107 protein-coding genes and 1 tRNA gene (2 of these 108 running past the window's edge) are annotated in these 114,168 nt (G+C 58.7%); 44 read left to right on the top strand and 64 right to left on the bottom strand.

The genetic code is table 11. The features are described 5' to 3' along the window. Both KVQ82_RS06905 and KVQ82_RS06900 read left to right on the top strand, forming a co-directional pair. A protein-coding gene (locus KVQ82_RS06905) for a transglycosylase domain-containing protein (protein WP_222018483.1) crosses the window boundary here: on the top strand, positions 1–604 show its final stretch. The gene continues 2,510 nt to the left of window position 1, outside the view; only the last 604 of its 3,114 coding nucleotides appear in the window; its start codon lies beyond the left edge, outside the window; it ends in the stop codon at positions 602–604. Positions 605–760: 156 nt separating this feature from the next. Beyond that, entirely contained in the window at positions 761–5,449 is a 4,689-nt protein-coding gene (locus tag KVQ82_RS06900; RefSeq protein ID WP_222018482.1) for an NEL domain-containing protein, read from the top strand. A 118-nt stretch (positions 5,450–5,567) separates the two neighbouring features. Here the strand turns inward: KVQ82_RS06900 and KVQ82_RS06895 are convergent, their stop codons facing one another. From KVQ82_RS06895 to KVQ82_RS06875, 5 genes are all read right to left on the bottom strand, one after another. After that, positions 5,568–6,062, bottom strand: a complete 495-nt coding sequence (locus KVQ82_RS06895) for a CS1 type fimbrial major subunit (RefSeq protein ID WP_222018481.1) — start codon at positions 6,060–6,062, stop codon at positions 5,568–5,570. 60 nt (positions 6,063–6,122) lie between these two features. Further along, complete coding sequence (locus tag KVQ82_RS06890; RefSeq protein WP_108183699.1) at positions 6,123–6,866, bottom strand: pilus assembly protein; 744 nt, start codon at positions 6,864–6,866, stop codon at positions 6,123–6,125. Between the two features lie 59 nt (positions 6,867–6,925). Beyond that, positions 6,926–8,191 (bottom strand): hypothetical protein, encoded by a 1,266-nt coding sequence (locus tag KVQ82_RS06885; RefSeq protein ID WP_222018480.1) that lies wholly within the window; start codon positions 8,189–8,191, stop codon positions 6,926–6,928. Next, positions 8,192–10,714 (bottom strand): CS1-pili formation C-terminal domain-containing protein, encoded by a 2,523-nt coding sequence (locus KVQ82_RS06880; RefSeq protein ID WP_222018479.1) that lies wholly within the window; start codon positions 10,712–10,714, stop codon positions 8,192–8,194. A gap of 113 nt (positions 10,715–10,827) precedes the next feature. Beyond that, complete coding sequence (locus KVQ82_RS06875; protein ID WP_174376817.1) at positions 10,828–11,304, bottom strand: CS1 type fimbrial major subunit; 477 nt, start codon at positions 11,302–11,304, stop codon at positions 10,828–10,830. Between the two features lie 516 nt (positions 11,305–11,820). On the opposite strand from KVQ82_RS06875, the gene KVQ82_RS06870 reads away from it, so the two are divergent. Both KVQ82_RS06870 and KVQ82_RS06865 read left to right on the top strand, forming a co-directional pair. After that, positions 11,821–12,402 (top strand): PadR family transcriptional regulator, encoded by a 582-nt coding sequence (locus KVQ82_RS06870; protein WP_041068268.1) that lies wholly within the window; start codon positions 11,821–11,823, stop codon positions 12,400–12,402. After that, complete coding sequence (locus KVQ82_RS06865) at positions 12,399–13,184, top strand: siderophore-interacting protein (RefSeq protein WP_222018478.1); 786 nt, start codon at positions 12,399–12,401, stop codon at positions 13,182–13,184. The genes KVQ82_RS06870 and KVQ82_RS06865 overlap by 4 nt, the downstream gene beginning before the upstream one ends. Positions 13,185–13,283: 99 nt before the next feature. On the opposite strand, the gene KVQ82_RS06860 is transcribed toward KVQ82_RS06865, so the two are convergent. Beyond that, a complete protein-coding gene (locus KVQ82_RS06860) occupies positions 13,284–13,922 on the bottom strand; it encodes a Pr6Pr family membrane protein (protein WP_222018477.1) in 639 nt (212 codons plus the stop codon). Between the two features lies 1 nt (position 13,923). Continuing rightward, positions 13,924–14,154: a VF530 family DNA-binding protein gene (locus KVQ82_RS06855; protein WP_222018476.1), complete on the bottom strand. Its 231-nt coding sequence runs from the start codon at positions 14,152–14,154 to the stop codon at positions 13,924–13,926. Positions 14,155–14,454: 300 nt separating this feature from the next. Between KVQ82_RS06855 and KVQ82_RS06850 the strand changes: the two genes are divergently transcribed. The 8 genes from KVQ82_RS06850 to cmoB all read left to right on the top strand — a co-directional run bounded on the left by KVQ82_RS06850 (position 14,455) and on the right by cmoB (position 25,739). After that, on the top strand, positions 14,455–15,816 hold the full coding sequence (locus tag KVQ82_RS06850; protein ID WP_222018475.1) for a carbohydrate porin: 1,362 nt from the start codon (positions 14,455–14,457) through the stop codon (positions 15,814–15,816). Positions 15,817–16,038: 222 nt separating this feature from the next. After that, complete coding sequence (locus KVQ82_RS06845; RefSeq protein WP_222018474.1) at positions 16,039–18,450, top strand: glucose/quinate/shikimate family membrane-bound PQQ-dependent dehydrogenase; 2,412 nt, start codon at positions 16,039–16,041, stop codon at positions 18,448–18,450. Positions 18,451–18,956: 506 nt separating this feature from the next. Beyond that, on the top strand, positions 18,957–19,322 hold the full coding sequence (locus tag KVQ82_RS06840) for a DUF6124 family protein (RefSeq protein ID WP_095668385.1): 366 nt from the start codon (positions 18,957–18,959) through the stop codon (positions 19,320–19,322). Positions 19,323–20,169: 847 nt separating this feature from the next. Beyond that, positions 20,170–22,587 (top strand): endopeptidase La, encoded by a 2,418-nt coding sequence (gene lon / locus KVQ82_RS06835; RefSeq protein ID WP_198760191.1) that lies wholly within the window; start codon positions 20,170–20,172, stop codon positions 22,585–22,587. Between the two features lie 215 nt (positions 22,588–22,802). Beyond that, on the top strand, positions 22,803–23,195 hold the full coding sequence (locus tag KVQ82_RS06830; RefSeq protein ID WP_086791731.1) for a protease inhibitor I42 family protein: 393 nt from the start codon (positions 22,803–22,805) through the stop codon (positions 23,193–23,195). A 2-nt stretch (positions 23,196–23,197) separates the two neighbouring features. Continuing rightward, positions 23,198–23,833 carry a lysoplasmalogenase gene (locus KVQ82_RS06825; protein WP_222018473.1) on the top strand — a complete coding sequence of 212 codons (636 nt, stop codon included), beginning with the start codon at positions 23,198–23,200 and terminating at the stop codon, positions 23,831–23,833. A gap of 245 nt (positions 23,834–24,078) precedes the next feature. Beyond that, entirely contained in the window at positions 24,079–24,786 is a 708-nt protein-coding gene (cmoA, locus tag KVQ82_RS06820; protein ID WP_219737930.1) for a carboxy-S-adenosyl-L-methionine synthase CmoA, read from the top strand. Further along, positions 24,783–25,739, top strand: a complete 957-nt coding sequence (gene cmoB / locus KVQ82_RS06815; RefSeq protein WP_222018472.1) for a tRNA 5-methoxyuridine(34)/uridine 5-oxyacetic acid(34) synthase CmoB — start codon at positions 24,783–24,785, stop codon at positions 25,737–25,739. The genes cmoA and cmoB overlap by 4 nt, the downstream gene beginning before the upstream one ends. A gap of 81 nt (positions 25,740–25,820) precedes the next feature. Here cmoB and tadA read toward each other — a convergent pair whose 3' ends face one another. Together tadA and KVQ82_RS06805 are read right to left on the bottom strand one after the other, a co-directional pair. Further along, positions 25,821–26,315, bottom strand: a complete 495-nt coding sequence (gene tadA / locus KVQ82_RS06810; protein WP_086791725.1) for a tRNA adenosine(34) deaminase TadA — start codon at positions 26,313–26,315, stop codon at positions 25,821–25,823. Next, positions 26,315–27,691, bottom strand: a complete 1,377-nt coding sequence (locus KVQ82_RS06805; RefSeq protein ID WP_047296321.1) for a multicopper oxidase family protein — start codon at positions 27,689–27,691, stop codon at positions 26,315–26,317. The genes tadA and KVQ82_RS06805 overlap by 1 nt, the downstream gene beginning before the upstream one ends. A gap of 192 nt (positions 27,692–27,883) precedes the next feature. On the opposite strand from KVQ82_RS06805, the gene KVQ82_RS06800 reads away from it, so the two are divergent. Continuing rightward, positions 27,884–32,605, top strand: coding sequence for a membrane-targeted effector domain-containing toxin (locus KVQ82_RS06800; RefSeq protein ID WP_222018471.1), 4,722 nt, complete (start codon positions 27,884–27,886; stop codon positions 32,603–32,605). A gap of 82 nt (positions 32,606–32,687) precedes the next feature. On the opposite strand, the gene guaA is transcribed toward KVQ82_RS06800, so the two are convergent. From guaA to KVQ82_RS06780, 4 genes are all read right to left on the bottom strand, one after another. After that, positions 32,688–34,265 carry a glutamine-hydrolyzing GMP synthase gene (gene guaA, locus KVQ82_RS06795; RefSeq protein WP_041071851.1) on the bottom strand — a complete coding sequence of 526 codons (1,578 nt, stop codon included), beginning with the start codon at positions 34,263–34,265 and terminating at the stop codon, positions 32,688–32,690. 100 nt (positions 34,266–34,365) lie between these two features. Beyond that, complete coding sequence (guaB, locus tag KVQ82_RS06790; RefSeq protein WP_041071849.1) at positions 34,366–35,835, bottom strand: IMP dehydrogenase; 1,470 nt, start codon at positions 35,833–35,835, stop codon at positions 34,366–34,368. 195 nt (positions 35,836–36,030) lie between these two features. After that, a complete protein-coding gene (locus tag KVQ82_RS06785) occupies positions 36,031–36,579 on the bottom strand; it encodes a hypothetical protein (protein WP_041071848.1) in 549 nt (182 codons plus the stop codon). A 136-nt stretch (positions 36,580–36,715) separates the two neighbouring features. Then, positions 36,716–37,483, bottom strand: coding sequence for a sulfite exporter TauE/SafE family protein (locus KVQ82_RS06780; protein ID WP_222018470.1), 768 nt, complete (start codon positions 37,481–37,483; stop codon positions 36,716–36,718). Positions 37,484–37,583: 100 nt separating this feature from the next. On the opposite strand from KVQ82_RS06780, the gene KVQ82_RS06775 reads away from it, so the two are divergent. From KVQ82_RS06775 to leuA, 4 genes are all read left to right on the top strand, one after another. Continuing rightward, positions 37,584–38,471 carry a LysR family transcriptional regulator gene (locus KVQ82_RS06775; RefSeq protein WP_222018469.1) on the top strand — a complete coding sequence of 296 codons (888 nt, stop codon included), beginning with the start codon at positions 37,584–37,586 and terminating at the stop codon, positions 38,469–38,471. Positions 38,472–38,602: 131 nt separating this feature from the next. Continuing rightward, positions 38,603–39,982 (top strand): exodeoxyribonuclease VII large subunit, encoded by a 1,380-nt coding sequence (gene xseA, locus KVQ82_RS06770; RefSeq protein ID WP_222018468.1) that lies wholly within the window; start codon positions 38,603–38,605, stop codon positions 39,980–39,982. 3 nt (positions 39,983–39,985) lie between these two features. Beyond that, complete coding sequence (locus tag KVQ82_RS06765; protein ID WP_007964447.1) at positions 39,986–40,810, top strand: peptidoglycan DD-metalloendopeptidase family protein; 825 nt, start codon at positions 39,986–39,988, stop codon at positions 40,808–40,810. Positions 40,811–41,287: 477 nt separating this feature from the next. Further along, complete coding sequence (gene leuA, locus KVQ82_RS06760) at positions 41,288–42,967, top strand: 2-isopropylmalate synthase (RefSeq protein WP_222018467.1); 1,680 nt, start codon at positions 41,288–41,290, stop codon at positions 42,965–42,967. Positions 42,968–43,111: 144 nt separating this feature from the next. Here leuA and KVQ82_RS06755 read toward each other — a convergent pair whose 3' ends face one another. The 21 genes from KVQ82_RS06755 to trmJ form a co-directional block, all read right to left on the bottom strand. Then, a complete protein-coding gene (locus KVQ82_RS06755) occupies positions 43,112–43,903 on the bottom strand; it encodes an amidohydrolase (protein WP_222018466.1) in 792 nt (263 codons plus the stop codon). Beyond that, positions 43,891–45,039 carry a pyridoxal phosphate-dependent aminotransferase gene (locus tag KVQ82_RS06750; protein WP_108183716.1) on the bottom strand — a complete coding sequence of 383 codons (1,149 nt, stop codon included), beginning with the start codon at positions 45,037–45,039 and terminating at the stop codon, positions 43,891–43,893. The genes KVQ82_RS06755 and KVQ82_RS06750 overlap by 13 nt, the downstream gene beginning before the upstream one ends. Before the next feature lie 248 nt (positions 45,040–45,287). Continuing rightward, the gene (gene der / locus KVQ82_RS06745; protein WP_041071834.1) at positions 45,288–46,760 is read right to left on the bottom strand and encodes a ribosome biogenesis GTPase Der; all 1,473 of its coding nucleotides are present in this window, start codon (positions 46,758–46,760) and stop codon (positions 45,288–45,290) included. Between the two features lie 135 nt (positions 46,761–46,895). Then, entirely contained in the window at positions 46,896–48,047 is a 1,152-nt protein-coding gene (bamB, locus tag KVQ82_RS06740; protein WP_047296334.1) for an outer membrane protein assembly factor BamB, read from the bottom strand. After that, positions 48,040–48,681, bottom strand: a complete 642-nt coding sequence (locus tag KVQ82_RS06735) for a tetratricopeptide repeat protein (protein WP_007964436.1) — start codon at positions 48,679–48,681, stop codon at positions 48,040–48,042. Before KVQ82_RS06735 ends, bamB begins: the two co-directional genes overlap by 8 nt. 41 nt (positions 48,682–48,722) lie before the next feature. Next, positions 48,723–50,012 (bottom strand): histidine--tRNA ligase, encoded by a 1,290-nt coding sequence (gene hisS, locus KVQ82_RS06730; protein WP_222018465.1) that lies wholly within the window; start codon positions 50,010–50,012, stop codon positions 48,723–48,725. A 36-nt stretch (positions 50,013–50,048) separates the two neighbouring features. Next, positions 50,049–51,158: a flavodoxin-dependent (E)-4-hydroxy-3-methylbut-2-enyl-diphosphate synthase gene (ispG, locus tag KVQ82_RS06725; RefSeq protein WP_025109215.1), complete on the bottom strand. Its 1,110-nt coding sequence runs from the start codon at positions 51,156–51,158 to the stop codon at positions 50,049–50,051. A gap of 3 nt (positions 51,159–51,161) precedes the next feature. Beyond that, a complete protein-coding gene (locus KVQ82_RS06720; RefSeq protein ID WP_222018464.1) occupies positions 51,162–52,199 on the bottom strand; it encodes a RodZ family helix-turn-helix domain-containing protein in 1,038 nt (345 codons plus the stop codon). Continuing rightward, the gene (gene pilW, locus KVQ82_RS06715; protein WP_086791709.1) at positions 52,199–52,957 is read right to left on the bottom strand and encodes a type IV pilus biogenesis/stability protein PilW; all 759 of its coding nucleotides are present in this window, start codon (positions 52,955–52,957) and stop codon (positions 52,199–52,201) included. Before pilW ends, KVQ82_RS06720 begins: the two co-directional genes overlap by 1 nt. A 12-nt stretch (positions 52,958–52,969) precedes the next feature. Continuing rightward, positions 52,970–54,118 carry a 23S rRNA (adenine(2503)-C(2))-methyltransferase RlmN gene (rlmN, locus tag KVQ82_RS06710; protein ID WP_086791708.1) on the bottom strand — a complete coding sequence of 383 codons (1,149 nt, stop codon included), beginning with the start codon at positions 54,116–54,118 and terminating at the stop codon, positions 52,970–52,972. 28 nt (positions 54,119–54,146) lie between these two features. Next, positions 54,147–54,572 (bottom strand): nucleoside-diphosphate kinase, encoded by a 426-nt coding sequence (gene ndk / locus KVQ82_RS06705; protein ID WP_003227894.1) that lies wholly within the window; start codon positions 54,570–54,572, stop codon positions 54,147–54,149. An 88-nt stretch (positions 54,573–54,660) separates the two neighbouring features. After that, positions 54,661–54,861 carry a Fe-S cluster assembly protein IscX gene (gene iscX / locus KVQ82_RS06700; protein WP_008084655.1) on the bottom strand — a complete coding sequence of 67 codons (201 nt, stop codon included), beginning with the start codon at positions 54,859–54,861 and terminating at the stop codon, positions 54,661–54,663. 14 nt (positions 54,862–54,875) lie between these two features. After that, a complete protein-coding gene (gene fdx / locus KVQ82_RS06695) occupies positions 54,876–55,217 on the bottom strand; it encodes an ISC system 2Fe-2S type ferredoxin (RefSeq protein ID WP_041071821.1) in 342 nt (113 codons plus the stop codon). After that, positions 55,217–57,082: a Fe-S protein assembly chaperone HscA gene (hscA, locus tag KVQ82_RS06690; protein WP_047296341.1), complete on the bottom strand. Its 1,866-nt coding sequence runs from the start codon at positions 57,080–57,082 to the stop codon at positions 55,217–55,219. Before hscA ends, fdx begins: the two co-directional genes overlap by 1 nt. Positions 57,083–57,133: 51 nt before the next feature. Further along, complete coding sequence (hscB, locus tag KVQ82_RS06685) at positions 57,134–57,655, bottom strand: co-chaperone HscB (RefSeq protein WP_222018463.1); 522 nt, start codon at positions 57,653–57,655, stop codon at positions 57,134–57,136. An 8-nt stretch (positions 57,656–57,663) separates the two neighbouring features. Continuing rightward, complete coding sequence (gene iscA, locus KVQ82_RS06680; RefSeq protein ID WP_003227904.1) at positions 57,664–57,987, bottom strand: iron-sulfur cluster assembly protein IscA; 324 nt, start codon at positions 57,985–57,987, stop codon at positions 57,664–57,666. 28 nt (positions 57,988–58,015) lie between these two features. After that, the gene (iscU, locus tag KVQ82_RS06675) at positions 58,016–58,402 is read right to left on the bottom strand and encodes a Fe-S cluster assembly scaffold IscU (protein ID WP_003227907.1); all 387 of its coding nucleotides are present in this window, start codon (positions 58,400–58,402) and stop codon (positions 58,016–58,018) included. 83 nt (positions 58,403–58,485) lie between these two features. Next, positions 58,486–59,700 carry an IscS subfamily cysteine desulfurase gene (locus tag KVQ82_RS06670; protein WP_041071812.1) on the bottom strand — a complete coding sequence of 405 codons (1,215 nt, stop codon included), beginning with the start codon at positions 59,698–59,700 and terminating at the stop codon, positions 58,486–58,488. Positions 59,701–59,747: 47 nt separating this feature from the next. Then, positions 59,748–60,239: a Fe-S cluster assembly transcriptional regulator IscR gene (gene iscR / locus KVQ82_RS06665; protein WP_003227911.1), complete on the bottom strand. Its 492-nt coding sequence runs from the start codon at positions 60,237–60,239 to the stop codon at positions 59,748–59,750. 248 nt (positions 60,240–60,487) lie between these two features. After that, positions 60,488–61,264, bottom strand: coding sequence for a serine O-acetyltransferase (gene cysE / locus KVQ82_RS06660; protein WP_145594833.1), 777 nt, complete (start codon positions 61,262–61,264; stop codon positions 60,488–60,490). A 3-nt stretch (positions 61,265–61,267) separates the two neighbouring features. Next, positions 61,268–62,038, bottom strand: coding sequence for a tRNA (cytosine(32)/uridine(32)-2'-O)-methyltransferase TrmJ (gene trmJ, locus KVQ82_RS06655; protein WP_041071810.1), 771 nt, complete (start codon positions 62,036–62,038; stop codon positions 61,268–61,270). Between the two features lie 145 nt (positions 62,039–62,183). On the opposite strand from trmJ, the gene suhB reads away from it, so the two are divergent. After that, complete coding sequence (gene suhB / locus KVQ82_RS06650) at positions 62,184–63,002, top strand: inositol-phosphate phosphatase (RefSeq protein ID WP_007964419.1); 819 nt, start codon at positions 62,184–62,186, stop codon at positions 63,000–63,002. 243 nt (positions 63,003–63,245) lie between these two features. Here the strand turns inward: suhB and KVQ82_RS06645 are convergent, their stop codons facing one another. The 6 genes from KVQ82_RS06645 to queA all read right to left on the bottom strand — a co-directional run bounded on the left by KVQ82_RS06645 (position 63,246) and on the right by queA (position 69,346). Next, positions 63,246–63,794, bottom strand: coding sequence for a glycine zipper 2TM domain-containing protein (locus KVQ82_RS06645; RefSeq protein WP_041071808.1), 549 nt, complete (start codon positions 63,792–63,794; stop codon positions 63,246–63,248). A 121-nt stretch (positions 63,795–63,915) separates the two neighbouring features. After that, on the bottom strand, positions 63,916–64,830 hold the full coding sequence (secF, locus tag KVQ82_RS06640; RefSeq protein WP_108183718.1) for a protein translocase subunit SecF: 915 nt from the start codon (positions 64,828–64,830) through the stop codon (positions 63,916–63,918). A gap of 9 nt (positions 64,831–64,839) precedes the next feature. Next, on the bottom strand, positions 64,840–66,708 hold the full coding sequence (gene secD, locus KVQ82_RS06635; protein WP_041071804.1) for a protein translocase subunit SecD: 1,869 nt from the start codon (positions 66,706–66,708) through the stop codon (positions 64,840–64,842). A gap of 64 nt (positions 66,709–66,772) precedes the next feature. Further along, the gene (yajC, locus tag KVQ82_RS06630) at positions 66,773–67,108 is read right to left on the bottom strand and encodes a preprotein translocase subunit YajC (protein WP_041071802.1); all 336 of its coding nucleotides are present in this window, start codon (positions 67,106–67,108) and stop codon (positions 66,773–66,775) included. Between the two features lie 43 nt (positions 67,109–67,151). Continuing rightward, entirely contained in the window at positions 67,152–68,267 is a 1,116-nt protein-coding gene (gene tgt, locus KVQ82_RS06625) for a tRNA guanosine(34) transglycosylase Tgt (RefSeq protein ID WP_161794909.1), read from the bottom strand. A gap of 14 nt (positions 68,268–68,281) precedes the next feature. Beyond that, positions 68,282–69,346, bottom strand: coding sequence for a tRNA preQ1(34) S-adenosylmethionine ribosyltransferase-isomerase QueA (queA, locus tag KVQ82_RS06620; protein ID WP_222018462.1), 1,065 nt, complete (start codon positions 69,344–69,346; stop codon positions 68,282–68,284). Between the two features lie 108 nt (positions 69,347–69,454). On the opposite strand from queA, the gene KVQ82_RS06615 reads away from it, so the two are divergent. The 11 genes from KVQ82_RS06615 (at position 69,455) to KVQ82_RS06565 (ending at position 78,503) form a co-directional block, all read left to right on the top strand. After that, positions 69,455–69,539 (top strand) — tRNA-Leu (locus KVQ82_RS06615). Between the two features lie 164 nt (positions 69,540–69,703). Further along, positions 69,704–70,945: a tyrosine-type recombinase/integrase gene (locus KVQ82_RS06610; RefSeq protein ID WP_222018461.1), complete on the top strand. Its 1,242-nt coding sequence runs from the start codon at positions 69,704–69,706 to the stop codon at positions 70,943–70,945. A gap of 280 nt (positions 70,946–71,225) precedes the next feature. Continuing rightward, complete coding sequence (locus tag KVQ82_RS31500; protein ID WP_260688048.1) at positions 71,226–72,065, top strand: hypothetical protein; 840 nt, start codon at positions 71,226–71,228, stop codon at positions 72,063–72,065. 100 nt (positions 72,066–72,165) lie between these two features. After that, positions 72,166–72,447, top strand: coding sequence for an AlpA family transcriptional regulator (locus tag KVQ82_RS06600; RefSeq protein WP_222018460.1), 282 nt, complete (start codon positions 72,166–72,168; stop codon positions 72,445–72,447). After that, complete coding sequence (locus KVQ82_RS06595) at positions 72,444–72,749, top strand: hypothetical protein (RefSeq protein ID WP_122601761.1); 306 nt, start codon at positions 72,444–72,446, stop codon at positions 72,747–72,749. The genes KVQ82_RS06600 and KVQ82_RS06595 overlap by 4 nt, the downstream gene beginning before the upstream one ends. A gap of 534 nt (positions 72,750–73,283) precedes the next feature. Then, positions 73,284–73,568, top strand: a complete 285-nt coding sequence (locus tag KVQ82_RS06590) for a hypothetical protein (protein WP_025109233.1) — start codon at positions 73,284–73,286, stop codon at positions 73,566–73,568. Beyond that, a complete protein-coding gene (locus KVQ82_RS06585; protein ID WP_122601999.1) occupies positions 73,565–73,837 on the top strand; it encodes a DUF3077 domain-containing protein in 273 nt (90 codons plus the stop codon). The genes KVQ82_RS06590 and KVQ82_RS06585 overlap by 4 nt, the downstream gene beginning before the upstream one ends. Continuing rightward, positions 73,834–76,749, top strand: a complete 2,916-nt coding sequence (locus KVQ82_RS06580) for a DUF927 domain-containing protein (protein ID WP_222018459.1) — start codon at positions 73,834–73,836, stop codon at positions 76,747–76,749. The genes KVQ82_RS06585 and KVQ82_RS06580 overlap by 4 nt, the downstream gene beginning before the upstream one ends. 92 nt (positions 76,750–76,841) lie before the next feature. Then, positions 76,842–77,819 (top strand): chromosome segregation protein SMC, encoded by a 978-nt coding sequence (locus tag KVQ82_RS06575; protein ID WP_313902819.1) that lies wholly within the window; start codon positions 76,842–76,844, stop codon positions 77,817–77,819. A 65-nt stretch (positions 77,820–77,884) separates the two neighbouring features. After that, complete coding sequence (locus KVQ82_RS06570; protein WP_222018458.1) at positions 77,885–78,073, top strand: hypothetical protein; 189 nt, start codon at positions 77,885–77,887, stop codon at positions 78,071–78,073. A gap of 64 nt (positions 78,074–78,137) precedes the next feature. Continuing rightward, positions 78,138–78,503, top strand: coding sequence for a histone-like nucleoid-structuring protein, MvaT/MvaU family (locus tag KVQ82_RS06565; RefSeq protein ID WP_222018457.1), 366 nt, complete (start codon positions 78,138–78,140; stop codon positions 78,501–78,503). A gap of 111 nt (positions 78,504–78,614) precedes the next feature. On the opposite strand, the gene KVQ82_RS31495 is transcribed toward KVQ82_RS06565, so the two are convergent. Beyond that, a complete protein-coding gene (locus KVQ82_RS31495; protein WP_260688113.1) occupies positions 78,615–78,752 on the bottom strand; it encodes a bacteriocin immunity protein in 138 nt (45 codons plus the stop codon). An 80-nt stretch (positions 78,753–78,832) separates the two neighbouring features. After that, positions 78,833–78,928 (bottom strand): hypothetical protein, encoded by a 96-nt coding sequence (locus KVQ82_RS31845; protein WP_327152793.1) that lies wholly within the window; start codon positions 78,926–78,928, stop codon positions 78,833–78,835. Between the two features lie 309 nt (positions 78,929–79,237). Here KVQ82_RS31845 and KVQ82_RS06555 point away from each other — a divergent pair, with 309 nt between their 5' ends. Next, complete coding sequence (locus KVQ82_RS06555; protein WP_222018456.1) at positions 79,238–80,008, top strand: hypothetical protein; 771 nt, start codon at positions 79,238–79,240, stop codon at positions 80,006–80,008. 270 nt (positions 80,009–80,278) lie between these two features. On the opposite strand, the gene KVQ82_RS06550 is transcribed toward KVQ82_RS06555, so the two are convergent. The 8 genes from KVQ82_RS06550 to KVQ82_RS06515 form a co-directional block, all read right to left on the bottom strand. Continuing rightward, positions 80,279–80,767, bottom strand: coding sequence for a hypothetical protein (locus KVQ82_RS06550; protein ID WP_222018455.1), 489 nt, complete (start codon positions 80,765–80,767; stop codon positions 80,279–80,281). Further along, entirely contained in the window at positions 80,764–81,927 is a 1,164-nt protein-coding gene (locus KVQ82_RS06545; protein ID WP_222018454.1) for an ATP/GTP-binding protein, read from the bottom strand. Before KVQ82_RS06545 ends, KVQ82_RS06550 begins: the two co-directional genes overlap by 4 nt. A gap of 675 nt (positions 81,928–82,602) precedes the next feature. Continuing rightward, positions 82,603–83,232 carry a hypothetical protein gene (locus KVQ82_RS06540; RefSeq protein ID WP_222018453.1) on the bottom strand — a complete coding sequence of 210 codons (630 nt, stop codon included), beginning with the start codon at positions 83,230–83,232 and terminating at the stop codon, positions 82,603–82,605. After that, a complete protein-coding gene (locus KVQ82_RS06535; protein ID WP_222018452.1) occupies positions 83,229–84,290 on the bottom strand; it encodes a DUF262 domain-containing protein in 1,062 nt (353 codons plus the stop codon). The genes KVQ82_RS06540 and KVQ82_RS06535 overlap by 4 nt, the downstream gene beginning before the upstream one ends. Before the next feature lie 901 nt (positions 84,291–85,191). Then, the gene (locus KVQ82_RS06530) at positions 85,192–86,358 is read right to left on the bottom strand and encodes an SH3 domain-containing protein (protein ID WP_222018451.1); all 1,167 of its coding nucleotides are present in this window, start codon (positions 86,356–86,358) and stop codon (positions 85,192–85,194) included. Positions 86,359–86,760: 402 nt separating this feature from the next. Continuing rightward, entirely contained in the window at positions 86,761–87,048 is a 288-nt protein-coding gene (locus KVQ82_RS06525; RefSeq protein ID WP_222018450.1) for a hypothetical protein, read from the bottom strand. A 28-nt stretch (positions 87,049–87,076) separates the two neighbouring features. Beyond that, complete coding sequence (locus KVQ82_RS06520) at positions 87,077–87,433, bottom strand: hypothetical protein (RefSeq protein ID WP_108183719.1); 357 nt, start codon at positions 87,431–87,433, stop codon at positions 87,077–87,079. Between the two features lie 67 nt (positions 87,434–87,500). Then, the gene (locus KVQ82_RS06515) at positions 87,501–87,761 is read right to left on the bottom strand and encodes a DUF6429 family protein (RefSeq protein WP_222018449.1); all 261 of its coding nucleotides are present in this window, start codon (positions 87,759–87,761) and stop codon (positions 87,501–87,503) included. Between the two features lie 264 nt (positions 87,762–88,025). On the opposite strand from KVQ82_RS06515, the gene KVQ82_RS06510 reads away from it, so the two are divergent. Further along, on the top strand, positions 88,026–88,355 hold the full coding sequence (locus KVQ82_RS06510) for a hypothetical protein (RefSeq protein ID WP_103369541.1): 330 nt from the start codon (positions 88,026–88,028) through the stop codon (positions 88,353–88,355). A gap of 34 nt (positions 88,356–88,389) precedes the next feature. Here the strand turns inward: KVQ82_RS06510 and KVQ82_RS06505 are convergent, their stop codons facing one another. Next, a complete protein-coding gene (locus tag KVQ82_RS06505; RefSeq protein WP_222018448.1) occupies positions 88,390–89,145 on the bottom strand; it encodes a hypothetical protein in 756 nt (251 codons plus the stop codon). A gap of 110 nt (positions 89,146–89,255) precedes the next feature. Here KVQ82_RS06505 and KVQ82_RS06500 point away from each other — a divergent pair, with 110 nt between their 5' ends. From KVQ82_RS06500 to KVQ82_RS06480, 5 genes are all read left to right on the top strand, one after another. Beyond that, entirely contained in the window at positions 89,256–89,639 is a 384-nt protein-coding gene (locus KVQ82_RS06500) for a hypothetical protein (RefSeq protein WP_260688046.1), read from the top strand. 111 nt (positions 89,640–89,750) lie between these two features. Beyond that, positions 89,751–90,482 carry a hypothetical protein gene (locus KVQ82_RS06495; protein WP_222018447.1) on the top strand — a complete coding sequence of 244 codons (732 nt, stop codon included), beginning with the start codon at positions 89,751–89,753 and terminating at the stop codon, positions 90,480–90,482. 72 nt (positions 90,483–90,554) lie between these two features. Next, on the top strand, positions 90,555–92,474 hold the full coding sequence (locus KVQ82_RS06490; RefSeq protein WP_222018446.1) for an alkaline phosphatase D family protein: 1,920 nt from the start codon (positions 90,555–90,557) through the stop codon (positions 92,472–92,474). Between the two features lie 231 nt (positions 92,475–92,705). After that, a complete protein-coding gene (locus KVQ82_RS06485) occupies positions 92,706–92,960 on the top strand; it encodes a type II toxin-antitoxin system prevent-host-death family antitoxin (RefSeq protein WP_086791676.1) in 255 nt (84 codons plus the stop codon). After that, positions 92,957–93,211: a Txe/YoeB family addiction module toxin gene (locus KVQ82_RS06480; RefSeq protein ID WP_222018445.1), complete on the top strand. Its 255-nt coding sequence runs from the start codon at positions 92,957–92,959 to the stop codon at positions 93,209–93,211. The genes KVQ82_RS06485 and KVQ82_RS06480 overlap by 4 nt, the downstream gene beginning before the upstream one ends. Here KVQ82_RS06480 and KVQ82_RS06475 read toward each other — a convergent pair. Continuing rightward, complete coding sequence (locus KVQ82_RS06475) at positions 93,205–94,371, bottom strand: aspartate aminotransferase family protein (RefSeq protein WP_222018444.1); 1,167 nt, start codon at positions 94,369–94,371, stop codon at positions 93,205–93,207. The genes KVQ82_RS06480 and KVQ82_RS06475 overlap by 7 nt on opposite strands. Before the next feature lie 102 nt (positions 94,372–94,473). Here KVQ82_RS06475 and KVQ82_RS06470 point away from each other — a divergent pair, with 102 nt between their 5' ends. Both KVQ82_RS06470 and KVQ82_RS06465 read left to right on the top strand, forming a co-directional pair. Further along, positions 94,474–95,379: a LysR family transcriptional regulator gene (locus tag KVQ82_RS06470; protein ID WP_222018443.1), complete on the top strand. Its 906-nt coding sequence runs from the start codon at positions 94,474–94,476 to the stop codon at positions 95,377–95,379. 54 nt (positions 95,380–95,433) lie between these two features. Continuing rightward, positions 95,434–95,847: a GNAT family N-acetyltransferase gene (locus tag KVQ82_RS06465; RefSeq protein WP_222018442.1), complete on the top strand. Its 414-nt coding sequence runs from the start codon at positions 95,434–95,436 to the stop codon at positions 95,845–95,847. 1 nt (position 95,848) lies between these two features. On the opposite strand, the gene msrA is transcribed toward KVQ82_RS06465, so the two are convergent. From msrA to msrB, 3 genes are read right to left on the bottom strand one after another with little or no spacing between them, the layout of a single operon-like run. Continuing rightward, positions 95,849–96,553 (bottom strand): peptide-methionine (S)-S-oxide reductase MsrA, encoded by a 705-nt coding sequence (msrA, locus tag KVQ82_RS06460; RefSeq protein ID WP_198760229.1) that lies wholly within the window; start codon positions 96,551–96,553, stop codon positions 95,849–95,851. 15 nt (positions 96,554–96,568) lie between these two features. Beyond that, on the bottom strand, positions 96,569–98,344 hold the full coding sequence (locus tag KVQ82_RS06455) for a cytochrome c biogenesis protein DipZ (protein WP_222018441.1): 1,776 nt from the start codon (positions 98,342–98,344) through the stop codon (positions 96,569–96,571). 43 nt (positions 98,345–98,387) lie between these two features. After that, positions 98,388–98,906, bottom strand: coding sequence for a peptide-methionine (R)-S-oxide reductase MsrB (gene msrB, locus KVQ82_RS06450; RefSeq protein ID WP_041071767.1), 519 nt, complete (start codon positions 98,904–98,906; stop codon positions 98,388–98,390). Between the two features lie 151 nt (positions 98,907–99,057). On the opposite strand from msrB, the gene KVQ82_RS06445 reads away from it, so the two are divergent. The 3 genes from KVQ82_RS06445 (at position 99,058) to KVQ82_RS06435 (ending at position 102,106) form a co-directional block, all read left to right on the top strand. Beyond that, a complete protein-coding gene (locus tag KVQ82_RS06445; RefSeq protein ID WP_222018440.1) occupies positions 99,058–99,768 on the top strand; it encodes a response regulator transcription factor in 711 nt (236 codons plus the stop codon). After that, entirely contained in the window at positions 99,765–101,285 is a 1,521-nt protein-coding gene (locus tag KVQ82_RS06440; protein WP_222018439.1) for a HAMP domain-containing sensor histidine kinase, read from the top strand. Before KVQ82_RS06445 ends, KVQ82_RS06440 begins: the two co-directional genes overlap by 4 nt. Before the next feature lie 119 nt (positions 101,286–101,404). Next, positions 101,405–102,106, top strand: coding sequence for a hypothetical protein (locus tag KVQ82_RS06435; RefSeq protein WP_222018438.1), 702 nt, complete (start codon positions 101,405–101,407; stop codon positions 102,104–102,106). A 67-nt stretch (positions 102,107–102,173) separates the two neighbouring features. On the opposite strand, the gene KVQ82_RS06430 is transcribed toward KVQ82_RS06435, so the two are convergent. The 9 genes from KVQ82_RS06430 to hmpA all read right to left on the bottom strand — a co-directional run bounded on the left by KVQ82_RS06430 (position 102,174) and on the right by hmpA (position 111,168). Next, the gene (locus tag KVQ82_RS06430) at positions 102,174–102,665 is read right to left on the bottom strand and encodes a RidA family protein (RefSeq protein WP_198760226.1); all 492 of its coding nucleotides are present in this window, start codon (positions 102,663–102,665) and stop codon (positions 102,174–102,176) included. A 331-nt stretch (positions 102,666–102,996) separates the two neighbouring features. Beyond that, positions 102,997–103,884 (bottom strand): heme o synthase, encoded by an 888-nt coding sequence (gene cyoE / locus KVQ82_RS06425; RefSeq protein WP_003227980.1) that lies wholly within the window; start codon positions 103,882–103,884, stop codon positions 102,997–102,999. A 10-nt stretch (positions 103,885–103,894) separates the two neighbouring features. Next, positions 103,895–104,230 carry a cytochrome o ubiquinol oxidase subunit IV gene (cyoD, locus tag KVQ82_RS06420; RefSeq protein WP_041071757.1) on the bottom strand — a complete coding sequence of 112 codons (336 nt, stop codon included), beginning with the start codon at positions 104,228–104,230 and terminating at the stop codon, positions 103,895–103,897. Continuing rightward, the gene (cyoC, locus tag KVQ82_RS06415) at positions 104,230–104,853 is read right to left on the bottom strand and encodes a cytochrome o ubiquinol oxidase subunit III (protein WP_003227982.1); all 624 of its coding nucleotides are present in this window, start codon (positions 104,851–104,853) and stop codon (positions 104,230–104,232) included. Before cyoC ends, cyoD begins: the two co-directional genes overlap by 1 nt. A gap of 3 nt (positions 104,854–104,856) precedes the next feature. Then, complete coding sequence (gene cyoB / locus KVQ82_RS06410; protein WP_003227984.1) at positions 104,857–106,884, bottom strand: cytochrome o ubiquinol oxidase subunit I; 2,028 nt, start codon at positions 106,882–106,884, stop codon at positions 104,857–104,859. Between the two features lie 3 nt (positions 106,885–106,887). Further along, entirely contained in the window at positions 106,888–107,829 is a 942-nt protein-coding gene (cyoA, locus tag KVQ82_RS06405) for a ubiquinol oxidase subunit II (RefSeq protein WP_027612162.1), read from the bottom strand. Positions 107,830–108,655: 826 nt separating this feature from the next. Further along, the gene (locus tag KVQ82_RS06400; RefSeq protein ID WP_025109264.1) at positions 108,656–109,165 is read right to left on the bottom strand and encodes a disulfide bond formation protein B; all 510 of its coding nucleotides are present in this window, start codon (positions 109,163–109,165) and stop codon (positions 108,656–108,658) included. Positions 109,166–109,190: 25 nt separating this feature from the next. Further along, positions 109,191–109,751, bottom strand: coding sequence for an ester cyclase (locus KVQ82_RS06395; RefSeq protein WP_041071753.1), 561 nt, complete (start codon positions 109,749–109,751; stop codon positions 109,191–109,193). Positions 109,752–109,986: 235 nt separating this feature from the next. Next, positions 109,987–111,168: an NO-inducible flavohemoprotein gene (gene hmpA, locus KVQ82_RS06390; RefSeq protein WP_095668364.1), complete on the bottom strand. Its 1,182-nt coding sequence runs from the start codon at positions 111,166–111,168 to the stop codon at positions 109,987–109,989. Between the two features lie 162 nt (positions 111,169–111,330). On the opposite strand from hmpA, the gene norR reads away from it, so the two are divergent. The 3 genes from norR to KVQ82_RS06375 form a co-directional block, all read left to right on the top strand. Further along, positions 111,331–112,884: a nitric oxide reductase transcriptional regulator NorR gene (gene norR / locus KVQ82_RS06385; protein ID WP_222018437.1), complete on the top strand. Its 1,554-nt coding sequence runs from the start codon at positions 111,331–111,333 to the stop codon at positions 112,882–112,884. Between the two features lie 243 nt (positions 112,885–113,127). Beyond that, complete coding sequence (locus tag KVQ82_RS06380) at positions 113,128–114,030, top strand: chemotaxis protein CheV (protein WP_007968390.1); 903 nt, start codon at positions 113,128–113,130, stop codon at positions 114,028–114,030. A 27-nt stretch (positions 114,031–114,057) separates the two neighbouring features. Continuing rightward, positions 114,058–114,168, top strand: partial view of a GNAT family N-acetyltransferase gene (locus KVQ82_RS06375; protein ID WP_222018436.1) — the 5' portion only. It continues 348 nt past the right edge of the window; 111 of the gene's 459 nt are visible here — the first part of the coding sequence; the start codon lies at positions 114,058–114,060; its stop codon lies off the right edge, out of view.

Genomic DNA, 114,168 nt, shown 5'->3' with positions numbered 1-114,168 from the left:
GTTCGACCATCTGGTGCCGTCGCTGGCCACCGCCATTGGCAGCTCCGGCGATCGCCCTGCCGCGCTGGCCGAGCTGATCGGCACCATCCTCAACGACGGCGTGCGCATGCCGACCCTGCGCATCGACAGCCTGCACTTTGCCGCGGGTACACCCTATGAAACGAGACTGACCAACGACCCGCATGTCGGTAAACGGGTGATGCCGTCGGAGGTCGCGACGGCGATGCGCGAAGCCCTTTCGCAAGTGGTGGACTCGGGCACGGCGAAACGGGTGTCCGGCAGTTTCAAGATCGCCGACGGCACGCCGTTGGTGATGGGTGGCAAGACCGGCACCGGCGACAACCGCATCGAAGCCATCGGCTCCGGCGGGCGGATCCTCAGCTCCAAGTCGATCAACCGCACCGCGACCTTCGTGTTCTACATCGGCAACAACCACTTCGGCACGCTTACCGCGTTCGTCCCCGGGCGTTCGGCGGAGAACTTCAAGTTCACCTCGGCGCTGCCGGTGCAGGTGCTCAAGGGCATGGCACCGATCCTTTCGCCGTATCTGCAGCCGGGTACGCATACCCTGTGCCAGCCCGACCCGATGACCGCAGCACGTTAGGCTGGCGCCTGGGTGGTAACGGAGTATTTTTTGCCGTTGAATTTCCGCTGTTTCGCGGCGTAAACACGCCGCGCTTCCAACCTGTTTTTGCGCTTTTTTCGCGCCGGGTCATTTCTTAGTCTGATCGTTCCATTTTGATCAACGGACGATCAGGCCATGCCCAACCCTTCCCTGACACTGTATCGATCGCAGCAGACGCCTTCTGCCCAAGGTCATAAAAGTGTCCATCACGATCTGGTTAAAGATGCCCTTCCCGACTGGCTGTACAAGGCTTCGGCAGCACGGGTCGAATCATTGAAAAACGTCACCTTGACCATGCCTGCATGGCATCGCAGCGCTGCGGCCAGCGAGCATCAACGGCTCAAGGATGAAATGCGCCAGGCATGGACCGCGCAGAACAACATCGATCGCGCACTGAGCAAGCTGCAGGATGCGCGCACCTTCGCCAGACCCTTGCTGCAACAGGCCTTGAAGACGCGCTTCGGTGTCGAGGACGATGTCGAGGACACCTGGGTGCGGCTGTACATGCCAGTCAAAACGTCCTGGTGGGCGCATGACTTTGCCAACGGCACGCAGAGTCGCACGGTGTCGCTGCTGGACGCGGCATTGCATAACTTTTCCAGCGACGAAACGTTCACTGCCGACTCCTGCTTTATCACCCGTCCCGATGCGCTCGGGCAGTTTTCGGTCAAGGCACTCAAGCACAAGATCAGCATCGAGCAGTTCAAGGCATTGTGTCGCGAGTTGGATATCGGCGCGCGCTACCAGGCCCACTTGCACGAATTCGTGCTTTCGAAAAACCAGGTAGCCCGTCAATACCTGCAGCTCAAGGTGACGCACAGCCAGAAACAGACACTGCGAGTCGCCGCGCGCATGGCCCTGCTCAAGGGCGACATCGACCGTCAGGCATTTGAAGTGGTGCAAGGCATGCTCGAAGACCGTGCACAAGTACTGTGGCACGGCAAGGCTGTGCGCTATCACACGCTGACGATGATGGACACACCGCTGACAGGCATCGTACTGATCAGCGCCGACCCGCTTGCCGCCACGCGGCCCCTGCCGGTTCTGGCCTATGTGCCCCACGACCCGGAACACCCACTCAAGCAATATCCCGATTCACTGGCGTTCATGGCCGAGCTGACCCGCCAGTTGCGCGACACCTCTCCGTCCTCGTCTTACCAGCGGTTTTTCAGTCAGTTTGTCCCGCAGCGCCAGCGAGGCTATTTCTTCGCCCGACTGAATGAGCGCCTCAGCCATGTGACATGGCAGGCGACGCCCTCCGGGTCGAACTTGCCCAACTGGCGCGATACGCCTGTGAATCATCCCAACCTGCAATTTCGCGTAGCGCCGGTTCAACAGGATCGCGAAACACGCTTTACCGGCGACCTGTGGCAGTACCTCTACCAACAGAAACTCAACAAGATTCTCAACGATGCCCGGGAGATTGCGATAGCCACCGAATACGCCGACCGCATGGCCCGCTGGGCATGGTGGGACAATCTGGAAAAAATCCTGACGGACATGCTCAATCTGGCGATGCTGGTGGCCGTGCCCTTCGTTCCCGAGCTGGGCGTATTGATGCTGGCCTATACCGCGTACCAGGTCACCGATCAGATTGTCGAGGGAATCGTCGACCTGGCCGAAGGTCACTTGGCCCAAGCCGGTGCTCAAGCCATCGGTGTGCTGGAAAGTATCGTGCAACTGGGGATTTTCGCTGCCGGTGCCAAGCTGGGTAGCGCGGCACTGGTCAGGCTCTCGCCGTTTTTTGAAAGCCTGAAGCCGGTAAAACTCAGCGACGGCCAGACGCGCCTCTGGAACCCCGACCTCACTCCGTATCGTGTGACCGACCAGATACTGCCCGCCACCACCCGTCCCGATGCGCAAGGCTTGCACCCGCTGGGCAGCAAGCACGTGGTGAAGCTGGATCAGCAGGTGTTCGAGGTGACCCGGGATCCACTGAGCGGTGAACACCGGATTCGTCATCCACGCCGCCCCGACGCCTACGCGCCGACACTCAGGCACAACAGCCATGGCGCATGGGTCTGTGAATCGGAAAACCCGCGCCAGTGGCAAGGCCCGCAGTTGATGCGCCGAATCGGCCATGCCACCGATGGATTCAGCGATGCGCAACTGGAACAGATTCGCCAGTTGACTGGCACCGATGAGAACATCCTGCGGCGCATGCATGTGGAAAACGCGCCGTCCCCGCCTCTGCTGGCCGATACCCTGCTGCGCCTGGCAAGCCAGCCGGCACCCGAGGACGCGGCGCCGGCTCTTTCTGCCCCGGCCGCCCGGGTACTGCGTGACTGCCCGCAACTGACGCCGGTGCTGGCCGAACGTGTTATTAGCCAAGCCCGTCCGCTGGAGATGCAGCGGATCACCCTGCGACGGCAGGTGCCGTTGCGTCTGAAAACCCTGGCTCGCGAGCTGGAGTTTGAGGTGCAGTCGGTTCGAGCGGCGCAAGGGCTGCAACGCGAAGCGCTGATCACGGTCGAGAGCGAACGCCTGGCCTTGGGCGCGTTGCGTCATCACAGCGATGCCTTTGGCGCGCTGCGGATCGACATCCGTGACGGAACATTCGACGGCCCCCTGCGCAGCAGTGCCGGCGCCGAGTCGGCCGAGCGGGTCCGGGTGCTGGTGCGCACTGGCGAGAACCTTTATCAGGTGCGCGATGGCTCGAATCAACTGCTGCGCCGGGCTTGCGGTCTGTATGAAGCGATTCTCTACGCGAGCGAACATCAGGGTCGAAGCGTACTGGGTTACAGCACCCGCGACACCGAGCAGCTCAAGCAATGGATCATTGCCAAAACCACCGCTCCGAGCGAACGGCGCACGGTGCTGGCCGAACCGCCGATCCGCCCCGTTGTTCAATTCGACACCCAACTGTTGGTGCGCGGAGGCGGTTTGAGCCGAGACGGCGCGAGCCTGCACGAACGCATCGAAGATCTGCATCCGCACTTCACTGCGCGCGAGGTCGATGCCTTCGCCCAGGCCTTGACCGAACAGGGCGAACCGCTCAAAGCCATCGAGGCAATGGAGAACGATCTGGATGAACTGCGTGAAACGGTCAATCGCTGGCGCTATCAGCAACCGGACACCTGGGGACCGGGCAGCCATGACTTTCGCGATGGCGGCGGATTACACATTCACGAACGTCTGCTGGCTTGCTTTGAACGCAAGACTGAACACTTGGGACAACGCAGCGATCCATCCTCTTACGCGCTGGATCTGTCGCGCGAAATGCTTCCCCTGAACCTGGAAACCTGGTGGGCCAAACGTCCGGAACTGAAAAAATTCCTCGACAAGGTCACCGTGCTCAAACTCGATAACACACGCTTTGCCACTGATTCCAGCGGCTTGCTCAAGGACTTCCCGCACCTGATCGAACTGAGCGCCAAAGGCTGCGACCTGCCCCGTTTGCCAGAGCGCATCGGCACGTCCTTGCGCCGCCTCGAGCGCTTGCGTCTGAGCGATAACAAGATTGTGCTGGATGCCGTCGCCGTCGAGCGTTTACGCAGCCTGACGTACCTGGAAGTGCTGAAACTCGATGACAACCCGCTGGGGCTGTCGCCGAACCTGTCACGCATGCCCAGGCTCAAGGTGGTGGGCCTGCAGAACACCGGGCTGACCGCCTGGCCTGAAGGCATTCTGGCCAGACCTCGTCCCCGTGGCTTATTACTTGACCTGCGCGGCAATCCGCTGACGACAATTCCGGAGGTGGTCAGCGGCTCCGAGGCACAGTGGCTGGTGGCACGTACGCGCCTGGACGTGGTCAGCCTGTCTGAGGTCAATCAGGTGATCTATCAGACCCATCGACGCGCGGTGGGCCTGCCCGAGGAAACGCTTCTGCCGGCCGACCCGGTACGCAATTTCTCGATCATTTCCGCGTTTGGCGCCGATTATTGGAGCGACGTGCCCGGTTGGGGCATCAACCGGGAAACGCCTTGGTCGGAGCTGGTGGAGGAACCGGCTGCGCAACCGTTCATGGCGACGCTGCTCGGTGTACGCGAATTCGCCGACTACCGCGCCGGCGGTGAACTGCGCCAGCAACTGATGCAGCGTGTGTGGCGCATGCTCGATGCCGTGCACCACGACAGTCGGCTGCGGGAAAAACTGTTCACCATGGTGGTCGCTCCGGTGGACTGCGCGGACGCCGGCGCTCAGTTGTTCAACCACATGGGCATCAACGTGCTGGCTTCCGAGGCCTATGCCTACGCGATCGGCTCCCGGGAACTGGAAAACAGACTGGTCACCCTGGCCCAGGGCGCGGCGCGCCTGGAACAGGTGAACGACATTGCCCGTGCGGACGTCGACAGCCGAGGCGGCAATCCTGACGATGTCGAAGTCTATCTGGCGTATCAGACCGGCCTGGCCAGACGCCTGGGCCTGCCCTGGCAGACCGAATCCATGTTGTTCCGACCGGTGTCGGGCGTGACTGACGCGATGATTGATACGGCGTACGACACAGTGCTGGCACTGGGTGAAGGCGATGGCCTGGTGGACAAGATGCTCGAACAGGACTTCTGGCAGAACTACCTGCAAGAACAGTTTCCAGCGCGCCTGGCCTCGAACAAGCATCGCTACCTGAAGCTGTTCGAACAACTGGAAACCTTACGCGAAGTGCAGCAGGAATGGCTGGATTCGACCACGGATCAACAGCGCGCCGAGCGGCGCAGCCGACTGCGCGAACTCGCTGCCGATCTGCCGATCCCCGACACCGTGCTGTTCGCTGATACACCGATCAGCGAAGCGACCTATAACCGCGTGCTGATCGATTTGGTGGATGAGGAAAAGGCTCTGGCCAGACGCTTGACTCGTGATGCCATGAGACGCGCCGGTCTGTAACGGTAAACCGCGCTGGCACAATCGCAGGCGTGCGCCGCCGAGCAATGGTGCCAGCGCAGTCCGGTGGCAGAACGGCTTTCAGCCAGTCTGCCACCGGAAAAGGAGCGCCATGGCGGTGTTAGACACCCGAGGGAGGAGTGGCACTGAAGATCAGTTGTACGGTGCCATGATAGGTCCCGGGTTTGTAGCCATCGGCAGGCACCTTCGGCTGGATCTCCAGTGCAAAGCGCCCACCTTTTCTGGCCTGCTCCGCCGAAACCACTTCCCGGGGGATGGGATCATGGCTCAACGGCTGACCATTGAAACTGACCTGCAAAAAGATAGCGTCCCGCCCGTTGAACAGATAGGGCTCGGCGTCCAGCCGCGCTTCGATTGCGCTGGTGCTGTGTTTGACATCGAAATTCTTGCGCAGCCCCTGCAAGGTCGAGGTATGAATATTCCACGGCAACGTCTGTTGCAGGTGAATCCAGTTGGCTTCGGCGGGAAGCACATAGAAGTCCAGAGTCGGTATATCCACCGACACCTCGAACGTGCGCGCTTCCCTGGCCGCGAACGCTTGCGCACTTGCCAGCGCCATCACGCTGCACAAAGCGATGGTCGATTGCTTGATCATGTCAGCTACCTGTTGCGTCGAAAAAAGCGGCAGGGCGAATCCCTCGTTTGCCGCCGCGGGTTACTGGCTGGCGACGCGCAGCGTTTTTCTGGCTGCACCTTCGACCAGGTTGAAACGGTATTCCCGGCCAGGTTTCTTCTCGAATTCGAACGACTTGCCGGCCAGTAGGTGGTGCTTGGTGGTCGGCTCGCATTCGGTCTCTTTCTTTTGCGAGCAGTTGCGAAACTCATCGATCACCACCACCGTATTGCCGTTGTTACGCAGCCGATAAACCCCGGCACTGTCATCGATGACCGTGTCGAACCGAGCATTTTTCGGCCGGACAAAGAACACCGTGCCAAACCCGGTCATGACATTGACGCCGGCCGAGAGGTTTTCCTTGTAAGCCTCGCGCTCTTCGCTGGAAACGGCGAACTGGTCTTCCTTTTCCGGCACCACCGGCACGAAGCGCACCCGGAAATAGCGCTCGGTATCGCGCTTGCCCATCAGCACCAGACGGGTGGCCTGCATGCCGTTGGCCGGCACAATCAACCGTGCCGGACTGGCCATCAGTCCATCACGGCTGCTGCCATCGGCTTGCTGCCTGACCGGGACTTCGCGGTGGCTGCCATCAGCGTCGTAAATGATCTCCAGAATGTTGACCTTGACGAATGCTGTGCCGTCGCCACTGTTGAACACGCGCTTGAGATAGGTGCTCTTGTCGCTGTCGAGGTAGTCGTAGACCGTGCCGACATTGATTTGTGGCCCGGCCTGAACACCTGAGCAAAACAGGCTCAACCCCAATAAAACCCATAGACCTTTCATACCTGTGAACCTCGTGAAGTTGAACACGGCGCTGGCACGCCTCATTGATCTACGGCCCATCAAATGTCCGAATCCCAGATCACCGTGACATTGCCGACATAGGTGCCCCCCTGCCCGGGCATCAATATGATCGGCAGAACATATTCCGGGATCTCGAAGTGCAGGACACCGGCGCCTCTATCCACATAAAAACCGGGCTGGAACTGTTGCGCGCTCGCTTGACCTACATGCAGACGACGACGGTTGACCGGCTGTCCGGAAAGGTCGGTCAAGCCACTGGGCAACGTGACGCTGACCTGTACTTCGATGTAGTTGTTCGCCGAAGCCGGGTTGTGAATCACACATTCGAAAATGCCGCGGGAGTCGCATTCCAGATGCATCTTGAAACGCGATGAGGCCGAAATATGAAAAGGCTGATCGCGAAACAGTCGCACCGGTTTGCGTCCGGCCTGCAACCAGCTTTGCCAGCCACCGGCAGGCACCAGGCGGACTTTTTCCCCGCCGGGCGGAATGTCGACTTTCAAGGTGTGCTGAACTTCCAGGTTGAAATCCAGCGTCAGGTCGGTGTCGTCAGGAATCATCACGTCACCAAAATCGAAATCGCCTCCAGGTCCCATGCTGTATTTCAACGTACCGGTGTAATTGCCGGACGACATTTTCAACGGGTTGGGGGTGCGCAATTCGTAGGCAAAATCGAGGTAGCCATACGTCATCCCGGGGATGTTGAATTGAGCGATTTTGACGCAGGAACGTTCATCGGGAACCTTCCAGAAAAAAGCGTATGTCTCCGCCCCGAAAAAGCCCATTCCCGAGGTACCACAGGGGGAAGCCGGATTGACCCAGCTATACCCGTGCCACAGGCGGTTGTGACCTTCACTTGGGGTCGAGGATCCCGTCAGGCTGGCCGCTGAATGACTCAGCACATAATTGGAACCCACACCTGAGATACGCACCTGAAGATTGCTGGCTTCGCCGGTTTCGGTATTGTTGACGGTCAAGGTGCGCCATGCCCCCGGCACCTTGAACATTGCACTGTTGCGCTGGCTGGCATTGGCCTGCATGGGCTTATTGGAGTTGACCCGGGTCATCAGCCGCAGGCTGAAGGTATCGATGTCGCGGCAGATTTGCGGGTAGTACTCGCAGTACCCGGTTGAAGGTGTCTGGTTGATGAACTCGTTTTTCTGCGGGTTGGCCGGATCGGGTTTGAACAACGCTCTGATTTCCAGTGACGCCGCCTCAATGGGCGGTGCCGCCAACAACCCCAGCAGACACAACCACTGACCACGGCGCAGCCAGCCCGACGCGCATTTTTTGAAGCTGACCATTCAACTGGCCTCCTGTCGTGTGAACGAGACGTCGGCCAATGTGTCGGGGGAGCAGCGCAGATCGCCGATCATCAGCACGTTGCTTTCACTGCGGTGTTTGGCGGTATCGAGCCGGAACTGGCACAACAACTGGTCGGCGTAGCGCACTTCCAGGGTCGGTGAGCCGACATGCATTTCCATCGAGAAGAACCCGTCGACCTCGCTCACCCCACGGCTGGCGTGGTTGATCACGTGGTGACCCTTGAGCGGCCGCCCCTGCGGATCGAGCAAGCGTCCAAGCACGGTCACGGTTTTCATCACGCGCACCTTGCGGTACTCCACGCCGCCCTTGTTCAGGTGGTAGCGGGTGCGTGCCGGTTCGATATTCGCGGCGGGGGCGTGATTGCCTTCGAAGTCAAAGCTCACCGAGCTGTTCTTGTAGGCGGTCAACGGGATGAAATTGCGCCCCACCCGCAACGCCGCGCTGCCTGCGCCGAGATCGTCGGCACGCAAGGCAATGTCGTCGATGTCTGACTCGACATCGACAATCATCCCGGCGCCACGCCCCAGATGCTGGCTGGTCATGACCAGTTGCTGGCCTCCCATGACAATCGTGCTGTCGAGATTGAGGCCGCCAGTGAAGTTGCCGTTGTAGGACGAGCGCTGAAGAAAGCCGTCGCCATTGACCTGATCGGTGCGAAAGTTGGCCAGACTCGCCAGGCCGACACCGTACGTGTCGGTCAGCGCAGTGACCGACACGCTTTGCAGTACATGGTCCTGCAGGTCTTTGCGATAGCCGAACGAGCCGTTGTTGTCGCGGCTGCCATCACGGGCGGTACGGCTGCCGATACTGGCGGACAGTTGCTGGCTCGGCCCGCCCAGCGCCATGTTGATACTCAGATCGATCCCGCGATTGCGTGCATCGCCGCTGCTGTAACTGCCCGGCCGATCGAACAGCGACAGGCGCCAATTGGCGTCGCTGCCAAACAGTTCGGTGCGTTGCGTCCAGCCCAGGTCCATGCCCACGCCTTCGACGTTACCTTCGCTGTGCGAGACCCGCGCACTCAGAGAATTCTTGCGACTGATGCGGTGGTTGAGTGCCAGCGACGAGTTGCTGGTTTCGCCGGTGAACACGTTGCGCTGGCGTACGCGGGTGCCATCGGGCAGCGTGTCGTAGGTGTTGCGGGTGTCGAGCCAGCTGCGGTTGTGGCTGACCACCAGGCTGCCGGCGCCGTAGTTGTACAAGCCCTGCACATCGGCGCCGGTGCCGTGATCTTCGGTCTGGTAAAGGTTGGCGTAGAGGCTGATGCTGTCCGCCAGGCTCCAATCGATCGAGCTGCCGTACTGCAACGTGTCGCGGACCTGACGCGCCGACAGGCCGAGGATCACTCGCGGATGCAACAAATAGTTGAGCGCGGCGCCGGCGGTGAGATCGCCGCTTTGCTGTTCCTCCCAATTGCTCAGCAGTTTGCTTTCCTGCCCGGCGAACACGTTGTAGCGCCAGCGCTCGTCGAGGTTTTGCCAGTTGACCGGTTTGTAGACCAGCTCCTGAGTGGTCGAGGTGGTCTGGCCATCCTCGATCAGACGCACTTCCACCTCATAAATGCCACCGGGCAGCGGCCGGGTGTCGAGGGTCTGCAGACCGGCAGTGACTGACTGGGTGTTGATCAACAGTCCATCGCGATAGATCTCCACCGATGCCTGGCGATTGGCGGTGACGAAAATCGGGTAGACGCTGGGCCGCGGGCTATCGACCGCCAGACTGTCGGAGCTGCCATACATCACGCCGACCGCCGTGTCCGGGCTGGTGCCGAACGAACGGGGCTGGCGGGTCAGGCCTTCGGAATTGGGGGTGAAATAGCCCAGACGGAAAAAACTGCCCTGCAGTTCGCGCTGGGTGTAGAGCTCGTGCACCGCGTGATAGGTCTTGGTGTCCGGCCCGCCGAGGCGCGCCAGCTGCATATTGAAGGACTGGCTCCAGTTGCCGAGACTGGCACTGGCTTCCAGGCCGAAGCGTCCGCCCAGATCCTGATCCTGGCCGCCGTTGAGGTTCAGCTGATTGCGCAACATCAAGCCGTGGCTGCCACCTTCCGGCTGTTCATGAAAACGCTGGACCTGCAGATCGCGCTCGGCGTTTGCAGTGGCGATCGACAGCAGCGAGTTTTGCAGGTTGTAATGCAACTCCAGCAATTGCTCGGGGCACTGTCCGCTGCATTTGCCGAGGGCCACACCGGGTTTGAGAATGCTGGCCCACGTTTGCTGTTCGATCGCGCTGAAACGGCTGTCACTGGTGTCTGTGAAGTCGAGCAAGGTAATGCGATCATCGCGTGACAACACAATCATTGCCTCGCCCAGCGGTTGTTGATCAAGTTCGACACGAACCGCCAAAGGCACATCAAAGAAATGCTCTTCGAAGTCCGCCGGTAGACCTTTCGCCTGAGCCAGCAAACTTCGCGGGGTATTATCGACTGGAGGCGGCGCCGCCAGTACGCTGCTGCTCAAAAGCAACGCAAGCGCAGTCGCGATGGGCGTCATCGGATACATGAATTAATACTCTGATTACCGGAAGTAAAAGCCCGGCCGGGCAACTTGCAAGTTGCAAATCGCCGACCGGTTACGCCACTTGAACAAGTAACGTCAGGTATTGCCGTTCTTACTTAAACCGAAGGTTCGACGACCAGCATGACCACACCGGTGTAGTCGCCTGCGGCCGGTTTGGCACCGGTGGCGCTGATCTTGAACGGTGCGCGATAACGGGTATTGGACTCGGTATCACCCACCACTTCCTGCGAAGTGGTGGTCAGTGTCTTGCCGTTGAGTTCAACCTTAAGATCGATGGTCTGGTTGCCGGCGATGAGCTTCGGCACGCCTTCCAGACGCGCGTGAACCTTGCCTGCGGTATGCAGCACATCGAAGTGGCCGTTGACTTCGCGCATCGAAGCGGTCGCCGGGTTGTAGCTCATGTCCTGATCCTTGTTGACCAGATCGGCATCCACCGGCACCGCATAGAAGTCGTCAGCCGGAACGTGCGCCACGATGCTGATCGAGTGCTTGGCTTCGGTCGCGGCAAACGCCATCGAGGCGCTCATGGCCAATACAGTCAGAGGGGCGGCAAAGGCGAGTTTCTTGAACATCATTGAATACCTGTCTTATATAAATTAGTTGAGTCGTCAACCAGTCAAGGCGAACGGAACAGTCACGAGCAGTCCGTGTTCACCGCTAACTTTCAACGCCGAAGCATGTTCAACCAATTCATCTTCAAAGTAAGCAGGCAACGTCCTGCGACCTTGTAGCCTGGACGCCATTAGATGAGAAAGAAAAAACCACGAAATTCAGGAAAGTTCCTGTCCGACTGTAAGATACAGGCTACAGCGCGCCACCCGAGTGACTGTACGCGCCACAACTTTGCAGCAACTTCCGTCAGACATGTACGACACTTTGCCGGAAATAAAGGGCGAAACAGAACATTAGAGACTCAGCACTAATCTGCGCCTTTGTCGGGGGATTTAATACTGCGTTTTCTTGATCATTTTGCGGTTTTTTTTGGCTGCAGATTCGATCGATCAGGTGTGCACCGTTGGTCAGTCCCCCTTGCACGACAGATAAGATATATCTTAAGTTGTATCTAAACACGACGAGAGAGAAGGAAAATGAGAGACCATCATGCCCCCCATCACCACCGCGAACACGGCGACGGCCGTGACGGCTTCGAAAAACGCCCCGGCCGTGAACGCGGCGGACGCGGCCCACGGGTGTTCGCCCCGGGCGACCTGAAATTGTTACTGCTGGCGCTGATCGCCGAACAGCCCTGCCACGGCTACGACCTGATCCGCCAGATCGAAGGCATGTTCGACGGCGCGTACAGCCCAAGCCCCGGGGTGATCTACCCGACCCTGACTTTCCTCGAAGAAAGCGACCTGATCAGTGGCGACGCCGAGGCCGGCAAAAAACGCTACAGCGTGACCGACACCGGTCGTCTGTCGTTAAGCGAGCAAGCCGTCGCACTGGACGGTGTGCGCATGCGCATCGACGTCAGCAAACGTTCGTTGCGCGGCCATGACCGGCCGCCGGAAATCCACGAGGCCGTGCACAACCTGCGCCATGCCCTGCAAATGCACCACGGGCGCTGGAGCGCCGAAGAAATCCTGCGTGTGCGTGACCTGCTCAACGACACCGCCAAAGCCATCGTCGACGGCCCCGCCGTTCAATCTGCCCCGGAGAAAGCCGAATGACTGCAGTCGATACCCAAACCATTCACCGCGTGATGCACGACATCAAACGCCGCAAGCTCGAAGTGCTGCGCGTGGTCGACCTGACCCCGCGCATGCGCCGCATCACCCTCGGCGGCCCGGAGCTGGCCGGGTTCATCAGCCTGGGCACCGACGATCACGTCAAACTGCTGTTCCCGCAGAGCGCCGAACAGGCTGCAGCGCTGGAGACCATGGTGCTCGGCGCGGGCAAGGACAATGGCCCGATGCCCGAGATGCGCGACTACACCCCGCGTCGCTATGACCTGGAAAAACTCGAGCTGGACATCGACTTCGTCCTCCACGGCGACGGCCCTGCCTCGACTTGGGCCGAACAGGCCCAGCCTGGGCAATTCCTGCACATCGGCGGCCCGCGCGGCTCGATGATCGTGCCGGACATCTTCGACAGCTACCTGCTGATCGGCGACGAAACCGCCCTGCCCGCCATCGCCCGGCGCCTCGAAGGTCTGGCGGCCAATCGCAAGGCGCTGGTGGTGATCGAAGTGGAGAACGGTGCCGAGCAACAGGTGCTGGAGAGCGCGGCGCAGGTCAACGTGATCTGGGTGCTGCGCGAGGGTGGCAAGGACAACCTGCTGACCACCGTCAAACAGTTGCAGGTGCCCAAGGGCAATCTGTATGCATGGGTAGCGACCGAGACCAAAGTCTCGCGGCAGATCCGCCGGGTGCTGCTGGATGAGCATGGGCTCAATGAACAGTTCGTCAAAGCCGTCGGCTACTGGCGCGCGGAAGGTTCCGCAGAAGAGTGATATCCCTTGTAGGAGCTGCCGCAGGCTGCGATCTTTTGATCTTGTTTTTGAACAATCAACGTCAAAAGATCGCAGCCTGCGGCAGCTCCTACAGGTGCTCTAACTTCGTGCAAATCTCCAGCGATCCAGGCCGATCACCAGCAAGCCAATCAGCACAAACCCCACCAATATCCCCCCGGCATTGATGAACACCTGTGCATAACCGAGCAGCGCCACATCAATGAACGGATACGCATACGCACCGAGCAGATGCCCGCGCAGCAACGCGTAAATGAAATACACCAACGGGTAAATCAGCCACAGCGGCAGGTGCCAAAGGCGCAACGTGCCTTTGGGTACGCAAAACCACCAGTAGCCGAGAAACAGCAGCGGCATCACGTCGTGCAACAGTTCGTCAGCGATAAACTGCCAGCCCTGCGGATGCCACAAATGCCGCAGCAGAATGCTGTAGGCGAGACCGACCACGGCAATGCTCACGGCAATCCCGCTGCTGACCCACGGCTGCAGAAACCAGCGGCGCGCGGCGGATTCACGCCGGGTAACCGCACAGGTCAGCACGCTCGCCACCAAGGTATTGGTCAATACAGTGAAGTAACTGAAGAAGCTCACCAGCCCGCCCAGCAGACTGGCGTCGACACTCAGCCGTGCGAGGAAAATCAGGTACAGCTGAATGCTCAGCCCGGCCCAACCGAGGCTGGCGATGACCGTGATCAGGCGTCGCCGCATAACGGCGTCCATCTCAGCGCGGTCGCTTGGTGCGCATCAGTTTCACGTACAAGCGCTCGACCTTCTCCCGTGCCCAAGGCGTTTTGCGCAGGAACGTCAGGCTCGACTTGATGCTCGGATCGCTCTTGAAGCAGCGGATATCGATACGCTCGGCCAACCCCGACCACTCGTAATGCGCCACCAGCGCATTGAGGATCTGTTCGAGGGTGACGCCATGCAGCGGATCAGGAGAGTGGTCGTTCATGCCAAGCCTTTGGACGGAGTGAAAATGCACAAGCCGCGCACCTTAGCCGAGGGGCCGGTCAGGTGGAAGGCCTTGCATCAAATGTAGGCCAACCGGAGAAGATCGCAGCCTGTGATCCGCGCCACAATGCGCCCGTTTGACGCACTGTTACCGAATCCGAAACGCTGCATGTCTGCAAAAGCCCTTTGTCTTTTTGTTACAGATCATTATCCTGCCGCCCTTCAGCTGAATCGCTTCACTGCCTGCGTCAAATTGAAGCGCTCGGTTCACCCCCAGAAAACATCAAAAAAAGACTGATCCATGCCTGATTTTTCCTTCTCCCGAGACAGCGCTATCTCAGCCCTGCGCCTGCTCGGTGGCTGCACCGCGCTCGGCCTCGCCACCTTCGCTCAGGCGACCCCCGCCTTCGATAGCGACTCACCGTGGATGCTCGGTGACTGGAACGGCACCCGTAGCGAACTCGCGGAAAAAGGCTACGACTTCAAACTCGATTACACCGGCGAAATGGGCAGTAACCTGCACGGCGGCTACGACCACGATCGCACCGCGCGTTACAGCGATCAGTTCGGTCTGGGCACGCACCTGGACCTGCAAAAAATCCTCGGCTGGGACGATGCCGAATTTCAGTTGACCCTCACCAAGCGCAGCGGCAACAACATCAGCAACGACCGGATCAACGATCCGCGCGTGGGCGGCTTCACCTCGGCCCAGGAAGTCTGGGGCCGTGGCCAGACCACGCGCCTGACGCAGATGTGGTACCAGCAGAAATTCTTCGATCAGAAGCTCGACATCAAGGTCGGCCGTTTCGGTGAAGGCGAAGACTTCAACAGCTTCCCGTGCGACTTCCAGAATCTGGCGTTCTGCGGCTCGCAGGTCGGCAACTGGGTCGGCGGCATCTGGTACAACTGGCCAGTCAGCCAGTGGGCGCTGCGGATCAAATATCACCTGACCCCAGAGTTGTACGCGCAGGTCGGCGCTTACGAGCAGAACCCGTCGAACCTCGATCGCGGCAACGGTTTCAAACTCAGCGGCAGCGGCACTCAGGGCGCCGTGCTGCCGGTGGAGCTGGTGTGGACGCCAAAGCTCAATGGCCTGCCGGGCGAATACCGCGCCGGTTACTACTACAGCAGCGCCAAGGCCTCTGACGTCTATAAAGACCAGAACGGCCAGCCTGCCGCGCTGAGCGGCGAAGCCTACCGCAGCGCGTCGAGCAAACACGGCGTGTGGTTCGGCGCGCAGCAGCAAGTCACCAGCATTGCCAGCGATCATTCGCGCGGCTTGAGCGTGTTCGCCAACGCGACGATGCACGACAAGAAAACCAACGCGATCGACAACTACGTGCAGGCCGGCGTCGTCTACAAAGGCCCGTTCGATGCCCGCGCCAAGGACGATGTCGGTTTCGCCCTGGCCCGCGTGCACGTCAACCCGGCCTTGCGCAAAAACGCCGAAGCGAGCAATCAGGCGCAGGCGGTCTACGACTACGACGACCCGTCCTTTCTGCCACCGCAGGACACCGAATACAGCGCCGAACTGTATTACGGCGTGCACCTCGCCAACTGGCTGACCGTGCGCCCGAACCTGCAATACATCCGCCATCCCGGTGGCGTGAACGACGTCGATGACGCGCTGATCGCGGGGATCAAGATCCAGTCGTCGTTCTAAAAAACACTGAAGAAACCTGTGGGAGCTGGCTTGCCAGCGATGGGATTTCACATTCGCCATTATCGTCGGCTGACACTCCGCCATCGCTGGCAAGCCAGCTCGCACAGGGATCGGGAAAAATTCGTTAGCTAGACAAGTTTTTATCTGAACCATACCCGCGCCCAATCGTCATCTAAAGTGACTACAGCGCGGGACTACATAAACGTCACGGAGAATCACACTATGAGCACCGAAAGTGCTTCGAGTCGGGGCCGTCTGCTACCGAGCCTGCTCGGCATTCTGCTTCTACTGATGGGCCTGGCCATGCTGGCCGGGGGAGTCAAGCTGAGCATGCTCGGCGGCTCGCTGTACTACCTGCTGGCCGGTATCGGCATCGCCCTGTCCGGCATTCTGTTGCTGCTGCGCCGTCGTGCAGCGCTGGGCCTGTACGCCATTGTGCTGTTCGCCAGCACGGTCTGGGCCCTGTGGGAAGTCGGTCTGGACTGGTGGCAACTGGTGCCGCGCCTGGCCCTGTGGTTCGTCCTCGGCATCGTGATGTTGCTGCCGTGGTTCCGTCGTCCGCTGCTGCTCAATGGCCCGGCGCCGATGGGCACTGGCGGTCTGAGTGTGGCCGTGGTGCTGGCCGGTGTCACCGCTCTGGCCAGCCTGTTCACTCACCCGGGTGAAACCTTTGGTGAACTGGGCCGCGACACCGCGGACATGACCAGCACCGCACCGCAAATGCCTGATGGCGACTGGCAGGCCTATGGCCGCACCGAATTCGGTGACCGCTACTCGCCGCTGAAGCAGATCACCCCGGCCAACGTCGGCAAGCTGCAAGAAGCCTGGCGCATCCAGACCGGCGACCTGCCGACGGCCGATGACCCGGTCGAGCTGACCAACGAAAACACCCCGCTCAAAGCCAACGGCATGCTCTATGCCTGTACCGCGCACAGCAAAGTGCTGGCGCTGGACCCGGACACCGGCAAGGAAATCTGGCGCTTCGACCCACAGATCAAAAGCCCGGTGGGCTTCAAGGGCTTCGCCCACATGACCTGCCGTGGCGTGTCGTACTACGACGAAGCGGCTTACGCCAAGTCGGAAAACGCCGCTTCCGCCGTCATCTCCGAAGCTGGTAAAGCTGTCGCTCAGGTCTGCCCGCGTCGCCTGTACCTGCCAACCGCCGATGCCCGTCTGATCGCTCTGAACGCCGACACCGGCAAGATCTGCGAAGGCTTCGGCAACAACGGCGTGGTCGACCTGACCCAAGGCATCGGCCCGTTCACCGCCGGTGGCTACTACTCCACCTCGCCGGCGGCGATTACCCGTGATCTGGTGATCATGGGCGGTCACGTCACGGACAACGAATCGACCAACGAGCCATCGGGCGTAATCCGCGCTTTCGATGTGCGCGACGGTCACCTGGTGTGGAACTGGGACAGCGACAAGCCAGACGCCACCGAGCCATTGGCCCCGGGCGAAATCTACAGCCGCAACTCGGCCAACATGTGGTCGCTGGCCAGCGTCGACGAAAAACTCGGCATGGTCTTCCTGCCACTGGGCAACCAGACTCCCGACCAGTGGGGCGCTGACCGCACCCCAGGCGCCGAGAAATTCAGCGCCGGCATCGTCGCCCTCGACCTGGCCACCGGTAAAGTGCGCTGGAACTACCAGTTCACCCACCACGACCTGTGGGACATGGACGTTGGCAGCCAGCCAACCCTGCTCGACATGAAAACCGCCGACGGCGTGAAACCGGCGCTGATCGCCCCGACCAAACAGGGCAGCCTGTACGTCCTCGACCGTCGTGACGGCACGCCGATCATCCCGATCAAGGAAATCCCGGTTCCGCAAGGCGCCGTGAAAGGCGACCACACCGCACCGACCCAGGCCCGTTCGGACCTCAACCTGCTGGCCCCGGAATTGACCGAAAAGGCCATGTGGGGCGCGAGCCCGTTCGACCAGATGCTGTGCCGCATCCAGTTCAAGGAACTGCGCTACGAAGGCCAATACACGCCTCCGTCGGAACAGGGCAGCCTGATCTACCCGGGTAACGTCGGCGTGTTCAACTGGGGCGGCGTGTCGGTCGACCCGGTTCGCCAGATGCTGTTCACCAGCCCGAACTACATGGCCTTCGTCTCGAAAATGGTGCCACGCGAGAAAGTCGCCGCCGGCAGCAAACGCGAAAGCGAAACCGCTGGCGTGCAACCGAACACCGGCGCGCCTTACGCGGTGATCATGCACCCGTTCATGTCGCCACTGGGCGTACCGTGCCAGGCCCCGGCCTGGGGCTATGTTGCCGGTATCGACCTGACCACCGGCAAAGTCGTGTGGAAACGCAAGAACGGCACCAGCCGCGACAGCTCGCCAATCCCGATCGGTTTCACCCTGGGCGTACCAAGCATGGGCGGCTCGATGGTCACCGCGGGCGGCGTCGGCTTCCTCAGCGGCACCCTTGACCAGTACCTGCGCGCCTACGACGTGAACACCGGTAAAGAACTGTGGAAATCGCGTCTGCCGGCTGGCGGCCAAGCGACTCCGATGACCTACACCGGCAAGGACGGCAAGCAATACGTCCTGCTCGTGGTGGGCGGTCACGGCTCGCTGGGCACCAAAATGGGTGACTACGTGATTGCGTACAAACTGCCGGAATAAGTTTTAGCGGCGGTAATAGAAAGGCGATGTTCCGTGAGGGGCATCGCCTTTTTTGTGCACACCCAATATCCCTGTAGGAGCTGCCGAAGGCTGCGATCTTTTGACTTTGATTTTTAAAAGCTAGATCAAAAGATCGCAGCCTTCGGCAGCTCCTACAGGAAAATGTGCTGGTCTATGGGAAATGTGTTCGTCCTACAAATGCTGGTGATTGCGCGGAGTTTTCCGACAGTTCGCGTCGGTTGTGCCTCGGAAGTTGGCTGGATAGGCTCTGGTGGTCGCTGGAAATTCAGCGGCCGGGCGTCGCGGCCTGATAACTGATGCATAATCGCCAACCTGACAGCACCTCGGATGCCTGTTGGTTGTGTCATGGCGGCTGTGCGCGGGATACCTTCTTTGAGGGTATGCCGATTCCTCAGTTATCGGTCCGCGAACCCGCGTACAGCTGCCACCTCAGATTGCGTCGCGGCAATTGAAGGTAGCTCCACTTCACCAACTGAGAATTCACCATGATCAAACCCACACCGAATCCCCCCGAAACCTCCCCCTACGAATCCCTCGATTCCAGAAAACTCCACGACGCCGCCGAGCGTGCGCTGGATCACTACCTGAAACCCTCTGCCGCCGCGGTGAGATTCCACAAACCCAGCAGCATGTTCCAGGTCGCCCCGGACATGGACAACGAAAGCCTGCTGGTTCACGCCTGCGAATCACTGGCCCAAGCCAGCCTCATGACCAGCGACATCGCCGCGTACATCGACATCCCGCAGCGCCGGACGATACTGGCCATTCAGCAAATCATCATGCTCGCCGAACTGGCGGTGAACCGAGTGCTGGATAACCACGAAATCTCGCAGTCTCCAACACACAACTAATCCCCTGTGGGAGCGAGCCCGCTCGCGAAGGCGCCAGCGAATTCAATATTTATGGTACCTGACCCACCGCTTTCGCGAGCAGGCTCGCTCCCACAGGTAAATTGAGTGCATTCAGCCAGAACATGGCCGGCCGTCAGGCCGCCATCGCTGGCAAGCCAGCTCCCACAGTTTTGATTTGTGCATGCCCCATGCGGCGCAGCCGCCCCACTCAAAACAATGAGCGCAAGCTCGAGTACCGCTCTTGATCTCCCACAGGTAAATTGAGTGCATTCAGCCAGAACATGGTCGGCTCGTAGGCCGCCATCGCTGGCAAGCCAGCTCCCACAGTTTTGATTTGTGCATGCCCCATGCGGCGCAGCCGCCCCACTCAAAACAATGAGCGCAAGCTCGAGTACCGCTCTTGATCTTGATCCACGGGCGACGTCGGAAGGCTGAGTGGAGGGATTGATCCGGGGGTGGGAGCGCAGCGACCGTTTGGCGAAGCCAAACACAGCGAGAGGAGGTGCAGCGAAGCAAACCGTAGGCGCTGCCCCCGGATCGATCCCGCAGCGAAGGGACCCCGAGCCCCAGCGAGCGGGCCGAACGCAGGAGCAAGCCTTTTTTTGCTTACTTTTTTGAGGCGTTTGTCAAAAAAGTGAGTCGCCGTAAGGGCGAAACCCTAAGTAGCCGTTACCAAAAAAACGGATATACACCCAAAACCCCAAGAACCTGGTCGGCCCAAAGGCCGCCAAGTCCCAAAGCAAACCCTGTCAAAACCCTGAACACACAAGCAGAAACACCGCCCCCCATTGAAACCACCCCAAGCCTGCCCCATCTAAGACCCATACCCCATTGCGCAGGTGCCCCAATGAGCGACCAGCAAGAATTCCCGGACAACCCCGACGACTACACCGAAGCCGAACACATCGAACACCATTCCACCGGCAAAGGCCTCGCCCTGCCCGGCCAGAACCTGCCGGACAAGGTCTACGTCATCCCGATCCACAACCGCCCGTTTTTCCCGGCCCAAGTGCTGCCGGTCATCGTCAACGAAGAACCCTGGGCCGAAACCCTCGATCTGGTCAGTAAATCCGAACACCACTCCCTGGCCCTGTTCTTCATGGACACGCCCCAGGAAGACCCGCGCCACTTCAACACCAAAGCCCTGCCGGAATACGGCACGCTGGTGAAGGTGCACCACGCCAGCCGCGAAAACGGCAAACTGCAGTTCGTCGCCCAGGGCCTGAGCCGCGTGCGCATCAAGACCTGGCTCAAGCACCACCGCCCGCCGTATCTCGTTGAAGTCGAATACCCGCACCAGCCCACCGAGCCGACTGACGAAGTCAAGGCCTACGGCATGGCGCTGATCAACGCGATCAAGGAGCTGCTGCCGCTCAACCCGCTGTACAGCGAAGAGCTGAAGAACTACCTCAATCGCTTCAGCCCCAACGATCCGTCGCCGCTGACCGACTTCGCCGCCGCCCTCACGTCGGCGACAGGTAATGAGCTGCAGGAAGTGCTCGACTGCGTGCCGATGCTCAAGCGCATGGAAAAAGTCCTGCCGATGCTGCGCAAGGAAGTCGAAGTCGCGCGCCTGCAGAAAGAGATCTCGGCGGAAGTTAACCGCAAGATCGGCGAGCACCAGCGCGAGTTCTTCCTCAAAGAACAACTCAAGGTGATCCAGCAGGAACTCGGCCTGACCAAGGACGACCGCAGCGCCGACCTTGAACAGTTCGAACAACGCCTGGAAGGCAAAGTCCTGCCGGCGCAGGTGCAAAAGCGCCTTGAAGAAGAAATGAACAAACTGTCGATCCTCGAGACTGGATCGCCGGAATACGCGGTCACCCGCAACTACCTCGACTGGGCGACCTCGGTGCCGTGGGGCGTGTACGGCGAGGACAAACTCGACCTCAAACACGCGCGCAAGGTGCTCGACAAACACCACGCCGGCCTCGACGACATCAAGGACCGCATCCTCGAATTCCTTGCGGTCGGTGCCTATAAAGGCGAAATCAGCGGCTCCATCGTCTTGCTGGTCGGCCCGCCGGGCGTGGGTAAAACCAGCGTCGGCAAATCCATCGCCGAATCCCTTGGCCGGCCGTTCTACCGCTTCAGCCTCGGCGGCATGCGCGACGAAGCCGAGATCAAGGGCCACCGCCGCACCTACATCGGCGCGCAACCGGGCAAACTCGTCCAGGCGTTGAAAGACGTCGAAGTGATGAACCCGGTGATCATGCTCGACGAGATCGACAAGATGGGCCAGAGCTACCAGGGCGACCCGGCCTCGGCGCTGCTGGAAACCCTCGACCCGGAACAGAACGTCGAATTCCTCGATCACTATCTCGACCTGCGCATGGACCTGTCGAAAGTCCTGTTCGTATGCACCGCCAACACCCTGGATTCGATCCCCGGACCGTTGCTGGACCGCATGGAAGTGATTCGCCTGTCGGGCTACATCACCGAAGAAAAAGTCGCCATCGCCAAGCGCCACCTGTGGCCGAAGCTGCTGGAAAAGGCCGGCGTGTCCAAGGGCAGCCTGAGCATCAGCGACAGCGCGCTCAAGGCCTTGATCGACGGTTACGCCCGTGAAGCCGGGGTGCGCCAGCTGGAAAAACAGATGGGCAAACTGGTGCGCAAGGCGGTGATGAAGCTGATCGACGACCCGAAAGCGGTGATCAAGCTTGGCCCGAAAGACCTCGAAGCCTCGCTGGGTCATCCGGTGTTCCGCAATGAACAAGTGCTGTCGGGCACCGGTGTGATCACCGGTCTGGCCTGGACCAGCATGGGCGGCGCCACCCTGCCGATCGAAGCCACACGCATTCACACGCTCAATCGCGGTTTCAAACTCACCGGGCAACTGGGCGATGTAATGAAAGAGTCGGCGGAAATCGCCTACAGCTACGTCAGCTCGCACCTGAAGTCGTTCGGCGGCGATCCGAAATTCTTCGACGAAGCCTTTGTCCACCTGCACGTGCCGGAAGGTGCCACACCAAAGGACGGCCCGAGCGCCGGCGTGACCATGGCCAGCGCCCTGCTCTCGCTCGCCCGCAATCAGCCGCCGAAAAAAGGCGTGGCGATGACCGGTGAACTGACCCTGACCGGGCATGTGCTGCCGATTGGTGGGGTGCGTGAAAAGGTCATCGCGGCGCGGCGGCAGAAGATCTTCGAACTGATCCTGCCGGAGCCGAACCGGGGCAACTTCGAGGAATTGCCGGATTATCTGAAGGAAGGGCTTACCGTGCACTTCGCCAAGCGCTTTGCGGATGTGGCGAAAGTGCTGTTCTGACAGAGCTTTAGCGCCTGACCTGACGCTATCGCTGGCAAGCCAGCTCCCACAGTGTTCGAGGTGTTCACAAATCCTGTGTTCACCACAATCCCTGTGGGAGCTGGCTTGCCAGCGATGGCGTCAGTTCTGATAACACTGGACTGCCCGACTGTCACACTTTGTCTCATCTTCAGTTATGCTCGCCGTTCGTCGTCAACGCCGGAGCCACTGAGCCTATGTCCCCCACTCGCCTGTTTGTCCCTCTCGCCCTTTCTCTGCTGGCGGCCTGCGCCACGCAACCGAAACAGAACGTGACCGTGGAAAAACAGAGCGAATGCCCCGTGCGTCTCACCAACGGACAACACCTGATTGTGATGCTGCCGAGCAATCCCACCACCGGGTACCGTTGGGCGATTCAGGACTCGGCCGGTGGTGTGCTGCGCGCGCTCAGCCCCGAGGTCTACAGCAGTCCGAAAGACTCGGGGATGGTCGGTGCGGGCGGATTCTCCACCTGGCGCTTTCAGGCCTTCGCTACTGGCACCGGGCGCCTGCGCCTGACCTCGCAGCAACCTTGGGAACCGGAAGTTGAACCGGCAGAAACCTTCGACTGCGCGATTTCGGTGAACTGATCGTGGGCTGGCTGATTCTGGCACTGATGGGCGCGGCGACATTTCTCTACGGCGTCAGCACCCATGCGGCGCTGCTGTGCCTGTTGGTCAAACCGTTGCCGGTGCTGGCGCTGCTCGGCTGGCTGCACGATGCACCACCCAGTGACTATCGGCGCTGGATCAGCCTCGGGCTGATTTTTTCTCTGCTCGGTGACGTGTTGCTGGCGTGGCCGGGGGATCTGTTTGTGTTTGGCCTGGGTGCGTTTCTGGTGGCGCATCTGGCGTACCTCAAGGCTTACCTCAGCGATTGCAAACGACTGGCGCTGTTGCCGTTGGTGCTGGCACTCGGCGTTGGCGCAGTGCTGCTGGGGATGCTGATTTCCAGCGGTCTTGGGCCATTGCTGGTGCCGGTGGTCGTCTATGGCACCGCGATCAGCGCCATGCTCTGGCGCGCCCTCGCCCGCCTCGGCACCGACGTGCCCAAGCGCTCGGCGCTGCTGGCGGCGGCGGGTGCGCTGGCGTTCGTGTTTTCAGACAGTGTGATTGGTATTGATCGTTTCGTATCGCCATTCCACGCGGCGCCGTACGTGATCATCCTCAGTTACTGGCTGGGGCAGTGGGGGATCGCCGCTTCGGCGTTTTCCGTGAAACACCGCTAATTTTGTAGTGAGGGGATTTATCCCCGATGGGCTGCGCAGCGGCCCCGAAAGTTGTCATTCAGTTATGTCAGACAGACCGCAGCCACAGGTTTTGGGGCTGCTTCGCAGCCCATCGGGGATAAATCCCCTCGCCACGTCGGACAACCCAAGCATCCCAGCGCCACTTTGGCTAAAATGCCGGCCTTTTCATCGACACCGCCGGAACCGCCGTGAGCAAAGAACCCGATCGCATTTTCGCCCAGCCGATGGCCCAGGTGCCTGACTTCGCCTTCAACGAGGACGTGGTGCGGGTGTTCCCGGACATGATCAAGCGCTCAGTGCCGGGTTACCCGACCATCGTCGAAAACCTCGGCGTGCTCGCGGCGCAATTCGCCCAACCAAACAGCGTGCTGTATGACCTGGGAGCCTCGCTCGGCGCTGTCACACAAGCGCTACGCCGTCACGTGCGCACCGACGGTTGCCGGGTGATCGCGGTGGATAACTCGGCGGCGATGGTCGAGCGTTGCCGTGAATACCTCAATGGTCAGGATTCGATGTTCCAGGAGCTGCTCCCGGTCGAGGTGATCGAAGGCGACATTCTCGCCCTCGAATTCAAACCGGCTTCGGTGGTGGCGCTGAACTTCACCCTTCAATTCATAGCGCCCGAGCAGCGTACCGCGTTGCTCTCGCGTATTCGCCAATCGCTGCTGCCCGGCGGCGCGCTGATTCTGTCGGAGAAGCTGCGCTTCAACGATGCCGAAGAACACGCGCTGCTGACCGACCTGCACGTCGCGTTCAAACGCGCCAACGGCTACAGCGAACTGGAAATCGCCCAGAAGCGCAGCGCCATCGAAAACGTCATGAAGCCCGACAGCCTCGAAGAACACCGCGAACGCCTGCTGGCCGCCGGGTTCTCGAAAGTCGTGCCGTGGTTCCAGTGTCTTAACTTCGCCTCGTTGATTGCCTTGCCATGATTGATCTGTCCCCTCTCGCCCGCCGTCTGGCCGGCACACCGCTGGCCGATTGGGCCAACACCCTGCAAGGGCAACTCGACAAGAAAATGGAGAAAGGTCACGGCGATCTGGAGCGCTGGCAGAGTGCGCTGGACGCTCTGCCGAAGATCCAGCCGACCGAAGTCGACCTGCTCGACGGCCTGAAACTGGACACCGATTGCGACGACGAAACCCGCGCACAAATGCGCACCGCGCTGATGGGCCTGTCGCCGTGGCGCAAGGGGCCGTTCGACCTGTTCGGCGTATACGTCGACACCGAATGGCGCTCGGACTGGAAGTGGTCACGGGTCGCCCCGCACCTGGACCTGGAGGGCAAACGCATCCTCGATGTCGGTTGCGGCAACGGCTACTACATGTGGCGCATGCTCGGCGCCGGTGCCGACAGCGTGATCGGCGTCGATCCGAACTGGCTGTTCTTCTGCCAGTTCCAGGCCGTGCAACGCTACCTGTCCGAGCCGAATGCCTGGCACCTGCCGTTCCCGTTCGAAGACCTGCCGCCGAACCTGGAAGGCTTCGACACGGTGTTCTCCATGGGCGTGTTCTACCACCGACGCTCGCCGATCGAGCATTTGCTGGCGCTCAAGGATTGCCTGGTCAAGGGCGGTGAACTGGTGCTGGAAACGCTGGTGGTTGAAGGCGACAAACATCAGGTGCTGGTGCCGGAAGACCGCTACGCGCAGATGCGCAACGTATGGTTCCTGCCGTCGGTGCCGGCGCTGGAGTTATGGCTGCGCCGAGCAGGCTTCACCGACATCCGCTGCGTGGACGTCAGCACCACGACGGTTGAAGAACAGCGCGGTACCGAGTGGATGAAGTATCAGTCGCTGAGCGACTTCCTCGATCCCGAAGATCACAGCAAGACCATCGAAGGGCTGCCGGCGCCGATGCGGGCGGTAATTGTCGCTCGCAAATAAAGCAGAATCAAAAGATCGCAGCCTTCGGCAGCTCCTACATCGATCCCTGTAGGAGCTGCCGAAGGCTGCGATCTTTTGATCTTAATCCCGGTTTGCCCGCCGCGCCCGGAAAAACTCGGTCAGCACCGCCCCACACTCTTCCGCCAACACCCCGCCTTCATACAGCACCCGGTGATTCAAAAAGCCCTGGGTAAAGAACTGCCCCTGACTCTGCACAATCCCGGCCTTGGGCTCCAGTGCGCCATACACCACGCGAGCAACCCGCGAATGCACGATCAGCCCGGCGCACATGCTGCACGGTTCCAGCGTCACATACAGCGTGCTGCCCGGCAGGCGATAGTTGTTTACGGCCTGGGCAGCGGCGCGGATCGCGACCATTTCCGCGTGGGCACTCGGGTCGCTGGTGGTGATCGGGCAGTTGTAGCCACGCCCGATGATTTCGCCGTCCTGCACCAGCACCGCGCCCACCGGCACTTCGCCGAGGGCGGCGCCTTGGGCGGCGAGATCCAGGGCTTCGCGCATGAAATCGCGGTCACGGCTGCGGTCGATGATCGCGGCGGGGCGAATCTGGCGCATCACTTCACCTCGATGGCGGCCATCAGGCCGGTTTCCATGTGGTCGATCACGTGGCAATGGAACATCCACACCCCCGGGTTATCCGCCACCAGCGCCACTTGCGCACGCTCGTTCTTGCCCAGCAGATAAGTGTCGGTGAAGTACGGCGTGATCTTGTGCCGGTTCGACGCAATCACCTTGAAGCTCATGCCGTGCAGGTGAATCGGGTGCTGATACTGGGTCATGTTCTTCAGTTCGAAGATGTAGCTCTGGCCCAGCTTCAGGCTGGCAATCGGCCGATCGGCGCAGGTCTTGTCCGTGATGTCCCAGGCCTTGCCGTTGATCTGCCACAGGCTCGGCGGCTTGCCGTTGTCGACATTCACCGACACCGAACCGACCCATTCGAAATTGAAGTTGAGTTTCTCGGCATTCGCCAGATCCGGTTCGGCCACCGGGTTGGCGGGCAAGGCTTTCGGCCACGCGGTCGGTGCATCGTTATTGGCCACCGAGCGCAAGGTTCCCAGTCGCACCGGGCCGTTGCGCAGCGACAACTCTTCACCGGCCGGCGGCGCCTTGATCGCCAGGCAGATACGCATGCCCGGCCCCAACCAGTATTCCTTGCCCAGCGGGCGCGGCTCGATCGGGTTGCCGTCCAGCGCATAAATCTGCGCTTCGACGCCAGGAATGTTGATGCGATACGTCAGGGTGTTGTCGAGGTTGAGCAAGCGCACCCGGGTGATCTGCCCGGCCGGCAACTCGATCACCGGCGTCGGCACGCCGTTGATGGTCGACAAGCGTCCCGCCGTACCGCCACGCGCCGCTTCCCGGGGGATGCTGAATTCGACGAAATTGCCTTGCTCGTCGATGTGCCAGTTCTTCAGGCTCAAGGTCTTTTCGTACTTGAAACCGGTCGGCTCGCGCTCTTCGACGATCAACGGCCCGACCAGCCCGCGCCCCAGCTCTTCGCTGCTGCTGACATGCGGGTGATACCAGTAGCTGCCGGCATCCGGCACGCGGAATTTGTAATCGAAGTATTCACCGGGCAGCACCGGCAATTGCGAGACGTACGGCACACCGTCCATCTCCAGCGGCAAACGGATGCCGTGCCAGTGAATGGTGGTCGCCACCGGCAGGTGGTTGATGAAACGCACCCGCAGCCACTCGCCCTGACGCACGCGCAACTCGGTGCCCGGCGCCGACGGGCCGAACGCCCACGCCTCGGTCTTGTGCCCCGGCACCAGCTCAACGTCCAGCGGCGCCGCGATCAGCTCATAGTCATGCCCCGCGTCGGCGTCGGCCATCTTGCCCAGCCAGTAACGCGACGCGCCTCCCGCTCCGACACCAACGACAACAAGACCGGCCAGGCCACCGAGGATTTGGCGACGGGTAAAGGACATGAACTCAACTACCTCACAAGTCAACGACAGGCCAGCGGCCTGGAAAAGGCGAATACGATACACCTGCAACTGCGAAACAGTAAGGGAGACGCAGAGACGCACGCCGGATCGCTCATGCATATAACTATGTAGTGCACCTCCCCCGAGCGAACGGCTCATGCTCACTGCCCGTTTCTCAAGGAGTGAGACTGTATGAATCCGAACCAACGCCGCCCGCAGCCCAATGCCGCCGACAAGGCTGCCCTCAAAGCCATCGCCACCCGCCTTATCCAGACGTGCCCCAGCCTGCAAGACACCGCTCATGACGTTGCGTCTGACTTGCTGAAAAAATACGGCATCACCGGCCTTGATCCGGACCAGGTGTATTTCCATCGCTTCGCCGAGGCCCAAAGCAGTTCGAAAGCCTTTACGGGGTGGGAGCATGTCCATGCAACGCCAACGTCCTCCATGACGCTGACCCAGTTGGTCATTCACCGCTTTCGCGTCGCCGATCAGGACAATGCCGATCTGCTCGACGTGTATGCCGGTTTCTATACCGCAGGTCCCAATCCAGGCACGTTCGACGAACGCAACGAAGTGCGCCTGCACGGTAACGAGGTGTTGCGGGACTTCTGGAGCATTGACTTCAGCTCGCTGTACAACGAACGGCTGACGACGTTCTGGGACGATTCCGGCACCGACTTCCGCACCCTGGCCAAGTGCAACTTCCTCATCAGCGCCCTTCGGGCAAGGGACAAGCGCCAGTTGAGCGATGAGGATTTCCAGTTCGTCACCGAAGCGGCCATTGGCCCGATCACCTGGCCGGTCAGTCTGCAATTGTTGCAAACACAGTCCCCGGGCACTGACTGTGTTCGTACCCTGGATGTCGCCGGCTACGTGGCCACCAACGTCCTTCGTTTTATCGCGCCCAAGGGCCGGCAAATCGTCTATCTGCCCGGCGAAACCGATGCCTTCCAGACGTTGGAAACGGCCACCGACATGCACTTCTGGATGTTGCAGCGGATGAACAAGGACGCAACGCGTCAGGTGTTCATGTCGCATTTCTGCCTGGCTGATCGACAACGTATTGCAGAGGACATTACCGGTCTGATGAATCGCCTGGTCAGCACCTGGGGCAAATACGACCATCATTTGATCAACCAGGAAAACCGGATCATTCGCGGCGACGTTTTCAGTTGGCTGCGAGACTCGACCCAAAGCGCGATGTTCGCCGAGGCCGCACTGTCACTGACCTCCAATGGCGATCTACGGAAAAAGCTGTGGATCGGTTACCTCAGCGCCGGTGTGAAAGTACTTGGCCCGATGGCAGTCGTCGGCTGGCCCATTGCACTGCCGGTGATCGGCGCCAGCATCGCCAACCTGGGGTTGAACATTGATCAGGCCGTCAACGCCAGGACTGCCGAAGAGCGCAAGGCGGGCATCCTCGGCGCGGTACTGAGCAGTATCGACATGCTGTTCAACTTGCTCGTCCTCAAAGGCCCTGGTTCGCTCGAAGAAGTCGGCCCAGAAATCGATGCCGCCGAAGCGAAAGAAATGTCTGATCTGAAGGAAACGACACAACCGGCCAAAGTTTCCGGGCCGACACAGAGCGAAGCCAGCGTTGAAACGCCGGCCAGTCCCGAATCGACGGTGAAGGTGCCGCAAACCTTCAAAATCGATGTGCCACTGAGCGAAGACACACTGATTCGCGAACCGGGAAAATTTCAGGGTACCTACCGGCTCTCTTCCAACCCTTCATCTGCGATCAAGCTCAACGACAGTGCGTACTACGTGCGTTACGAAGCCAATTTAAATGGCCGAGGTCATTGGGCGATCATCGATCCGGCCAATCCCGATGCGTTTTCCGGCTCCATTCCAGTGCGATTGAGCCCTGCGGGCCAATGGGAAATCGTTCCGCGACTTGGGCTGAAGGGCGGCATGATCCTGCCGTCCGCTCCCGGTGCGGCTGCAACCAGTGAGCCCGCCGTCGAAGAATGGGCACGAATACCGGGTATTCATGTGCCCGGCCTCGAAGACCCGCAAATGAGGTCTTGGGCACTCGGCGGCCCCGATGTGCGCAATCTGTACAGGCGCATGTGGACCCTCGGCGACATCGACGTACGCAGTGTCGTCGGTAGCGATGAAAATGCCGTTGGCAACCGCAGTGTGATGATGTCCCCGACCGACGAGCTCACGGAGTCCTTGAGCGAATTCGAACTGGATCAGGAAGAGCCCCGCAACACGCTAATCAGCGATGCGCGAGCCTACTACGAGCTCAATCCACCGACGCCTCGCCTCGCGGCACCGGCACGGGTGATCAATACGACAACCGACCTGCTCGACATTGCCTTTGCGCAAAAACCGGGACTGATCGTTGGCGAGAATCGCGGCAGTATCGGCAGCAAACAGTTCCTGATCGAAAACATGCCCGCCCTGGCTCACCGTGGCGTGAAGACACTGTACTTGCAGGAACTGCTGGCCAACGTCAATCAGCTCGACCTCGACACCTTTGCCAGAACCGGCGAAATGCCCGAAGAGCTGGAAAACTATCTGAGAAAACTCGACATCAAGGCCGGTAACGATCCCGAGGGCAAATTCAATCTGCTGGCCTTGGTCAAGTCTGCCAATGCCCAGCGCATCCGCGTTCAAGCCATCGACATGACAACGACCTACAACATCAATGAAGACCTCCTTACCCGAAATCCAGACAGCTTGATGATGAGGAAGTTTTTTGCCAGCGAAGTCATCCGGTTCAATGAAGAATCAAAAGGGCCGGCCAAATGGATTGCCTTGGTTGATCAGGAACACATGACAAGTTTCAGAGGCTATCAGGGTATCAGCGAACAGACCGACGCCATGAGCGTACGCATCAATGACGTGACACCCGGTCAGGCACAGCCCATCGGCGCCGATCCCGGATTAGCGGTGGAATACGCAGACTATCCGGACTCGCCTGTCGAGGAAGAAGGGTCGGATATCACTGGCTTCGACCATATCCGAGACAGCATCAAAGGCGACTGGCGTGTACAAATGCAAACCCCGTGGGCCTACCGAACGCCACAAGATCTTCGCGCGCTGTTGCCGGAACCGGGAATGTTCACCTTTCAACGGTACAGAAGCAGCATCCTCGTGGTTTATCGCAACGCCAACCATCAAATGGCGGACAGCGTGATCAGAATGACTCCGGGCGGCAGGATGAATCTGGACACTCCGCTCGGGCCAATCCACGATTCCATGACGGTGGATAACCTCGCTGAACTGAAACAGGCATTGATCGAAAAAGGCCTGCAGCCGATGGGCTGGCCTGAAGTCGCTGGCGAAGCACAAGGCGTGACATCGCTGCTGGAGGACCTTGCACAAGTGCGTCCCGAGATTCAACGACCGACTCCACCCGAACACTGGCAAGCCAATGAACTGCTGGAAGGGAATACGCCCGGCAGCGAACCCGGAAAGTTTCAGGGTATCTATCGCCTCAATGCCAACCCGTCCGCTGCCATCATGCTCAACGACACCGCGTATTACGTGCGTTACGAAGCCGATATCAACGGCGGTGGGCATTGGTCGATCATCGACCCGGCGAATCCCGAGCGCTTTTCAAATTCGATCCCGGTGCGTCTGAACGCCGAGGGAGAATGGGAAACGATGCCTCGCGGCGGACTCAGGGGCGGTGGCAAGACATCCCCGACTCAGGGGGCGAGCTCGACCGGCATGGCCGAGCGTGGCATGACGCCGCTACCGGTATCGCAATACGATATGCCGCCGCAACTGAAGTCGGCGTTGAAAAAAGGCGCCGCCGGAACTGACACCGACGCACTGCGTGATGCCTACGACAGCCTGAGAGAGTCCGATCCTTACCGGGACTTCAAAGCCGTCAGAAAACGCCTCTATCGAGATGCCTTGCGCTTCTATCGCGAACTCGAGCTTCCCCGACGCCCGCCCGCACCCGTACTGAGTCACGATGCCAGCGCCGGAGAGATCGTCGAAAAGCTTCTCGAACATGCCCGAGGACTGGTTATCGGTGAGTCTCACAGTGAGATCGGCGCTAAACAATGGCTGATCGAAAACATGGAGGTGCTGGCCAGCCACAACGTGAAGACGCTCTACATGGAACACTTGTTGACCGACTTCCATCAGGCCGCGCTGAACTCCTACCTGCAGACCGGACTCATGCCAAAGTCGCTGGAAAGCTATCTGAAGGTGCTTGATATCGGACAAATGACCGATCCCCTTGAACGTTATACGTTTCTTGAAGTGGTCAAGGCGGCAGCAAAACAGCGAATCCATGTGCAGGCGATCGATTGCATGGCGAGCTATAGGCTCAACGGCATGACGCCCATCGCGGGCGAAGAACACTTCGTTGACGAAAACGCGCGGCAAAAAATGATGAACTACTTTGCCAGGACGATCATTCGTACCGACCAGACCGCGCGAGGTGCACACAAATGGGTGGCACTGATGGGTAATTCTCACTCCAATACCTTCGAAGGCGTGGCCGGGGTGAGCGAGCTGGAGGAAGCCATCGGTATTCGCGTTGAAGATGTCGCCGAAGGCACCTCTGGCGGAATCGAAATCGACCCTGGAAAAATCCTGCTGGCCGGCGATAGCCTGAAGGGCCGTAGCGCACTGGTTCGGGGAGACTTTCGCCTGCAGATGGAAACTCCGTGGTCTGCCCAGACCATGGCAGAGTTCGAAACGCTGTTGCCTCGTTACGGCATGTACTCATTAAAACAACAACCGCGCATGATTTTTCTGGTACATCGCAGCCGCAGCAAAGAACTGGTCCGCACGCTGTTCGAGACCGATGGAGACCGTTTTTATATCGAACGCCCGAACTGGCCCTCGGTGAGCGGGAAACGCTACGGCAGTATCAGAGAACTGTTACAGGCACTGAACAATATGGGGCTGAGGTTAGCGGGTTGGTCGAAACCGCTTTAATCGGCAAACAAAAAAGCCGTGTGAAATGATTTCACACGGCTTTTGAAGTGCCAGCGTTCAAGCCATCAGACTTGGTGCGGGATCACTCCCACTCAATGGTCGCCGGCGGCTTGCTCGACACGTCATAAGTAACGCGCGAAATGCCTTCGATTTCATTGATGATGCGGCCGGAGACGGTTTCCAGCAGTTCGTAAGGCAGGTGTGCCCAACGTGCAGTCATGAAGTCGATGGTTTCCACGGCACGCAGGGCCACGACCCAGGCGTAACGACGGCCATCGCCGACCACGCCAACCGATTTCACTGGCTGGAACACCACGAAAGCCTGGCTGACCTTGTGGTACCAGTCGGCCTTGCGCAGTTCTTCGATGAAGATGTGGTCGGCACGACGCAGCAGGTCGGCGTATTCCTTCTTCACTTCACCGAGGATGCGTACGCCCAGGCCCGGGCCCGGGAACGGGTGACGGTAGACCATGTCGTACGGCAGGCCCAGTTCCAGACCCAGACGACGGACTTCGTCCTTGAACAGTTCGCGCAGTGGCTCGACCAGTTTCAGGTTCATTTCTTCCGGCAGGCCGCCCACGTTGTGGTGCGACTTGATCACGTGCGCCTTGCCGCTTTTCGCGCCAGCCGACTCGATCACGTCCGGGTAGATGGTGCCCTGCGCCAGGTACTTGATGTTGTCCAGCTTGCAGGATTCGGCATCGAACACGTCGATGAAGGTACGGCCGATGATCTTGCGCTTCTTCTCGGGATCGGCTTCGCCAGCCAGGTTGTTGAGGAACTGCTCTTCGGCGTTGGCGCGGATCACCTTGACGCCCATGTTCTCGGCGAACATGGCCATTACTTGCTCGCCTTCGTGCAGACGCAGCAGGCCGTTGTCGACGAACACGCAGGTCAACTGATCGCCGATGGCTTTGTGCAGCAGCGCCGCAACCACCGAGGAGTCAACACCGCCGGACAGGCCCAGCAGCACGTTGTCGGTGCCGACCTGTGCGCGGATGTTGGCGATGGCATCTTCAGCGATCTTCGACGGCGTCCACAGGGCTTCACAGCCGCAGATGTCCAGTACGAAGCGCGACAGGATGCGACCGCCCTGCTTGGTGTGGGTCACTTCCGGGTGGAACTGCACGCCGTAGTAAGCGCGCTCGTCGTTGAACATGCCGGCGATCGGGCAGCTCGGGGTGCTGGCCAGGATGTGGAAGTCTTCCGGCATCTTGGTGACCTTGTCACCGTGGCTCATCCATACGTCGAGGCCGAACAGGCCGTCGGCGTCGATATGGTCTTCAATGCCGTCGAGCAGGCGGCTCTTGCCGACCACGTCAACGCGGGCGTAACCGAACTCACGCAGTTCGGAACCTTCAACCTTGCCGCCCAGTTGCTCGGCCATGGTCTGCATGCCGTAGCAGATACCGAAGACCGGCACGCCCAGGTCAAACACCGCCTGTGGGCAGCGCGGGCTGTTGGCTTCGTGTACGGACTCGGGGCCGCCGGCGAGGATGACGCCTTTAGGCGCGAATTCGCGGATCGCATCTTCGTCCATGTCGAACGGGTGCAGCTCGCAGTACACGCCGATCTCGCGCACGCGGCGGGCGATCAGTTGGGTGTATTGCGAACCGAAGTCGAGGATCAGGATGCGGTGAGCGTGAATGTCGAGGGCCATGATTCAGTCTCGTCTTAAGTAATTCAGAAACAGTCGTGATTCAGAAACAACTCGGGGCTGAATAAAACAGCCCCGGTTGCTTGATGATTTGCTTGAAGCCTCAACCTACGCGGTAGTTTGGCGCTTCTTTGGTGATCTGCACGTCGTGAACGTGGGATTCGGCCATGCCGGCACCGGTGATCCGCACAAACTCAGGCTTGGTGCGCATCTCTTCGATGTTGGCGCTGCCGGTGTAACCCATCGAGGAACGCAGACCGCCCATCAATTGGTGAATAATCGCCGTCAGGGTGCCTTTGTACGGCACACGGCCCTCGATCCCTTCCGGAACGAGCTTCTCGGCGCCTGCCGAGGAGTCCTGGAAGTAACGGTCGGAAGAACCTTGCGCCTGGGACATGGCGCCCAGCGAACCCATGCCGCGATAAGCCTTGTACGAACGGCCCTGGAACAGTTCGATCTCGCCCGGTGCTTCTTCAGTACCGGCGAACATCGAGCCCATCATCACGCAGGAAGCACCAGCGACGATGGCCTTGGACAGGTCACCGGAGAAGCGGATGCCGCCGTCGGCGATCAACGGCACGCCAGTGCCTTCAAGGGCAGCGGCGACGTTGGCGATGGCACTGATTTGCGGCACGCCGACACCAGCGACGATACGGGTGGTGCAGATCGAGCCAGGGCCGATACCGACCTTGACCGCATCGGCACCCGCTTCGGCCAGGGCCTTGGCGGCTGCGCCGGTGGCGATGTTGCCGCCGATCACCTGCACTTCAGGGAAATTCTCTTTGACCCAGCGAACGCGGTCGATCACGCCTTTGGAGTGACCGTGCGCGGTGTCGACTACCACCACGTCCACACCGGCGTTGACCAGCGCAGCAACGCGGTCACCGGTGTCTTTACCGGTACCGACGGCAGCGCCCACGCGCAGACGACCTTGATCGTCCTTGCTGGCCAGCGGGTAAGCCTTGGCTTTTTCGATGTCTTTGACGGTCATCATGCCTTTGAGGGCAAACTTGTCGTCGACGATCAGGACTTTTTCCAGGCGGTGCTTGTGCAGCAGCTCGCGGACTTCGTTCTTGTCGGCGCCTTCACGCACGGTGACCAGACGCTCTTTAGGCGTCATCACTTCGCGGACGGTGGCTTCCAGACGGGTTTCGAAGCGTACGTCACGGGACGTGACGATGCCGACCAGGTCGCCATCGTGCAGCACCGGAACGCCGGAAATGTTGTGCAGACGGGTCAGTTCGAACAGGTCACGCACCGTGGCATCAGCCTCGATGGTGATCGGATCTTTCACGACGCCGGCTTCGAACTTCTTGACCTTGCGCACTTCGGCAGCTTGCTGCTCGATGGTCATGTTCTTGTGGATGATACCGATACCACCTTCCTGAGCCATGGCGATTGCCAGACGGGCTTCAGTGACGGTGTCCATGGCGGCAGAAACCAGAGGAATATTCAGCTCGATGCCACGGGTAAGGCGGGTCTTGAGACTGACTTCGTTAGGAAGCACCTCGGAATAACCGGGCACTAGGAGAATGTCGTCGAATGTCAGAGCTTCTTGGCTGATACGCAGCATCGCGGGGGCTCCCGAGCGGGAAAATGGAAGCGCGCCATTATAGTCAGACACCCCCTGCTGTTCAATGTAAAACTCAGCTTAATTGATGTACGGGGCCTGCTGTTTTCTGTAGGAGCTGCCGCAGGCTGCGATCTTTTGATCTTGGCTATAAAAAACAACGTCAAAAGATCGCAGCCTGCGGCAGCTCCTACACGCTCAAAGTTCGACTTTTACCCAGCTGACAGGTTGATCGAGCCAATCGGCGAACTCATCGATAAAGCTCTGCTTGAACCCCGCTTCCAACCAGTTGTTGAAGATGAACCCCAGGTTGGAAAACGCGCATTCCTGCAAGTACAGAAAGCCGTTGATGTCGTCTTCATGCCCGCACTCCGGGCAGGTGAAGTTGTCGGTGCGGCCTGGAAACCAGTCTTCGAGGCTTTCGAACAGCGCTTCGCCGACTTCGCGGCGGCATTCGGCGCACCCGGCCTCCTCGAGAAAGCCTTTGGCCGGCGTGTAGATGCAGCGTTTGACGATGATCTCCAGACCATTGATCGGCTCGCCAAAAGGCAATGCCTCGGGGTGCAGCACCACCGCACGTGCGCCGTCGGCAATCGCGTACGCCATGCGATTGCCGGTGCGACCGCAGGTGCTCAGCTCTTCCTTGACAATATTCTTGCGTACCAGCCAGCGCAGAATCGCCCGGGCCCGGGGTTCGTGAACCGGCAGGGTGGAGATTTTCGGGACGATGATGCTTTGCGAATTCATGGAAAGTCCTGCGGTATGGCTTCTGACGCCTTCGCGGGCAAGCCCGCTCCCACAGGGATATGCATTCCAATGTGGGAGCGGGCTTGCCCGCGAAGGGGCCCTAAAGGCCGGCAGCTTAATCCCTGACGAAATCCGGTCAAGTACTGAAATAGCGCCCGATCAACGCAATCCCGCTGGCCAGCACCAGCCAGGTCACCAATCGTACAAACGCTTCACGCGACAACCGCATGGTCAAGCGCCGCCCGATCCACAGGCCCAGCGCCATGGCCGGCAACAGACAAACCGCCAGCATCAACAAGGGTAGCTCGGCATACACCCCGGCGAGGGCAAACAGGCTCAAACGCACCACGGTGCTACAACTGATCAACGCACTTTGCGTGGCCCGCGCCGCGTCTTTCGGCAGGCGACTGTTGAGATAGATCGCATATAAAAAGCCACCACTGCCAAACAGCGCCCCAAACAATCCGCCGACCGTGCCCATCGGCAGTGCCCATGCGGCGGACAACTGCGTCGGCCGGGTTTTCACCCACAGGCTGTAAACCGCATAAGTGCTGATGAACAGCCCCATCAACAGCAGCAACAGGTCGGATTTGAGGTTGAGCAGGAAAATCACCCCCAACGTGCACCCCACCGCCATGCACGGCAGCAGCCGCAACAACTCGGGTTTCGCCACATCCCGGCGCGAGGGCAGCAGATTGCCGAACGCCGCGACAAAATCCAGCAGCACCAGCAGCGGCACGATTTTCGACAACGGCATGAACAGAATCAGAATCGGCCCCGCGACCAGCGCCGTACCGAACCCGGCAATCCCGAACACGATATAGGCCAGCGCGATCCCCAAACCGATCACCACCCAGCCGCCTGCGCCCCATGTCCATTCGCTCAACAACCCAACCACACTCATTGATCCACTTCCTTTATAAGCCTGAGATGACTTTAGCCAGCGCCAAGCCTTGCGACTAATATGATCAAAGTCGCCCACCCATCTCGAAAAGGCATACCTGGTGCTTTCAACCCGTCAACTGCGCTACTTCGTGGAAATCGCCGACTGTGGCAGCTTCAGTGCAGCGGCTGAACGCTTGTTCGTCGCGCAATCGGCGCTGAGCCGGCAAATCAAGGACATGGAAAGCCGCCTGCAAACGCCGCTGTTCGAACGCACCGCGCGGCAGCCGAGACTCACGGCGGCCGGCGAGGCTTTTTTGCCGCGGGCCAGAAACCTGCTCAATGAACTGAGCAAAGCCAGCGCGATGGCGACCGAAGTCGGCAACGGGCAAGTGGGCACTGTGCGCCTGAGTCATTCCAGCACCGTGTCGATCAGCGGACATTTATTACGTCGGATCAGCACTTATCTCGATCAGCAGAATGGCGTGTCGCTGGACATCGGCAAGCTGTCCTCCGAGGCGCAGCTTGAGGAACTTGCCGAAGGACGTCTGGACATTGGTTTGTTGCGCTTGCCGGTGTTGCGTCAGCGTGAGGGCATTCACATGGAGCCTTTATTCACCGAACGCCTGCTATTGGCGGTACCGAATGAACATCGATTGGCTGACTCACCCGCTGTCGAACTGGCGCAACTGAAAGACGAGCCGTTTATCTCGATCCCGCATCCGCAACGTGGCGGACTCAGTTATCTATGTGCCGACCTGTGCATGCGTCAGGGCTTTTTTCCCAAAGCGGCGCGGGTGATGTCACGCAAGACGACGCAGTTGCAGTTGATCCAGGCTGGATTCGGCATCGCTCTGCTACCCGAATCGATGCAGGACATTGCTCCAGTCGGCGTACGATTTCTGCCGCTGAGCGATGCCGATTGCCAAAGCACTGTCGCACTCGCCTATCGCCAGAACCCTGCGCCGCTGGTCCACCACTTCATCCAGACCTTCACAAATCCCCTGTAGGAGCTGACGAGTGAAACGAGACTGCGATCTTTCGATCTTTCCCTCCAAAAAAAGATCAAAAGATCGCAGCCTGCGGCAGCTCCTACAGGGATTCGTGTATTGCGTCGGAAATTAGCTTTAAACTGCGGCCCATGATTAAAGATCCCTTTGCAAGGCTCGGCCTTGACCGAGAAGTCCTGACCGTCAGCCAGCTCAACGGCCGCGCACGGGTGTTGCTCGAAGACGTGTTCAGCAACATTTGGGTCGAAGGCGAAATCTCCAACCTCGCCCGCCCGGCGTCCGGCCACGTGTACTTCACCCTCAAGGACAGCGGTGCACAGGTGCGTTGCGCGCTGTTTCGCAATAACGCAGCGCGGGTGCGTCAGGCGCTGAAGGACGGCCTGGCCGTGAAGGTGCGCGGCAAGGTCTCGCTGTTCGAAGGTCGTGGCGACTATCAACTGATTCTCGACACCGTGGAACCGGCCGGTGACGGTGCGCTGCGCCTGGCCTTCGATGCGCTGAAAGAAAAGCTCAGCGCCGAAGGCCTGTTCAGTGCCGAACGCAAAGTGCCGCTGCCGGCACATCCGCAACGCATCGGCATCGTCAGTTCGCCGACCGGCGCGGTGATTCGCGACATCATCAGCGTGTTCCGCCGCCGGGCGCCGCAGGTGCAACTGACGCTGATCCCCACCGCCGTGCAGGGCCGCGAAGCCACTGCACAAATCGTCCGCGCGCTGAAAATGGCTGATGCCCGGGGTTTCGACGCGCTGATCCTCGCCCGTGGCGGTGGTTCGCTGGAAGACCTCTGGTGCTTCAACGAAGAAGCCGTGGCCCGGGCGGTCGATGCCTGCGTGACGCCGATTGTCAGCGCGGTCGGGCATGAAACCGACGTGTCGATCAGTGACTTCGTGGCCGACGTGCGCGCTCCAACGCCCTCCGCTGCCGCCGAATTGCTCGCCCCGGATTCGAGTCACCTGATCCGTCAGCTGGAAAGCCTGCAGCGGCGTCTGGTGATGCGCATGCGCGACCGTTTGATGCGCGATCGCCTGCGCCTTGAAGGCATGGCCCGTCGCTTGCGTCATCCCGGCGAACGTCTGCGTCAGCAAGCGCAACGCCTGGATGACCTGGACATGCGCATGCGCCGCGCCTTCGAGCGCCAGCTCAATACCCGCCGCGAACGCCTGATCCGTCTGGAAACCCGCCTCGCCGGGCAACACCCGGGACGCCAACTGGCGATGCTGCGCCAGCGCCTCGACAGCCTCGCCGAACGCCTGCCGCGAGCCATGCGCGAAGGCCTGAAAAGCCGTCGCCTGCAACTGCACAGTCAGATGCAGACGCTGCATGTGGTCAGTCCGCTGGCGACTCTGGGCCGTGGCTACAGCATTCTGCTGGATGAACGCGGCCACGCGATTCGCAACGCCGCGCAAACCCACACCGGCCAGCGTCTGAAAGCCAGACTGGGCGAAGGCGAACTGCAAGTGCGCGTCGAGGACAATCACCTGACGCCTGTCACCCTCTCTTTACTGGACTGATCCATGCCGCGCTTTTTCGCTCCGTTATTGCTGCTGTGCCTGACCACCTTCAACGCCCACGCTGACAGCTACATCACCCGCCTGCTGAACAAACCGGTGCCGGGCGGCGTGGCGGTGGTTGATCTGGGCAGCGCCGCGCAGGCACCGAAAGCCACCTATCAAGGCAAACCGGTGCTGGTGGTGAAAGAACAGAACAACTGGCTGGCGATTGTCGGCGTGCCGCTGACGGTCAAACCCGGCAGCCAGCAGATCAGCAGCGGCGGACGCAATCTGCCGTTCACCGTCGGCAACAAGAAATACCCGGAACAGCACATCACCCTGAAGAACACTCAGCAGGTCAATCCGAATCCGGCCAACCTCAAGCGCATCGAGGGTGAGCTGGCCGAGCAGATCAAGGCCTACCGCAGCTTCAGTCCGAATACCCCGAGCAACCTGCTGCTGGACAAACCGGTCAACGGGCCGCTGTCGAGCAAGTTCGGTGTGCGCCGCTTCTTCAATGGCGAAGAACGCAACCCGCATGCAGGCCTCGACTTTGCGGTGCCGGCAGGCACGCCGATCAAGACCCCGGCGGCGGGCAAAGTGATCCTCACCGGCAACTACTTCTTCAACGGCAACACAGTGTTTGTCGATCACGGACAGGGCTTTATCAGCATGTTCTGCCACATGTCGAAAATCGATGTGAAGGTCGGCGATCAACTGGCCCGTGGCGCCGTGGTTGGCAAGGTCGGCTCGACCGGGCGGGCGACCGGACCGCACATGCACTGGAACATCAGCCTGAATGATGCGCGGGTGGATCCGGCGATTTTCATTGGTGCATTTCAACCTTGAATTTGTGTTGAGGACACGGGCCTCTTCGCGGGCAAGCCCGCTCCCACAGGTTTCTCGGGTGTACATAATATTCGTGTACGACATGGACACTGTGGGAGCGGGCTTGCCCGCGAATGCGGTCTATCCAATCCGAAAATACTACTGACACCCGCCCAACATCAATTGCGCCCCAATCTGACCTTACGCAAACATCGACAAGAACCACCGAATTACACGCAATAAAATTCTGCAAAATCCAGTATTTCGAGTATTCCTCTCAATTTTTTTCGACTGCTTGCCATCCTCTTCCCTCGCGGTTAGGGTTGAAGGCATGAAAACCTCTCACACCCTTATTCAGCTTCGCCAGCACCGCAGTCTGTGCCTCGTCAGCGCACGACTGCCGGGCTGAATCGCTGCGCCTCGTCCCAAGCGTTTTCCCGAACATTCGTTCCACCGGCAGGCCGCCTCTTTTCGGCCCAGACAATAAGGAATTTCCCGATGAGCATGCTCAAAGACCCGTCTTCGAAATACCGCGCGTTTCCCGTCATCAACTTGCCGGATCGCACCTGGCCGTCGAAAACCATCGACGCCGCGCCGATCTGGTGCAGCTCCGACCTGCGTGACGGCAACCAGTCGCTGATCGAGCCAATGGACGCGGTGAAAAAGCTGCGCTTCTGGAAAACCCTCGTGCAAGTCGGCGTGAAGGAAATCGAAGCCTCGTTCCCGGCCGCTTCGCAGACCGACTTCGACTTCGTGCGTACCTTGATCGAAGAAGGCCACATCCCGGACGACACCACCATTCAGGTGCTGACCCAGGGCCGTGAAGACTTGATCGAGCGCACCTTCGAATCCCTGCGCGGGGCGAAGAAAGCCATCGTTCACCTGTACAACGCCACCTCGCCGTCTTTCCGTCGCATCGTCTTCAACCAGGACAAGGACGGCATCAAGGCCATCGCAGTGAACGCCGCCAAGCTGTTCGTCAAATACGCGGCGATGCAGCCGGACACCGAGTGGACGTTCGAATACTCGCCGGAAACCTTCAGCGCCACCGAGCTGGAGTTTGCCAAGGAAGTCTGTGACGCGGTGATCGAGGTCTGGAACCCGACTCCTGAGCACAAGATGATCCTCAACCTGCCAGCCACCGTTGAATGCGCGACGCCGAACGTCTATGCCGACCAGATCGAATGGTTCGGCCGCAACATCAACCGTCGTGACAGCGTGATCATCAGCCTGCATACCCACAACGACCGTGGCACCGGCGTCGCCGCCACCGAGCTGGGCCTGATGGCTGGTGCGGATCGCGTCGAAGGCTGCCTGTTCGGCAACGGCGAGCGCACCGGTAACGTCGACCTCGTTACTGTCGCACTGAACATGTACACCCAGGGCGTTGACCCTGAGCTGGACTTCTCCGATATCGACGGCGTGCGCAAAGTCGTCGAAGAGTGCAACCAGATTCAGGTGCACCCGCGTCACCCGTACGTCGGCGACCTGGTCCACACCGCCTTCTCCGGCTCGCACCAGGACGCGATCCGCAAGGGCTTCGCCCAGCAGAAACCGGACACCCTGTGGGAAGTGCCGTACCTGCCGATCGACCCGGCCGACATCGGTCGCAGCTACGAAGCGGTGATCCGCGTCAACAGCCAGTCGGGCAAGGGCGGCATCGCCTACTTGCTGGAGCAGGAATACGGCATCAGCCTGCCACGTCGCATGCAGATCGAGTTCAGCCAGGTCGTGCAGCGTGAAACCGACCGCCTCGGCCTGGAGATGACCGCCAAGCAGATCCACTCGCTGTTGATCAGCGAATACCTGCAAGCCAACACCCCGTACGCGCTGGTCAGCCATCGTCTGCAGGAAGAAAACGGCAACAGTGCCGTTGAAGTGGAAGTGGCGAGCAAGGGTCAGGGCGAAACCAACCTGCACTGGCGCGGCAAGGGCAACGGTGCGCTGGAAGCCCTGGTGGCCGGCCTGCCGATCCCGGTGGAGATCATGGACTACAACGAACACGCCATCGGCGCAGGCACCAACGCCAAGGCAGCGGCTTACATCGAGCTGCGCCTGAACGGTGAACGTGCGGTGCACGGTGTGGGCATTGATGAAAACATCACCACCGCCAGCTTCAAGGCGCTGTTCAGTGCCCTGAACCGCTCGCTGAGCCAGCCTGAGGCGAAAGCAGCTTAAGCCTTCGCTGACATGCAAAAGGCCCCGGAGTGCAAACGCCGGGGCCTTTTTGTTGAGGATCAAAAGATCGCAGCCTTCGGCAGCTCCTACATCGGGACAGCGTACATCCTGTAGGAGCTGCCGCAGGCTGCGATCTTTGGCTTTTCAGGTGAACTCGAAGGTATCCGCATCCAGATTCGCCGGAAAGCGCTCGCGATACGCCGCCAGTGGTGCCGATTCCAGCACTGCTTTGAACACGCCGTCGGCCTCCCCCGCCGCCAGCAAGGTCTCGCCCTGGAAATCCAGCACCTGACTGTCGCCGGTATAGGCAAAGCCCTTGCCGTCGGTGCCGATCCGGTTCACCGCCGCCACGTAGCACAGGTTTTCGATCGCCCGCGCCGGCAACAAGCGGTTCCAGTGCAGACGCCGCGCACCTGGCCAGTTGGCGGTGTACAGCAGCAGATCGGTGTCCTGCGCGTCGCGACTCCACACCGGGAAACGCAGGTCGTAGCAAATCAACGGCCGAATCCGCCAACCCTTGAGTTCGAACTGCACCTGACGCTCGCCGGGCGTGTAGTGATTGTGCTCACCCGCCATACGGAACAGGTGGCGCTTGTCGTAATGCCAGACTTCTCCGTCCGGGCGCGCCCACAGCAGGCGATTGCGATGGCTGCCATCCGCCGCCTGAATGATCACGCTGCCAGTGATCACTGCATTGAGCTTCGCGGCCTGCGCCTTCATCCATTTGCGGGTCGGGCCATGCTCGGCTTCGGCGAGGGTCTCCGATTCCATGGAGAAACCGGTGGTGAACATCTCCGGCAGGATGATCAGGTCGGCGCCTCGGGCCTGCTCCAGCAGCACGTCGAAGTGCTCAAGGTTGGCCTGACGGTCATGCCAGGCGAGGCTGGTCTGGATCAGCGCCAGATTGAGATCGGGCAATGCACTCAGATCACGCATAGTTTTGCCGCTGCCTCGCGCAGCGTCTCCTCGCGTTTGGCGAAGCACAGGCGCACCAGGCGCTGGCCTTGCGGTGGATTCTGATAGAACACCGACACCGGAATGCTCGCCACGCCATGTTCGCGGGTCATCCAGATCGCCATGTCGACGTCGTTCAAATCAGGGCGAATCTGCGAGTAGTCGACCAGCTGGAAATACGTGCCGGTGACGCGGGTGAAGGTGAAACGCGACGGTGTCAGCAAATCGCAGAACAGGTCGCGCTTGGCCTGATAGAAACCCGGCAGCTCTTCAACGTGCTCCGGGTGCTCGGCCATGTAATCGGCCAGGGCGTATTGCAGCGGCGTCACGCCGCAGAAACTGACGTACTGGTGCACCTTGCGCAGCTCGGCGGTCAGCGCCGGGGGCGCAACCACGTAGCCGGTTTTCCAGCCGGTGACGTGGTAGGTCTTGCCGAACGAACTGACCACAAACGCACGCTGATACAGCTCTTCGTGGGCCAACACGCTGACATGCGGCACGCCGTCAAACACCAGGTGTTCGTAGACTTCATCGCTGATCAGGTAGATGTCGCGCCCACGGATCAACTCTGCCAGTTGATCCAGTTCGGCACGGCTGATCAGCGCTCCGCTCGGGTTGTGCGGGGTATTGATGACGATCATTTTCGTGCGCGGGCTGAGGGCCGCGGCGAGCTTGTCGAAATCGATGGAGAAATCATCCGGGTTCAGTTGCACATGCACGCAGCGCCCCCCCGCCAACTGCGTCGCCGGTTCATAGCTGTCGTAGCACGGGTCGAACACGATGACTTCGTCGCCGCTGTGGATAACCGCCTGAATCGCACAGAATATCGCTTGGGTCGCACCCGGCGTGACGGTCACTTCGCTGTCGGCATCGACTTTCACGCCATAGCTGCGCGCGATCTTCGCCGCGATCTGCTCGCGCAGCGCCGGCAGGCCGGTCATCGGTGAATACTGGTTGTGGCCGCTGGCGATATGTCGACCGACCGCGTCACGCAGGGATTGCGGGCCGTCGAAGTCAGGGAAACCCTGGGACAGGTTGATCGCTCCGGTCTGTGCCGCGAGCTGAGACATCTGCGTGAAAATAGTGATGCCGACGTTCGGCAACTTACTGGTGATCATCGAGGGGTTCCCTGCTCTACACCCGGCTCTGACGGCGGCGCGGGAGAGCCCGAGAATAGCCCATCCGGCGCCCATAAAAAAAGGGCGCTCAACTGAGCACCCTTCTTATCGCCGAACCCTGTAGGAGCTGCCGCAGGCTGCGATCTTTTGATCTTGCCTTCAAAGCAAAGTCAAAAGATCGCAGCCTGCGGCAGCTCCTACAGAAGCGGTTGAGCATTCCCACACAATTGTGGAAACAATCAACTTGATCACTTCTTGTCGCGACGTTTCTTGCTGGCTTTCTTGTTGTGCGACATCAAGCGACGCTTCTTGTTGACCTGGCGGTCGGTCAGCGTGTTCTTGTTGCCTTCGTACGGGTTTTCGCCGCCCTTGAACTCGATGCGGATCGGCGTACCGACCAGCTTCAGCACACGGCGGTAAGTATTCTCCAGATAGCGCACATACGACTTCGGCACTTTCTCGATCTGGTTACCGTGGATCACGATGATCGGCGGGTTCGCACCACCCAGGTGAGCGTAACGCAGCTTGATCCGGCGGCTGTTGACCATCGGCGGCTGGTGCTCGCTGACCGCGTCTTCGAGAATCTGCGTGAGGCGGCTGGTCGGCCAGCGGGTGACCGCGGACTTGAACGAGTTCTGCACCGAGGCATAGAGGTTGCCCACGCCAGTACCGTGCAATGCCGAGATGAAGTGGATGTCGGCGAAGTCGACGAAGAACAGACGACGTTGCAGCTCGACCTTGACGAAGTCGCGCTCGCTCGGGGTCATGCCGTCCCATTTGTTGATCGCGATCACCAGCGCACGGCCGGCTTCGAGGGCAAAGCCCAGCAGGTTGAGGTCGTGATCGACCACACCTTCGCGGGCGTCCATCACGAAGATCACCACGTTGGCGTCTTTGATCGCCTGCAGGGTTTTGACCACGGAGAATTTTTCGACTTCTTCGTGGATCTTGCCGCGCTTGCGCACACCGGCGGTGTCGATCAGCGTGTACTTCTCGTCGTTACGCTCGAACGGGATGTAGATACTGTCGCGGGTGGTGCCGGGCTGGTCATAGACGATGACGCGGTCTTCACCGAGCATGCGGTTGACCAGGGTCGACTTGCCGACGTTCGGACGGCCGATGATGGCGATCTTGATCCCGTCTTTTTCGCTCGGGCCAGGAATGCGCTTGGCTTCCTCACCTTCGGCGACGATCTCTTCCTCTTCGCCTTCCTGCGGCTCGTCTTCGTCACGCGGGAAATCGCTCAGTGCCGCTTCCAGCAGTTGAGTGATACCACGGCCGTGAGCACCGGCGATCGGGATCGCGTGGCCCATGCCCAGCGGGGCGAATTCAGCGCGGGCCATTTCCGGGTCGATGTTGTCGACCTTGTTGGCAACCACGTGGGAACGCTTGTTACGCTTGCGCAAGTGTTCGGCGATCATCTGGTCGGCGGCGGTAAAACCGGCCTTGGCATCTACCAGGAACAGCACAACATCCGCTTCTTCAATGGCCAGCAGCGACTGCTCGGCCATTTTTTCGTCCATACCATGTTCGTCACCGGAGATACCGCCGGTGTCGATCAGAATGTAGGAACGCCCTTGCCACTTGGCCTCACCGTACTGGCGATCACGGGTCAGACCGGACAAGTCGCCGACGATGGCGTCGCGAGTCCTGGTCAGGCGGTTGAACAAGGTGGATTTGCCGACGTTCGGTCGGCCCACCAGGGCGATTACGGGAACCATGCGGCTCTCCACTTCGTTATTTCAGAAAATACAAAAGCCGCTGCGAGGCAGCGGCTGGTGCTCGGGGCAACGCCGGTTAGCGCTGCAAGCCCCGGAAATCCGGGGCCGCTTGGGGGTTAACCCCAAGCATAGTTGTTACTTGATGGTCAGGGCTTCCAGTTTGCCGCTGTTGCCATACACATAGATCGTGTTGCCCACCACCAGCGGACGGGCACGCAGGCCGTCACTGTCGATACGCTCACGACCCACAAAACGACCGTCCACCTGGCTCAACAGGTGCAGGTAACCTTCCAGGTCACCGACGGCTACGTAACTGGAGAACACTTCCGGCGCCGACAGCTGGCGGCGAGCCAGCGAGTCGTTGCTCCACAGCGCAGTGGTCGAACGCTCGTCAACGCCTTCAACGGTGCCCGAAGACAGGCTCACGTAAACGTTGCCGAAACCCTGGGCAACACCGGCATAGCTCGATGCATCGCGCTGCCAGAGTTGACGGCCGCTTTGCAGATCGAGTGCCGCGACGCGGCCCTGATAGCTGGCAACGTAAAGGGTTTCACCGGACAGCAGCAGACCGCCGTCGATGTCGACCACGCGCTCCAGTTCGGAACGACCGGTTGGAATCGCAACGCGCTGCTCCCAGACCGGCACGCCGTTGGAAATGTCCAGGGCAACCACTTTACCAGTCGACAGGCCAGCCACCGCGAGGCGGTTGGTCACGACGGGTGCGCTGGTGCCGCGCAGGGTCAGGACCGCAGGGGTACTGTCGTAAGTCCAGCGACGGTCGCCAGTGGCAGCGTCCAGACCGATCAGACGATCGTCCTGAGTCTGCACCACGACAACGTCACCGTTGTTGGCCGGCGGCGCGAGGACTTCGCTGGAAACCCGGGCGCGCCACTTCTCTTCGCCGTTGATGGCGTCGAGGGCAACGATTTCACCCTTGAGGGTACCGATCGTGACCAGACCGTAACCCACGCCAACGGCGCCGGAAACAGGCAGTTCAAGATCCTTTTTCCACTTCACGTCGCCATTGCCGCGATCCATGGCCATAACAATGCCGGTCACATCGGCCGCGTAGATGGTGTCACCATCAATCGCCGGAACCAGCATGTTATAGGTTTCGCCCTGACCGTCACCGATCGAACGGCTCCACTGCTTTTGCAGAACCACTTCTTCTTTGAAGTCGGTCAGCTCGGCCGGTGGCAGTTCTTTTTTGCTGTTGCTGCTGCAACCCGCGGCCAGAATGGCCAGAGCCAGCAATGCTGCATGCTTCCAACGGATCACGTCACGCATCCCCTTTGGCCAGGTCGTCGAGCTTGATTTGAAGGCCACCGACTGCCGCTTCATCCGACAGTGCCGCCTTGGCTTTTTGATAAGCGGTGTTCGCCTCGTCGGTACGACCCAACTGAACCAGCAAGTCACCCTTGAGTTCTTCGCGAGTGGCCAGGAACGCCTTATCGGCATCGCCGTCGAGCAGCTTCAAGGCTTCATCAGCCTTGTTCTGCGCACCCAGCACCTGAGCCAGACGCTGACGGGCGATTTCGCCCAGCGCCGGGTTGGCCGGTTTGGCAACGATGGCCTTGAGTTCGGTGGCGGCGTCGTCAAGCTTGCCGCTGTCGACCGCTACCTTGGCCACGAACAAGCTGCCGTACTGCGCGTACGCGGTGCCGCCGAATTCGCTGTTGAGCTTGCCGGCCAGGTCCGCAACGCGTGCAGCGTCAGGCTTGCCATCCGGAGTCAGCGTGGTTTCCAGCAGTTGCTGATAGAGCACCGAGGCGCCTTGCGACTGGTTGCTCTGATACTTGTGAAAAGCCTGCCAGCCGAACACGATGACCAGCGCCAACAGGCCGCCGGTGACCAGAGGTTTGCCGTTGCGTGTCCACCAGTCCTTCAAATCCGCCAACTGTTCGTCTTCGGTACTCGACACCCCAATACTCCTTAATCGCTAAATCGGCTGTTTGGACAGCTTCAACCCTGCACGACGCAGGTGGCCAGGTGAGCGGCAAGCGCATCCCAGGCAATGCTTTGTTGTTCGCCCTGGCCACGCAGGGGTTTGAAACCTACCACTTGCTGGGCCATTTCGTCGTCACCCAGGATCAGTGCATGCAGCGCACCGCTCTTGTCGGCTTTCTTGAACTGGCTTTTGAAGCTGCCGGCGCCGGCATTGACTTGCAGACGCAGGTTTGGAAGCTGGTCACGTACACGCTCGGCCAGGGCCAGACCGGCCAGTTCGGCCTGCTCGCCAAAGGCGCAGAGGTAGACGTCGACCTGACGGGAGATTTCTTCCGGGATCTGCTCCAGGGTTTCGAGCATCAACACCAGACGCTCGATGCCCATGGCGAAACCGACGCCAGCGGTCGGCTTGCCGCCCATCTGCTCGACCAGACCGTCGTAACGACCGCCCGCGCAGACAGTGCCCTGGGCGCCGAGCTTGTCGGTGACCCATTCGAATACGGTTTTGCTGTAGTAATCGAGGCCACGTACCAGTTTCGGGTTGAGCACGTACGGGATGCCAACCGCGTCCAGACGCGCCTTCAGACCTTCGAAGTGCGCACGGGACTCGTCGTCCAGGTAGTCGGCCATTTTCGGCGCATCGACCAATACCGCCTGAGTGTCGGCATTTTTGGTGTCGAGCACGCGCAGCGGGTTGGTTTTCAGGCGACGCTGGCTGTCCTCGTCGAGCTTGTCGTGGTGCGCCGAGAGGTACTCGACCAGCGCTTCACGATAGCGACCACGGGATTCGCTGGTACCCAGGCTGTTGAGCTCGAGCTTGACCGCATCACGGATACCCAGTTCGCCCCACAGGCGCCAGGTCATGATGATCAGCTCGGCATCGATGTCCGGGCCGTCGAGGTTGAACACTTCCAGACCGATCTGGTGGAACTGGCGATAACGGCCTTTCTGCGGACGCTCGTGACGGAACATCGGGCCGATGTACCAGAGTTTCTGCACCTGGCCACCGCCGGTGATGCCGTGCTCGAGCACCGCACGCACACACGCTGCGGTGCCTTCCGGACGCAGGGTCAGGGAGTCGCCGTTGCGATCTTCGAAGGTGTACATCTCTTTTTCGACGATGTCGGTCACTTCACCGATCGAGCGCTTGAACAGCTCGGTGAATTCGACAATCGGCATGCGGATCTGCTTGTAACCGTAGTTATCCAGCAGACGCGCGACTGTACCCTCGAAATAACGCCACAGCGGGGTCTGTTCGGGCAGGATGTCGTTCATGCCACGAATGGCTTGCAGAGACTTGCTCACTTTAAATCCTTAAATTCGTTCGGCGCTTCAGTCAGGTCAGCCGCGCGCGATGACCGCTGCGTCAGCTTCGACCTTCTCGGCCGCTTTCTCGCGGATCAGCTTTTCCAGCTCGTCCACCAGATTGTCATTCGTCAGTTTCTGCGACGGCTTGCCGTCGATGTAAATCAGGTTTGGCGTGCCGCCGGTCAAGCCGATATGGGCTTCCTTGGCTTCGCCGGGGCCGTTGACCACGCAACCGATCACCGCGACATCCAGCGGCACCAGCAGGTCTTCAAGGCGCCCTTCCAGCTCGTTCATGGTCTTGACCACATCGAAGTTCTGCCGCGAGCAGCTCGGGCAGGCGATGAAGTTGATGCCACGGGAACGCAGATGCAAAGACTTGAGAATGTCGTAACCGACCTTCACTTCCTCGACCGGATCGGCCGCCAGCGAGATGCGGATAGTATCGCCAATCCCCTCGGCGAGCAGCATACCTAGGCCCACGGCGGATTTCACTGTGCCCGAACGCAAACCACCGGCTTCAGTGATGCCCAGGTGCAGCGGCTGGACGATTTCCTTGGCCAGCAGACGGTAGGCTTCAACGGCCATGAACACGTCGGAGGCTTTCACGCTGACCTTGAAGTCCTGGAAATTCAGGCGTTCGAGGTGCTCGACGTGACGCAGCGCGGACTCGACCAGTGCAGCCGGAGTCGGTTCGCCGTATTTCTTCTGCAGGTCTTTTTCCAGGGAACCGGCGTTGACGCCGATGCGGATTGGAATCCCGCGGTCACGGGCGGCATCGACCACCGCGCGCACACGGTCTTCACGACCGATGTTGCCCGGGTTGATGCGCAGGCAGTCAACGCCCAGTTCGGCGACGCGCAGCGCGATCTTGTAGTCGAAGTGGATGTCGGCAACCAGCGGCACCTTGACCAGTTGCTTGATCTTGCCAAACGCCTCCGCGGCGTCCATGTCCGGCACCGAAACGCGGACGATGTCGACGCCAGCCGCTTCCAGACGATTGATCTGGGCAACGGTGGCCGCCACATCATTAGTGTCGCTGTTGGTCATGCTCTGCACAGCGATGGGCGCATCGCCGCCGACAGGCACATTACCGACCCAGATCTTGCGCGAAACGCGACGTTTGATTGGAGATTCGCCGTGCATGACTTATTGACCCAACTTCAGGCGAGCAGTCTCGCCACTGGTGAACGGAGCGATATCGACCGGTTGGCCGTTGTAGCTGACCTGTGCGGCACGAGCCACACCCAGGCGTACCGCCAGTGGCGGTTTGCCGGAAACCGAGACGCTGTCGCCTTTGTGTTTCAGACCGCTGAACAATACCTTGCCGCGACCGTCGGTGACCTGTGCCCAGCAATCGGCGCTGAACTGCAACTGTACCTGGCCATCGCCGGCCGCCGGAGCAGCCGCCGCTTCTGCGGTTGGCGCTGGGGTGGCCGCAACCGCTGGCGCAGTCACGGCCGGCGCCGGAGCAGCCGGAACGTTCGGTGCAGGTGTAGCCGGAGTGGCAACCACCGGAGCCGGAGTATGAGCCGGGGCGGCTGGCGTTACGGCCGGTGCTGCTGGAGCCGCGGCCGGAGCGGCAGGCTCGGCACCGGTCGATTCAGCGGTGGTTTCCGACTGTGGCAGCGCCAGAGCAGTCGCGCCCTCGGCCTGACCTTCGGCCACGGCCTGATCTTCCGGCTCGTCGATCGGGTGAATCTGCGTGGTGCCGTCGGCGCCTTCGACTTCAACGTGCTCCGGGGCGAGGCTGGTCAAATCCTTGGTGCGCAGCGAGGTCTGATCCTGCCACCAGACGAAACCGCCGCCGATGACCGCAATCAGCAACAGCAGGCTGACGATCCGCAAAATGGTGTGGGATACCCGCACCGGCTCTTCAATACGACCCAGTGCATGCACATTGCTGCCTTGTGAGTCAGTGCCGGTGGACTGGTCGAACTGCTGGACCAGAACGGTCTGGTCCATGCCAAGCAACTTGGCGTAAGCGCGAATGTAACCGCGAGCGAAGGTATGCCCTGGCAGCTTATCGAAAGCGCCAGCTTCAAGATTGCTCAGGGAAGTCACGGTGAGGTTGAGCTTGAGGGCCACTTCGGCCAGCGACCAGCCATTGCTTTCGCGTGCCTGGCGCAAGGTCTCACCGGGATTAACGCGAGTCGCTGCTACAACTTCGGGATGCGCCGCTTTCATCATTGCTCCGACAGGTATTGCTGATATTCCGGCGTACCGGGATAGAGTCGTTTTAATTGCAGGCCGTAACTGGCGGCCTTGTCGCGATCTTCAAACACTTTTGCCAGCCGAACGCCGAGCAATAGACTACGTGCATTTTGCTCGGTTAGCAGGCTGAAACGGTCGTAATAGTCACGCGCGGGCACATAATGCCTGTCTTCGAAGGACAACTCAGCCATTTCCAGCAAAGCGCGCGGTTGTTGACGGTTCAGCCGCAGGGCTTTTTCCAGTTGCTGCTGCGCCAGATCCCGCTGCCCGAGCTTCGAGGCGGTCATGCCGAGGTTCTCGAACACCCGCGAACGCTCAGGATACAGGGTATCGGCGGCTGCCTGCTCAAAACGCTCGTAGGCTTCCTTGTAACGCTGTTCTTCGTAGAGAAAACTGCCGTAGTTATTGAGGATTCGTGCATCGGCGGGACGCGAGGACAGGGCTTTGCGGAAATGCTCATCGGCCAGTTTCGGCTCCATTTCGGCCTGGAACACCAGCCCGAGGGCAGCATTGGCATCAGGATCGGAGCCGTCCAGCTCCAGCGCCTTCTTCAGCGGCACCTTGGCGCGCTCGGTCATCCCTTGCTGCAAGTATCCCAGTCCCAGCTGCACGTAGGCGGCACGCGCTTCGTCGCGGCCCTTGCTGGTCTTCATCGGGTTGTAGTCACCCGACAGGACACAACCAGCACACAGGCTGGCCATCAGCAACAGCAGCGCAAAGCGTAGGGACATAGAGATCCTCTCTTAGTTAGTGTTCGCGGCGTTCTGTGCCATATCGCTGTCGGCGCTCAACTCGCGCACGGCGATGTAACGTTCGCTGCGACGGGTGCGATCCAGCACCTGCCCTACCAATTGACCACACGCAGCGTCGATGTCTTCACCACGGGTGGTGCGGACAGTGACGTTAAAGCCGGCCTGATGCAACTGATCCTGGAACCGACGAATGGCGTTGTTGCTTGGCCGCTCGTAACCGGAATGCGGGAACGGGTTGAACGGAATCAGGTTGATCTTGCACGGAATGTCTTTGAGCAGCTCGATCATTTCCACGGCGTGCTCAAGCTTGTCGTTGACGTCCTTGAGCAAGGTGTACTCGATGGTAAGCACGCGTTTCTCGCCCAGGGCGGACATGTAACGCTGGCACGACTCGAGCAGCATCTTAAGCGGATATTTCTTGTTGATCGGCACCAATTGGTTACGCAATGCGTCATTCGGTGCGTGCAGGGACAACGCCAGGGAGACGTCGATGTGCTTGGCCAGCTCATCGATCATCGGCACCACGCCCGAAGTGGACAGGGTCACGCGGCGCTTGGAGATCCCATAACCGAGGTCATCCATCATCAGATGCATGGCGGCCACGACGTTGTCGAAGTTCAGCAGCGGTTCGCCCATGCCCATCATCACCACGTTGGTGATGGCGCGGTCGATGGTGGCGGGAACACTGCCGAAGGATTTGTTGGCAATCCACACCTGACCGATGACTTCGGCGGCGGTGAGGTTGCTGTTGAAGCCTTGCTTGCCGGTGGAGCAGAAACTGCAGTCCAGGGCACAGCCTGCCTGGGACGAAACGCACAGCGTGCCGCGTTTGCCCTGGGGAATGTACACGGTCTCGACACAGCTGCCGGACGCCACGCGCACCACCCATTTGCGGGTGCCGTCGCTGGAAATGTCCTCGCTGACCACTTCGGGACCACGGACCTCAGCAACAGCCTTGAGCTTTTCGCGCAAGGCCTTGCTGACGTTCGTCATGGCGTCGAAATCATCGACGCCAAAATGGTGAATCCATTTCATTACCTGACCGGCACGGAAACGCTTCTCCCCGATTGAGTCGAAGAATTTTTCCATTTCCGGCTGGGTCAGACCCAGCAGGTTTGTTTTAACAGTCGATGTCGTCATGGATTCACCTTCACTCTTTAAGCAATGCTTAGCGAGTGGTTACTTCAGTAGCTGCGAAGAAGTACGAGATTTCGCGAGCAGCAGCGGCTTCGGAGTCCGAACCGTGAACGGCGTTGGCGTCGATCGACTCGGCGAAGTCAGCACGGATGGTGCCGGCAGCAGCTTCTTTAGGGTTGGTAGCGCCCATCAGCTCACGGTTGCGAGCGATAGCGTTTTCGCCTTCCAGAACCTGAACAACCACTGGACCGGAGATCATGAAAGCAACCAGGTCACCGAAGAAACCGCGCTCTTTGTGCTCAGCGTAGAAGCCTTCAGCTTCGGCTTTGGACAGCTGCTTCATTTTCGAAGCAACCACTTTCAGACCAGCCTTTTCGAAACGGGTAACGATTTCGCCGGCAGCGCCTTTAGCAACGGCGTCAGGCTTGATGATGGAGAAAGTACGTTGAACAGCCATGGTGTAACTCCAGAAACAGTAATTTGCGAAAAATTAAACCCGCGAATTATACGCGGGTTCTTGGGTATTGCCTAACCTGCGAGGACGATCAGTCCAATTCTTCAGCCCAGAGCGTCTGAACCGCTTCCAACACTTTCTCGCCGACCCGGCCAGAGGTGTTGTCAAAATCCGGCAGCTCTTTGATCCATTGCTGCAGATCGACGAAATTGACAGAGAACGGGTCTACGCCCGGCTTGGCTTCGGCCAATTCTTCTGCAATGCGTTGAACATCATTCCAACCGTAGCTCATGACAGTCTTACCAGTCAGTGCGGCGCTTCGGCCGCATGGTTAAGCGAATATTTCGGGATCTCGACGGTGAGGTCTTCTTCACCAACGATAGCCTGACAGGCCAGGCGCGATTGCGCTTCCAGACCCCAGGCGCGATCGAGGAAGTCTTCTTCCAGTTCGTCGGCCTCTTCCAGCGAGTCGAAACCCTCGCGGATGATGCAGTGGCAAGTGGTGCAGGCGCAGACGCCGCCGCAGGCACTTTCCATCTCGATATGGTGTTCATGGGCCAGCTCGAGAATCGAAGTGCCAGGCTCAGCCTCGACGACCATCCCTTCAGGGCAGAACTTCTCGTGGGGCAGAAAAATGACCTGCGGCATCAGATATCCTCGATTTCATTCAGATTGCGCCCCGACAGAGCGGCTTTCACCGTCAGATCCATGCGGCGGGCAGCAAAAGCATCGGTCACTTGCGACAGACGCTTGGTCTGTTGCTCGATGGCGTAACCATCGGTGCCTTTCATCAGTTCGGCCAGTTCCTGCATCTGCAACTCGATGACCATGCGCTCTTCGGCGTCGAGCAAGCGCTCGCCATCAGCCTCCAGAGCGCCCTGCACCGCCTCGATCAGACGCTGGGCATCGACTTGCTGCTCGCGCAGGACGCGGGCGACCTTGTCGTCGTTGGCGTGCTGGAACGAGTCCTTGAGCATCTTGGCGATTTCACCGTCGGTCAGACCGTAGGACGGCTTGACCTGAATGCTCGCCTCAACGCCCGAACCCAGTTCACGGGCAGACACGCTGAGCAGACCGTCGGCATCGACCTGGAAGGTCACGCGAATCTTCGCCGCGCCGGCTACCATCGCCGGAATGCCGCGCAGTTCGAAGCGTGCCAGGGAGCGGCAGTCGCTGATCAGCTCGCGCTCACCCTGCAGCACATGGATCGCCATGGCCGACTGACCGTCTTTATACGTAGTGAAGTCCTGCGCGCGGGCCACCGGAATGGTGGTGTTGCGCGGAATCACCTTCTCCATCAGCCCGCCCATGGTTTCCAGCCCCAGGGACAGTGGAATCACGTCGAGCAGCAGCAGTTCGCCGCCATCACGCTTGTTGCCAGCCAGCGTATCCGCTTGGATCGCGGCCCCGATGGCCACCACTTGATCCGGGTCGATTTCGGTCAATGGCTGACGACCGAAGGCTTCGGCAACGGCCTCGCGAACACGCGGCACACGGGTCGAACCGCCGACCATGACCACGGCATGCACGTCTTCCAGTTCGACACCGGAATCACGCACGGCGCGGCGGCAGGCTTTCAGACTGCGGGCAACCATTGGCTCGATCAGCGCATCGAAGGCTTCGCGGGTCAGCTGCGCTTTCCAGTCACCGTAGGCGACTTCGACGCTGGGCGCATCGGTCAGGGCCTCTTTGGCCGCGCAGGCGGTTTGCAGCAGATTGCGTTGCGCACCCGGGTCGAGATCGGCGGACAAGCCGGCGCTCTCGATGATCCAGCCAGCAATCGCGTGATCGAAGTCGTCGCCGCCCAGCGCGCTGTCGCCGCCGGTGGCCAGCACTTCGAATACACCGCCAGTCAAACGCAGAATCGAAATATCGAACGTACCGCCGCCCAAGTCGTAGATTGCGACCAGACCTTCGGCGTGCTGATCAAGCCCATACGCCACGGCGGCAGCGGTCGGCTCGTTGAGCAGGCGCAGCACGTTCAGACCGGCGAGCTTCGCCGCATCCTTGGTGGCCTGACGCTGAGCATCATCGAAATACGCCGGAACAGTAATCACCGCACCGACCAGTTCGCCACCCAGGGTCGCTTCAGCACGCTGACGCAGCACCTTGAGGATGTCGGCGGAGACTTCGACCGGGCTTTTCGGGCCTTGCACGGTGTCGATGAACGGCATGTGCGATTCGCCACCGACAAAGCGGTACGGCAGTTGCTCGCCCAATTGCTTGACGTCGGACAGACCACGGCCCATCAGGCGCTTGACCGACAGTACAGTGTTCAAGGGATCGGAGGACGCGGCCAGCTTGGCCGACTCGCCAACCTCGACGCGGTCGGCGTGATAACGCACGGCGGACGGCAGGATGACCTGCCCGTCTGCGTCGGCCAGTGGCTCGGAAAGACCACTGCGCAACGCAGCGACCAGCGAATTGGTAGTGCCCAAGTCGATCCCCACAGCCAGACGACGCTGGTGTGGTTGAGGACTTTGGCCGGGTTCGGCGATCTGCAGTAGGGCCATCGTGATCAGGACTTATCTGTATATCAGGCGTGCGACCGGAGCGGCACTGGGTTAATCGTCGAGGCGCTCTTCTAACTGGCGCACTTCGTAGGTGAGCTTGTCGAGGAACTGCATGCGCCGCATCAGGCGTTCGGCCTGCTCGCGTTGCGCCGCATCATCCCAACAGGCTGCGAAGCTTTCGCTCAACTGTTCCTGAGCGACTTTCAAGCGACGCTTGAATACCGCGACACCGTCGAGGTCGGCGCTGTCCTGGAGGTCTTCGAGCTCTTCGCGCCACTGCATCTGCTGCAAGAGAAACTCGGGATCATGCACCGTGACCTCCATCGGCACTTCATGCCCGCTGATGGTCAGCAGGTAACGTGCACGCTGGGCAGGACTCTTGAGCGTCTGATAGGCATCATTGAGCCGCGCAGACTGCTCGAGCGCCGACCGCTGCTCGCGCTCGGAAGCGTCGGCAAAGCGGTCAGGATGAACACCGCGCGCCAACTCACGATAGCGCGTGGCCAACTGCTCGAGATCCAGGCGGAAGCTCGGTTGCAGCTCGAATAAAGCGAAATGACAAGGAATACCCACGACAAGCCTCAGATGTTGAAGCTTTCGCCGCAGCCACATTCACCGCGTACGTTGGGGTTGTTGAACTTGAAGCCTTCGTTCAACCCTTCCTTGACGAAATCGAGCTCGGTGCCGTCCAGGTAGGCCAGGCTTTTCGGGTCGATGATCACTTTCTCGCCGTGACTTTCGAACACCTGATCCTCGGCAACCACCTCGTCGACAAACTCCAGCACGTAGGCAAGGCCGGAACAGCCTGTGGTGCGAACCCCCAGACGAATCCCTTCACCTTTGCCGCGCCCGTCGAGGGAGCGTCGCACGTGTCGAGCAGCCGCTTCTGTCATGCTGATAGCCATCGTTGACTCCTTACTCGTCGCGCAATGCTTAGATCAAGCCTTTCTTCTGCTTGTAGTCGCGAACAGCCGCTTTGATAGCGTCTTCAGCGAGTACCGAGCAGTGGATTTTCACTGGCGGCAGAGCCAGCTCTTCGGCCAGCTGAGTGTTCTTGATGGTCTCGGCTTCGTCCAGGGTCTTGCCCTTCATCCACTCGGTGGCCAGGGAGCTGGAAGCGATTGCCGAACCGCAGCCGTAGGTCTTGAACTTGGCGTCTTCGATAACGCCCTGATCGTTGACCTTGATCTGCAGACGCATCACGTCGCCGCACGCCGGAGCGCCAACCATGCCGGTGCCGACATCCGGGTCTTCCGCGTTCATCTTGCCGACGTTGCGCGGGTTTTCGTAGTGGTCGATGACCTTTTCACTGTAAGCCATGGTGCTTAATCCTCACTCATCAGAGAGTCGCTCTTTAAACCCTGCAACCTTGGGTAGCAGGGTCGGTTCGCGGCGACTTGAAATCAGTGTGCCGCCCACTCGATTTTCGAAATGTCGACACCGTCTTTGTACATGTCCCACAGCGGCGACAGCGCGCGCAGCTTGGTAACGGCCTCGCAGACCTTCTGCGCGGCGTAGTCGATTTCTTCTTCGGTGGTGAAACGGCCGAAGGTGAAACGGATCGAGCTGTGTGCCAGTTCGTCGTTGCGGCCCAGGGCGCGCAGAACGTACGAAGGTTCCAGGGAGGCCGAGGTGCAGGCCGAACCGGACGATACCGCCAGATCCTTGAGCGCCATGATCAGCGACTCGCCTTCAACGTAGTTGAAGCTCAGGTTCAGGTTGTGCGGAACGCGGGCGGTCAGGCTGCCGTTGACGTACAGCTCTTCCAGATGCTCGACCTGCTTGTAGAAGCGGTCGCTCAGGGCTTTGATGCGCACGTTTTCGGCAGCCATGTCTTCCTTGGCTACACGGAACGCTTCGCCCATGCCGACGATCTGGTGCGTCGCCAGGGTGCCGGAACGCATGCCACGCTCGTGACCACCGCCGTGCATGGTCGCTTCGATGCGCACACGCGGCTTGCGGCTGACGTACAACGCGCCGATGCCTTTAGGGCCGTAGGTTTTGTGAGCGGAGAACGACATCATGTCGACTTTCAGCTTCTGCAGGTCGATCTCGACCTTGCCGGTGGACTGAGCCGCGTCGACGTGGAACAGGACGCCCTTCGAACGAAGCAGTTCGCCAATGGCAGCGATGTCGTTGATGGTGCCGATTTCGTTGTTCACGTGCATCACCGACACCAGAATGGTGTCTTCGCGCAGCGCCGCTTCGATCATCGCCGGAGTGATCAGGCCGTCTTCGGTCGGCTCGAGGTAGGTCACTTCGAAACCTTCACGCTCCAGTTGGCGCATGGTGTCGAGGACAGCCTTGTGCTCGATCTTGGAGGTGATCAGGTGCTTGCCTTTGGAAGCGTAGAAATGTGCCGCACCCTTGATAGCCAGGTTGTCGGACTCGGTAGCGCCCGAGGTCCAGACGATTTCACGCGGGTCGGCGTTGACCAGATCGGCCACCTGACGACGGGCGTTTTCGACGGACTCTTCAGCTTTCCAGCCGAACACGTGGGAACGGGACGCCGGGTTACCGAAGTTTCCGTCGACCAGCAGGCATTCACTCATCTTTTGCGCAACGCGCGGATCGACCGGGGTGGTCGCAGAGTAATCAAGGTAAATCGGCAATTTCATGGACTATCTCCTAAATCAGGGCTGGCGTTCCGCTAGCTCTTCGGCTGTCATTCGACGGCGGACGCTTCAATCTTGTCCAGGCGTGGCGCCTTGCTGTTGCAACGGCGCTGGTCCTGACGCTGGGCTACTTCTTGCACCTCACGGCGAGTTACAAGATCAGCCAAGCTGATACCACTTAGAAATTCGTGAATCTGCAGGCTCAGGTCGCACCACAGGTGATGGGTCAGGCAGGTGTCGCCGGAATGGCAATCGCCCTGGCCTTGGCACTTGGTAGCATCAACCGATTCGTTGACCGCATCGATCACCTGAGCCACCTGGATGCCCTGCATGTCGCGCGACAGCTGATAACCACCGCCAGGACCGCGAACACTGGAAACCAGGTTACTGCGGCGCAGCTTGGCGAAAAGCTGTTCGAGATAGGACAGGGAGATGCCTTGGCGCTCGGAGATATCGGCCAGGGACACCGGCCCGTGCTGCGCGTGCAACGCCAGGTCAAGCATGGCGGTCACGGCGTATCGGCCTTTTGTAGTCAGTCGCATGGACAATTACCACGGAGTTCGGAATGGGCGGGAGTATGCAATTCCCGAGCATTTAAGTCAACTATAAGACCTAGTGCTTTAGTCGGGTTTACCCGCAAAAGAGCGCGCGCATGATAGCAGGGTCTGCGGCTTAATGGCACACCGGTTGCCGCATGCCTGTGTAGGAGCTGCCGAAGGCTGCGATCTTTTGATTTTGCTGTTAATCAGATCAAAAGATCGCAGCCTTCGGCAACTCCTACACAGACGTGTCAGCCCGCTTTGGATTCGTCTTTGCCTTTGACGCAGGCGAAGTCTTCTTCGCGCAGCTCAGGAAGATCTTTCGCACAGTAATTACTGCCCAGATCCTTCAGCGCGCCGCACATCCCCTCCAGCCGCCCATCCACCGCTTGCAGGTGATCGAGCAACTGACCGATGGCACGGGCCACCGGATCGGGCATGTCTTCGCTGACACCATAAGCATCGAAGCCGATCTTCTCTGCCATCGCCTTGCGCTTGGCGTCCTGCTCTTCATCGGTTTTGACGATGATCCGCCCCGGAATCCCCACCACCGTGGCGCCCGGCGGCACTTCCTTGGTGACCACTGCGTTGGAGCCGACTTTGGCGCCAGCCCCTACCGTGAACGGGCCGAGCACTTTGGCACCAGCACCGACCACTACTCCGTCACCCAGCGTCGGGTGACGCTTGCCTTTGTTCCAACTGGTGCCACCCAGGGTCACGCCCTGATAAATGGTCACGTCATCGCCGATCTCGGCGGTTTCACCGATGACGATGCCCATGCCGTGATCAATAAAGAAGCGCCGACCGACCTTGGCCCCCGGATGAATCTCGATCCCGGTCAACCAGCGCCCGAAGTTCGACACCAGTCGCGCCAGCCATTTCAGCTCGTGGCGCCACAGCATCCCGGCCAGCCGATGAATCCAGATCGCATGCATGCCGGGGTAGCAAGTCAGGACTTCAAAAGCGTTACGCGCCGCCGGGTCTCGATGGAATACGCTCTGGATATCTTCACGCAAACGCTCAAACATCATTCAGTCCTTCCGCTTAAGAAGCTCACCACGGGCCGCTTTCTGGGTTTCCGTGAGGATGCCACGCAAAATATTCATTTCCGCCCGGCTGACCGAGCTGCGTCCGTACAACCGGCGCAGGCGCGCCATCAAGTGCCGCGGCTTTTCCGGATCAAGAAACTCGATGGCAACCAGCGTCTGCTCCAGATGCTCATAAAAGCGCTCCAGCTCATCCATCGTCGCGAGCTCGGCACTTTTCACCGAGGCCACTTCTTCTTTCTCAATCTTGGTCGGCTGCCCTTGAGCGGCCAGCCAGGCCATGCGCACTTCATAGCTCAATACCTGCACCGCCGCCCCGAGGTTCAACGAACTGAACTCAGGATCGGAGGGGATGTGCACATGAAAGTGACATCGCTGCAACTCCTCATTGGTCAGGCCGGAGTCCTCACGACCGAACACCAGCGCGATCTCCGCGCCCTGCCCGGCCTCCTCGACCACTTTGCTCCCGCATTCGCGGGGATCGAGCAGCGGCCAGGGAATGCGCCGGTCACGGGCGCTGGTGCCGAGCACCAGATTGCAGCCGACCAAAGCGTCTTCCAAGGTGGCGACGACTTGTGCGTTTTCAAGAATGTCCCCGGCACCGGAAGCACGGGCATCGGCTTCGTGGTGCGGAAACAGACGCGGCTCGACCAGCACCAGCCGCGACAGCCCCATGTTTTTCATGGCGCGTGCGGCCCCGCCGATGTTGCCGGGGTGGCTGGTATTGACCAGGACGACACGAATGTTCTGCAACAAGGGAGGCGCTCTCGGACACAGGAAAGGGGTGCAAATCTTACAGAACAGCCTACCGTTAAGCTATGAAAGCGAACAGCGACCTTCACCTGAAGAAAAGTTCTGATAGAATGCGCGGCTTTCTTTAACAACCTTAGGTGACACATCCATGCAGCCCATGCTGAATATCGCGCTGCGCGCCGCCCGCAGCGCCAGTGAACTGATCTTCCGCTCCATCGAGCGCCTGGATACCATCAAGGTCGACGAAAAAGACGCCAAGGATTATGTATCCGAGGTCGATCGCGCCGCCGAACAGAAAATCATCGATGCGCTGCGCAAGGCTTACCCGAATCACTCGATCCAGGGTGAAGAGACCGGCATGCACGTCGGTAACGGCATTGAAGGCGAAGAATACCTGTGGATCATCGATCCGCTGGACGGCACCACCAACTTCCTGCGCGGCATTCCTCACTTTGCGGTCAGCATTGCGTGCAAATACCGTGGTCGCCTGGAACACGCAGTGGTTCTGGATCCGGTTCGCCAGGAAGAATTCACCGCCAGCCGTGGTCGCGGCGCTCAGCTGAATGGTCGCCGCCTGCGCGTGAGCGGTCGCACCAGCCTCGAAGGCGCCCTGCTGGGCACCGGCTTCCCGTTCCGTGACGACCAGATGGACAACCTCGACAACTACCTGGGCATGTTCCGCGCCCTGGTTGGCCAGACTGCCGGCATCCGCCGCGCCGGTTCCGCCAGCCTGGACCTGGCCTATGTGGCCGCCGGTCGTTTCGACGCGTTCTGGGAGTCGGGCCTGTCCGAGTGGGACATGGCGGCTGGCGCCCTGTTGATCCAGGAAGCAGGCGGCTTGGTGAGCGACTTCACCGGCGGTCACGATTTCCTTGAAAAAGGCCACATCGTTGCCGGTAACACCAAATGCTTCAAGGCAGTACTGACGGCGATCCAGCCGCACCTGCCGGCCTCGCTGAAGCGCTAAGCTTCCCGCGAAACGCAAAAAGCACCCTTCGGGGTGCTTTTTTTATGCCTGCGACTTCAGCCTCCACTCGAATCCACTGTGGGAGCGAGCTTGCTCGCGAAGGCGGCGGGTCAGCCAATATCAATTCTGGATGGCAGATCGCATTCGCGAGCAGGCTCGCTCCCACAAGGGGTCATAGCGCCGCCAAAAATTGCGAGCACAAAAAAGCACCCCGCAGGGTGCTTCTTGTTAAACAGTCAGCGCTTACTGACCCGGCTGATTCTGCGACAGAATCAACTTGCCTTCCTTGTCGACCGGAATCTGGTTGCCCGGATCGCGATCCATCCGCACTTTGCCTTCCTTGCCATCCAGCGAATAACGCACGTCGTAACCGACGACCTTGTCGCTGATGTCATTCACGGTGTTACAGCGAGTCTGGGTGGTGGTGTAGGTGTCGCGGTTCTGCATGCCTTCCTGCACCTTGTTACCGGCATAACCGCCACCGACCGCGCCAGCGACCGTGGCAATCTTCTTGCCGGTACCGCCGCCAATCTGGTTACCCAGCAAACCACCCGCTACCGCACCAATCGCGGTACCGAGAATCTGGTGTTGATCCTTGACCGGCGCCTGGCGGGTTACAGCAACATCCTTGCACACTTCACGTGGAGTCTTGATCTGTGTTTTGACCGGTTCTACGGCCAGTACTTGCGCATACTCAGGGCCGCTTTTAACCAGGCTGTAGGTGGCAACAGCACCCCCGGCAGTCACACCGACAGCACCCAATACCGCACCAACCAGCAACGACTTGTTCACATGAACCTCCTGACCATCACATGCGGGACGCGCCCGCGCTTCTCCCAGCCTTGGAGCATAAAAAAAGGCGCGAGTTCAACTCGCGCCTTTTCTGGGCTGACAACCGGTGAAGCGATGGCCGTTATGGACGGTCGTCGACTTCCTTCTCGGTGTTGGCCGGAGGAATCAGATCCTCGGTGCTCAGGTTCAGCCAGATCAGCACCACGTTCGCGATGTAGATCGACGAGTAGGTACCCGCCAGCACACCGATGAACAGGGCGATGGAGAAGCCGAACAGGTTGTCGCCGCCGAAGAACAGCAGCGCGGCGATCGCCAGCAAGGTGGAGATCGACGTTGCCATGGTCCGCAGCAGGGTCTGGGTGGTCGAGATGTTGATGTTCTCGATCAGCGAAGCCTTGCGCAGCACACGGAAGTTCTCGCGAACTCGGTCGAATACCACAATGGTGTCGTTCAGCGAGTAACCGATGATCGCCAGTACCGCCGCCAGCACCGTCAGGTCGAAGGTGATCTGGAAAAACGACAGGATACCGACGGTCACGATCACGTCGTGAATCAGCGAAACGATGGCGCCGACCGCGAATTTCCACTGAAAGCGGAAAGCCAGGTAGATCAGGATGCCGCCGAGCGCCAGCAGCATGCCGAGGCCGCCCTGGTCGCGCAGTTCTTCACCGACCTGCGGGCCGACGAACTCAACGCGCTTGACCGTCGCCGGGTTGTCGCCGCCGACTTTCTGCAGCGCGTCTGCTACCTGATGGCCCAGTTGCGGGTCCTCACCCGGCATGCGCACCAGCAGGTCGGTGGTCGCACCGAAGTTCTGCACGATGGCTTCGTGGTAACCCGAAGTCGCCAACTGCTCGCGCACTTTGGTGACGTCAGCCGGACGCTCGTAGGTCAGCTCGATGAGCGTACCGCCGGTGAAGTCCAGGCCCCAGTTCATGCCCTTGTGGACGACGCTGAAAATAGCCAGCAACGTGAGAAACACTGTGACGCCGAACGCGAAGTTGCGAACGCCCATGAAGTTGATTGTACGTAACATGGCAGCCCCTTAAATCCACAACTTCTTGAAGTCACGTCCGCCAAAGATCAGGTTGACCATTGCGCGGGTCACCATGATGGCCGTGAACATCGAGGTAAAGATCCCGAGGGACATGGTCACTGCGAAACCCTTCACCGGGCCGGTGCCCATGGCGAAGAGGATGCCGCCGACCAGCAGAGTGGTCAGGTTGGCGTCGAGAATCGCGGTGAATGCCCGGCCGAAGCCTTCGTTGATTGCACGCTGCACGGTCATGCCGGCGGCGATCTCTTCACGGATCCGCGAGAAGATCAGCACGTTGGCGTCCACCGCCATACCCATGGTCAACACGATACCGGCGATACCCGGCAGGGTCAGCGTTGCCCCCAGCAGCGACATCAGCGCCAGCAGCAGCACCATGTTCACCGCCAGCGCAACCGTGGCGATCAGGCCGAAGAAGCGGTAGATGGCGATGATGAACAGCGAGACGAACAGCATGCCCCACAGCGATGCATCGATACCTTTGGTGATGTTGTCAGCACCCAGGCTCGGACCGATTGTGCGCTCTTCAGCGAAGTACATCGGCGCGGCCAGACCACCAGCACGCAGCAGCAGCGCCAGCTCGGACGATTCACCCTGGCCGTTCAGGCCGGTGATGCGGAACTGCGCGCCCAGCGGCGACTGAATGGTCGCCAGGCTGATGATCTTCTTCTCTTCCTTGAAGGTCTGTACCGGCACGTCTTTCTCGACGCCGTCGACAACCTGCTTGGTGTAAGTGGTCACCGGACGCTGTTCGATGAAGATCACCGCCATGCTGCGACCGACGTTCGAACGGGTCGCGCGGCTCATCAGCTCGCCACCGTGACCGTCCAGACGGATGTTCACTTCAGGCGTGCCGTGCTCACCAAAACCAGCCTTGGCGTCAGTCACCTGGTCACCAGTAATGATCAGGCCACGCTCGATCTGCGCAGGTGGACGCTTGCCCTCACGGAACTCGAAGGTTTCGGAAGTGGCTTTCGAAGCCCCCGGCTCTGCAGCCAGACGGAACTCAAGGTTGGCCGTCTTGCCGAGAATACGCTTGGCTTCGGCAGTGTCCTGCACGCCCGGCAGCTCAACCACGATGCGGTTGGCGCCCTGACGCTGAACGATCGGTTCGGCAACACCCAGCTCGTTGACGCGGTTACGTACCGTGGTCAAGTTCTGCTTGATGGAGTATTCACGGATTTCCGCCAGCTTGGCCGGGGTCATCGCCAGACGCAGCACCGGTTGACCGTTGAGGTCGGCCGGAACAATGTCGAAATCGTTGAAGTTCTTGCGGATCAGCGCACGGGCCTGTTCGCGGGAGTCAGCATCGCTGAAGCCCAGCTGAATGGCGCCGCCCAGTTGCGGCAGGCTGCGATAGCGCAGTTTTTCTTTGCGCAGCAGGCTCTTGACGTCGCCTTCGTAGACTTTCAGGCGGGCGTCGAGGGCTTTGTCCATGTCCACTTCCAGCAGGAAGTGCACACCACCGGACAAGTCCAGACCCAGCTTCATCGGGTGCGCGCCGAGGTTGCGCAGCCATTGCGGGGTGGTCTGTGCCAGGTTCAGTGCGACGACGTAGTCATCACCCAATGCCTTGCGCACAACGTCTTTGGCCGGCAGCTGGTCTTCAGCCTTGGTCAGACGGATCAGGCCGCCCTTGCCGTTGGCGGCCAGCGAAGCTGCCTTGACGTTGATCCCGGATTCACGCAGCGCGGTGCTGACGCGATCCAGATCGGCCTGATTGACCTGCAGAGCCGTGCTGGCGCCGCTGATCTGAATGGCCGGGTCATCGGGGTATAGATTGGGAGCGGAATAAATCAGACCGATCGCCAGCACCGCCAGGATCAGAATGTATTTCCACAGAGGATATTTGTTCAGCATCACGCCGCCCGTTATGAACGCGGGGCGCCTTGCGCGCCCCGTCGATTGAGTAGAAGTTGGAACCTTAGATCGCTTTCAGCGTGCCTTTTGGCAGCGTGGCGGCGATGGCGCCCTTCTGGAACTTCATTTCCACGGTGTCGGAAACTTCCAGAACCACGAAGTCATCGGCCACTTTGGTGATCTTGCCGGCGATGCCACCGGTGGTGACCACTTCGTCGCCCTTCGCAAGGCTGCTCAGCAGGTTCTTCTGCTCTTTGGCGCGCTTGGCCTGTGGACGCCAGATCATCAGGTAGAAGATGACCAGGAAACCGACCAGGAAAATCCACTCGAAGCCGCCGCCCATAGGCGCAGCAGCCGGTGCAGCCGCGTCAGCCATGGCATTAGAGATAAAAAAGCTCATTTAGCACTCCAGTTGCAAATGTTGAATCTTGGGGTCAGAAAACTCAGTCCAAAGGCGGAACGGGGAGCCCGCGTTTGGCGTAGAAGGCATCGACAAAGGCGGCCAATGTACCCTGTTGAATAGCCTCGCGCAAACCAGCCATCAGCACCTGATAATGGCGCAAGTTATGGATGGTATTGAGCATGCTGCCGAGCATTTCGCCGCACTTGTCCAGGTGATGCAGATAAGCGCGGGAGAAGTTCTGGCAGGTATAGCAATCGCAGGTCGGATCCAGCGGCGAATCATCATGGCGATGGAACGCGTTACGGATCTTCAGCACGCCTGTATCAATGAACAGATGCCCATTGCGGGCATTACGGGTTGGCATCACGCAATCGAACATGTCCACACCGCGGCGCACACCCTCAACCAGATCTTCCGGTTTGCCAACGCCCATAAGGTAACGAGGTTTGTCAGCCGGCATCATGCCCGGCAGATAATCCAGCACCTTGATCATCTCGTGCTTGGGCTCGCCCACCGACAGACCGCCGATGGCCAGGCCATCGAAGCCGATCTTGTCCAGACCTTCCAGCGAGCGCATGCGCAGATCCTGATGCATGCCGCCCTGAACGATACCGAACAGCGCCGCGGTGTTGTCGCCATGCGCGTTTTTCGAGCGCTGGGCCCAACGCAGCGACAGCTCCATCGAAACGCGAGCGACGTCTTCGTCAGCCGGGTACGGCGTGCATTCGTCGAAGATCATCACGATGTCGGAACCGAGATCGCGCTGCACTTGCATCGATTCTTCCGGGCCCATGAACACTTTCGAGCCGTCGACCGGGGAAGCGAAGGTCACGCCCTCTTCCTTGATCTTGCGCATCGCGCCCAGGCTGAACACCTGGAAACCGCCGGAGTCGGTGAGGATCGGACCCTTCCACTGCATGAAATCGTGCAGGTCGCCGTGCTCCTTGATCACCTCGGTGCCCGGGCGCAGCCACAGGTGGAAGGTGTTGCCCAGAATGATTTCCGCGCCGGTGGCCACGATGTCACGCGGCAACATGCCCTTGACCGTGCCGTAGGTGCCCACCGGCATGAAGGCCGGGGTCTCGACGGTGCCACGCGGGAAGGTCAGCCGACCACGACGAGCCTTGCCATCGGTGGCAAGCAGTTCAAAGGACATGCGACATTCGCGACTCATTCTGTTTCCTCTGGGCCTGTGTGTTCAGGGGCAGTCGGGGCGGGATTACGGGTGATGAACATCGCATCACCGTAGCTGAAAAAGCGGTACCCGTTGTCGACGGCGGCTTTATAGGCGGCCATGGTTTCGGGATAACCGGCGAACGCCGAAACCAGCATCAACAGCGTCGATTCCGGCAAATGGAAGTTGGTGACCAAGGCGTCGACCACATGGAACGGCCGGCCCGGGTAGATAAAGATGTCGGTGTCACCACTGAACGGCTTGAGCACGCCATCGCGCGCGGCACTTTCCAGTGAACGCACGCTGGTGGTGCCCACGGCAATCACCCGCCCGCCACGCTCACGGCACGCGGCAACGGCGTCGACCACGTCCTGGCCGACTTCCAGCCACTCGCTGTGCATGTGGTGATCTTCGATCTTGTCGACGCGCACTGGCTGGAATGTCCCCGCACCGACGTGCAGCGTGACGAACGCGGTCTCGACGCCCTTGGCGGCAATCGCCTCCATCAGCGGCTGATCGAAATGCAGCCCCGCCGTCGGCGCCGCCACTGCGCCGAGGCGCTGGGCGTAAACGGTCTGATAGCGCTCGCGATCCGAACCTTCGTCCGGACGGTCTATATAAGGAGGCAGCGGCATGTGCCCGACGCGATCGAGCAGCGGCAGCACTTCTTCAGCGAAGCCCAACTCGAACAACGCATCATGGCGCGCGAGCATCTCGGCTTCGCCACCGCCGTCGATGAGGATCTTCGACCCCGGCTTCGGCGACTTGCTGGAGCGCACATGGGCCAGCACGCGATGCGTATCGAGCACGCGTTCGATGAGGATTTCCAGCTTGCCGCCCGAAGCTTTCTGCCCGAACAGCCGCGCCGGAATCACCCGGGTATTGTTGAATACCATCAAATCGCCCGGGTGCAAATGCTCAAGCAAATCAGTGAATTGACGGTGTGCAAGGGCGCCGCTCGGCCCATCAAGGGTCAGCAGGCGACTACCGCGACGCTCGGCCAACGGGTGGCGGGCGATCAGCGAATCAGGAAGCTCGAAGGTAAAGTCAGCAACGCGCATGATGGGGTTCGTCTAGCAGGGCCGGAAAGTCTAGCGGAATTATCAAAAATTGACCATGAAACGTGATTGACCAACGGTAATCACCTCTCTATACTTCGCCGCCATTGAGCCCTGATGGCGGAATTGGTAGACGCGGCGGATTCAAAATCCGTTTTCGAAAGGAGTGGGAGTTCGAGTCTCCCTCGGGGCACCACATAGCAGTATCTGAGAGTCTCTACCAGCCTCTCAGACCTAAAAAAACCGGCCACTTGGCCGGTTTTTTTGTGCCTGTCTGTCTACCCCTGTCTCCCCTTATCCGTTGTATCCCTGTATCCCTGCTTGTATCCTGAGAAAAATGCCGAACTTTGGGATACAAGGATGAAGCGCGCAGACATCAAGCGCCGCCCTCTCGCTGACACTACACTTGCGGGATTGGAGCCGGAATCAAAGGAATACAGGGAGCTGGACGGAAACGGCCTCTACTTCAGGGTTAAACCTGATGGTGGTAAATCCTGGCAGCTCCGCTACAAACGTCCGGCGGGCAATTGGGCTTGGATGGGGCTCGGGGGTTACCCGGAAGTTAGTGGCGCGTTGGCAAGGGACAAAGCTGCCGATCTACGCAAAGTAGTGAGTAGCGGTGCCGATCCCCTTGAACAAAAGCGATCCGCGAAAGCTGCTATCGATGCGGCCAAGACCCGAACCTTTCGAGCTGCCGCTGATGCCTGGCTGAAGGCAAAAGAGGAAAAGGGTCTCGCACCCTCCACTCTCAACAAAATCCGCACCTACCTCGACAAAGACATACTCCCGGCACTGGGAGATAAGCCTCTAGACGAAATCACCCGTACCGATTGCGCGGAACTCCAAGCATCCATCGAAGCCCGGGACGCACACAACGTGGCGGAAAAGTGTCGCACTTGGATCAATCAGATATTCGGGCGAGCCATCGGTTTGGGCCTCACGGAAAACGATCCGGGCAGTCGCCTACGAGATATTGCAGCCCAAGCCCCGAAGACTCAGCAGCACCCTCATTTGCTTGAGCCTGAGTTGTCAGAATTCCTTCAAGCACTCAAAAACACCCCCAGCAGGCTGACGGCCCGGACTGCAGCATGGCTCTGTATCTGGACCGCATCTAGACCGGGCATGGTTCGGTTAGCTGAATGGAAAGAGTTCGACCTTGATAAAGCGCTATGGACGACACCTGCCGCCAAGATGAAGATGCGAAGAGACTTTGTGTGTCCACTCCCTAAGCAAGCGCTTTCCGCTCTCAAAGAACTTCATTGCCTCACAGGTCGTAGTCGCTGGCTGTTCCCTGGTGTGGGCGCTAAGAATCCAACGATTAGCGAAAACACCATCAACAAAGTCTTCGCGACGGTTGGTTACAAAGGTCGCTTGGTTGGTCATGGTACTCGTCACACCGCCAGCACTCTGCTTAGGGAACACGGCTGGCCGAAAGAGCATGTCGAAGCGCAGCTTGCTCACAAAGAAGAGGGAATATCCGGGGTATACAACAAGGCTCAATACCTTGAGCACCGGGTGAAGATGATGCAGTGGTATGCAGATCACCTTGATGCGTTGGCAAGCGAAAAGGTGATCAAGGGACAATTTGGAAGAGCGGTATGAATGTACTTATCCATACCACCTTCAAAATCCGTGTAACAAGTGTTACTCGTGTAACGATGCCGGCCAAACACCCGGATTCATTGGCTTTCAATCCCGTTACACTCCAGCACGCCATTCCGTACACTCGATGTAACGCACGCCGATTGTGTAACGCTACATCAGGCCCCTTGCCTGCTGCGGGCAGACACTCCCTCACACTTGCCCATGGCGCAAAGCTCGCTGGCTACGCTTCCAACCCGCAAGGCGCGGGACAGCGCGTTGCACGTCGAGAGCCATTCGCATGATTGATACCCACCCGATCTTGCACTCGGCACTAACCGCTGGCCTGATCCAATATCTCTCAGAGCAGCCCCTCTACGAGTTCTGCAATGAACAGATCACTGACGTGTGCGAGCTGATCAATCAGTGCTGCATTCGCATCCAGACCGGCGACATCAGCAGCGACATGAGCAGCATGTGCATCCAGACAACTATGCATGAGGAGGCTATTTTTCAGTACGCCTCAACCGACAAAAAGAACCGTCTCGCTCATTGGGTTCGCCAATACAGCAAGTGTCATTCAGCCTCGGAACGCGAGGCATATGCAGCCTACGTCATGGCCTGCGCAGTAAAAGCGCTGAGCGCCTTAGCTGATTGGATGCGCTCCACCGAACAAGAGGCTTGGTCGCATGTTGCCGAGCCTCCGACGGATTGGCCGTGGGACCTTTATTGTCAGGTTGTGGAAAGACAGGTCGATCCAAACGAACGTATTGAGGCATTGGACCAGTACGTGCTGTTTTTGGAGCCCATAACATCCCTACCCTGCTTGATCAGTGACGAGCTGACCCCAATCGCTTACAGGGCAATCGAGAACGCTACCCGCACTAAGGGGGGCATCATCAGCGGAATGGAGCGTAACGAAGAGATAGGCGCACGGGATACAGCAATCATTAGGCAAGGTCGACACTACGTGTCTAGCGGAATGTCACGGCGAAACGTGACCACGGCGGTTCACGCCTGGCTGGAACGGGAGGTGTCCAAACCACTCAAACAGCGCGCTGAGTGGGTGACATTGGAAACAGAAAAAGCGCTAACCCGCAAAAGCGTGGAGGGAATCCTCAAGCGCAATTTTGTGGTGTGACCGATATTTCAATGTCATTTCAAATGGAAGTGAACTGCTCACCGCCGACCAATTTCTAGACCATTGCTCTCGTTGTCCAAATCAATCGAGAGCAATACCTATGAACTCCTCTGTCACCGATTTTCCCCGCAATACTCCCGCCAACGCCGCCTCACCTTTTGATGCCGCTTCAACTCTAATCCGCATGCGCGAAGTGGAAGGCATCGTGGGGATGAAGCGTTCGACCATCTACAAACTGATGCAACGCACCGACTGCGGCTTTCCCCAGCCCGTCAAACTGAGCAACAGCAACGCACGCGGCGCCCCTGTCGCCTGGGTCCTTTCCGAAGTTCAAGCGTGGGCGCGCAGCCGCATCGAGGCACGTGATCAGGTGGCTGCATGAGCCACAAGACTGCAAACAACGCTTTGATGCACCCCTTTTCCGTGTTGCGTCGGATCGGTTTCTCGTCTCGCGTCATGCAGCGTCTTGAACGCTACCGCAGCCAGCAGGACAGGCAAGGTCGCGTTGTCAGCGTGCTCAGTTGGGCCGACGGCACCTGGTGCGCCCTCTCCCTCCACTGCGAGAAAACCGGGGCCGTGGTCGTCGACGAAGGCCAGCAGATCGACGCGTACGAAGACGCCCGCTCTATGCTCAGCGGCGGATTTCTGCCCCTTCTCTCCCTGCGCTGGGAAGCCCATGCCTGAAACGAAAACGCCTCCGGGGGCGATCCGGAGGCGTTGAGGTAAATCTACATGCACGAACAATTTATGCCGCACCTGAAAAAACCGCAAGCCATCAGCGCAGTTGCACTTTGGAAAAACGGACGTTACTCTCCTTGCGTCGCTGCAAATTCAGCGATTGGGCTTGGCGGCCCATACAGTACAAGGCGCAACAGCGCCCCCATTACGATTGCAGGCGCTTTTTTTGTGCCCGCATTCCCGTGTTATGGCGGGTTGCGTAGGAGCACCCTCGGGTGCGCCGGTCTCCTTGTACGCCGGTCCGCCAATCCTGCGCAATCCGTCACCCTAATCTGCTTGGCGGCAGACGGTGGCGGTTCCTCAGTACAAGGAGCCTTCACAAATGCAACACGCCCTCAATCCGTCCAAAATCCGCGCCGCTGCACACCGTGCAATGGCTCTCGCCGCTTTACACGCCAATTCCAGCCTCGCTACACGTCTTTCCCGCTACAACGCTCACATGGCCAAAGCTCGCGCACTCGAAACCGCAGGCGGTGCCCAATGAACAACGCCCTGAGTTTTGCCCTGCCTGAAGATCTGCTCTGTGTGAATCCAACCGCAGAAGCCGGTGTACCAATCGACGCCATCACCTGCGCCATTGACCGTGCTGATTCGGTGCTGACTCTGCTGGAGGATCACTTCGAAAACGAATCCTCACGCCTTGCCAATCACGTCATCGCCGCCGTCCTCTGGGACGTGCGCGGCACCCTCGGCCTGATCAAAACGCTGGCCATGCACGGTGACACCACCTCAACACCTGCGGTGCAGAAAGGCGGTGCGCTATGAACATTTCCACCACGCCGGGCCACGCTACCTTTTCTCGCGTCAATGCCACCGACCTGAAGCTGTTTCGGGTGAATGCCGGAGTACCCGTCGAAGACGCGCTGGAGATGGTGTCGTTGCTGCAGCATCACGCGAACCAGCTCAGTTTCGACGCGGCCATGAGTGACCACGGCGAGCGTTTCAGTTGGCCCGCCTTGTACCTGGGCGAGATGGCCAAAGCCCTGATCGACGACATCAACGACGCGTTGTTTCTGCCGAGGGCTGACGTATGAGCCAACGACCGAACAACACCAAACGCCCGAGCTTTGCCGACGTGAAAGCCGCTGCGCTGAAAGACATTGATCGTGTCTTGTCGCATTGGCTGCCCAACGGCAAGCGCGTCGACGGCGGCAAGGAATACACCGCTCCGAATCCAACCCGTAGCGACAAGCGCGCCGGATCACTCAAGGTCAATTTGAGCAAGGGCACCTGGGCGGATTTTGCCACCGGCGACAAAGGCGGTGACCTGATCGATCTGGTGCGCTATCTGGACGGCGGCACCGACGTTGAAGCCTGCCACAAACTGGCGGATTGGCTGAACGTTGCACCCGGCGCCGCCAAGATCGAGGCCGCCCCGAGTAAGCCCAAGGCACCGACATGGAACGCCATCCAGCCGATCCCGACCGAGGCCATGAACAAGTGCCCGGCCAAGCACCGTGATCACGGTGTGCCGTCCAAAGTCTGGATCTACCGTGACGCGCAGGGTCAGCCCCTCATGGCGCTGTATCGCTTCGACCTCGGCCCGGATGAAGACGGCAAGCCGAAGAAGGTCTTTGCGCCACTGACATGGTGTCAACGCGCCGATAGCCAAACCAAGCAATGGCGGTGGCAGGGGCTGCCGGATCCGCGTCCGCTGCTGCGCCTTGATGAACTGACCCAGCGCGCTGACTCACCTGTGGTTTTGTGCGAAGGCGAGAAAGCGGCCGATGCCGCCGCCGAGTTGCTGCTGGACTACGTGGCCACCTGCTGGCCGAACGGCTCCAACTCCTGGCATAAAGCCGACCTGACGCCGCTCAAGGAACGCGACGTCTTGTTGTGGCCGGACAACGACGACAGCGGTAAAGCCTGCATGGCTACCGTTGCCGAGAAGCTGCGCGAAATCGGCGCCGCCTCGGTCCGAGTGATCGCGCTGGAGGTGTTCAAACGCAAGCCGACGCTGAAGAACGACCACGTCGCGTTCGCCAAAGGTGGTCAATGGAACGACGGCGACGATGCGGCCGATGCACTCGAAAAAGGCTGGACCGCCGGCCACTTCACTGCGCTGGAAAGCAGCGGCGAGCTGGTCGGTGTGATCGAGGAAAAGCCAGTAATTGCCCAAGTGAAACACGAGTCGAAACCGGAGCCGGACGCGAAACCCAAAGCGGCAGCCAAGCGCCCGGCAAAATCGAAAAACGATCTGATGCCCGGTGGCTTTCGCCTGACGCCTGAAGGTGTGTTCTATGCCGGCGACGACGGTGAAGCACGCCCAGTGTGTTCGCCGCTGGCAATCCTTGCGCGTACCCGTGACGAGAAGGGCCACAACTGGGGATTGCTGGTCGAGTTCGACGACCCCGACGGCACCAAGAAACGCTGGAACATTCCGGCGCGCACCATGACCGGCGACTTTGGTAAGGACGTACTCGGCCCGCTGGTGGACATGGGGTTGCGTTTGGCCGGCAGCCGCTCGGGACGCAACGCACGCAACGATTTGCAGAGTTACCTGGGCGGCTTCGACAGCGCGCAACGTGCGCGTCTGGTCACCCGATTAGGCTGGCATGACAACGCCTTTCTGTTGCCCGAGCAGCAGGTCGGCATGCACGCGGAACATCTGCACTTCTACGAGGCCGGCGCGCAGCTTCCGCCGATCAGCGAAGCGGGCACGCTGGAGCAATGGCAACAGCAGATCGGCGCGCTGTGCATCGGCAACCATCGCTTGGCGTTTGTCGTCGGTGTGGCCTTTGCCGGTCCCCTGCTGCACATGCTCGGCCACGAATCGGGCGGCTTTCACCTCTACGGCGACAGCTCCGGCGGCAAGACCACGCACCTGCAAGTTGCCGCTTCGATCTACGGCGGACCGCGTCTGGTGCGTTCGTGGCGCTCGACCGACAACGCGCTGGAGTCGATCGCTGCCGCGCATTCCGACGGGCTTCTGGTGCTCGATGAAATCGGCATGTGTGATGCCCGCATTATTGGCGAAACCGTGTACATGCTCGGCAACGGCACCGGCAAGGCCCGCGCCAATGATCGAGGCCAAGCAGGCCGACAGGTGCAGGAATGGCGTCTGCTGTTTCTCTCCACCGGCGAGAAGACCTTGGCGCAGCACATGGCCGAAGCCAACAAGGAGCTTAAAGCGGGTATGGAGGTACGCATGCTCGCCGTTCCGGCCGATGCCAGCAAAGGCCTTGGCATGTTTGACACGCTCAATGGTTTCGAAGACGCCGCCGCCCTGTCCGACGCGCTCAAGGCTCGCGTAGCGAACTACTACGGCACCCCGTTGACCGCCTTCCTGACTGCGCTGTGCGAACCCGGCAAGCGCCACGGCTGGGCAGCAATCCTACGCCGCACGCTGGAAGGCTTCATTGCTAAGTCGCTCCCTGCGTCCGCGAGTGGACAGGCACACCGTGCCGCTGCTCGCTTCGGCCTCGCCGCCGCAGCAGGCGAGCTGGCCACAGCGATGGGCATCACCGGTTGGCCGGACGGCACGGCTACTACCGCCGCTCGCGTGTGCTTAAACGCATGGCTCCACGAGCGCGGCGGCGCCGGAAACTTCGAGGGCGATGCGATTTTGGCGCGGCTGCGCCAGGTGATCGAGCGCTTCGGCGAAAGTCGCTTCACCCGCTGGGAATCGGCAGCGGCCAAGATCGACGAGCACGGCCCGCGCACCATCGACCGCCTCGGCTTTCGCAAGACACTGGAGCACGGCATGGGCGACACCATGCACACCACCAACACCTATTACGTGCTGACCGAGGCGTGGCGCTCCGAGATCTTCCGAGGCATGAACCTCACAGCTGTGAACAAGGAGCTACTGCAGCGCGGTGTGCTGGAACCGAGCAGCGACGGCAAAGCATCGAGTCTGGTTCGTTTGCCAGGGCTCGGCCAGCAACGTTGCTACATCGTGAAGGCGATTCCGGGAACGGATGACGGCGAGGCTCGGGCTGCCTGAGGGCATCTCCGCTGATTGAGGTAGCGCCGGCTGATTCCCGGCCTCGCCAGCCGCTCATGCAACCCAAACTCAAATTTGAAGGAACAAGACAGATGAACGAATTCCAAACCTCCACCGAACAACATGAACTGCTGGCCAATGATTCAAATAGCCATGCGACAGGGCTTTCACTGCCCGAAGCAGTCAGCAGCGAAGCGGTAGCCGTATGCGAAAAGAAGCGCGTCTTGCTGGACAAAATCGCAGAGCTGAAGACCCATCGCGATAGCCTCCTGAGTGAGGCAGCTCAACATTACGTGCAAATAGCGCCATTGGAAGCGCTCTTGGAAAGCGAGGAGGAACTCGATGCAGATCGACTGTATGAAGTTCGAAAACAGTACAACACCCTCAAAATTCCTTACGACTCCTGCAAGACACGCGCTAGCTACGCAGATGCTCGAATTCGACGACGTGAGCAGTTGGTCAATCATGAAACGCTGATGGCGGGCTACGTCGAATCGATGACGAACTGGAAAGCTGACGAGCAAGAGCTCAACGAGAAACGCGACAGCCTCAGCACTCGCTTAGCGCAGATCCAGCAGCAGGCAGAAGAGGACATGACCAAGGCTCGGCAAGCCGAAACCGATGCGGCAACCGCCTATGCACAAGCCGTGGCCTGGGGCGACACAGAGGGTGAGAAGACCGCCAATGCCGACGCACAAAAAGCTGCGAAGAATCTGGCGACTGCGAGCGAGCACCATCGTCGGCAACTTCTGATCATTGCCGCGCTGGAGCAAGAGCTCGTCATCGTGGATCAACACATCGACGAGGCGCGGAAAGAGCACAAAACCATCGAACGAAGGGCGTTGCTCCTGGCGCGGACTGTTCTTGAGGAGCAGTGGAACGAGAAAGCTCAAGAGCTGCTGGAGATGGGCGGCAAGCTCTGGTCTGCCATTGATCTTGTCGGCGGCGAGCAAATCAGTCTCAGGAAACTAATCCTTCCTGAAGAAGGCGAAAACTTCAGGAACTGGACCAGTAGCGATTTGTGGGAGCGCGCCTCCAAGTACTCGTTGCAAGACGTTCTCTCGTTGTAATGCGCCAAACCACCCGAAACAGCCTACCGACGTAGGCTGTTTAAAACTCCATCAGGACAAAGATCATGATCACGCCAATACAAAGCAGTGCCAACTGGACGGACGCCTTGAAGGCGCGCAAAAACCACCTGACCACGCTGATGAAAATCGTGGACATCAAAACAGGTAAGGTCTCGAATGTTCAGACCCTGACCGTCAACTTGATCAAGAACGAAATGAGCTACATCGAAGACCAGTTGAAGGGGCGAAAGTGAGCTGAACTTCGTGCTGTAATACACTTCAGATAGATATCGCTAAAACACAACACAAGGAATGCACATGTCCAAACTTGCCGAATACCGTCAGCTTGAAAAACACCTCGCCGAACAACTCCAGGCGTTGGAAGCACTAAAAAGCGATGGAGCGCTGAAAAAGGAAATTGAGTTCGAAACGAAGTTACGCGAGCTGCTTAATCAGTACGGTTTCAGCCTAAAGCACATCATCAATCTGCTTGACCCGCAAAGCAGCTCACGCCGCCAAGCGCCTGCCCAAGCGACCGCTACTCGCAAGCCTCGCCAGCTGAAGACTTACAAAAACCCACACACCGGCGAAGTGGTTGAAACCAAAGGCGGCAATCACAAGACGCTGAAAGAGTGGAAAACCAAGCACGGAGCCAACGAGGTTGAGAGCTGGTTGAAAAAATAAAGTCGCTTCACCTGAAAAAGGGCCCGTCCGGGTCCTTTTTAGTTACCTTCAGCTCCAATTACGTCCTTCTCCACCTTACTCTTTGAAGCCTTGCAAACCCTGCGACGAGCTTCAAGCTTTGACGGTTCTCAGAATGCCTTTCGGCGAATCGTCCACGCCGTCTTCTGGATAATTAATCCAGTCAGGGGCCGCAGGATTGCCAGTCACCTCAATGAAATTTTCCAGCAACTCGTGCTGATAATCTTCGATGCCCGCGGCGCTGCAGAGTTCTTTGATCAGTTCGAGAAACTCGCTCTCGGATTATTCAAAAAGGCTGCTTTTGAGTGCCATCATTTCGAGCTCCGGTGTGTATCAATATGGAGTTTGGGCGTCATAGCGCTGAGGTTGTCGACATCGCAAACCTCGCCACCTTCGGAAACTGGAATACCGTGGTGAAGCTCAAAGGATCGAGGCTTAACCGCTGCATTCAGTTAGTCGAGTGATGGCATATAGCCAAATCGAAGCAAAATCCGCCCATGCACCAACCATGCAAACACTAGCGGCTATCAGCTCAATATGACGCCCGCGGAGGTGTACTTTCGGCCAGAAGAGGCCAGTCACAGGCTGGTGGACAGGAGGAATTGTTCCATTCACACGGCTCCAAGTTTCGCGTAGGGTGGGAAATATCAGAGCGTTTCCATCAAATGCTTATTTAAGTCAGCTTACTGTTAACACCTGTGTTCGGGGAGTAAAAGATGGACGACTACAAAGAATGCGACGAAGAAATTCCTTACCAGAACCCTGAAGAAATTGATCAGTTGGCGATTTACTCGGTTCTAAACAGTCTGATGTTTTTCGCAAACAATCTCGACTTTAGCAACCAAGCGATGAATCTCACGATTGTAGATGAGTTCATCATGGATCTTGAATATGGATACCTGCGTAGTAAATTCGACGAGACATACACGCCTTACCAGTCGATATTCTTGTCTGCGCAGTCACAGATGTGGATTTTCTCTGCTTATGAGCTGATGCGCACATGGCGCGAGAAAATCAGTAAGTACCTCAAAGCAGCAGGCAATGGCGGGCTACCGCTCAAGCTGAAGGAACTGCAGAAGCCCGTAGGGTACGAGAACTACACGATCCAAAAACGCATCGAGGAGATCAACCTGCTCATCGAGAATCCAGATCTCGTTGAGACGATGAGGGATGACCTAAGACGAACTCAAATGCTGTTCACTCAAATGGAGCTCCTGCGGATGTCGCTCGCAAAACACCAGATGAGAAAGCGACCCAGCGCAGCCGTTATGACGCCCACCGTGGGGTACATGAATCGCTGGTGTGGCTCCTTGGAGTACCAGATCAACAGCGGCCAGGTAATCATCTGCAATCTGAGCCGCAGAGATATTGCGGATGGGATTCGAGCAATACCAGCGATGACTGTCCCCTCCGACGAAGACCTCAACTCATTCGAAATTGCTATGCGCGGGCCTAGTGATGATGAGCTCAAGTTAATGTTCCAATAGAGTGTCCTGCAGCAAAATGTCTGAACAGAATACCCCTCTTAGCCGGTATCTGTCGGATCTCAACGACTGCAATGGGGCGACTGCGCCCTTCCTAAGGGGCAGCAATCGGCCAATAACCGCCACTCACGAACGCCTGCTTTCGGCCATAAGCCGATGCCCGAGCAAGAGTATTAACACGACATAAAAGAAGGAATGCGCGTGAGTCCTCTAGGAACTTATTAAGCTAGAACCTAGTTACGGCAAATTCATGGCCGCTTATAGACCTTCTACTCATTTTTCTTCAGATATATAGAATTTGTGATGTAAGTCGATGAATACCAAGTAGAAGGTATTGACATCATAAGGATGACAATCCTTTTTGGATTCAAGCTTGGCTGGCACAGTAAAACCTATGAGTCTGGATAGGTTCTCCATTCTGAATCTACACCAGTTCACGTCATGTGGAACTGCCTTAGGGTGTATAAATTTACTATTGGTAGGGAATGCGCCATAATCTGCTAATATCTTTAGCCCATGCGAACCACAGCGCCGATGGCGCCAATAGTTAAGATCGTGTCGCGTGTACCCTCTTATTTTCTCCAGTATATCGGGTAAGACTCCAGGCTCTAGCCCTGCGAAATTCGACCCATATTCCTGCGAATCATCAAAGAAAGAAAAGTTTATTTTAAAACGCGATTCGATATCACAGCTTCCTATGCTGATCTCGGGAAACTGCTTCAGGAATTTATCTTTCTTAGCATTTTTATTAAATCCGCTCATAACTTAGGAACACCACCCAGCTTACCCTCTCTGTAAAGCCCGGAAATAGACCGATCATTTCTTATGATGTCTCCAGGAATCTCATCAAGACGATAGCAGTAGCTCTCTCCATCTTCCTTAGATACTAGATAGGTTCGGTACTTCCCTAAATAATCCATGATATCTAGATTGTGCGAAGTAAATAAAAGCTGTGCATGTTTTGGATTTGTTTTTTCGTTAATGAAAAGGTCAAGAATTTGCGGTAGAAGTGCTGGATGATAATTCGTATCCAGCTCATCAAGTAATAATAGGCCGCCAGTCTCGAGTGCTGCCCAGTACTGAAATAAACGCCGATAAAGCGCTGCGGTACCATCTGACTCCTCCCAGTAAGTCAGCCATCTAGCTTCCGGACCGACAACAGTGTCATGGTGAAAAACCGGAAAATATTTTTTATTCCCGCTTTCATCCACACTTTTATGGATGACAATGTCTTTAATTCCCAAATCAGAATTTGTAATTATTTTTTTTGCAAACTCCAAGGACGCTGGAGTCTTGTAATAGTACTCGCTTATACGTGCATGATCATAAATAACGCGATCTTCTATGAGACCTAGCTCACTGACGTTCCCTCTGGCCTGGTCAAAGTAGGCGTGTATATTTTTCAGATCATCCGCTAGCTCTTTAATGCTATATTGGAGCGCCGTATCAATAATCGAGGCATTATCCCTTAATGTTATTAAATCTAGCGCTGCAAAATCCGAGGTTCTGTGTTTAATGGTGTTTTTTTTGCGCTCAATTATCAATGTCTTTCTAGATATTTTTTTATAGAGTGCTTCCCGCAATACGCACTCCGCTGTGACAGAAAGCTCGTAAGTGTAGCGTACATCGAGAATGCTAAAATCTATATAGAACTCAACTGGCGATGAATTATCGAAGAAACTCTTAACCGCAATTTCGTCGTCAACATCGTCTCCAAAAGAAGAACAAATAAAATTTGAAATGAATTTTAATGCCGTAAGTATACGAGTTTTACCAGAAGCGTTCGCCCCTTTAATACCTAGGACAGGTGAGGTTTTTTTAGTATTCGAAATATTTTTTGGAACCTTCGAATTAAACTCAAAAGATACTTCAAGTCCTTCCTTAAAAGAAAAGTAGTTTTTGGCACCAAACGAATAAATCATGAATTAAATACCTTAACCGCGAATCGCGTCAAAAATGACATAATCACAGGATAAGCTATGATTAGACGGATTGCTACCCGTAAATTTGGGGGAGAAAATCTGTCCTTCGTCGCCTCATTCAAATGAACGTGACCATCTGATTTCACAATAGAAATCATGGTTTTGAGCTTTGTGGGATATGATAAGAAGCTATATGGGAGTGAGGCAGGGCTGGGGCTTGAGTGCTTAAATGAAGGCTGCCGAATGGCTACTGACCTGCGCCGGCTAGGTGAGATAGGCTTTACGAACCAGTCTCTAAGGACGACTTCCATAAAAGCGGGCTCAGACAGACGCTCTGACACCGCCTCTGACAACCAGCATGCTTGGCTGCGGCGATAGAGGAGATCACCAAGTGGCCTTCAGAGAATGGCATGCAAGGTCTGATCGATAACGGATCAGTGACTATGGACCTTTGACACCGATACAAAAGCGATTACAGATGCAATTGCGCGTCTAAGGAATTTAAAATGAATCCGCTAACGACCATTAGCTACAGCTCTTGGCTGGCAATCTCGACCCAGTCCACGCAGCCCCCAGGTCAAAAGCGTTTCTAGTCGAAGCACCCACCCCCCACATTTTTTTGCTCCTAGCCTAGCGCGTCAATGTGACTCGTCGCGCGACGCATACCATTTTTGCTCATTGAGGCGGATCGAGCATTGCTTCTAGAGTCTGGTACAGGGTATTGAAATATAGTGCTATGTGGGTTTTTCTGAGTCGCGGGTTACGAATACGAAGGAATTGTCCTGGCGTGATTGTAAATAATCGCTCAGTCGCTAATAGATTACGTTGAGCTGTATTAAATTGCTGCATCGCTTCAATGGAGTTGTGCGCAATCCGATTGCGAACACGCTCACAATCCGCAAGGTAGTGGCTGGCAGAGGACATCATAGCGGCGATGGGCCAACCATTTTCTAAATATATTTCCGCCGTTCTCTTTATCTCATCCGGTTTGGCCCAGCTTAAAAATTTCAATGCTCCCTTCGTAAGCTTCCTAGCTGCAGCTTCGTCGGTGATGCTCAAATAACTATTAGCTCTAGCGCCTTGCAGCGATGCACCGCCAGTCACGTAATGAAGAAATATTTTCTCAACATCACTTTCGTACGCAGTAAACACTCGAAGAAAAAGAGCCTCTGCGATAGCATCTGAGTTGTGATCCTCAGACTCGATTTCAGCAGGAGCAGCTTCAAGTTGCTCGGCGAGATCAGTTGAGGCGACGTGTCTTGCCTCAATTGTATCTCTCAGCTTAACTAGATTTTCAGGGCTCATTTAGAAACTGCACTTAGCACGAATTTCGCTCGCTCCTTGCGGGCTTCAGTATCAGTAGTCCTGCGTTGTGCAAAGTTGATGAACCGGGCAAATACTGCTGGAACGTCTTCGTCGTTGTTTTCAGTGTATTGGTCATATTTAGCACTTAATTCATCCAACTCACTCCGCCAGTGCTGGATTTCAGCATCGTTCAGGTCTGGCCTAGGGCTGTCCTCAATTCCAATATTAGCGCCTTGTGCGTGCGCAACACATGTAAACAGCGTATAAAACCAATGCGGTCTTGACCAATTTGTATTTTGAAGATCTGTTGGCGAATACATCGCACCTATATATTTCATCGTGGAGCGATACAATTCTACAGCAGCTTCGACGTTTGGAGGAATGGATTCGAAAGACTCATACTCTTTGTAAAATTTTTCTATATTTTTAACAGTTTGAATACCACCCACTAGCGCTACTAATAAGTCGGACGCTAGCTGTGCCTCCCCCATTCGACTTACGCCCTTTTCACTTAGCACTCCACCTTCTAATACGTAATTTACATAGGAATGACCAAGTTCAAATGCACTGGTTTTGAACACGCCTAAATATTTTGCGTTCAGCTTTTCCTGGGTATTCAGGGTCACTGAATACGTATTAATTCGCGCAAAAATATCAAGCATATCAGCAAGACTTACATTATAAAGCAAGTCAACCCCAACTTCATATTGTAGAACTAACCCTTGTGTATCCTCGTCAAGTTCATTGAAGGTTTTTCCAGAGTGCTGCGCATTGTGCGAACTTAGAACTGTAAAACTTCCTGAAATAAACTCAAGAATAGTTCGAATACGTTGCTGCCCATCGACAACCGTTCGGACATTTTTCTTCCCTATAAGGTCCTGTGTTAAAAGCACCTTCGGCATGGGCTTGCCGCGCAAGATAGTATCAATAAGGAACGATTTGGCTGCCCTCGTCCAAACGCTTCGGCGTTGAAACTTAGGGGATACATCTAGAAGATTCGAACTATCCCATTCGAGAAAGTCGGCAATACTGTAAGAACGAGCGTCAAATTGTTTCATTAATACATCTCCATGTCCTTCTTGAAGCCTACCATTGCGATCTATATGAAGTCATCCTCACGGAGTCGAGAAAAGCATGATTGACCGTCCACACGCGAGACGATCTGAATGGCCGCCTTATTTACTACAAGTCCGACGGGGACTTTTGGAATGCCTGCTGACCGAGGCGAAGGCCCGCTCCAGGCCGGACTTAGACCGGACAGAATGACGCTTCTGGCCAAAAGCGGCCCGTTACTACTGCTGACTAATCGCTCGCACAGCTGGCGGCCTGATGATTAAAGACCGCTAACCGCATCTATTGGGCAGGCAGGGAGCGGGAGCACTCTGTCCTTCTACATCATTGGCATGACCTCGCTCATTCATTTCTCATGCATCACAAGCGTTACACCAGATAGCAGAGTTACACGCCTGACGACTGGTGTACGAAGTCGGTGTAACTCACAAAATAATGAATAAATACAATCAGTTACGAATTCTCGTTACACCAGTTACATGAGTTACACCACATTTGGAGGGATGTATCCCCGCACCCCGGAAGCATCAATCCCACCAGCGAACGGCAGGTGTGTGTCCCTCCGTGTGCCTGGGGGCCCCTGAGGTTTTCCTTTAGACACGGGGTCGGAAACCCGCCGGAGCTTGTTAGCTGGAGAACTCTCAGCTTAGTGAACAGGTGAACCCGGTGAACTGCCTGTTCACCTGTGCATCTGCACTACAAAACAATCGATCCACGGCCACCATTACCGTTACGGTAACGATGTCCTTTCTTCTTCAAGATCCTTTCAATTTCAACATTGAAATTTCAGTAAGCTGCAGCATCTCCCGCTACCACAGTCCCGCGGGTTTCCGACCCCGTGTCCTAAGCAAAGTCACAGGGGCCCCCGCCGGTTTGGAGAATGCCGACTCACTTCGATATTGGTCGGACAAACTTCCTGGAGATCCAGCCTTCTATTTCAATTCCCTGATGCTTGTAGATTACTAGCAGCCAATCGCGATTCGACGAATCAATGACCTCTACTGGAGCAAATCTCGGCAAGGACAGGACCACCTCCTCCTTCATTCCTGGCCCATCTCGCAGATTGACCCCCTCTTTTTTGGTGAGGCGGATGTTATCTGTCAGCGTTGCGGGCACTTCACATAGTGCGCTACGCACAACCTTGCGCGCCTGGGCTAAAGACTCAAAAGCACCTAGCCGCTGCTCCATATCGCATACCGACTCACGGAAATCGTTCCACTTGCTAATGCCGTCATAGCATTGGTAGAGCATGGTGATAAGTATGAGTAGGAGAGCAAAAGCCGGAGTTGTCAGCTTATGCGGACTACCACTGGCCTCCAAAGCTCGAATAACTTCAGCCTCAACTTCTTGAGAGCTTGGAGGGCTATCAGTGACGCAGGCAGATGCATCGTCTGCCTCATATGCATCGAGCAGCGTCCATATTTTTGAGTGGTCTGTTGACGACAGCAGATCAAAAACTGGAGAAACCTTGAGTCTTTCAAAGCTACTTAAAATTGATCTCAGTGAAGTCGACGAGCTATGCACATCCATCGCCGCGGCCATCGCTTTGAGGGACTGAGACTGCTGCATGGCTTTATCCAACACGGCGGAGGGGGCGACACCATGTTGTGCAAACGCACGGGCAAATTTCTCCGACCGCTCAACAATTTCTTGTAGCTGGCGGGAGGGTTTGAGCATTCTTTCGGAAGCAGCAAATGCACCATAGGCTTGACGGGAGGGTTGAAGCGCGCGGTCTGTCACCTCCAGAAATGCTTGCATTTGGAGGGAAGGACGCAAAATCCTTTGTGTTGTGTCCATGAAAGATTGAAAGGCAGCGGAAGGCCGAAGGAGAGACTCGGTTTTCTCCAGCAGTTTGTATAAGGCCATTGATTGACCCCAATATTTCTCTAAGACCGCATTGGACAAATTCAGCAGATTTTTTTGGCCTGGTGCTGCATACAGATCGGGACCTGCAGCGTTCAGGTCATCCACAGGTGCTGCGGTAATCAGCTCCTCGGAATCATCACCTTTTTCATCCAGACTTGGTAACAGACCACTCTTTATCTCACCGACCATGAAATCGCTCTCTTCACCGACAGGGACATACTCGATCGCAGATCGGAAATCGGTCAGGCCGATGCGACATTGAGCAGTATATGCAGGTTAACCGCTGTAGAATGCTGGGCAGCAACCGAAGGCCTGTATCCCTAGCTGTATCCCTAAGCTTAAAATCGCTCTCAAGACCACAGAATATATGGTGTAGTCGAGTCTCCCTCGGGCACCAAAATTAAGAAAGGTCTTGCTTAGCAAGGCCTTTTTTTTCGTCTGCTGGAAAGTGGGGCAATTATTTTTTCACACCCATGAGACGAGAAAGCTGCCGCGTAGAGGTTTAAGCCGACGATTTCGAAATCTGGTAACGTCAAATAATACGTAATGAGAAAAGGCCTCCACCGAGGCCTTTTTCTTTGTTTCACCCAGCTATTTTTTCCTGCAAACCTCGACGTCGTTTTGGGTTTTCAGATCCGTGTCGATGCCGAGCCGATACCTGCAGTAATCAATGATCCACTTACGCTCCTGCTCCGTGAGTCGTTCGACTTGACGAATCTCCCCGTCATTGGCGTGGATATTGTAAAACTTCATCTGAAACGTCGGATGCTTCTTGATGAACAGGATCGTTTCGATGTCCCCATCCTCAAGCGCTTCGTAATACCCAACGTAAAGCACTGTCACTAGAACCAAAATAAACAGGGCAGTCAGTTTCTTCATGGTCGCTTATACCATTGAACGCTTGGGTTCAAAGCCTACTGGCGATTTCCTTCCAGATGTAGGCGTAGTTGTATTTCAGCCAACGAACCAGCACTTTATCGAACTGCCTACGAAACCAGTTGCGCTCTCTGGCTGCCAGCCTTTCTTCTATCGACTTTCTGAGCTTGTCGGGGTCGAACCCAGTCCAAATCGGAGGCACAGCTGCAACGAGATTGGTAAAGCACACCGGCGCAACCTCTGAATAGAGAATTTCGTAAAGGGTTTCAGGGGTGACGCCTCTTACCTGATTCGCCACATAGTCATATTCGACGGGAAAATCGTTGAATGGCTCAGAAAGAGCAGCTCTCACTATTGTCAGTTGTGGCTCAGTTAGAAAATGCTCCAACGGAGAAACTCCTCCAGTTGCGTTGCGCTGGCGCGGCCCGAATAAAGTGATTAGCCAAACCAGGACCTCAGATATCCGGGTCAGGCGCACGCTGGGCTTGAACACCTCCCCCAAACAAACGCTCAGCTATCTGACGACCTCGTTCCCGGCCCTCCTCCGTCAACCAGATCGATTTGTTCCTGTTTACCGGATTACTGATGAGACCCTGCTCATGCAATCGGTTCATGACTTCAAAATCGAAGCCTTTCCATGCATTGCCGTCGTCGGAACTGAACGCGGCCAACAGGGCAAGCACAGCCTCTTCAATCAACTTTTCATCGTATTCCATGATCGTCGCTCCGCTCATGTGCCTGAATTAACGTTGAGTTTGTCTGGCACCTCATACTCGCTGCCCATCCTGAGAAACTCGTTCTGTTGCTTAGGTCATTGAATGTCTCGGCGCTGTCCGTGCAACCTGTTTTGCCTAAGGACTGCACCTGATGCGTCCGCTCAGTATAATCACGCCCGCCCGCACGCGGTCTGCCGCCCGTTGCGGCTTTCGTTGGTCGTACCGAACTTCAAGACTCATGCTCAAGGACCTCCAAGCCCCCCCATGGAAACGTCACTGGAAACCGTCGCCCTGTTCTCCCTCAAACTCGCTTACGAGGAGGAGGGCCTGAGCCCGATTCTGCGGGATGACATGGTCATGGGTGACTATCAGAAAGACGTGTTCGAACTGCTGGTGCGCCGTGGAGATGTCGAGACCATCCAGTTCAAGATGAACGAGTGTCTGGGATTGGCAATGGACGCCTTAGGCGGGGTCGAGAAACCGTTGGGGCGGGAGCTGCACAAGCTGTCAGCCGATTTCCGTCAGGCGCAGTCGCTGGAGCAGCTTGATCAGCCGCTCCTCGCGCTCAAGGGTTATTTGAAGGACATTCTGTAATCAGACGCGCAATCTGTAGAAACAGCCCTGCGGATTACTGCCGCACTTTTACTACTCGAATGTCGACGGGAAACCCACCTGGCCCTTCCAGCTTCTTCCATCCCACGTATTGAAAAATCGCGTCCTGATCGATGGTCTCGCCCCTCTCCACCATCTCTCCGCCAAGCACCGCGACCTCTTTATAGACGGCGCAGTTGCCCTCATCGGGATGGGCGGTGTAGATCACATAGGGTTTGACGTATCTCACGGCGCGAAAATGTCGGCCGCAGCCCCAATCGACCGTGATCATCAACGTCTTCAGATACGCTTCGCCATCCGTTTCCGATTCCTCGGCGAGTTCCTTGAGCTTGCCAATTCCGCCGACGTCGCTAAAGCCCAGATCGAGGGCACGCTTGTATTCCGGGGACTTCTCGTGCTCGGCCTGAGCCTTGAAGTATTGCTGTTGAAGCTCCGCGACCAGTACCTCCTCTTCCTTGTTCCGGATCACGAACGCTTGAGCAATGACGTTTTCACAACGGGCATATTCGGGAGAGGTAAGGCTTTCCTGGGAGAGGTGATCGCGATGGACATAAACAGTGCGATTCAAACTGTCGACGCGGTCCATCGCTTGCCTGGTAGTCATGACCCCTTTTTGAACGTTGTTCACTACTTGCTGAAAACGCTCGCAATCGGCGAGGTACTCCTTCCAGGCGACCTCTGGGGTTTCATCCCAGTCGGCAAGCGCCGGGGTCATTACGATGGCGAGAAGGAACGCGCCGAGCAGGCGCGGTGTAAAAGAAACATTCGGCATGCGTAGTCCGTTACGTGTTTGAAGAAAGTGGCGCGAAGCTACTATTTTGCTATCTTGCCGTCCACTGTCGGCAAGCTGCCGAGCGTTTGTACCGTGACGGGTTTCGAAGGATGGATACGATGGATGTAGCGTTTTTCTTTATCGCCTGGATAGGCATGTGGGTCTGGGTCGTCAGGCAGCGTGGTGCGTGGAATCTGCTACTCGCCAATGTGTTGGGCGCGGCCAGCGGCATGATTGTCGGCCTGGTGGTTTCGCAGCTTTGTGTCGGTCTGCTCGGCTCCAGCCGGCCACCGGTCCCGGGGGTCATGGGATCGCTTCTGGAAATGCTCGCGACTGCTGCGGCGCTGACCGGCGTATGGATGCTGGTGGCCCGTCGCTCGCAGGTCGAACACCCTGTCGCGCGTCAGCTGCTGGCCGGCCTTTGCGGCGTTGTGGCCGGCATCACGGCGATCATGTTTTTTGTTCAGATCAATCCGCCCAATCTCGGCATGTGAATGTCTTCGTGGCGTCAGACCTCTATTTTGATATCTTGCCGTCCATCTTCAGCACTCACCGCCAGTGAGTGCTGTTTGGCAGGCTATTGAAGGGTTTAAGGAAAGGATCGCATGGAGTTTCTGAGTTTTCTGGCATTTGTTGCGGCCTGGGGTTTGATGTGGCGCTGGGTGGTGAAAAACCGCGGCAGCTGGAATCTGTTTTACGGCAACATCGTTGGCGCGGCGGGTGGTTTTATCGTCGGCATGGTGGTGCTGTCGATCTTCCTGTCGTTGTTCCCGTCGGCGCATAAGCCCAAGCGGGCGCCAGCCGAAGAGGTGATCACCCAGAACGAAGTGACCACCAGTCTGCTGCCGGAAGCCGAGTCGGATTCGACGCCCGTGGCATTGGAAAATGCTCCGGGGTTCGCCGCTATCGAGCCAGACAATCAGCCTTCGCCGCCCGACTCCGCACTGCTGCCGAACTACGCCAACCGGGCACCGAAATCGATGGCGGAAAAAACCGTTCTGGATCAGAGCGACGCGCAGGGCCGCAAAGCATTCAGCGCGCTGCGCGACAAACTTGCTCAGAATGCCGACAGCGACAAATCGATGCTCGCGTATGTCATGTGCAGCCCTTACGTGACCGGTACCTTGCGCTTCCCGGCGTCGGCGCGCTTCGCTGACAGCACCGCCGTGGTCACCCAACGCTTCAAGGGCCAGGTCTACACCCTCAGCAGCAAGGTCACTGCACGCAACATGAATGGCGATGACGTCACTTATCGCTTCGAGTGCTCGGTGCAGGAGCAACCCGCATCCAGCGAATGGCGACTGCTGGCGCTGAAGCTGCAGAAGGCTGACGCTTAAGCCTCGTTTAAGGGTTCAAGGCGCCGGCTGCGCTATCATCGCCAGCCTGTGCGCCTTGAGCCTTGCCTGCGAATGTCCTCGATACCTGCTGACCTGAATCCGTTGCCTCCTGTCTTGGCCGGCCCCCTGCTGCGCCGGTTGGAACCGACGCGAATCGTTCTGTGGCTGGTCGGCACCCGCGCACTGGCGCTGACCCTGCGCCTGCAAGGTGTAGGAGACATCCCTCTCGATGCCGGGAAATGCACGATCATCCCCGTCGGCCGTTACGCGTTTGTCCATCTGATCGACGTTGTACTCGACAGCGCCCTGCCCTGCGACACGCGCATCGACTACGACCTGTTGATCGACGGCCACTCGCCCATCGCCGAATGGGCGCCGCACCTGCTGTACGCTAACGCTGGTTGTCCGAACCTTGTCGTGCGTTCGCGGATCGATCAGTTGCTGCACGGGTCCTGCCGCAAGCCGCATCATCCGGCGGCAGACGGTCTGCTGTGCGTTGACCAACTGCTGTCCAGCGAAACCGATCCGCAGCAACGCCCGACCCTGCTGATGATGAGCGGCGACCAGGTTTACGCCGACGATGTGGCCGGCCCGATGCTGCGGGCGATTCATGCGTTGATCGAGCGCCTCGGCCTGTTCGACGAACATCTCGAAGGCGCGGTGGTCAGCGACAGCACCAAGCTCTACCAACACCCGGCCAGTTACTACCACCGTGCGGATTTGTTACCGGCGCTAGAGAGCAACGAGACCTTGCGCGAGCGATTTTTCGGCGGTGCGCGTAAGCCGATTTTCACCAGCAGCAGCGCCGACAATCACCTGGTGACCTTCGCCGAAGTGATGGCGATGTACTTGCTGGTATGGTCACCCGTTGCGTGGACGCTGATCAATCCTGCTGCTCCATCGCTGACGCCTGAACGCTTGCAGCGCTACACCCTGGAGCAAACCCGCATCGATGGCTTCAAGGCCGGTTTGGGCAACGTCGCCCGAGCCTTGGCGCATCTGCCGAGTCTGATGATTTTCGACGATCACGACATCACCGATGACTGGAATCTTTCCGCGCAATGGGAGGAAACCGCCTACGGCCATCCGTTCTCCAAACGCATCATCGGCAATGCGTTGATCGCCTACATGCTGTGTCAGGGCTGGGGCAACAATCCCGATGCGTTCAAGGATGTGCTGGGGAAAACCCTGGGGCTGAGCGCCAGCGGTGATGACCAGTATCTCGACAGCCCGGTGCAGGACGCGCTTATCGATGATTTGCTGCGCTTTCAGCATTGGCATTTCGTGTTGCCGAGCAGCCCGGCGCTGGTGGTGCTCGACACCCGTACCCGGCGCTGGCGCAGCGAGATGGCACTCAAGCAACCCTCGGGGCTACTGGATTGGGAGGCGCTGTGCGAGCTGCAGCAGGAACTGCTGGATCATCCGTCGGCGATCATCGTGTCCCCCGCACCGATCTTCGGCGTGAAGCTGATCGAAACCGTGCAGAAGGTTTTCAGCTGGTTTGGTTATCCGCTGCTGGTCGACGCGGAAAACTGGATGGCCCACCGTGGCGCCGCGCAGGTGATCCTGAACATTTTCCGACACACCCGCACACCCGGAAACTACGTGGTGCTGTCCGGTGACGTGCATTACTCCTTCGTCTACGAAGTGCTTATCCGACACCGCAAAGCCGGGCCACGGATCTGGCAGATCACCAGCAGCGGGATCAAGAACGAGTTTCCGAAAACCCTGCTGGAATGGTTCGACCGCCTCAACCGCTGGCTCTATTCGCCGCGCTCACCGTTGAACTGGTTTACCAAACGCCGACGCATGCGCATCGTGCCCTATACGCCGGAACATGCCGAAGCGGGGGAGCGGCTGTGGAATTCAGCGGGGATCGGCCAGGTGTTTTTCAATGCGCAGGGACAGCCGAGCGAGATCATTCAGCACAATTCGAACGGGGCGGCGAAGACGCGGATGCTGGCGCCGGAGTTGGGGGATTATCCGGACTAACCAAAAGTGTTTTTCCTACATTGGGAGCACCAGATGACCACGACGCGGCGGTTTCTCACTGCCAGCGACAGTGGATGAGGATTACAACCATCTCAGAAACGTCCCCAGAGTTCTTTAGCCATACTGAATGTGCTCGCAGTAACCCCTTCTGCGAAACAACCACTGGTAGGTATCGCCTTGTCATCATGTACTCATTTCTGTACGTTCTTTGCATCCAGCGAGGACTACGACATGCAAACCATCAACTACACCACCGCCCGTGCGCATTTGGCCGAAACGATGGATCGCGTTAACGAAGACCGGGCTCCCCTTCTGGTCACACGCCAAAAAGGCGAGCCCGTCGTGATGATGTCTCTGGCTGAATACAACGCACTTGAAGAAACGGCCTACTTGCTCCGCTCTCCAGCCAACGCCGAACGGTTGATCAAATCGATTGGCGAAATGCGTGCCGGAAAAGCCAAAGTCAGGCAATTGATCGAAGAATGAAAATCGAGTTCACGCCATCAGGCTGGGAAGACTACTTGTGGTTTCAGCAGAACGATAAGGCCGGACTCAAATGTATCAATCTGTTGATAAAGGCAATCCAGCGCGAACCGTTTGAAGGGATCGGCAAGCCCGAGCCGCTCAAACACAACATGAGCGGCTTTTGGTCCAGACGAATAACGGGTGAGCATCGTTTGGTCTACAGCATCGAAGGCGGTGAGATTTGCGTCATTAGTTGCAAATACCACTACTGAATGATGTGCCCCACACCTCTGACAATCATCCCCACCTCCCGCTCATCAATCGTCAGCGGCGGCAGCAGCCGTATCGTCTTGCCCCGTGTCACGTTGATCAGCAGCCCATGATCCCGCGCCGCGATCAGCGTCAGATCGCGAATCGGCTGTTTCAACTCGATGCCGATCATCAAGCCCTGCCCACGAATCGCCAGCACGTTGGGTTTGTCTGCCAGTTCGGCGCGCAGGCGGGTCAGCAGGCGCTCGCCCTGTACCCGGACATTTTCCAGCAAGCCTTGCTCTTCGATGATGTCCAGCACCGTGCAGCCGACCCGGCAGGCCAGCGGGTTGCCGCCGAAGGTGCTGCCATGGCTGCCGGGCGTGAACAGGTCCGCCGCTCTGCCCCGTGCCAGACAGGCGCCAATCGGCACGCCGTTGCCGAGGCCTTTGGCCAGGGTCATGACGTCCGGCACGATGCCTTCATGCTGGAACGCAAACCACTGGCCGGTGCGGCCGATGCCGGTCTGGATCTCGTCGAGCATCAGCAGCCAGGCGTGCCGATTGCACATTTCGCGCAGGGCTTTGAGGTAGCCGGGCGGCGCCAGTTGCACACCGCTTTCGCCCTGGATCGGCTCGACCAGAATCGCCACGATGCGCGCGCCGTGCTTTTGCTGCAGCTGATCCAGCGCCGCCAGATCACCAAAGGGCACTTTGACGAAATCCCCCGGCAGTTCATTGAAACCCAACCGCACCGCCGGGCCATCGCTGGCCGACAAAGTGCCCAACGTGCGGCCATGAAACGCGTTGGCCATCACCACCACCAGCGGCTGTTCGATACCTTTGCGCCAGCCGTATAACCGGGCCAGCTTCAGCGCGGTTTCATTGGCCTCGGCGCCGGAGTTGTTGAAGAACGCCCGCTCCATTCCCGACAGCTGCGTGAGTTTGCGCGCCAGTTGTTGCTGCCAGTCGATGCTGTACAGGTTGGAGGTGTGCAGCAGCATTGCGGCCTGTTCGCTGATGGCAGCCACGATGCGCGGATGCGAGTGCCCGACATTGGTCACCGCGACACCCGCGACGGCATCCAGGTATTCACGACCGGCCTGATCCCACAGGAGAGTGCCCAGGCCTCTGGTGAAACTCAAGGCCAGCGGTTGGTAGGTGTTCATCAGGGCGGCGGTCATGACTTCAAACTCCAGTGAAGGTCGGTGTGTTTGCAGTATGGTTAGCCACCAGAACTGGATAAACTCGGCAAAACTTCAATCATTTAACAGCAGAGCTTGATAATGGACCTGTTGCAGGCGATGAGCGTCTACGTGAAGGTCGTGGAAGCCGGAAGCATGACGGCGGCTGCGTTGCAGTGCGAAATGTCCACGACCATGGTCGGAAATCACCTGCGCGCACTGGAGCAACGGCTCGGCGTGCAACTGCTGCAGCGCACCACCCGCCGCCAGCGGCTGACCGAATTCGGCAGCGTTTACTACCAGCGCTGCCTCGACGTTCTGGGTTTGGTAGCTGACTCCGAACGCCTCGCCGAACAGGCCCTTGATGAACCCCGTGGCCTGCTGCGCATCACCGCGCCGCTGACCTTTGGCGTCGAACGTCTGGCCCCGGCACTCAGCGAGTTTTCCCTGCAATGCCCGCAGGTGAAAATGGATGTGGTGCTGACTAACAGCCGACCGGACCTGCTGGAAAGTGGCCTCGACGTGGCATTTCGACTGGGGCATTTCGAGCAATCGAACCTGATCGCCCGGCCGCTGATCGACTACACCCTCACCGTGTGCGCCTCGCCGGCCTACGTCGCCCGGCGCGGCATGCCGATCACCCCGCAAGACCTGCAGCAACACGACTGCCTGTCGTTCGCCTACCCTGCTGGCGACGACTGGCAATCGGTGGAAAAACGCTGGCGCCTCAGCGGCCCGCACGGCGAGATTCTGGTGGATGTCAGCGGCCCGATGCTGATGAACACCTCGGCCGGCCTGCATCAGGCAGCGCGCACCGGCATGGGCATCGTCATGCTGCCGGACGCGCTGGTGGAACAGGACCTGCGCGACGGCAAACTGGTGACGGTGATCCCCGATTACCAGCCACCGAGCCGTCCGCTGCATTTGCTGTACGCGCCGGATCGTTATCGTTTGCCCAAGCTACGTCGCTTTGTCGAATTTGCGATGAAAACCTGGGGCAGATCCTGACCCGGTTGCTATCGACTACGCTCCGATGATTGCCGACAAGGATGCTGCCACGTGATGAAGAACGACCTTACCGTACGCGATCTGTTGCCCGACGAAGTGGAGCCAGTTCGGCTGTTTCTCGGCCTACATGGCTGGGGACACCGGACAGGCTCCAGCGACTATTTCGCCCAACTCATCGAAAACTCGCAACGCACTGCCGTCGCACTGAGCGGCGAGCAAATCATCGGTTTCGCCCGAGGCATCACCGATGGTTTGTCCAACGGCTATCTGTCGATGGTGATGGTCGATGACCAGCATCGACGCGCCGGCGTCGGCCGCGCGCTGGTCGAGCATGTCATGGGTGACAACCCGGAGATCACTTGGGTACTGCGCGCCGGACGTGAAGGTGCGGAGGCGTTTTTTGCCAGTTTGGGGTTTGAAACATCGGTGATTGCCATGGAGCGACCAAGGCTCAAGCAACACATCTGAATCAGCTCCCGCTTTTCACCAACACTGGCTTCTCCTGATAACGCTGCGCAAACAACTGCTTCAACTGCGCGACCTTCGGCATGTCGTTGATCACGATGTACGGATAGCTTGGGTGTTCGGTCAGGAAGTCCTGGTGATAGTCCTCCGCCGGGTAGAAACCGTTGTAGGTTTCCAGTTTCGTAACGATGGGTTTGTTGTAGGCATGCGCCGCGTCGAGTTGAGCGATGTAGGCCTGCGCCACCCGTTGTTGATCGGCATTGACTGGGAACAGCGCCGAGCGATATTGCGTGCCGCTGTCCGGCCCCTGACGGTTGAGTTCGGTCGGGTTGTGGGCCACCGAGAAGTAGATCTGCAGCAGGCTGCCGTAGCTGACTTGCGTCGGATCGAAGGTGACTTGCACTGACTCGGCATGACCGGTGTCGCCTTCGCTGACCCGTTCATATTGCGCCGTGTTCGCCGCGCCGCCGGCATAACCGGAGACGGCTTTCTGCACGCCTTTGACGTGCTGGAAAACCCCTTGCACACCCCAGAAACAACCACCGGCGAACACTGCGGTTTCGCTGTGCGCCTGAGTGGTTTCGTCGAGGGCCGGTGGCGGGATGACCACCGCATCCTCGGCGCCGAAAGAGAACGCCGAGCATTGGCCGATCACACCGGCCATGGCGACACCGAGCAACACACGGCGCCAGTTGTTTTGAGCTTTCATGTTGCGCACTCCCGATCAGCCGAAGGTGAAGGCGTAAGCCGATACGCCCGGGTCAAGAAATTCGATGGTGAAGGTCCGATCCTTCACCGCATCGGTTTGCCGCACCAATTGGTACAGGCGCTGTTCGGTCACGCGACCGCTGCCATCCGCAGCGACATCCACACCATGGGCGGCACCCGGCGCCTGACCGTCAATCGAGACTTTGAAACGCACCGGTTTGCCATCCGTGCCCGGGCCCAGTACCAGATGCAGGTCGCGGGCATGGAAGCGGTAGACGATACGGCTGGCCGGCGCGCTGGCGATAGCTCGCTCGGCACCGACGGCCCACTGGCCGCCAAGGCTCCAGTCATTCAGGGTCAGGTTGGCCGGTGGGTTATAGGTCGCCACCTTGTCAGGCACCAGGCCGGTTTCCGGTACGAAATGTTCCGCACGCTGGTAGCCGACATAGGTTTCCGGTGATAGCACCTGATTCATGTCCGGCGCCTGTTGCACGCCTTGGGCATCGGCGTTGATCAAGCCGTCGGCGACAGTTTTCGCCCCGGCCTCACGCAGCAGCTGCTGAATGACCCGTTCCGATTCGGCGTATTCCCCTTCGCCAAAATGGTGGTATCGAATCCGTCCCTGAGCATCGGCAAAATAATGCGCCGGCCAGTATTCGTTGTTGAAAGCACGCCAGATCTTGTAGTCGTTATCGATGGCGACCGGATAGTTGATACCCAGCTCCTTCATGGCTTTAGTGACATTGCCCACATCGCGCTCGAAGGCGAATTCCGGGGCGTGCACGCCGATCACCACCAGACCCTGATCGTGGTATTTCTCGGCCCACGCTTTGACGTATGGCAGCGTGCGCAGGCAGTTGATGCAGGAGTAGGTCCAGAAATCCACCAGCACCACTTTGCCCTTTAATGCCTGAGCGTCCAGCGGTGGCGAATTTAGCCATTGCACGGCGCCAGTGAGCGGCGGCAACTGACCTTCGACCGGCAATGTTCCCGGTGCCTTGTCGGCAACTTTCATCGCCCCGCCGGCAGCAGGAATCTGCGCCATCATGGTGCCGCTGCCCGTCGGCGATTTGCCGGAAAACTTGCCGACCAAGGCCTGTTCAATCCCGCCCGTGGACGCCGTCGAAATCCGCGCCAGGATGCCGGTATCGAGGCCCAGCGCGATCGCCACGACACCCGCGAGCATCGCCGCCCCCACCCCGCGCCGGATCCATTCACCAGTGCCAATCGAGCGCTTCATCAACGCAAACACCTTACCGCCCAGCAGCAGCGCCGCCGCCAGTGAAGTCGCGGCGCCCGCCGCGTAGGCGAGCAACAACAGCGTGGTGGCGATGCTTGCCCCTTGCAGCGCGGCGCCGGTCAGAATCAAACCGAGGATGGGCCCGGCGCACGGCGCCCAGAGCAGCCCCGTGGCAACACCGATCAGAAACGAGGCGCCGGGACGCGGACGATTGTCCTGGCCGGCGGCCTCGGACAGCCGACTGCCGGCCGACACCAGCGGCCGCGTCAGGCGCTCGGCGAGGCGCGGCAGCAGCAGCGTCAGCCCGAACAGTGCAACGAACAGCAACGCGAGCCAGCGCCCGTACTGATTGACTTGCACCACCCAGCCGCCGCCCACCGCCGCCAGCGTGGCGACGAGGGCGAAGGTCAGCGCCATCCCGGTCAATAGCGGCAAGCCACTCTTGATAAACGGCTGCCCGCTGCGAGCGAAGACAAAAGGCAGAACAGGCAGGATGCACGGACTGACGATCGTCAGCACACCGCCCAGATAAGCGAGAACCAAGAGCCACATGGTGTCGTCCTGTAGAAAGTGAAGGTCGAAAAAGTGCCATGGCTCATGCCGCCACGGGTTTGAACGTCATCGCCAGGCCATTCATGCAATAGCGCAGGCCGGTGGGTTTCGGGCCGTCATCAAAGACATGCCCCAAGTGCCCGCCGCAGCGCCGGCAGTGCACTTCATTGCGGACCATGCCGAAGGAACGGTCCTGACGCGTGGCCACCGCCTGTTCCAGCGGTGCCCAGAAACTCGGCCAGCCCGTGTGGCTGTCGAACTTGGTTGCCGATGAAAACAGCGCCAGGGCACAGCCCGCGCAGGCGAATGTGCCGCTGCGATGTTCGTTGTTGAGCGGGCTGGTATAGGCCCGTTCAGTGCCTTCTTCGCGCAGGATCGCGTATTGCTCATCCGAGAGCAGCGAGTGCCATTCGCTGTCGCTATGGGTCACCTCAAACGCCTCATCGGCTTGCGCCTGCTCGACCAGCGCGGTGCCCGGGGACAATTTTGGCAATACACCCGCCACCAGGGCTGCGAGCCCCAGCCCGCCGCTCGCTACGAGAATCTGTCGCCGTGAAAACATGGCCGTCTCCAAAAATTCCAGGTGCCTGTCATGGAACACAGCCTAGGCTTGGGTTGATCGCCAAATCCTCACGGGAAGTTAACGAATTCGTGATAACTCGCCCCCAGGAAAACCCGCACAATGCACTCACTGCGCCGAAGGATTGAGCTTGATGGAACCGACCAGACGCATCCTCGTGGTCGAGGATGATCAACACATCGCTGACCTGATTTGCCTGCACCTGCGCGACGAGCATTACGACGTCGTGCACAGCGCCGACGGCGATGAAGGCATGCACCTGTTGCAGCAAGGGCAATGGGATGCGCTGATCCTCGACCTGATGCTGCCGGGCGTCGACGGCCTGGAAATCTGCCGCCGCGCCCGGGCGATGGCGCGCTATACGCCGATCATCATCACCAGCGCACGCTCCAGCGAACTGCACCGCATTCTGGGTCTGGAACTGGGGGCCGACGATTACCTCGCCAAACCATTCTCGATGCTGGAGCTGGTGGCCCGAGTCAAAGCCCTGCTGCGCCGGGTCGACGCCATGGCACGCAACCTGAAAATGGACGCCGGCAGCCTCAGCCTCGATGGCCTGAACATCGACCCGATTACCCGCGATGTCACCCTCAATGGCGCGCGTCTGGACCTCACCCCGCGAGAGTTCGACCTGCTGTATTTCTTCGCCCGACAACCGGGCAAGGTCTTCTCACGCATGGACCTGCTGAACGCGGTGTGGGGCTACAGCCATGAAGGTTACGAGCACACGGTCAACACCCACATCAATCGCCTGCGGGCGAAGATCGAAAGCGATCCGGCGCAACCGACCCGCATCCTCACCGTGTGGGGTCGCGGCTATAAATTCGGCACGGAACAACCATGAGACTGAACCTGTCGCAGCGCCTGTCGCTGGTGTTCGCCGCTTTGCTGCTGGTGTGCTGCGGCACCTCGGCATGGCTGCAGGTGCGCTCCAGCAAGATGCATGAACTGGAAGTGGTGCAAGGCCTGTCGCGGGACCTGGCGCAGCACATCGCCCATGACACGGTGCTGATGGACAGCAATGGCCTGATGCCCGGTGCCGTGCGCGAACTGTTCAGCAAGCTGATGCTGGTCAACCCGAGTGTCGAGGTGTACCTGCTCGACAGCGAGGGGCGGATTGTCGGCAACGCGGCGCCGGAAGGCCATCTGCGCCGGGAGACCGTCGATCTGGCGCCGATCCGCCGCCTGCTCAATGACCAGCCGCTGCCGATCCTCGGCGATGACCCGCGCAGTGCCGACGGGCGCAAGGTATTCAGTGCCGCGCCATTGAAGGTCAACGGCAAGTCCGCCGGTTATCTGTACGTGGTGTTGCTCAGCGAAGAACACGATCGCTTCGCCGAACGGGGTGCGACCAGTGCCGCACTCAATACGGCGTTGCTGTCGATCGGACTGGTCGCATTGCTATGCCTGATCGCGGGTCTCACGGCGTTCAACCTGATTACCCGACCCTTGCGCCGGTTGACCGAAACCGTCAGCCGCTTCGACATTGATGGCACGCCGCAACCTCTGCCCGCTCCGTCAGCAGCTGTGGATAAAAGCGCTGACCCGGATGAGATCGCCGTGCTTGATGGCGCCTTCCGCCAAATGCAAAAACGCCTCGGTGAGCAGTGGCGCTCATTGACCCGCCAGGATCAGGAGCGACGCGAACTGGTGGCGAATATCTCCCACGACCTGCGCACACCGCTGGCTTCGCTGCACGGCTATCTGGAAACCCTTTCACTCAAGGACGCCACGCTCACCGCCGAAGAACGCCGGCGCTATCTGGGCATTGCACTCGATCAAAGCCGCAAGGTCGGCGGGTTGGCGCAATCGCTGCTGGAGCTGGTACGTCTGGAGCACGGTTTCGTGCAGCCGGTACTGGAGCGCTTCTCGCTGATCGATCTGCTGCAGGACATTTTCCAGAAATTCGAACTGGCCGCCGAAGCCCGCCATGTCGAACTCAAGGCCACCTTCGTGCCCAACCTGCCAACGGTCTGCGCCGACCTCGGGTTGATCGAACGGGTGCTGACCAACCTGGTGGATAACGCCTTGCGCTACACGCCTGCGGGCGGTGAAATCGAACTGGATGTGAAACCCCTGGGCGCCTTGGTCGAAGTCACCGTCAGCGACACCGGCCCCGGCATCGCTCCGGAGCTGCGCGAAGGTCTGTTCCTGCGTCCGTTCAATATTGGCGGGGCGCGACGTGACGGTGGATTGGGGCTGCGCATCGTCCACCGCATCCTGCAACTGCACGGGTGTGAGATTCAGTTGATCGATGTCGCCGGGCGCGGGGCGACTTTCCGCTTCACGCTGCCGACCGATCAGCAAACCGCTGAACAGTGGATGGTGCGCTCGATGAACCTGAACACGCCGGACAAATAATCCGCACCACCGGACTGTTGTTCCGTGACAACGCCGCCCCGCTCCCCTAAATTAACCGGCCTGAAAAAGACCTCGCGCTTTCTCGTTTCCACTCAAGTTAAAAAAGTAGTGAAATTTCAATGTCCGATTTCAACACCGCTGAATCCGTAGTTACCGAATCGTCCAAAGCGGAATACGAAAACTCCATCAATCTTTCACAACACCTTCCACAAGCCAAAATCATCAGCGAGATGGTGCTGGACGCCTTCCAGTCGACCCGCGAAAGCGACCAGATCCGCGAACTGCGCGCCGCGATCCGTCAGGCACACGACAGCTTCGACGACGACAAGGCCTATGAGCTGATGGGCGAACTCAAGCGCCTCAAGGACGCCGAGGCCGCCGACATCGCCGCCCTCGAAGACCTGAGCAGCAAGTTCTCGATCGGCCGCATCCTGTCCTGCTTCAAGGACGACCCGGCGTTCCAGGAAATCGTCTACGGCCTCGCGCTCAAAGTGCTGAACCAGACCCACCAGGCGATCAGCAACCCGAGTGGCGGCAAGAGCAAGGCTGCCAAGAAGAAAGAACTGGAAATCTTCACCATCAGCAAGGACGGCAGCAGCGTGACCCTGCCGCTGCGCACGCCGCGTTCGCGTCTGAACGTTGACCGTGAAGCGCTGGAGTTCCTCGGTTTCACCTTCGTCGGTGAAGGTGAAGAAGCCGAGCTGGAAGGCGAAACCTTCCTCGACAACGCCGGCACCGAACACGCGATCAACCGCAAGAACATCATCACCGCCCTGCAACAGCAGACCGCGTTCGACGGTTACAGCATCGCCGCACAGTAATCCCGGCGCCGACAAAAAAGCCCCGCTCTGAGATTCAGGCGGGGCTTTTTGTTGGGCGGCGTAACGGTCAGACTTCCGGCTGCACCGCCGCGATCATGTCGACTTCGATCGCGGCGTTCTTCGGCAACTGATAGACACCGACCGTAGTGCGAGTGTGCCGGCCGGCATCGCCGAGCACATGGCTGAACACGTCCGATGCGCCGTTGGCCACCTCGCTCAGGTCAATGAAGTCCGGGGTGGACTTCACATACACCGTGACCCGTAATAACGCCCGGATTTTGTCCAGCGAACCCACCGCATCGACGATCAGTGCCAGGCAGCGCATGGCACTGATGCTTGCGGCTGCCTGGGCATCCTTGAGCGTCAACTCCAACCCCACGCGACCGGGATACAGAATCCTGCCATTGACCCGCGGCACCATGCCGCTGATGTACAACTCATCGCGATGGCGGATCAGCGGCGCGTAATTGCCGCCAGCGGTGTTCTCGCCATAGATGTCGTAGTTCAGCTCTTGTGCCAGGGCAATGAAGCGTTCGTCGCAGGTCATCCTCTCAGTCATTTCGCCCAGCCTCTCGATTGATGCATGAATAACAGTGTCCCTGCGAAGTGGCATGGCGCTATCACCGTTATGGTTGGATCCAAATCTAGGGGGTTTACGCCGATATCGCAACTAAACCCTGTAGGAGCTGCGGCACGCTGCGATCTTTTGATTTTGATTGTATTTTTAAAGATCAGGATCAAAAGATCGCAGCGTGCCGCAGCTCCTACAAATGTATCGCGTCGAAGTGGCCTCTGCTCGCGATTGCCGACGCCTCGATCACCGAAAGCCAGCCAACAAAAAACCCCGCACATCTCTCAATGTGCGGGGTTTTTCGTGAAGCCATCCAGCCTTACGGCGCGTACGTCAGCAGCAGCTCGGCCGGCACCTTGAAGTCCAGGGACATCATGACGCTCAGGGCGGTGATGGTGAAGATCGAGAACACGAACAGCTTGCGTGCCCAGACCGTGTCATCCACCGCCTTGTAGCCGGTCCAGGCCATGTACAACCAGTACATGCCCATGGCCGCGGCAACGGCGAGGTAGCTCATGCCAGCGTAACCGCTGAAGGTCAGCATCAAGGTCGCCACGAGGAACGCCAGGATGTAGAGCAGGATGTGCTTCTTGGCCACTTCGATTCCGCGCTTGACGGGCAACACCGGAATCGATGCGGCCAGGTAGTCGTTGAAACGGAAGATCGCGATGGCATAGGAATGCGGCATCTGCCACAGGCTGAACATCACCAGCAGGGTCAGTGCGGCCATGTCGAAGCTGTTGGTTACGGCAACGTAACCGATCACTGGCGGCATGGCGCCCGACAGACTGCCCACTAGCGTGCCGTGCACCGACTTGCGCTTGAGGTACAGGCTGTAGAAGCCGACGTAGATGATGAAGCCGATTACCGCGAACAGGGCGGCCAACGGGTTGGCCACCTTGTACAACAAGGCAACGCCGAGAACACCCAGGATGGTCGCGTAGACCAGGGCCAGTTTCAGGGAGATCAAGCCCTGCACCAGCACCCGGTTCTTGGTGCGTTCCATCTTCAGGTCGATGTCGCGGTCGATGCAGTTGTTGAACACGCAACCGGAGGCCACAACCAGGGAAGTGCCGATCATGGCGGCCAGGAACACCGCCAGATCTACATGCCCTTTCGAGGCCAGGAAGAACCCGCCTGCCACAGAAAGCACGTTACCGAAAATGATCCCCGGTTTGGTGATTTGGATAAAGTGCTTGAGCGACATCGGGTCTACCTCACTTCGCCATCATGTACGTGTGGATGCTGAACATGATCCACAGCGACAGGCCAACCAGCAGCAGGATCACGATGGCCGTAAAGACAAACGCGATCACGTTGTTACGTTGTGCAATCGAACGGTCCAGGTGCAGGAAGTAGTACAGGTGAACGATCACCTGGATTACCGCGAACAGCAGGACGATTGCCAGCGTCGTGGACTTCGGCAAGGTCGGGTACATCACCAGGCCGAACGGGATGACGGTCAGGATCACCGACAGGATGAAGCCGATGGCGTACGACTTTACGCTGCCGTGGCCAGCATCATGGCTGTCATGGGAGTGTGCATTAGCCATTACAGGGTCCCCATCAGGTAAACAACGGTGAATACGCAGATCCACACCACGTCCAGGAAGTGCCAGAACAGGCTCAGGCAGCTCAGACGGGTCTTGTTGGTCGCCGTCAGGCCGTGCTTGTTGACCTGGTACATCATGATGCCCATCCAGATCAGACCCGCGGATACGTGCAGACCGTGGGTACCGACCAGGGTGAAGAACGCCGACAGGAAGCCGGAACGGCTAGGACCGAAGCCCTCGGAGATCAGCAGGTGGAACTCGTTGATCTCCATGGCGATGAAGCCTGCGCCGAGCAGGAAGGTCATGAACAACCAGCCCAGAACCTGCTGCTTCTTGCCTTTGTACAACGCCAGCATGGCGAAGCCGTAGGTGATCGAACTGAACAACAGCAGAGCGGTTTCGCCCAGCACGTATGGCAGTTCGAAGATGTCGTGGCCCGACGGGCCACCGGCGACGTTGTTTACCAGTACTGCGTACACCGCGAAGATCGACGCAAACAGAATGCAGTCGGTCATCAGGTAGAGCCAGAAACCGTATACGGTCATCTCGCCCGAGTCGTGGTGATGGTCATCGTGCCCATGGTCACCATGGGCGTGTCCAACATTGGTCACTAAGTTCGACATGGTTTAAGCCTGTTCCAACGAGGTTACACGGGTGGCATTGGCCGGGATTTTCCCTGCCGCGACCAGACGCTTGTGCTGCTCGGCTTCGATGCGCTCGATCGTTTCAACCGGAACCATGTAGCCCTGGTCGTCACGTGCCGCGTGGATCACGAAGTAGATGACAGTGCCGGCCAGACTGGCGATCGCCAACCACCAGATGTGCCAGATCATCGCGAAACCGAAGACGGTCAGCAGTGCGCCCATCACCACGCCAGTGGCGGTGTTGTTCGGCATGTGGATCGGCTCGTACTTGGCCGGAGCCTGGTACGCAGTACCGTTTTCCTTGGCTTCGGTGAACGGGTCGATGCAGTCAGCCTTAGGCAGCACAGCAAAGTTGTAGAACGGAGGTGGCGACGAGGTCGACCATTCCAGAGTGTGGGCATTCCACGGGTCACCGTGTTCGCACATGTTCTCTGGCTTGTTGCGGTCACGCACACTGACGTACAGCTGGATCAGTTGACAGGCGATACCGACAGCGATCATCACCGCACCGAACATGGCCACGTACAGGTACGGTACCCACTCAGGGTTGGTGGTGGCGTTCAGACGACGGGTCATGCCCATGAAGCCCAGTGCATAGAGCGGCATGAACGCGACGAAGAAGCCCGAGATCCAGAACCAGAACGCTGCTTTACCCCAGCCTTCGTGCAGCTTGAAGCCGAACGCTTTCGGGAAGTAGAAGCCGAAACCTGCGATGTAGCCGAATACCGCGCCGCCGATGATCACGTTGTGGAAGTGCGCAATCACGAACAGGCTGTTGTGCAGAACGAAGTCAGCACCCGGGATGGCCAGCAGTACGCCGGTCATGCCGCCGATGGCGAAGGTCACCATGAAGCCCAGGGTCCACATGACCTGGCTGGTGAAGCGCAGACGGCCCTGGTAGATGGTGAACAGCCAGTTGAACAGTTTCACACCCGTCGGGATGGAAATCAGCATCGTCGCCAGACCGAAGAAGGCGTTGACGCTGGCACCCGAGCCCATGGTGAAGAAGTGGTGCAGCCAAACCATGAAGCCCAGTACCGAGATCGCGCCCGAAGCGTAGATCATCGAGTGGTGGCCGAACAGTTTCTTGCCGGTGAACGCCGAGATCACTTCCGAGAAGATGCCGAATGCCGGCAGGATCAGGATGTAAACCTCAGGGTGGCCCCAGGCCCAGAACAGGTTGACGTACATCATCGGATTGCCACCAAGTTCATTGGTGAAAATGTGGAAATCCATGTAACGGTCGAGGGTCAGCAGTGCCAGGGTAGCGGTCAGGATCGGGAACGAAGCCACGATCAGGACGTTTGCCCAGGTGCAGGTCCAGGTGAAGATCGGCATGTCCATCAGTTTCATGCCAGGGGTACGCATTTTCAGCACGGTGGCGAGGAAGTTGACCCCCGTCAGCGTCGTACCCAACCCGGATAGCTGTAGCGCCCAGATGTAGTAGTCCATCCCCACGCCAGGGCTGTATTGCAGACCCGACAGCGGCGGATAGGCAACCCAGCCGGTCTTGGCGAATTCGCCGACGCCCAGGGACAGGTTGATCAGCACAACGCCGGACACCAGCAGCCAGAAGCTCAGGGAGTTCAGGAACGGGAAGGCAACGTCACGCGCGCCGATCTGCAGCGGCACTGCAAGGTTCATCAGGCCGGTGAAGAATGGCATCGCCATGAAGATGATCATGATCACACCGTGAGCGGTGAAGATCTGGTCATAGTGTTCAGGCGGCAGGTAGCCAGGCGAACCCTCGGTGGCCATGGCCAGCTGGGTACGCATCATGATGGCGTCGGCAAAGCCACGCAGCAGCATGACCATGGCAACGATGATGTACATCACTCCGATTTTCTTGTGGTCGACCGACGTCAGCCACTCGGTCCACAAGTAGGTCCACTTCTTGAAGTAGGTGATTGCAGCGAACAACGCCAGACCACCGAGCGCGATCATCGAGATGGTGACCATCACGATCGGCTCGTGGAAAGGGATCGCTTCCCAACTTAATTTACCAAACATCGTTTACTCCTCTGCCCCGGCAGCTGAATGCGAATTCGAGTCCATGTCCGTTGCCGCCACTTCTTTCTCTTTCTTCTCGTGCTTCAGCGGCTTGCCCGGTTTCATGCCTTCGTACTTGTCGACGATGGTCTGGAACAGGTTCGGCGTGACCGAGGAGTAGAGCTCGACTGGATTGTTCTGGCTTGGCTTGGCAAGGGCTGCGTATTCAGCTTGTTCAAGCTGTTTAGGTGCCTTTTTGACTTCACTTACCCAGGCGTCGAAATCTTCCTGAGAAGTTGCGATCGCTTTGAATTTCATACCGGTGAAACCGGCACCGCTGTAGTTGGCGGAGATACCGTCCATTTCAGCGTTGCGGTCAGCGATCAGGTGCAGCTTGGTGGTCATGCCCGCCATCGCGTAGATCTGGCCGCCCAGGCCCGGGATGAAGAACGAGTTCATCACGGCGTCGGAGGTGATCCGGAAGTTCACCGGAGTGTGCGCCGGGAACACGATCTTGTTGACCGTGGCAATGCCTTGTTCCGGGTAGATGAACAGCCACTTCCAGTCCAGCGCAACGACTTCGATGGTCACCGGCTTGACGTCGGATTCAATCGGACGGTACGGGTCCAGTTTGTGGGTCGAAATGTAGGTGATGTAACCCAGGGCGATGATGATCAGAACCGGGATGGTCCAGACCGCCACCTCGATTTTGGTCGAGTGCGACCATTTCGGGGTGTAGACGGCATCCTTGTTGGACGCGCGGTACTTCCAGGCGAACAGGAAGGTCATGACGATAACCGGCACAACGACCAACAGCATCAGCAGCGTGGCGGTGATGATCAGGTTGCGCTGTTCCAGGCCGACCTGGCCCGTTGGATTGAGCAGGGTCATGTTGCAGCCTCCCAGCAACAACGTGCCGAGCAGCGGCACTAGGCCTAGTAATCTGGGGTACCTGTTTTTACTCATCTCACGACCTCTAAAGCAGCTTGCGCAATGCAGTTGGGTTTTGATCGCCAACACTTCACCCTGCCAAGGGTTGGCATTTTCTTTGGATTGAATAAGGGCCGCCCGTCGCGCGTCAGACGCTCGACAAAACCTTGGGACAGCGGTCAGTTCTTATTCGAATTCGTGGTCAAAGGCCTTGTTACAGACCAATTCCATTTGGTGCGGAAAGTTGGAAGGCACCGACACCTGGGTGTCTCGAAAGCCTTTCGGCCTGCTCGACACCCGACTTCCTGTCCAGTTCCTTAATAAAGGTTGAACAGTGCCGGGAATTCAGTGCGGGCGATTGTAGATAGGTAGCGCCCTATACACCATGTCTTATCCCGAAATAATTTTTATCGCTCAGAGCAACAATCCATCACCGTTTTTGCAAAAGTTCCGCATGTTATCGAAATCGATTCTCAACAAAAACACCAAAAAATGTAGGCCTATACACCTCAGTTCAGACAGCTCCGAAGGGATTTTCCCGGCAGCGAATCGGCGCAAAGCCCGATATTCAAAGGCCTCTGGCCATCTGCCAGAGCCTGTTAAAACTGCCTGATCTGGCACCTGCGTGCAAAACCAGAAAAATGCCGAAACAGACCAATCCTTTTTTGTAACATTACGCCAATCCGGGTCGCCGAAACGCCCTGCGACACGGCGTGTGTGACAACATGTCGCACACCTGTCGCACGCTCCATTGCCGTTCGTCACGGTGATTTCACAAACTCTCTGAAATGCAAAACGCCCCGAGCGGCTGATCCGCAAATCGGGGCGTTTTCTGTATCGGCCAATCCGTCGAAGAGTTGACTCAGCGCAGTGCTTTTCGGTTACGCGAGGTCAGCAGCGGCACCAGGATCACCACCAGCACGAAGGCCACCAGCGCCCATTGCGCCAGCGACAGGCCGAGGATCGGCGGGTACGGCGTCGAGCAGAAACCGTCGACCTGGAAGCCCAGCGGGAAGATCTTCGCCAGCGGCAGGTCATCGACAATCGGCTGCAGCACATCGATGCCACAGCTCACCGCCGGATAGAACTGGGTGTACACATGATGCCCGGCGACACCGGCGCCGGCGATCGCGCAGATCACCACCAGTACCTCAAATACCGTGATGCTGCGGCGGGTGCGCATGGCCGCGCCGATAAACGCGAACAGCGCAATCAGCAGCAATGCATAACGCTGCAGGATGCACAGCGGGCATGGCGCCTCGCCCAGCACGATCTGCATGTACAGCGCGCCACCGATCAGTGCCAGGCAGATGATGCCCAGCAGCACCAGAAAGCGCCGCTCACGTCCCAGTCGAATCGTTTCCTCGCTCATCGCGTTTCCCTTGTATGTCCATGGTTCAGCTGGCTGGCGGCTGCGCTTGCAGTTGCGCCATCAGACTGATGTTGTCTTCGATATGCCAATTGGCCGCGATGCGACCGTTGTCGATCTGATAGATATCGGTTGCCCGGAAGTCTACACGCTGGCCCTGCCCTTTGAGAGCCTTGAACGTACCGCTGAAGTGGCCGCGAAAGTGCAGATGCACCACCACGCGGTCACCGGCAATGATCATTTGCTCGATCTCGCAGCTCAGGTCTGGCACCGCCGTGCGAAAGAACTTCGATGCCAGCAACGGCCCGCTCGGGCCCTGCACCCGACCTTCGGGCGGGGTCTTGTCGACAAACTGCGGCGACAAGGCTGCCGTGGCCAGGGCCTCTTCCCCACTGTTCCAGAAACTGCCGTAACGCCGCGCCGCCAGTTCCATTGCATCACGTTGAGCCTTGGGCAGGCTCTGATCGACGATCAGGGTCTGTGGTGCGATCAACGCCGATTCGGCCGAAGCAAACGGACTGGCCAGCAAAGCAGCCGACAGGCCAAGCATTGCCAGGCTCGAACGAGAGGAGAAGATGATGTGCGACATGGGGGCGATCCTGATCAGTTAAACGAACGAGCGCCTATCATCAGCATCGGGGAATAAACGATAAACCGGTTAAGAAACGATTAACCTTTAAACACTTTTTAAGAATCAAGGTTGCGTAACGGCCATCGCGGGCAAGCCCGCTCCCACAGATTCAGCGTCGTTCACACATTCTGTGCACGCCACAAATCCTGTGGGAGCGGGCTTGCCCGCGATGCAGGCGACTCGGTGTTGACAATTACTCCAAAGCCGCCGCCGGCCCGAAGAACTCATAACGGCTCTGCTGCTCAGGCACACCCAGTGCTTTCAGATGCCGCTTGATCGCGCCCATGAAGCCCTTCGGCCCGAGGAAGTAAGCATCGACGTCACGTTGCGCCGGCAGCCATTCAGCCAATTGCTCTTGACTGAGCATTCCGACCTTGTCCGCCGCCGGGCTCACGCCGTCGTCTTCGGCGTAGCAATAGAAGCGCTTGAGCTGCGGATGGCGCGCCGCCAGCCCGTCGATCCAGTCGCGGAACGCATGCACGCTGCCGTTGCGCGCGCAGTGGATAAAGTGCACCGGGCGCTCGGTTTGCAACGCCGCTTCGAGCATCGCCAGGGTCGGGGTAATGCCGACACCGCCGCTGATCAGCACCAGCGGTTTGTCGCTGGCAGTCAGGGTGAACTCGCCCGATGGCGGGAACAGTTGAATGCTCGCGCCGACGTGCAGTTGATCATGCAAGTGGTTGGAGGCACGACCACCCGGTTCGCGTTTGACGCTGATGCGGTACTGACCTTTATTGGCCAGTGCCGACAGCGAGTAATTACGGCGGATTTCTTCACCATCGAGGATCAGCTTCATGCCGATGTACTGACCCGGCTCGGCGGCAAGGATCGGACCTTTGTCCGCCGGCTCGAAGTAGAACGAAATGATTTCCGCGCTTTCCTCAACCTTGTCCACCACGATGAACTCCCGCGCCCCGCGCCAGCCGCCGAGCGCTTGTTCCTTCTGGTCGTAGATCGCCGCTTCAGCGCCAATCAGGATCTCGGCCAGTTGCCCGTACGCCGCGCCCCACGCGCTCATCACTTCCGGCGTGGCGATTTCGTCGCCGAGCACTTCGGAAATGGCGCGCAGAAGGCAGGTGCCGACAATCGGGTAATGCTCCGGGAGGATTTGCAGGGCGACGTGCTTGTTGATGATCTTAGCCACCAGATCACCCAACTGGTCGAGCTGATCGATGTGTCGGGCGTACATCAACACGCCATTGGCCAAGGCACGTGGCTGGTCGCCGCTGGCCTGATGCGCCTGATTGAACAACGGGCGGACTTCAGGGTATTCGGAGAGCATCATGCGGTAGAAGTGGGTGATCAGCGCTTCACCGCCGCTTTCCAGCAGAGGCACAGTGGATTTGACAATGGCACGATCCTGAACGCTAAGCATAAGAGTGACTCCAGAGCTTTTTGAGAATTGCCTTAGGCTTATCAGTTTTCGTGCCAGATAAATTATCGTTATAAATCAATGGTTTATTTTTTACGTAGTCATTTAGACTCAAAGCGTTTTATAGTCATCGCGACTACATCGAGTCTCTTTGACTACAAGACCATGACCGCCAAATCCCTGCTCACCGCTTTACTGCCGCTGGTCTCCGACCTGTCCCGCGAACTGCCCGAAGGCGAACGCTATCGGCGCCTGCTCGAAGCCCTGCGCGCCCTGCTGCCGTGCGACGCCGCCGCGTTGCTGCGCCTGGACGGCGAATGGCTGGTGCCGCTGGCGGTGGATGGTTTGAGCACCGACACCCTCGGCCGGCGCTTCAAGGTCAGCGAACATCCACGCTTCGAGATCCTGCTGGACGGCGCCGGGCCAACGCGGTTCGCCGCCGACAGCGACTTGCCCGATCCTTACGACGGCTTGGTCGATGGTCTGGGCGATCACCTCGAAGTGCATGACTGCCTCGGTTGCCCACTGTTCGTCGATGAAAAACTCTGGGGCCTGATCACCCTTGATGCGCTCGATCCGGAGCATTTCGAACCGATCGAACTCGACGCCTTGCAAGCCTTCGCCAGTCTCGCCTCGGCCACGGTCAACGCCGCCGAACGCATCGAACGCCTGGCGCTGCGCGCCGAAGACGAGCATCAGCGCGCCGAGGTCTACCGCCAGGCCAGCGGTCAGCAGCAGCGCGAAATGATCGGCCAGAGCAAGGCGCACAAACGGCTGGTGGAGGAAATCAATCTGGTCGGCGGCAGCGACCTGACCGTGCTGATCACCGGCGAAACCGGCGTTGGCAAGGAGCTGGTGGCGCAGGCGATCCACGCCGCATCACCGCGCGCCGACAAACCGCTCATCAGCCTCAACTGCGCGGCCCTGCCCGATACGCTGGTCGAAAGCGAATTGTTCGGCCACGTGCGCGGCGCCTTTACCGGCGCTACCAGCGACCGCCGCGGCAAGTTCGAACTGGCCAATGGCGGCACGCTGTTTCTCGATGAGGTCGGCGAACTGTCGCTGACCGTGCAGGCCAAGTTGCTGCGCGTGCTGCAAAGCGGCCAGTTGCAGCGGCTCGGTTCGGACAAGGAACATCAGGTCGATGTGCGCCTGATCGCCGCAACCAACCGCGATCTGGCCGAAGAAGTGCGCAGCGGCCGCTACCGCGCCGACTTCTATCACCGCTTGAGCGTGTACCCGCTGCGAGTGCCGGCACTGCGCGATCGCGGCCGCGATGTGTTGCTGCTCAGCGGCTTCTTTCTGGAACAGAACCGCTCGCGCATGGGCCTCAACAGCCTGCGCCTGAGCAGCGACGCCCAAGACGCGCTGCTCGCCTACACTTGGCCGGGCAACGTGCGCGAGCTGGAACACTTGATCGGGCGCAGTGCGCTGAAGGCGCTGGGCAATTGCAAGGTGCGGCCGAAGATTCTCAGCCTGAGCGCGGCGGATCTGGATTTGCCGCGGGAGGTTGTGGGTAACTCAATTGAGCCGGCTGCCGAGGTGCCCGCGATACCGTTGATCAACGGCGATCTGCGCAGCGCCACCGAGCAATATCAGCGGCAGTTGATCAGTGCTGCGCTTGAGCGTCATCAGGATAACTGGGCGAGTGCGGCGCGGGAGTTGGGGCTGGACCGGGCGAATCTGGGGCGCATGGCCAAGCGATTAGGCATGAAATAATCACTTCATCCAGTTTGAGTGGATTCCTTGTGGCGAGGGGATTTATCCCCGATGTGCTGCGCAGCGGCACCAGGAAATGGGACTGCTGGGCAGTCCATCGGGGATAAATCCCCTCGCCACAGATGATTCTTGCCCTACCCGATAACCGACCTAAAGCCCACCCCGTTAACGCCGATAACCCGGCATCAATAGTTTCTGGCGATTTGCACCCTCGCCCATCACCTTTTTCCACAGAAGGTTTATATGTCTTCCACCAAAGCCCGCGCAGATTCACTTTCGCTTCTGCTGTTTACCTTGCGCAGCGGCAAGCTGATGGCGATCAACCTGCTGAAAGTCAGTGAAATCATTCCCTGTCCGCCGCTGACCAAAATGCCCGAGTCACATCCGCACATCAAAGGCATCGCCACCCTGCGCGGCGCGTCGCTGTCGGTGATCGACCTCAGCCGCGCCATTGGCGAGCGACCGCTGGAAGACCCGAACGGCGGCTGCCTGATCGTTACCGACGTCAGCCGTTCGAAGCAGGGTCTGCATGTGCAGGCGGTGAGCAAGATCGTCCATTGCCTGACCACCGACATCAAGCCGCCGCCGTTCGGCTCCGGCGGTTCGCGCGCCTACATCACCGGCGTGACCTCGGTCGACGGCACGCTGGTACAAGTGCTCGATATCGAGAAAGTCATCCACAGCATCGCCCCGGCACAAATCGAAATGGCGCCGACCGACCTGAGCATGGAAGACGCCGAAGTGCTGGGCAATGCACGGATTCTGGTGGTCGACGACAGCCAGGTAGCACTGCAGCAATCGGTGCACACCCTGCGCAACCTCGGCCTGCAATGCCACACCGCGCGCAGTGCCAAGGAAGCCATCGACTGCCTGCTGGACCTGCAAGGCACCGCGCAGCAGATCAACCTGATCGTCTCCGACATCGAAATGTCCGAAATGGACGGCTATGCCTTTACCCGCACCCTGCGCGAGACGCCGGATTTCGCCCACCTCTACGTGCTGCTGCACACCTCGCTCGACAGCGCGATGAACAGCGAGAAAGCGCGTCTGGCCGGGGCCAACGCGGTGCTGACCAAGTTCTCTTCGCCGGAACTGACCCAGCGTTTGATCGAAGCCGCCAAACACGTCGCAGCCAACGGTCATTGAGTCTTGAGCCAGACGTACTGCTTTTTGATGCGGCGCGACCTTCGTCAAGACGTGCCGCCGCCCCACTGGCCGGAAGGCATTGAACTGAGCGCTTACCGCCCGGAACTGGCGGCGGCCGTGCATCAATTGATGCAACGC

Origin of the sequence: Pseudomonas sp. AO-1 (assembly GCF_019775695.1) — a bacterium.
Lineage (GTDB): Bacteria > Pseudomonadota > Gammaproteobacteria > Pseudomonadales > Pseudomonadaceae > Aquipseudomonas > Aquipseudomonas parakoreensis.
The sequence above is the reverse complement of the archived record's forward strand: the minus strand, read 5'-3'. Positions and strand labels throughout refer to the sequence as shown.

Excerpts from the sequence above, each read along its gene's own strand:
- KVQ82_RS06900 (WP_222018482.1), top strand. The coding sequence starts at position 761 with ATGCCCAACCCTTCCCTGACACTGTATCGATCGCAGCAGACGCCTTCT.
- KVQ82_RS06895 (WP_222018481.1), bottom strand. The coding sequence starts at position 6,062 with ATGATCAAGCAATCGACCATCGCTTTGTGCAGCGTGATGGCGCTGGCA.
- KVQ82_RS06890 (WP_108183699.1), bottom strand. The coding sequence starts at position 6,866 with ATGAAAGGTCTATGGGTTTTATTGGGGTTGAGCCTGTTTTGCTCAGGT.
- KVQ82_RS06885 (WP_222018480.1), bottom strand. The coding sequence starts at position 8,191 with ATGGTCAGCTTCAAAAAATGCGCGTCGGGCTGGCTGCGCCGTGGTCAG.
- KVQ82_RS06880 (WP_222018479.1), bottom strand. The coding sequence starts at position 10,714 with ATGTATCCGATGACGCCCATCGCGACTGCGCTTGCGTTGCTTTTGAGC.
- KVQ82_RS06875 (WP_174376817.1), bottom strand. The coding sequence starts at position 11,304 with ATGTTCAAGAAACTCGCCTTTGCCGCCCCTCTGACTGTATTGGCCATG.
- KVQ82_RS06870 (WP_041068268.1), top strand. The coding sequence starts at position 11,821 with ATGAGAGACCATCATGCCCCCCATCACCACCGCGAACACGGCGACGGC.
- KVQ82_RS06865 (WP_222018478.1), top strand. The coding sequence starts at position 12,399 with ATGACTGCAGTCGATACCCAAACCATTCACCGCGTGATGCACGACATC.
- KVQ82_RS06860 (WP_222018477.1), bottom strand. The coding sequence starts at position 13,922 with ATGGACGCCGTTATGCGGCGACGCCTGATCACGGTCATCGCCAGCCTC.
- KVQ82_RS06855 (WP_222018476.1), bottom strand. The coding sequence starts at position 14,154 with ATGAACGACCACTCTCCTGATCCGCTGCATGGCGTCACCCTCGAACAG.
- KVQ82_RS06850 (WP_222018475.1), top strand. The coding sequence starts at position 14,455 with ATGCCTGATTTTTCCTTCTCCCGAGACAGCGCTATCTCAGCCCTGCGC.
- KVQ82_RS06845 (WP_222018474.1), top strand. The coding sequence starts at position 16,039 with ATGAGCACCGAAAGTGCTTCGAGTCGGGGCCGTCTGCTACCGAGCCTG.
- KVQ82_RS06840 (WP_095668385.1), top strand. The coding sequence starts at position 18,957 with ATGATCAAACCCACACCGAATCCCCCCGAAACCTCCCCCTACGAATCC.
- lon (WP_198760191.1), top strand. The coding sequence starts at position 20,170 with ATGAGCGACCAGCAAGAATTCCCGGACAACCCCGACGACTACACCGAA.
- KVQ82_RS06830 (WP_086791731.1), top strand. The coding sequence starts at position 22,803 with ATGTCCCCCACTCGCCTGTTTGTCCCTCTCGCCCTTTCTCTGCTGGCG.
- cmoA (WP_219737930.1), top strand. The coding sequence starts at position 24,079 with ATGGCCCAGGTGCCTGACTTCGCCTTCAACGAGGACGTGGTGCGGGTG.
- cmoB (WP_222018472.1), top strand. The coding sequence starts at position 24,783 with ATGATTGATCTGTCCCCTCTCGCCCGCCGTCTGGCCGGCACACCGCTG.
- tadA (WP_086791725.1), bottom strand. The coding sequence starts at position 26,315 with ATGCGCCAGATTCGCCCCGCCGCGATCATCGACCGCAGCCGTGACCGC.
- KVQ82_RS06805 (WP_047296321.1), bottom strand. The coding sequence starts at position 27,691 with ATGTCCTTTACCCGTCGCCAAATCCTCGGTGGCCTGGCCGGTCTTGTT.
- KVQ82_RS06800 (WP_222018471.1), top strand. The coding sequence starts at position 27,884 with ATGAATCCGAACCAACGCCGCCCGCAGCCCAATGCCGCCGACAAGGCT.
- guaA (WP_041071851.1), bottom strand. The coding sequence starts at position 34,265 with ATGGCCCTCGACATTCACGCTCACCGCATCCTGATCCTCGACTTCGGT.
- guaB (WP_041071849.1), bottom strand. The coding sequence starts at position 35,835 with ATGCTGCGTATCAGCCAAGAAGCTCTGACATTCGACGACATTCTCCTA.
- KVQ82_RS06785 (WP_041071848.1), bottom strand. The coding sequence starts at position 36,579 with ATGAATTCGCAAAGCATCATCGTCCCGAAAATCTCCACCCTGCCGGTT.
- KVQ82_RS06780 (WP_222018470.1), bottom strand. The coding sequence starts at position 37,483 with ATGAGTGTGGTTGGGTTGTTGAGCGAATGGACATGGGGCGCAGGCGGC.
- xseA (WP_222018468.1), top strand. The coding sequence starts at position 38,603 with ATGATTAAAGATCCCTTTGCAAGGCTCGGCCTTGACCGAGAAGTCCTG.
- KVQ82_RS06765 (WP_007964447.1), top strand. The coding sequence starts at position 39,986 with ATGCCGCGCTTTTTCGCTCCGTTATTGCTGCTGTGCCTGACCACCTTC.
- leuA (WP_222018467.1), top strand. The coding sequence starts at position 41,288 with ATGAGCATGCTCAAAGACCCGTCTTCGAAATACCGCGCGTTTCCCGTC.
- KVQ82_RS06755 (WP_222018466.1), bottom strand. The coding sequence starts at position 43,903 with ATGCGTGATCTGAGTGCATTGCCCGATCTCAATCTGGCGCTGATCCAG.
- KVQ82_RS06750 (WP_108183716.1), bottom strand. The coding sequence starts at position 45,039 with ATGATCACCAGTAAGTTGCCGAACGTCGGCATCACTATTTTCACGCAG.
- der (WP_041071834.1), bottom strand. The coding sequence starts at position 46,760 with ATGGTTCCCGTAATCGCCCTGGTGGGCCGACCGAACGTCGGCAAATCC.
- bamB (WP_047296334.1), bottom strand. The coding sequence starts at position 48,047 with ATGCGTGACGTGATCCGTTGGAAGCATGCAGCATTGCTGGCTCTGGCC.
- ispG (WP_025109215.1), bottom strand. The coding sequence starts at position 51,158 with ATGCACGGCGAATCTCCAATCAAACGTCGCGTTTCGCGCAAGATCTGG.
- KVQ82_RS06720 (WP_222018464.1), bottom strand. The coding sequence starts at position 52,199 with ATGAAAGCGGCGCATCCCGAAGTTGTAGCAGCGACTCGCGTTAATCCC.
- pilW (WP_086791709.1), bottom strand. The coding sequence starts at position 52,957 with ATGTCCCTACGCTTTGCGCTGCTGTTGCTGATGGCCAGCCTGTGTGCT.
- rlmN (WP_086791708.1), bottom strand. The coding sequence starts at position 54,118 with ATGACGACATCGACTGTTAAAACAAACCTGCTGGGTCTGACCCAGCCG.
- ndk (WP_003227894.1), bottom strand. The coding sequence starts at position 54,572 with ATGGCTGTTCAACGTACTTTCTCCATCATCAAGCCTGACGCCGTTGCT.
- iscX (WP_008084655.1), bottom strand. The coding sequence starts at position 54,861 with ATGAGCTACGGTTGGAATGATGTTCAACGCATTGCAGAAGAATTGGCC.
- fdx (WP_041071821.1), bottom strand. The coding sequence starts at position 55,217 with ATGCCGCAGGTCATTTTTCTGCCCCACGAGAAGTTCTGCCCTGAAGGG.
- hscA (WP_047296341.1), bottom strand. The coding sequence starts at position 57,082 with ATGGCCCTACTGCAGATCGCCGAACCCGGCCAAAGTCCTCAACCACAC.
- iscA (WP_003227904.1), bottom strand. The coding sequence starts at position 57,987 with ATGGCTATCAGCATGACAGAAGCGGCTGCTCGACACGTGCGACGCTCC.
- iscU (WP_003227907.1), bottom strand. The coding sequence starts at position 58,402 with ATGGCTTACAGTGAAAAGGTCATCGACCACTACGAAAACCCGCGCAAC.
- KVQ82_RS06670 (WP_041071812.1), bottom strand. The coding sequence starts at position 59,700 with ATGAAATTGCCGATTTACCTTGATTACTCTGCGACCACCCCGGTCGAT.
- iscR (WP_003227911.1), bottom strand. The coding sequence starts at position 60,239 with ATGCGACTGACTACAAAAGGCCGATACGCCGTGACCGCCATGCTTGAC.
- cysE (WP_145594833.1), bottom strand. The coding sequence starts at position 61,264 with ATGTTTGAGCGTTTGCGTGAAGATATCCAGAGCGTATTCCATCGAGAC.
- suhB (WP_007964419.1), top strand. The coding sequence starts at position 62,184 with ATGCAGCCCATGCTGAATATCGCGCTGCGCGCCGCCCGCAGCGCCAGT.
- secF (WP_108183718.1), bottom strand. The coding sequence starts at position 64,830 with ATGTTACGTACAATCAACTTCATGGGCGTTCGCAACTTCGCGTTCGGC.
- secD (WP_041071804.1), bottom strand. The coding sequence starts at position 66,708 with ATGCTGAACAAATATCCTCTGTGGAAATACATTCTGATCCTGGCGGTG.
- yajC (WP_041071802.1), bottom strand. The coding sequence starts at position 67,108 with ATGAGCTTTTTTATCTCTAATGCCATGGCTGACGCGGCTGCACCGGCT.
- tgt (WP_161794909.1), bottom strand. The coding sequence starts at position 68,267 with ATGTCCTTTGAACTGCTTGCCACCGATGGCAAGGCTCGTCGTGGTCGG.
- queA (WP_222018462.1), bottom strand. The coding sequence starts at position 69,346 with ATGCGCGTTGCTGACTTTACCTTCGAGCTTCCTGATTCGCTGATCGCC.
- KVQ82_RS06610 (WP_222018461.1), top strand. The coding sequence starts at position 69,704 with ATGAAGCGCGCAGACATCAAGCGCCGCCCTCTCGCTGACACTACACTT.
- KVQ82_RS31500 (WP_260688048.1), top strand. The coding sequence starts at position 71,226 with ATGATTGATACCCACCCGATCTTGCACTCGGCACTAACCGCTGGCCTG.
- KVQ82_RS06600 (WP_222018460.1), top strand. The coding sequence starts at position 72,166 with ATGAACTCCTCTGTCACCGATTTTCCCCGCAATACTCCCGCCAACGCC.
- KVQ82_RS06595 (WP_122601761.1), top strand. The coding sequence starts at position 72,444 with ATGAGCCACAAGACTGCAAACAACGCTTTGATGCACCCCTTTTCCGTG.
- KVQ82_RS06590 (WP_025109233.1), top strand. The coding sequence starts at position 73,284 with ATGAACAACGCCCTGAGTTTTGCCCTGCCTGAAGATCTGCTCTGTGTG.
- KVQ82_RS06585 (WP_122601999.1), top strand. The coding sequence starts at position 73,565 with ATGAACATTTCCACCACGCCGGGCCACGCTACCTTTTCTCGCGTCAAT.
- KVQ82_RS06580 (WP_222018459.1), top strand. The coding sequence starts at position 73,834 with ATGAGCCAACGACCGAACAACACCAAACGCCCGAGCTTTGCCGACGTG.
- KVQ82_RS06575 (WP_313902819.1), top strand. The coding sequence starts at position 76,842 with ATGAACGAATTCCAAACCTCCACCGAACAACATGAACTGCTGGCCAAT.
- KVQ82_RS06570 (WP_222018458.1), top strand. The coding sequence starts at position 77,885 with ATGATCACGCCAATACAAAGCAGTGCCAACTGGACGGACGCCTTGAAG.
- KVQ82_RS06565 (WP_222018457.1), top strand. The coding sequence starts at position 78,138 with ATGTCCAAACTTGCCGAATACCGTCAGCTTGAAAAACACCTCGCCGAA.
- KVQ82_RS06555 (WP_222018456.1), top strand. The coding sequence starts at position 79,238 with ATGGACGACTACAAAGAATGCGACGAAGAAATTCCTTACCAGAACCCT.
- KVQ82_RS06550 (WP_222018455.1), bottom strand. The coding sequence starts at position 80,767 with ATGAGCGGATTTAATAAAAATGCTAAGAAAGATAAATTCCTGAAGCAG.
- KVQ82_RS06545 (WP_222018454.1), bottom strand. The coding sequence starts at position 81,927 with ATGATTTATTCGTTTGGTGCCAAAAACTACTTTTCTTTTAAGGAAGGA.
- KVQ82_RS06540 (WP_222018453.1), bottom strand. The coding sequence starts at position 83,232 with ATGAGCCCTGAAAATCTAGTTAAGCTGAGAGATACAATTGAGGCAAGA.
- KVQ82_RS06535 (WP_222018452.1), bottom strand. The coding sequence starts at position 84,290 with ATGAAACAATTTGACGCTCGTTCTTACAGTATTGCCGACTTTCTCGAA.
- KVQ82_RS06530 (WP_222018451.1), bottom strand. The coding sequence starts at position 86,358 with ATGGTCGGTGAGATAAAGAGTGGTCTGTTACCAAGTCTGGATGAAAAA.
- KVQ82_RS06525 (WP_222018450.1), bottom strand. The coding sequence starts at position 87,048 with ATGAAGAAACTGACTGCCCTGTTTATTTTGGTTCTAGTGACAGTGCTT.
- KVQ82_RS06515 (WP_222018449.1), bottom strand. The coding sequence starts at position 87,761 with ATGGAATACGATGAAAAGTTGATTGAAGAGGCTGTGCTTGCCCTGTTG.
- KVQ82_RS06510 (WP_103369541.1), top strand. The coding sequence starts at position 88,026 with ATGGAAACGTCACTGGAAACCGTCGCCCTGTTCTCCCTCAAACTCGCT.
- KVQ82_RS06505 (WP_222018448.1), bottom strand. The coding sequence starts at position 89,145 with ATGCCGAATGTTTCTTTTACACCGCGCCTGCTCGGCGCGTTCCTTCTC.
- KVQ82_RS06500 (WP_260688046.1), top strand. The coding sequence starts at position 89,256 with ATGGATACGATGGATGTAGCGTTTTTCTTTATCGCCTGGATAGGCATG.
- KVQ82_RS06495 (WP_222018447.1), top strand. The coding sequence starts at position 89,751 with ATGGAGTTTCTGAGTTTTCTGGCATTTGTTGCGGCCTGGGGTTTGATG.
- KVQ82_RS06490 (WP_222018446.1), top strand. The coding sequence starts at position 90,555 with ATGTCCTCGATACCTGCTGACCTGAATCCGTTGCCTCCTGTCTTGGCC.
- KVQ82_RS06485 (WP_086791676.1), top strand. The coding sequence starts at position 92,706 with ATGCAAACCATCAACTACACCACCGCCCGTGCGCATTTGGCCGAAACG.
- KVQ82_RS06480 (WP_222018445.1), top strand. The coding sequence starts at position 92,957 with ATGAAAATCGAGTTCACGCCATCAGGCTGGGAAGACTACTTGTGGTTT.
- KVQ82_RS06475 (WP_222018444.1), bottom strand. The coding sequence starts at position 94,371 with ATGACCGCCGCCCTGATGAACACCTACCAACCGCTGGCCTTGAGTTTC.
- KVQ82_RS06470 (WP_222018443.1), top strand. The coding sequence starts at position 94,474 with ATGGACCTGTTGCAGGCGATGAGCGTCTACGTGAAGGTCGTGGAAGCC.
- KVQ82_RS06465 (WP_222018442.1), top strand. The coding sequence starts at position 95,434 with ATGAAGAACGACCTTACCGTACGCGATCTGTTGCCCGACGAAGTGGAG.
- msrA (WP_198760229.1), bottom strand. The coding sequence starts at position 96,553 with ATGAAAGCTCAAAACAACTGGCGCCGTGTGTTGCTCGGTGTCGCCATG.
- KVQ82_RS06455 (WP_222018441.1), bottom strand. The coding sequence starts at position 98,344 with ATGTGGCTCTTGGTTCTCGCTTATCTGGGCGGTGTGCTGACGATCGTC.
- msrB (WP_041071767.1), bottom strand. The coding sequence starts at position 98,906 with ATGTTTTCACGGCGACAGATTCTCGTAGCGAGCGGCGGGCTGGGGCTC.
- KVQ82_RS06445 (WP_222018440.1), top strand. The coding sequence starts at position 99,058 with ATGGAACCGACCAGACGCATCCTCGTGGTCGAGGATGATCAACACATC.
- KVQ82_RS06440 (WP_222018439.1), top strand. The coding sequence starts at position 99,765 with ATGAGACTGAACCTGTCGCAGCGCCTGTCGCTGGTGTTCGCCGCTTTG.
- KVQ82_RS06435 (WP_222018438.1), top strand. The coding sequence starts at position 101,405 with ATGTCCGATTTCAACACCGCTGAATCCGTAGTTACCGAATCGTCCAAA.
- KVQ82_RS06430 (WP_198760226.1), bottom strand. The coding sequence starts at position 102,665 with ATGACTGAGAGGATGACCTGCGACGAACGCTTCATTGCCCTGGCACAA.
- cyoE (WP_003227980.1), bottom strand. The coding sequence starts at position 103,884 with ATGTCGCTCAAGCACTTTATCCAAATCACCAAACCGGGGATCATTTTC.
- cyoD (WP_041071757.1), bottom strand. The coding sequence starts at position 104,230 with ATGGCTAATGCACACTCCCATGACAGCCATGATGCTGGCCACGGCAGC.
- cyoC (WP_003227982.1), bottom strand. The coding sequence starts at position 104,853 with ATGTCGAACTTAGTGACCAATGTTGGACACGCCCATGGTGACCATGGG.
- cyoB (WP_003227984.1), bottom strand. The coding sequence starts at position 106,884 with ATGTTTGGTAAATTAAGTTGGGAAGCGATCCCTTTCCACGAGCCGATC.
- cyoA (WP_027612162.1), bottom strand. The coding sequence starts at position 107,829 with ATGAGTAAAAACAGGTACCCCAGATTACTAGGCCTAGTGCCGCTGCTC.
- KVQ82_RS06400 (WP_025109264.1), bottom strand. The coding sequence starts at position 109,165 with ATGAGCGAGGAAACGATTCGACTGGGACGTGAGCGGCGCTTTCTGGTG.
- KVQ82_RS06395 (WP_041071753.1), bottom strand. The coding sequence starts at position 109,751 with ATGTCGCACATCATCTTCTCCTCTCGTTCGAGCCTGGCAATGCTTGGC.
- hmpA (WP_095668364.1), bottom strand. The coding sequence starts at position 111,168 with ATGCTTAGCGTTCAGGATCGTGCCATTGTCAAATCCACTGTGCCTCTG.
- norR (WP_222018437.1), top strand. The coding sequence starts at position 111,331 with ATGACCGCCAAATCCCTGCTCACCGCTTTACTGCCGCTGGTCTCCGAC.
- KVQ82_RS06380 (WP_007968390.1), top strand. The coding sequence starts at position 113,128 with ATGTCTTCCACCAAAGCCCGCGCAGATTCACTTTCGCTTCTGCTGTTT.